86 protein-coding genes and 1 pseudogene are annotated in these 102,076 nt (G+C 71.7%); 53 read left to right on the top strand and 34 right to left on the bottom strand.

Annotation, left to right across the window (positions count from 1 at the left end):
* Nucleotides 1-79 precede the first annotated feature (79 nt).
* A pseudogene (locus ACIOGZ_RS36875) lies at nucleotides 80-1,279 on the bottom strand (polyketide synthase); the annotation flags it as partial.
* A gap of 390 nt (nucleotides 1,280-1,669) precedes the next feature.
* On the opposite strand from ACIOGZ_RS36875, the gene ACIOGZ_RS36870 reads away from it, so the two are divergent.
* On the top strand, nucleotides 1,670-2,773 hold the full coding sequence (locus tag ACIOGZ_RS36870) for an SDR family oxidoreductase (protein WP_400989145.1): 1,104 nt from the start codon (nucleotides 1,670-1,672) through the stop codon (nucleotides 2,771-2,773).
* 148 nt (nucleotides 2,774-2,921) lie between these two features.
* Here ACIOGZ_RS36870 and ACIOGZ_RS36865 read toward each other — a convergent pair whose 3' ends face one another.
* Complete coding sequence (locus ACIOGZ_RS36865) at nucleotides 2,922-3,158, bottom strand: transposase (protein WP_400989143.1); 237 nt, start codon at nucleotides 3,156-3,158, stop codon at nucleotides 2,922-2,924.
* A 199-nt stretch (nucleotides 3,159-3,357) separates the two neighbouring features.
* On the opposite strand from ACIOGZ_RS36865, the gene ACIOGZ_RS36860 reads away from it, so the two are divergent.
* Nucleotides 3,358-4,062 carry a TetR/AcrR family transcriptional regulator gene (locus ACIOGZ_RS36860; protein ID WP_380560896.1) on the top strand — a complete coding sequence of 235 codons (705 nt, stop codon included), beginning with the start codon at nucleotides 3,358-3,360 and terminating at the stop codon, nucleotides 4,060-4,062.
* Between the two features lie 217 nt (nucleotides 4,063-4,279).
* Here the strand turns inward: ACIOGZ_RS36860 and ACIOGZ_RS36855 are convergent, their stop codons facing one another.
* The 3 genes from ACIOGZ_RS36855 to mgtA all read right to left on the bottom strand — a co-directional run bounded on the left by ACIOGZ_RS36855 (nucleotide 4,280) and on the right by mgtA (nucleotide 10,559).
* Nucleotides 4,280-5,917 (bottom strand): amidohydrolase, encoded by a 1,638-nt coding sequence (locus tag ACIOGZ_RS36855; protein ID WP_363630815.1) that lies wholly within the window; start codon nucleotides 5,915-5,917, stop codon nucleotides 4,280-4,282.
* A gap of 36 nt (nucleotides 5,918-5,953) precedes the next feature.
* Complete coding sequence (locus ACIOGZ_RS36850; protein ID WP_363581308.1) at nucleotides 5,954-7,372, bottom strand: APC family permease; 1,419 nt, start codon at nucleotides 7,370-7,372, stop codon at nucleotides 5,954-5,956.
* 442 nt (nucleotides 7,373-7,814) lie between these two features.
* Complete coding sequence (mgtA, locus tag ACIOGZ_RS36845; RefSeq protein WP_400989141.1) at nucleotides 7,815-10,559, bottom strand: magnesium-translocating P-type ATPase; 2,745 nt, start codon at nucleotides 10,557-10,559, stop codon at nucleotides 7,815-7,817.
* A 425-nt stretch (nucleotides 10,560-10,984) separates the two neighbouring features.
* Here mgtA and ACIOGZ_RS36840 point away from each other — a divergent pair, with 425 nt between their 5' ends.
* The 3 genes from ACIOGZ_RS36840 to ACIOGZ_RS36830 all read left to right on the top strand — a co-directional run bounded on the left by ACIOGZ_RS36840 (nucleotide 10,985) and on the right by ACIOGZ_RS36830 (nucleotide 15,709).
* A complete protein-coding gene (locus ACIOGZ_RS36840) occupies nucleotides 10,985-11,701 on the top strand; it encodes a VIT family protein (RefSeq protein ID WP_400989140.1) in 717 nt (238 codons plus the stop codon).
* A gap of 550 nt (nucleotides 11,702-12,251) precedes the next feature.
* A complete protein-coding gene (locus tag ACIOGZ_RS36835) occupies nucleotides 12,252-13,313 on the top strand; it encodes a carbamate kinase (RefSeq protein ID WP_363630811.1) in 1,062 nt (353 codons plus the stop codon).
* Nucleotides 13,310-15,709 carry a phosphoketolase family protein gene (locus tag ACIOGZ_RS36830; protein WP_363581185.1) on the top strand — a complete coding sequence of 800 codons (2,400 nt, stop codon included), beginning with the start codon at nucleotides 13,310-13,312 and terminating at the stop codon, nucleotides 15,707-15,709. The genes ACIOGZ_RS36835 and ACIOGZ_RS36830 overlap by 4 nt, the downstream gene beginning before the upstream one ends.
* Before the next feature lie 46 nt (nucleotides 15,710-15,755).
* Here the strand turns inward: ACIOGZ_RS36830 and ACIOGZ_RS36825 are convergent, their stop codons facing one another.
* Both ACIOGZ_RS36825 and ACIOGZ_RS36820 read right to left on the bottom strand, forming a co-directional pair.
* Nucleotides 15,756-16,046, bottom strand: a complete 291-nt coding sequence (locus ACIOGZ_RS36825) for an ANTAR domain-containing protein (protein ID WP_400989137.1) — start codon at nucleotides 16,044-16,046, stop codon at nucleotides 15,756-15,758.
* Nucleotides 16,047-16,067: 21 nt separating this feature from the next.
* Entirely contained in the window at nucleotides 16,068-16,553 is a 486-nt protein-coding gene (locus ACIOGZ_RS36820) for a GAF domain-containing protein (protein ID WP_400989135.1), read from the bottom strand.
* Between the two features lie 604 nt (nucleotides 16,554-17,157).
* On the opposite strand from ACIOGZ_RS36820, the gene ACIOGZ_RS36815 reads away from it, so the two are divergent.
* The 3 genes from ACIOGZ_RS36815 (at nucleotide 17,158) to ACIOGZ_RS36805 (ending at nucleotide 19,737) form a co-directional block, all read left to right on the top strand.
* Nucleotides 17,158-18,084: a slipin family protein gene (locus ACIOGZ_RS36815; RefSeq protein WP_363581189.1), complete on the top strand. Its 927-nt coding sequence runs from the start codon at nucleotides 17,158-17,160 to the stop codon at nucleotides 18,082-18,084.
* 420 nt (nucleotides 18,085-18,504) lie between these two features.
* Nucleotides 18,505-18,666 carry a YqaE/Pmp3 family membrane protein gene (locus ACIOGZ_RS36810; protein WP_363581191.1) on the top strand — a complete coding sequence of 54 codons (162 nt, stop codon included), beginning with the start codon at nucleotides 18,505-18,507 and terminating at the stop codon, nucleotides 18,664-18,666.
* Between the two features lie 39 nt (nucleotides 18,667-18,705).
* Nucleotides 18,706-19,737 carry a YihY/virulence factor BrkB family protein gene (locus tag ACIOGZ_RS36805; RefSeq protein WP_363630806.1) on the top strand — a complete coding sequence of 344 codons (1,032 nt, stop codon included), beginning with the start codon at nucleotides 18,706-18,708 and terminating at the stop codon, nucleotides 19,735-19,737.
* A 292-nt stretch (nucleotides 19,738-20,029) separates the two neighbouring features.
* Here ACIOGZ_RS36805 and ACIOGZ_RS36800 read toward each other — a convergent pair whose 3' ends face one another.
* Together ACIOGZ_RS36800 and ACIOGZ_RS36795 are read right to left on the bottom strand one after the other, a co-directional pair.
* On the bottom strand, nucleotides 20,030-20,764 hold the full coding sequence (locus ACIOGZ_RS36800) for a Type 1 glutamine amidotransferase-like domain-containing protein (RefSeq protein WP_363581195.1): 735 nt from the start codon (nucleotides 20,762-20,764) through the stop codon (nucleotides 20,030-20,032).
* A 390-nt stretch (nucleotides 20,765-21,154) separates the two neighbouring features.
* Nucleotides 21,155-21,802, bottom strand: a complete 648-nt coding sequence (locus ACIOGZ_RS36795; protein ID WP_400989133.1) for a TetR family transcriptional regulator — start codon at nucleotides 21,800-21,802, stop codon at nucleotides 21,155-21,157.
* A 109-nt stretch (nucleotides 21,803-21,911) separates the two neighbouring features.
* On the opposite strand from ACIOGZ_RS36795, the gene ACIOGZ_RS36790 reads away from it, so the two are divergent.
* Nucleotides 21,912-22,439 carry an HXXEE domain-containing protein gene (locus ACIOGZ_RS36790; protein WP_363630804.1) on the top strand — a complete coding sequence of 176 codons (528 nt, stop codon included), beginning with the start codon at nucleotides 21,912-21,914 and terminating at the stop codon, nucleotides 22,437-22,439.
* 234 nt (nucleotides 22,440-22,673) lie between these two features.
* A complete protein-coding gene (locus ACIOGZ_RS36785; RefSeq protein ID WP_400844330.1) occupies nucleotides 22,674-23,840 on the top strand; it encodes a nitric oxide synthase oxygenase in 1,167 nt (388 codons plus the stop codon).
* 442 nt (nucleotides 23,841-24,282) lie between these two features.
* Here the strand turns inward: ACIOGZ_RS36785 and ACIOGZ_RS36780 are convergent, their stop codons facing one another.
* The 5 genes from ACIOGZ_RS36780 to ACIOGZ_RS36760 all read right to left on the bottom strand — a co-directional run bounded on the left by ACIOGZ_RS36780 (nucleotide 24,283) and on the right by ACIOGZ_RS36760 (nucleotide 29,951).
* Nucleotides 24,283-25,320, bottom strand: a complete 1,038-nt coding sequence (locus ACIOGZ_RS36780) for a sugar ABC transporter substrate-binding protein (RefSeq protein WP_363581203.1) — start codon at nucleotides 25,318-25,320, stop codon at nucleotides 24,283-24,285.
* An 80-nt stretch (nucleotides 25,321-25,400) separates the two neighbouring features.
* Nucleotides 25,401-26,114: a FadR/GntR family transcriptional regulator gene (locus ACIOGZ_RS36775; protein WP_363581205.1), complete on the bottom strand. Its 714-nt coding sequence runs from the start codon at nucleotides 26,112-26,114 to the stop codon at nucleotides 25,401-25,403.
* 135 nt (nucleotides 26,115-26,249) lie between these two features.
* Nucleotides 26,250-27,281 carry an ABC transporter permease gene (locus ACIOGZ_RS36770; RefSeq protein WP_363581207.1) on the bottom strand — a complete coding sequence of 344 codons (1,032 nt, stop codon included), beginning with the start codon at nucleotides 27,279-27,281 and terminating at the stop codon, nucleotides 26,250-26,252.
* Nucleotides 27,265-28,821: a sugar ABC transporter ATP-binding protein gene (locus ACIOGZ_RS36765; protein WP_363581209.1), complete on the bottom strand. Its 1,557-nt coding sequence runs from the start codon at nucleotides 28,819-28,821 to the stop codon at nucleotides 27,265-27,267. Before ACIOGZ_RS36765 ends, ACIOGZ_RS36770 begins: the two co-directional genes overlap by 17 nt.
* A gap of 83 nt (nucleotides 28,822-28,904) precedes the next feature.
* Nucleotides 28,905-29,951: a sugar ABC transporter substrate-binding protein gene (locus tag ACIOGZ_RS36760; protein WP_363581211.1), complete on the bottom strand. Its 1,047-nt coding sequence runs from the start codon at nucleotides 29,949-29,951 to the stop codon at nucleotides 28,905-28,907.
* A gap of 516 nt (nucleotides 29,952-30,467) precedes the next feature.
* Between ACIOGZ_RS36760 and ACIOGZ_RS36755 the strand changes: the two genes are divergently transcribed.
* From ACIOGZ_RS36755 to ACIOGZ_RS36710, 10 genes are all read left to right on the top strand, one after another.
* Nucleotides 30,468-31,319, top strand: a complete 852-nt coding sequence (locus ACIOGZ_RS36755) for a fumarylacetoacetate hydrolase family protein (protein WP_400989131.1) — start codon at nucleotides 30,468-30,470, stop codon at nucleotides 31,317-31,319.
* A gap of 11 nt (nucleotides 31,320-31,330) precedes the next feature.
* Nucleotides 31,331-32,671, top strand: coding sequence for an L-fuconate dehydratase (locus tag ACIOGZ_RS36750; RefSeq protein ID WP_363581215.1), 1,341 nt, complete (start codon nucleotides 31,331-31,333; stop codon nucleotides 32,669-32,671).
* The gene (locus tag ACIOGZ_RS36745) at nucleotides 32,668-33,429 is read left to right on the top strand and encodes an SDR family oxidoreductase (RefSeq protein ID WP_363619843.1); all 762 of its coding nucleotides are present in this window, start codon (nucleotides 32,668-32,670) and stop codon (nucleotides 33,427-33,429) included. The genes ACIOGZ_RS36750 and ACIOGZ_RS36745 overlap by 4 nt, the downstream gene beginning before the upstream one ends.
* Nucleotides 33,426-34,424: an aldo/keto reductase gene (locus ACIOGZ_RS36740; protein ID WP_400809269.1), complete on the top strand. Its 999-nt coding sequence runs from the start codon at nucleotides 33,426-33,428 to the stop codon at nucleotides 34,422-34,424. The genes ACIOGZ_RS36745 and ACIOGZ_RS36740 overlap by 4 nt, the downstream gene beginning before the upstream one ends.
* Nucleotides 34,424-35,164, top strand: a complete 741-nt coding sequence (locus ACIOGZ_RS36735) for a (Fe-S)-binding protein (RefSeq protein ID WP_400989129.1) — start codon at nucleotides 34,424-34,426, stop codon at nucleotides 35,162-35,164. The genes ACIOGZ_RS36740 and ACIOGZ_RS36735 overlap by 1 nt, the downstream gene beginning before the upstream one ends.
* Nucleotides 35,161-36,612 carry a LutB/LldF family L-lactate oxidation iron-sulfur protein gene (locus tag ACIOGZ_RS36730; protein WP_363630795.1) on the top strand — a complete coding sequence of 484 codons (1,452 nt, stop codon included), beginning with the start codon at nucleotides 35,161-35,163 and terminating at the stop codon, nucleotides 36,610-36,612. Before ACIOGZ_RS36735 ends, ACIOGZ_RS36730 begins: the two co-directional genes overlap by 4 nt.
* On the top strand, nucleotides 36,609-37,262 hold the full coding sequence (locus ACIOGZ_RS36725) for a lactate utilization protein C (protein WP_400809266.1): 654 nt from the start codon (nucleotides 36,609-36,611) through the stop codon (nucleotides 37,260-37,262). The genes ACIOGZ_RS36730 and ACIOGZ_RS36725 overlap by 4 nt, the downstream gene beginning before the upstream one ends.
* Complete coding sequence (locus tag ACIOGZ_RS36720; protein WP_400989128.1) at nucleotides 37,259-37,570, top strand: L-rhamnose mutarotase; 312 nt, start codon at nucleotides 37,259-37,261, stop codon at nucleotides 37,568-37,570. Before ACIOGZ_RS36725 ends, ACIOGZ_RS36720 begins: the two co-directional genes overlap by 4 nt.
* Nucleotides 37,567-38,460: an amidohydrolase family protein gene (locus ACIOGZ_RS36715; protein ID WP_400989126.1), complete on the top strand. Its 894-nt coding sequence runs from the start codon at nucleotides 37,567-37,569 to the stop codon at nucleotides 38,458-38,460. Before ACIOGZ_RS36720 ends, ACIOGZ_RS36715 begins: the two co-directional genes overlap by 4 nt.
* 78 nt (nucleotides 38,461-38,538) lie before the next feature.
* Entirely contained in the window at nucleotides 38,539-39,234 is a 696-nt protein-coding gene (locus ACIOGZ_RS36710) for a FadR/GntR family transcriptional regulator (RefSeq protein ID WP_400989124.1), read from the top strand.
* Nucleotides 39,235-39,292: 58 nt separating this feature from the next.
* On the opposite strand, the gene ACIOGZ_RS36705 is transcribed toward ACIOGZ_RS36710, so the two are convergent.
* Nucleotides 39,293-39,919 carry a hypothetical protein gene (locus ACIOGZ_RS36705; protein ID WP_363581233.1) on the bottom strand — a complete coding sequence of 209 codons (627 nt, stop codon included), beginning with the start codon at nucleotides 39,917-39,919 and terminating at the stop codon, nucleotides 39,293-39,295.
* A 960-nt stretch (nucleotides 39,920-40,879) separates the two neighbouring features.
* On the opposite strand from ACIOGZ_RS36705, the gene ACIOGZ_RS36700 reads away from it, so the two are divergent.
* Both ACIOGZ_RS36700 and ACIOGZ_RS36695 read left to right on the top strand, forming a co-directional pair.
* On the top strand, nucleotides 40,880-41,356 hold the full coding sequence (locus tag ACIOGZ_RS36700) for a DUF5994 family protein (RefSeq protein WP_363581235.1): 477 nt from the start codon (nucleotides 40,880-40,882) through the stop codon (nucleotides 41,354-41,356).
* A 187-nt stretch (nucleotides 41,357-41,543) separates the two neighbouring features.
* The gene (locus ACIOGZ_RS36695) at nucleotides 41,544-42,575 is read left to right on the top strand and encodes a zinc-dependent alcohol dehydrogenase family protein (protein WP_363581237.1); all 1,032 of its coding nucleotides are present in this window, start codon (nucleotides 41,544-41,546) and stop codon (nucleotides 42,573-42,575) included.
* 233 nt (nucleotides 42,576-42,808) lie between these two features.
* On the opposite strand, the gene ACIOGZ_RS36690 is transcribed toward ACIOGZ_RS36695, so the two are convergent.
* Genes ACIOGZ_RS36690 through ACIOGZ_RS36670 form a run of 5 tightly spaced genes read right to left on the bottom strand, consistent with a single transcriptional unit; the run spans nucleotide 42,809 to nucleotide 47,861 of the window.
* Nucleotides 42,809-44,353, bottom strand: coding sequence for an MFS transporter (locus tag ACIOGZ_RS36690; protein WP_363581239.1), 1,545 nt, complete (start codon nucleotides 44,351-44,353; stop codon nucleotides 42,809-42,811).
* Nucleotides 44,350-45,645, bottom strand: coding sequence for a hypothetical protein (locus ACIOGZ_RS36685; RefSeq protein ID WP_363581241.1), 1,296 nt, complete (start codon nucleotides 45,643-45,645; stop codon nucleotides 44,350-44,352). Before ACIOGZ_RS36685 ends, ACIOGZ_RS36690 begins: the two co-directional genes overlap by 4 nt.
* Nucleotides 45,642-46,433: a creatininase family protein gene (locus ACIOGZ_RS36680; protein ID WP_363581243.1), complete on the bottom strand. Its 792-nt coding sequence runs from the start codon at nucleotides 46,431-46,433 to the stop codon at nucleotides 45,642-45,644. The genes ACIOGZ_RS36685 and ACIOGZ_RS36680 overlap by 4 nt, the downstream gene beginning before the upstream one ends.
* A complete protein-coding gene (locus ACIOGZ_RS36675; protein WP_363581245.1) occupies nucleotides 46,430-47,344 on the bottom strand; it encodes a dihydroorotate dehydrogenase in 915 nt (304 codons plus the stop codon). The genes ACIOGZ_RS36680 and ACIOGZ_RS36675 overlap by 4 nt, the downstream gene beginning before the upstream one ends.
* A 1-nt stretch (nucleotide 47,345) precedes the next feature.
* Entirely contained in the window at nucleotides 47,346-47,861 is a 516-nt protein-coding gene (locus ACIOGZ_RS36670) for a hypothetical protein (RefSeq protein WP_363581246.1), read from the bottom strand.
* 637 nt (nucleotides 47,862-48,498) lie between these two features.
* Here ACIOGZ_RS36670 and ACIOGZ_RS36665 point away from each other — a divergent pair.
* The 16 genes from ACIOGZ_RS36665 to ACIOGZ_RS36590 all read left to right on the top strand — a co-directional run bounded on the left by ACIOGZ_RS36665 (nucleotide 48,499) and on the right by ACIOGZ_RS36590 (nucleotide 64,949).
* On the top strand, nucleotides 48,499-48,768 hold the full coding sequence (locus tag ACIOGZ_RS36665) for an acyl carrier protein (RefSeq protein ID WP_363630781.1): 270 nt from the start codon (nucleotides 48,499-48,501) through the stop codon (nucleotides 48,766-48,768).
* Complete coding sequence (locus ACIOGZ_RS36660) at nucleotides 48,765-50,150, top strand: aminotransferase class III-fold pyridoxal phosphate-dependent enzyme (protein ID WP_400809250.1); 1,386 nt, start codon at nucleotides 48,765-48,767, stop codon at nucleotides 50,148-50,150. Before ACIOGZ_RS36665 ends, ACIOGZ_RS36660 begins: the two co-directional genes overlap by 4 nt.
* Nucleotides 50,147-50,695, top strand: a complete 549-nt coding sequence (locus tag ACIOGZ_RS36655; RefSeq protein ID WP_363581252.1) for a thioesterase family protein — start codon at nucleotides 50,147-50,149, stop codon at nucleotides 50,693-50,695. Before ACIOGZ_RS36660 ends, ACIOGZ_RS36655 begins: the two co-directional genes overlap by 4 nt.
* Before the next feature lie 7 nt (nucleotides 50,696-50,702).
* Complete coding sequence (locus ACIOGZ_RS36650; protein WP_350876226.1) at nucleotides 50,703-51,086, top strand: polyketide dehydratase; 384 nt, start codon at nucleotides 50,703-50,705, stop codon at nucleotides 51,084-51,086.
* A gap of 5 nt (nucleotides 51,087-51,091) precedes the next feature.
* Nucleotides 51,092-52,189, top strand: a complete 1,098-nt coding sequence (locus ACIOGZ_RS36645; RefSeq protein ID WP_363581254.1) for a beta-ketoacyl synthase N-terminal-like domain-containing protein — start codon at nucleotides 51,092-51,094, stop codon at nucleotides 52,187-52,189.
* Complete coding sequence (locus tag ACIOGZ_RS36640) at nucleotides 52,186-52,704, top strand: polyketide synthase (RefSeq protein ID WP_400809245.1); 519 nt, start codon at nucleotides 52,186-52,188, stop codon at nucleotides 52,702-52,704. Before ACIOGZ_RS36645 ends, ACIOGZ_RS36640 begins: the two co-directional genes overlap by 4 nt.
* Nucleotides 52,701-54,059, top strand: a complete 1,359-nt coding sequence (locus ACIOGZ_RS36635) for a class I adenylate-forming enzyme family protein (protein ID WP_400809243.1) — start codon at nucleotides 52,701-52,703, stop codon at nucleotides 54,057-54,059. Before ACIOGZ_RS36640 ends, ACIOGZ_RS36635 begins: the two co-directional genes overlap by 4 nt.
* The gene (locus ACIOGZ_RS36630) at nucleotides 54,056-54,868 is read left to right on the top strand and encodes a TIGR03619 family F420-dependent LLM class oxidoreductase (RefSeq protein WP_363581259.1); all 813 of its coding nucleotides are present in this window, start codon (nucleotides 54,056-54,058) and stop codon (nucleotides 54,866-54,868) included. The genes ACIOGZ_RS36635 and ACIOGZ_RS36630 overlap by 4 nt, the downstream gene beginning before the upstream one ends.
* Before the next feature lie 398 nt (nucleotides 54,869-55,266).
* Nucleotides 55,267-55,881, top strand: coding sequence for a hypothetical protein (locus ACIOGZ_RS36625; RefSeq protein ID WP_400989122.1), 615 nt, complete (start codon nucleotides 55,267-55,269; stop codon nucleotides 55,879-55,881).
* A gap of 277 nt (nucleotides 55,882-56,158) precedes the next feature.
* A complete protein-coding gene (locus ACIOGZ_RS36620; RefSeq protein WP_400989121.1) occupies nucleotides 56,159-57,364 on the top strand; it encodes a serine hydrolase domain-containing protein in 1,206 nt (401 codons plus the stop codon).
* 140 nt (nucleotides 57,365-57,504) lie between these two features.
* Nucleotides 57,505-59,259 (top strand): FAD-binding oxidoreductase, encoded by a 1,755-nt coding sequence (locus ACIOGZ_RS36615; protein WP_400989120.1) that lies wholly within the window; start codon nucleotides 57,505-57,507, stop codon nucleotides 59,257-59,259.
* Between the two features lie 125 nt (nucleotides 59,260-59,384).
* Nucleotides 59,385-59,747, top strand: coding sequence for a hypothetical protein (locus ACIOGZ_RS36610; protein WP_363581267.1), 363 nt, complete (start codon nucleotides 59,385-59,387; stop codon nucleotides 59,745-59,747).
* Between the two features lie 350 nt (nucleotides 59,748-60,097).
* Complete coding sequence (locus ACIOGZ_RS36605) at nucleotides 60,098-60,700, top strand: PadR family transcriptional regulator (protein WP_363581269.1); 603 nt, start codon at nucleotides 60,098-60,100, stop codon at nucleotides 60,698-60,700.
* On the top strand, nucleotides 60,697-62,460 hold the full coding sequence (locus ACIOGZ_RS36600; RefSeq protein WP_363581271.1) for a sulfatase: 1,764 nt from the start codon (nucleotides 60,697-60,699) through the stop codon (nucleotides 62,458-62,460). The genes ACIOGZ_RS36605 and ACIOGZ_RS36600 overlap by 4 nt, the downstream gene beginning before the upstream one ends.
* A gap of 113 nt (nucleotides 62,461-62,573) precedes the next feature.
* On the top strand, nucleotides 62,574-63,917 hold the full coding sequence (locus ACIOGZ_RS36595; RefSeq protein ID WP_363581273.1) for an MFS transporter: 1,344 nt from the start codon (nucleotides 62,574-62,576) through the stop codon (nucleotides 63,915-63,917).
* 75 nt (nucleotides 63,918-63,992) lie between these two features.
* Nucleotides 63,993-64,949 carry a formylglycine-generating enzyme family protein gene (locus ACIOGZ_RS36590; RefSeq protein WP_400989118.1) on the top strand — a complete coding sequence of 319 codons (957 nt, stop codon included), beginning with the start codon at nucleotides 63,993-63,995 and terminating at the stop codon, nucleotides 64,947-64,949.
* 95 nt (nucleotides 64,950-65,044) lie between these two features.
* Here ACIOGZ_RS36590 and ACIOGZ_RS36585 read toward each other — a convergent pair whose 3' ends face one another.
* The 3 genes from ACIOGZ_RS36585 to ACIOGZ_RS36575 form a co-directional block, all read right to left on the bottom strand.
* Complete coding sequence (locus tag ACIOGZ_RS36585; protein WP_363581275.1) at nucleotides 65,045-66,361, bottom strand: HAMP domain-containing sensor histidine kinase; 1,317 nt, start codon at nucleotides 66,359-66,361, stop codon at nucleotides 65,045-65,047.
* Nucleotides 66,361-67,062, bottom strand: a complete 702-nt coding sequence (locus tag ACIOGZ_RS36580) for a response regulator transcription factor (protein ID WP_363581277.1) — start codon at nucleotides 67,060-67,062, stop codon at nucleotides 66,361-66,363. Before ACIOGZ_RS36580 ends, ACIOGZ_RS36585 begins: the two co-directional genes overlap by 1 nt.
* 71 nt (nucleotides 67,063-67,133) lie before the next feature.
* Nucleotides 67,134-68,738, bottom strand: a complete 1,605-nt coding sequence (locus ACIOGZ_RS36575; RefSeq protein ID WP_363581279.1) for an alpha/beta hydrolase — start codon at nucleotides 68,736-68,738, stop codon at nucleotides 67,134-67,136.
* Nucleotides 68,739-69,142: 404 nt separating this feature from the next.
* Here ACIOGZ_RS36575 and ACIOGZ_RS36570 point away from each other — a divergent pair, with 404 nt between their 5' ends.
* Genes ACIOGZ_RS36570 through ACIOGZ_RS36555 form a run of 4 tightly spaced genes read left to right on the top strand, consistent with a single transcriptional unit; the run spans nucleotide 69,143 to nucleotide 75,035 of the window.
* Nucleotides 69,143-71,047, top strand: a complete 1,905-nt coding sequence (locus ACIOGZ_RS36570; RefSeq protein ID WP_363581281.1) for an ABC transporter substrate-binding protein — start codon at nucleotides 69,143-69,145, stop codon at nucleotides 71,045-71,047.
* A 46-nt stretch (nucleotides 71,048-71,093) separates the two neighbouring features.
* Nucleotides 71,094-72,038: an ABC transporter permease gene (locus tag ACIOGZ_RS36565; RefSeq protein WP_363581283.1), complete on the top strand. Its 945-nt coding sequence runs from the start codon at nucleotides 71,094-71,096 to the stop codon at nucleotides 72,036-72,038.
* Nucleotides 72,038-72,955: an ABC transporter permease gene (locus tag ACIOGZ_RS36560; protein ID WP_363581285.1), complete on the top strand. Its 918-nt coding sequence runs from the start codon at nucleotides 72,038-72,040 to the stop codon at nucleotides 72,953-72,955. Before ACIOGZ_RS36565 ends, ACIOGZ_RS36560 begins: the two co-directional genes overlap by 1 nt.
* A 19-nt stretch (nucleotides 72,956-72,974) precedes the next feature.
* Nucleotides 72,975-75,035 (top strand): dipeptide ABC transporter ATP-binding protein, encoded by a 2,061-nt coding sequence (locus ACIOGZ_RS36555; RefSeq protein WP_400989116.1) that lies wholly within the window; start codon nucleotides 72,975-72,977, stop codon nucleotides 75,033-75,035.
* Between the two features lie 280 nt (nucleotides 75,036-75,315).
* On the opposite strand, the gene ACIOGZ_RS36550 is transcribed toward ACIOGZ_RS36555, so the two are convergent.
* Nucleotides 75,316-80,448 (bottom strand): RICIN domain-containing protein, encoded by a 5,133-nt coding sequence (locus ACIOGZ_RS36550; protein ID WP_400989113.1) that lies wholly within the window; start codon nucleotides 80,446-80,448, stop codon nucleotides 75,316-75,318.
* Nucleotides 80,449-81,350: 902 nt separating this feature from the next.
* Between ACIOGZ_RS36550 and ACIOGZ_RS36545 the strand changes: the two genes are divergently transcribed.
* On the top strand, nucleotides 81,351-81,572 hold the full coding sequence (locus ACIOGZ_RS36545) for a hypothetical protein (RefSeq protein ID WP_400809214.1): 222 nt from the start codon (nucleotides 81,351-81,353) through the stop codon (nucleotides 81,570-81,572).
* Nucleotides 81,573-81,830: 258 nt separating this feature from the next.
* On the opposite strand, the gene ACIOGZ_RS36540 is transcribed toward ACIOGZ_RS36545, so the two are convergent.
* The 4 genes from ACIOGZ_RS36540 to ACIOGZ_RS36525 all read right to left on the bottom strand — a co-directional run bounded on the left by ACIOGZ_RS36540 (nucleotide 81,831) and on the right by ACIOGZ_RS36525 (nucleotide 84,335).
* Complete coding sequence (locus ACIOGZ_RS36540) at nucleotides 81,831-82,112, bottom strand: hypothetical protein (protein WP_363581293.1); 282 nt, start codon at nucleotides 82,110-82,112, stop codon at nucleotides 81,831-81,833.
* Nucleotides 82,113-82,331: 219 nt separating this feature from the next.
* Nucleotides 82,332-83,153 (bottom strand): lipase family protein, encoded by an 822-nt coding sequence (locus ACIOGZ_RS36535; protein ID WP_400809210.1) that lies wholly within the window; start codon nucleotides 83,151-83,153, stop codon nucleotides 82,332-82,334.
* A gap of 146 nt (nucleotides 83,154-83,299) precedes the next feature.
* The gene (locus tag ACIOGZ_RS36530) at nucleotides 83,300-83,824 is read right to left on the bottom strand and encodes a MepB family protein (RefSeq protein ID WP_363581297.1); all 525 of its coding nucleotides are present in this window, start codon (nucleotides 83,822-83,824) and stop codon (nucleotides 83,300-83,302) included.
* A 232-nt stretch (nucleotides 83,825-84,056) separates the two neighbouring features.
* Nucleotides 84,057-84,335, bottom strand: a complete 279-nt coding sequence (locus tag ACIOGZ_RS36525) for a hypothetical protein (protein ID WP_363581299.1) — start codon at nucleotides 84,333-84,335, stop codon at nucleotides 84,057-84,059.
* Between the two features lie 432 nt (nucleotides 84,336-84,767).
* Here ACIOGZ_RS36525 and ACIOGZ_RS36520 point away from each other — a divergent pair, with 432 nt between their 5' ends.
* From ACIOGZ_RS36520 to ACIOGZ_RS36505, 4 genes are all read left to right on the top strand, one after another.
* Entirely contained in the window at nucleotides 84,768-85,889 is a 1,122-nt protein-coding gene (locus ACIOGZ_RS36520) for a basic secretory protein-like protein (protein WP_400989111.1), read from the top strand.
* Nucleotides 85,890-86,224: 335 nt separating this feature from the next.
* Nucleotides 86,225-87,349 (top strand): RCC1 domain-containing protein, encoded by a 1,125-nt coding sequence (locus tag ACIOGZ_RS36515; protein ID WP_400809204.1) that lies wholly within the window; start codon nucleotides 86,225-86,227, stop codon nucleotides 87,347-87,349.
* Between the two features lie 532 nt (nucleotides 87,350-87,881).
* Nucleotides 87,882-88,802 carry a CAP domain-containing protein gene (locus ACIOGZ_RS36510; protein WP_400989109.1) on the top strand — a complete coding sequence of 307 codons (921 nt, stop codon included), beginning with the start codon at nucleotides 87,882-87,884 and terminating at the stop codon, nucleotides 88,800-88,802.
* A gap of 351 nt (nucleotides 88,803-89,153) precedes the next feature.
* Nucleotides 89,154-89,339 (top strand): hypothetical protein, encoded by a 186-nt coding sequence (locus ACIOGZ_RS36505; RefSeq protein WP_363630749.1) that lies wholly within the window; start codon nucleotides 89,154-89,156, stop codon nucleotides 89,337-89,339.
* A gap of 166 nt (nucleotides 89,340-89,505) precedes the next feature.
* On the opposite strand, the gene ACIOGZ_RS36500 is transcribed toward ACIOGZ_RS36505, so the two are convergent.
* Nucleotides 89,506-89,862 (bottom strand): beta/gamma crystallin domain-containing protein, encoded by a 357-nt coding sequence (locus ACIOGZ_RS36500; RefSeq protein WP_400809198.1) that lies wholly within the window; start codon nucleotides 89,860-89,862, stop codon nucleotides 89,506-89,508.
* A 484-nt stretch (nucleotides 89,863-90,346) separates the two neighbouring features.
* On the opposite strand from ACIOGZ_RS36500, the gene ACIOGZ_RS36495 reads away from it, so the two are divergent.
* Nucleotides 90,347-90,559, top strand: coding sequence for a hypothetical protein (locus tag ACIOGZ_RS36495; protein WP_400989107.1), 213 nt, complete (start codon nucleotides 90,347-90,349; stop codon nucleotides 90,557-90,559).
* Nucleotides 90,560-90,608: 49 nt separating this feature from the next.
* Here ACIOGZ_RS36495 and ACIOGZ_RS36490 read toward each other — a convergent pair whose 3' ends face one another.
* A complete protein-coding gene (locus tag ACIOGZ_RS36490) occupies nucleotides 90,609-91,571 on the bottom strand; it encodes a serine hydrolase (RefSeq protein ID WP_400989106.1) in 963 nt (320 codons plus the stop codon).
* Entirely contained in the window at nucleotides 91,568-92,515 is a 948-nt protein-coding gene (locus tag ACIOGZ_RS36485; RefSeq protein WP_363367787.1) for a LysR substrate-binding domain-containing protein, read from the bottom strand. Before ACIOGZ_RS36485 ends, ACIOGZ_RS36490 begins: the two co-directional genes overlap by 4 nt.
* Before the next feature lie 115 nt (nucleotides 92,516-92,630).
* Between ACIOGZ_RS36485 and bla the strand changes: the two genes are divergently transcribed.
* Together bla and ACIOGZ_RS36475 are read left to right on the top strand one after the other, a co-directional pair.
* Nucleotides 92,631-93,566 (top strand): class A beta-lactamase, encoded by a 936-nt coding sequence (gene bla / locus ACIOGZ_RS36480; protein WP_400989105.1) that lies wholly within the window; start codon nucleotides 92,631-92,633, stop codon nucleotides 93,564-93,566.
* 63 nt (nucleotides 93,567-93,629) lie between these two features.
* Nucleotides 93,630-94,673 carry an MBL fold metallo-hydrolase gene (locus tag ACIOGZ_RS36475; RefSeq protein WP_400989103.1) on the top strand — a complete coding sequence of 348 codons (1,044 nt, stop codon included), beginning with the start codon at nucleotides 93,630-93,632 and terminating at the stop codon, nucleotides 94,671-94,673.
* 96 nt (nucleotides 94,674-94,769) lie between these two features.
* On the opposite strand, the gene ACIOGZ_RS36470 is transcribed toward ACIOGZ_RS36475, so the two are convergent.
* Nucleotides 94,770-96,236: an ATP-binding protein gene (locus ACIOGZ_RS36470; RefSeq protein ID WP_400989101.1), complete on the bottom strand. Its 1,467-nt coding sequence runs from the start codon at nucleotides 96,234-96,236 to the stop codon at nucleotides 94,770-94,772.
* Complete coding sequence (locus tag ACIOGZ_RS36465) at nucleotides 96,229-96,903, bottom strand: response regulator transcription factor (RefSeq protein ID WP_400989099.1); 675 nt, start codon at nucleotides 96,901-96,903, stop codon at nucleotides 96,229-96,231. The genes ACIOGZ_RS36470 and ACIOGZ_RS36465 overlap by 8 nt, the downstream gene beginning before the upstream one ends.
* A gap of 130 nt (nucleotides 96,904-97,033) precedes the next feature.
* On the opposite strand from ACIOGZ_RS36465, the gene ACIOGZ_RS36460 reads away from it, so the two are divergent.
* Nucleotides 97,034-98,509, top strand: coding sequence for a DUF2079 domain-containing protein (locus ACIOGZ_RS36460; protein ID WP_400989098.1), 1,476 nt, complete (start codon nucleotides 97,034-97,036; stop codon nucleotides 98,507-98,509).
* Nucleotides 98,510-98,755: 246 nt separating this feature from the next.
* Entirely contained in the window at nucleotides 98,756-99,529 is a 774-nt protein-coding gene (locus tag ACIOGZ_RS36455; RefSeq protein ID WP_400809178.1) for a hypothetical protein, read from the top strand.
* Nucleotides 99,530-99,877: 348 nt separating this feature from the next.
* On the opposite strand, the gene ACIOGZ_RS36450 is transcribed toward ACIOGZ_RS36455, so the two are convergent.
* Nucleotides 99,878-101,032 carry an oxygenase MpaB family protein gene (locus tag ACIOGZ_RS36450; protein WP_400989097.1) on the bottom strand — a complete coding sequence of 385 codons (1,155 nt, stop codon included), beginning with the start codon at nucleotides 101,030-101,032 and terminating at the stop codon, nucleotides 99,878-99,880.
* Between the two features lie 584 nt (nucleotides 101,033-101,616).
* Here ACIOGZ_RS36450 and ACIOGZ_RS36445 point away from each other — a divergent pair.
* Complete coding sequence (locus ACIOGZ_RS36445; protein WP_400989095.1) at nucleotides 101,617-101,982, top strand: hypothetical protein; 366 nt, start codon at nucleotides 101,617-101,619, stop codon at nucleotides 101,980-101,982.
* Nucleotides 101,983-102,076 lie beyond the last annotated feature (94 nt).

Here is a 102,076-nt window from a genome sequence, read left to right as displayed (position 1 = left end):
TATCCGCTCACTCGCAGGCGCCTTGACCTGCCCCACCCTCGCCACACCACAACCAACGAGACACCGACCACAAAGTCACCGGCATTGGGCCTAGCCCCGCGAAGTCCACGTCGGGATGCGGCTGCTCGCAGTGCAGCGTGGCGGGCACAGCCCGGTGTTTGAGCACCAGCAGCGCCTTGCACAGGCCCGCCAGTCCGGATGCGGGCTCCAGGTGTCCCAGGTTGCTCTTGACCGAGCCGATGCCGAGGTCGCCGGTGATGCGCCGGATCCCCAGGGCGCGGCCGATGGCCCGGGCCTCCAGCGGGTCCCCGACCGGGGTGCCGGTGCCGTGCGCCTCGAAGTACACCAACTCGTCGGGGTCGACGCCCGCCTCGGCGTAGATCCGACGCAGCAACTCCTCCTGGGCCTGGGGATTGGGCAGGGCCAGACCCATCGTCCTGCCGTCGCAGTTGGTGGCACTGCCAAGGATGACGCCGTGCAGGCGGTCCCCGTCGGCCAGCGCATCGTCCAGCCGCTTGAGAAGCACCACCACGCCGCCCTCAGCGCGCACAAAACCGTCGGCCTGGGCCGAGAACGAAGCGCACCTGCCACGGGCCGACAGCATGGACGCCTGTGAGAACCCGACGTAGTGGAAAGGGGAGAGCAGCACATTCACCCCTCCGCACACCGCGACCCGGCTGGTGCCCGACCACAGACTCCGGCATGCCTGGTCGAGGGCGACCAGCGAGGACGAGCAAGCGGTGTCCACCGCCATGCTCGGACCACGCAGATCGAAAGTGTAGGAGAGGCGGTTGGCAGCGATGGAGCTGGCACTGCCCGACATCGTGTAGGCGTTGACCGTGCGCGGCGACAACAACTGCAAAGTGCCGTACGACATGTCGGAGATGCCGACGTAGACGGCGGTGTCCGATCCGGCCAGCGTCTCGGGGGCCACGGCGGCGTCGTCCAGGGCCTCGGCCGCCAGTTCCATCAGCAGCCGGTGCTGCGGATCGACCTGTGCCGCCTCCTTGGGTGAGACGCCGAAGTAGGCGGCGTCGAAGCCGGCGACATCGTCGAGGAAACCGCCGACCGCCGTGTAGCTCTTGCCGACGCGCGGCATCGAGGGGTCGACGAAGCGGCTGGTCTCGAAGCGGTCCTCAGGCACCGACCCGATCAGGTCCCGGCCCTGTTCCAGCGCATTCCACAGTTCGTCCAGGCCGTTGATGCCCCCCGGCAGGCGGCAGGCCGCCCCGACGATGGCGACGGCCTGCCGGTCTGCGCGTTCCCGGTCCCGATGCATGTGAGCCCTTCTCATCCATGCCTGGGGTGGCGAGTTCTCCAGTCGGTCGCCCTCATGCGGGCGAAGCACTCACGGTATTTGATCGACAGCACAAAGTCACGGATGGGGCGTGGGTGTGACGCGCGACCACATCGGAGTGCGCACCGCGCCCGCGTTGCCGGAGCAAGCTCGTTCGAGTGAAGACCATGTCGATCTCGCAAGGTCAGGATGTGGGCGAACGACCATGACCTGACTGCGGGTTCGGGCAGCGGCCCCGTCTGGTCTCGGCCGAAACGGAGGCAGCGGAGGCAGCGGATCGTACTCGCGGAGACCACTGGGCCGTAGGGTGGCGTCGCCGCAACACGCTCAGCCCGTCCCGACAGCGGCGGTTCTGAACCCTGGGAGCCATCCTTGTCCATCCTGTTCACCGGTGCCACCGGATTCCTGGGATGCCGCGTCCTGCGGCGGTTGCTCGACGAGGGGAACGGGGCAGTGATCACGATCCTGGGACGCGCGGATACCCTGACACTGCGTCAACGCGTCGAGGCGGCGGTTCTTGCGGCGGAACCCGATCCACCGCCCGCCGGCTCCCTGGGCCGCCTGCGCTACGTCGAGGGCGACCTCACCAAGCCCAGTTTGGGGCTCGGCCGCCGCGAGATCGCTGCGGCAGCCGACGGGCTCACCTCGATCTGGCACTGCGCGGGCCTGCTCGCCCTCGTGGGTGATCCGGCTCCGCTGTTCAGGACCAACATCCTCGGGACCCGTGGCCTGCTGGAGCTGGCAGACCAGGCCCCCCAGGCGCACTTGTTCCACACCAGCACTGCCTACGTGGCCGGGCGGCGGAGCAGTGGCCACATCCTGGAGGACGACCTGAGCGAGGAGGCAGGCTTCCAGACCTACTACGAGGAAAGCAAATTCAACGGTGAGCGCCTGGTCCGCAGGTGGGCCGCACACACCGGCCGCTCGGTCACCATCATGCGTCCGAGCCTTCTCGTACTGGACCAGGTGATCCCCGATGGGCTGCCGAACCAGACCCTGGGGATCCTCGCTCGCCTGATCGACGTGAGCCTGGGCGCCGACGCCCAGGCACGGCCGGGCGGCGACGGCGCACTGCGTGTCCGAATCCGGAGCAACCCCGAGGACTCCCTCAACATGCTCCAAGTCGACTACGCCGCACACGCCATGGTGCGCGTCGCGGCCCACCGGCCGACGGGCCTGCGCACCGTGCACGTCACCCACCCGCAGAACACTTCCATGAGTGTCTTCCTGCGTGCGTTCGAACTCGCCTATCCGGGCCTGGCCGTGGAGACAGTTCCAGCCCTGCACGCGCCAATCCCGGCGGAGGTCCTGGCAGCCACCCAAATCGCCCAGGTTTCCTCCTTCATGACGCAGAGCCGGACCTACGGCCGAGCCAACCTGCTGGCGACAGTGGGCGATCTGCCCGATCCCGCCCCCGTCGACAGCGCCTACCTCGCCCGTGGCATGCGAAGGGCCGGGTCCGTGGTCGGGGTCTGATTCACCGAGTCCAGCGCGCAGCCTCACTGGACATCAGCAACGGCTTGGTCCAAGGAAGTACTCGGCATCCGAGGCTCCGATCTCAGGAGCGCGCATTTGCTCCGGGTACAGCGGACCGCCAGTGGTCCGGTTGTGACAGAGCCGAGCATCAGAGTCTGGGAGGACTCGGACACTCAGCTCGTCGGGGACTACCAGGTGACGATGACGTACCCGTGGCCGCCCGCGACCCCCGTCGCTCCGCCATCACCGGCGGGACCCAGGACCGCAAGGCCTCCTTGTGGATGCCGAGATCGCGAGCCACATGGGCGACGGGGCGGCCGGTCGAGCGGACCTCGCGCACGGCGCGTTCACGGAGTTCATCGGGGTACTTGCGTGGTGCTGGCACTGCTCGTGGTTCTCCTTGCGCCTGGATCGTAACAAACCCAGATATCAGGGACTCCAAGAAGGCCGGAGCAGCTCAGTCGGAGGTGCCGGGGCAACCGGAGGGCGGCGGCCAGGACGCAGTCGGCGTGCTCGCGCCGGACCGGGCGGAAATGCGGGCCTTCCCTGGCCTAAGTCAAGCCTGTTGACCTACGCTGCCAGGCATGAGCGAACGGGTAGTCCCCGAGCCCCGGCGGCAGCGTCGGCGGCCCACCAAGCAAGGCGTCATCCTGTCGAGGGAACTGATCGTCGACACCGCGTTGCGGCTCATCGAGCAACACGGCGCCGACGCGCTCACCGTACGGCGGCTCGGTACCGCGCTCGGCGCCGATCCGAGCGCTGTCTACCGCTACTTCCGCAGCACCGACGACCTGCTGCTCGCCGTCGCCGACGAGCTCATCGGCCGCGCCCAGCACGGTTGGCAGGCCACTGGTGACTGGCGCGCCGACCTGCGTGCCATCGGCCTGCGAATCCACGCCGCCTACCAGGCCCACCCCCAGGCCGCGCTGCTCGCCGCCCACCGCACCACCGGCCGAACCTACGAGATCGCCGCCGTCGAGGCCATCCTCGGCGTCCTGCGCGGGGCGGGCTTCCCCGACCGCGAGGCCGTCCGGATCTACCACGCCTTCGTCGACCAGAGCCTCGGCTTCGCCGCGCTCGACGCCGCCGCCCTCGCCCTGCCCGCCGCTGCCCAGGCCGCCGACCTGGAGGTCTGGCAGGCCTCCTACGCCCGGCTCGACGCCACCACGCACCCGCACATCGCCGCCACCGCCCGCCTCCTCACCAGCGACATGCGCCGCAGCGGATATCCCTACGCCCTCGACCTCCTCCTCGACGCCGCCGAGGCCCGCCTCCCGGCCACGGGCTGAGCGCGGGCGACGGGCTGAGTGCGGGCGACGGACTGAGCGCTGCCGGATCCGAAGCGGCCGACGCAGCCGGGCCGATCGCTCCCGGCCGCGTCGGCGACCGTCACGGTGCCGACGCAGCCCTGGGGCCTACGCGTTCCTGGGTACGTTTCATCACTTCGTGCGGGGGATCCTGGCAGTGCCCTGAGACCGCCGGGGCACCGACTCACCCCCGGGCGGCTCAGTCCGCCGCGTGGACGAGCCGGCCGCCGACGTAGGTGCGCAGGACACGGGCGTCGGCGATCTCCTCGGCGGGGGCGGTGAAGAGGTCGCGGTCCAGGACGACGAGGTCGGCGAGGTGGCCCGTCGTGAGGGTGCCGGCGTCGTCATGGCCGTTGACGTGGGCGGTTCCGGCCGTGTACGCGGCGAGGGCGGAGGCCAGGTCGAGGCGCTGCTCGGGGAGGAAGACCCGGCCGTCGGTGGCCCCCGGCTCGCTCCGGTTGACGGCCACGTGGATGCCGGCGAGCGGGTCCGGGCTGCTCACCGGCCAGTCGCTGCCGGCCGCCAGGGTGGCGCCCGCGCGCTGGAGGGCGCCGAAGGGGTACTGCCAGGCGGCGCGCTCCGGGCCGAGGAACGGGATCGTCAGCTCGTCCATCTGAGGCTCGTGCGCGGCCCAGAGCGGCTGGATGTTGGCGATCGCGCCGAGCCGGGCGAAGCGGTCGAGGTCATCCGGGTGAACCACCTGGAGGTGGGCGAGGTGGTGGCGGGTGTCGCGTCGCCCGTTGGCGGCGCGGGCCGCCTCGACCGCGTCCAGCGCCTCGCGGACGGCCCGGTCGCCGAGGGCGTGGAAGTGCACCTGGAAGCCGAGCGCGTCCAGCTCGGTGACGTACCCGCGCAGCGCGGCCGGGTCGACGAAGCTGAGGCCGGAGTTGGCGGTGGCGCAGCCGCAGCCGTCCAGGTACGGGCTGGTCATAGCGGCGGTGAAGTTCTCGGCGATGCCGTCCTGCATGATCTTCACCGAGCCGGCCCGGAACCGCCCGTGGCTCAACCCTGCACGCCGCCCGACCAGTTCGGGGATCTGCTCGGCCCCTCGGTCGCGGTCCCACCAGAGCGCGCCGGTCACCCGGGCGGTCAGCGCGCCGGAGCGCGCGGCGGCCAGGTAGGCGTCGGACGGATCCGGCTGGCCGTTGAACTCGCCGAGCAGCGCGTCCTGCCAGCCGGTGATGCCGAGCGAGTGCAGCAGCCGCTGGGCGCGCAGCAGCCCGTCCAGCCGGTCGGCGGCGGTGGAGGGCGGGATCAGCCGGGCGACCAGGCCGGTGGCGCCCTCCTGGAGCGTGCCGCCCGGGGTGCCGTCCGGCTCGCGCTCGATCCGGCCGTCCGCCGGATCGGGGGTGTCCCGGGTGAGGCCGGCGAGCTCCAGGGCCCGGGTGTTGGCCCAGGCGCCGTGGTGGTCGCGGTTGGTCAGGTACACCGGGCGGTCCGGGACGACGGAGTCCAGCAGCTGCCGGGTCGGCAGCCCGCCCTCGAAGCTCTCCATCGACCAGCCGCTGCCGGTGATCCACGCCTGGCCGGGGTTGGCGTCGGCGTACGCGCGGATCCGTTCCAAGTAGTCGGCGACGCCGACCGTGCCGGTGAGGTCGCAGACCGCCAACTCGGTGCCGCCGAAGACCGCGTGGACGTGAGCGTCCTGGAATCCGGGCAGCAGCAGCTTGCCGGTGAGGTCCACGACCTCCGTCCCCGGCCCGATCAGCTCCCGGACCTCGTCGTGGCCGACGGCGGTGATCCGCTCGCCGGTCACGGCCAGGCTGGTCGCCCGGGTGCGGGCGGCGTCACCGGTGTGGACCGGGCCGCGGGTGAAGACCAGATCGGCCTCGGGCATGGGGGTGCTCCGTTCTCTCGTGGCTTCCACGGGCTGTCAGTCGGTGTCGGGCAGGAAGTAGGGCGAACGCCGCCGCCAGCGGGCCCAGGCGGCCGCAGGCAGTCCGGTGACGATCATCATCACCGTCACGGTCAGCTCGAACCACCCGTTGTCGGCGGCCAGTTCGAAGTGGTCGGCGGAGTCGTAGAACGACCAGGCGAGATAGCCGCCGACGGCGAGCAGCGCGGCCGCGCCCAGCAGCGGGCCGACCACCGCGCGCAGTCCCTCCAACGGGTCGCTGCGCAGCAGGTGCCGGAACCGGACGGCCGCCGCGACGGCCGTCAGCGCGTAGTACAGCGCGACGATGATGCCGATCGCGTTGACGGAGGCGGAGATCAGGTCGTTGACGGTGGGGATGGCGATCGAGGCCAGCGCGAGGGCCATCGCGATGCCGGTGATCAGGAGCGTGCCGACGGCGGGCGTCGTGTGCTTCGGGTGCAGCCGGGTCCAGACCGGGCCGAGCACGCCGTCGCGCCCCATCGCGTACATTCCGCGCGCCGTCGGGATCACGGACGACTGCAGGGAGGCCACCGCGGAGAACATGAGCGCGATCAACGGCAGGGCGGCCAGCGGCTGGTGGGCGAGCGTCGTGCCGAAGTAGGCGAGCCCGTGCGCGCCGTTGTCGGCCAACTCGTCGATCGGCAGCACCCGTTGGAAGGCCGTGCCGGCGAGCAGGAAGAGCAGCAGCATCACCACCAGGGCGAGCATGCCGCCCCGCGAGGCGTCCCGGGGGCTGCGCACCTCCTCGCCGACGCTGAACACCGACTCGAAGCCCCAGTAGCAGAACACCGCCAGCACCATGCCCTGGGCGAGCGCGTCGAAGGACGGGATGTCGAACGGGTTGAACCACTGCAGCGAGAACGGCTGGTCGCCGGCGAACAGCCCGTAGCCGCAGAAGCCGAGCAGCACCGCGTACTCGAACACCAGCAGCGCCTTCTGCAGCCGGGCGGCCAGGTCCAGGCCGCGCACCGCCACCAGCGCCGCGCCGACCAGGACCACCAGGCCGAGCAGGGTGCACTGGACGGTCGAGTCGGCGTCGAGGCGGAGGCCCGCGACGCTGCGCACGTGGGCCAGGTCGAGGAGCTGGATGATGGAGGACCCGGTGACCGTGGTGGTGTAGGCCATGAAGACCACGGTGCCGACGGTGTTCACCCAGCCGGTGAGGAAGCCCAGCCAGGGGTTGAGTATTCGGCCCACCCAGCGATAGCTGCTGCCGGCGTCCGGCTCGACGGCGTTCAGTCGCCCGTACCCGCCCGCGATGGCGAGCACGGGCAGGAAGGCCAGCAGCATGATCGCGGGCAGGTGCAGGCCGACGACTCCGGCCATCAGGCCCAGGCCGATGCCGATGCTGCTGGTGGCCGCCGTACTGGAGGCGGCGATCGTCGCCCCGTCCAGCAGGCCGATGGACTTGTGCATGGTGACGTGGGGGCTGCTCGCGTCCGGTCTCGGAGCGTTGCCCGTGGCCTTCACCGTCGGTGTCAACGGATCACCGCCTTGCTCGTGTGGGGGAGGGGTGCGAGACATGAAACCGGTGGCGCCCTTACACGTCAATGCTGTTGTCATAAGAGCTGGGGCGTGGGAGTGGGAGTGGGGCGAGGCAGCCGCAGGGGCGGGTGCGGCGGGTGCGGCGGGTGAGGGGCGGAGACGGGCCCTCCCCTCACCGGGGAGCGGCGGCTGCCCCCATGCGCGCCCGAGGGCATCGAGTCGCGGCTCGCCAGGTGAGCGACCCTGCTGGTCGGGCAGGGTGCTGGAGCGTTCCGCGGACCCGGCCGGGTGGCAACTCGCCTGTGACGAAGAAGGTCGTCATCGAGCGGCTCCACGCGTGCTCGTCGATCCTCGACTCCGAGGGCCGGCAGTCCTACTGCGGCCGTCCCGGCGGCCGACTGCCCGCCGGCGGCGAGGACGGCGCGAAGCGCTGCGCGACGTTGTGCGGGGAAGCGGGTCGTGGCGTGCCGGACGCGGCCGCGCGCTGGCGGGCCGCGGTGCTGAAGTACGCGGCGCGCCGCCGCAGGTGGCGCAGGGCGCCGTAGCGCGGCGGGGCCGGGACGGTGGTGGCGGCTGCGCCGTAGAAGAGGCGTTTGCCGACCTCGATCAGGACGAGGTAGGCGATGATCATGCCGACCAGGGTGGCGAAGAACGCCCCTGGTAGCGGCTGGAAGCCGAGGGTGTGGGCCAGTGGCGTGGCGGGCAGCAGGGTGCCGACGGTGACGACGCCGAGGGCCGACAGCGTCAGTGGCAGGCTGGGGTGACTGCGGAAGAACGGGATGCGCCGGGTGCGGATCGCGAAGATCACCAGGGTCTGGGTGGCCAGCGACTCCACGAACCAGCCCGAGCGGAACTGCGCCGGGCCGGAATGGAAGACCCAGAGCATGACGCCGAAGGTGATGAAGTCGAAGACCGAGCTGAGCGGGCCGAAGCAGATCATGAAGCGCCGGATGAAGGCGATGTCCCAGTGCGAGGGCTTGTGCAGCTGTTCCTCGTCCACGTTGTCGGTGGGGATGGCCAGTTGGCTGGTGTCGTAGAGCAGGTTGTTCAGCAGGATCTGCGAGGGCAGCATCGGCAGAAACGACAGGAACAGCGAGGCGCTGGCCGCGCTGAACATGTTGCCGAAGTTGCTGGAGGTGCCCATCAGCACGTACTTGATGGTGTTGGCGAAGATCCGCCGGCCTTCGGCCACGCCGTCGGCCAACACGTCCAGGTCCTTCTCCAGCAGGATCACGTCCGCGGCGTCCTTGGCGACGTCGGTGGCCGATTCGACGGAGATGCCCACGTCGGCCGCGTGCAGGGCCAGGGCGTCGTTGACGCCGTCGCCGAGGAACGAGACCCCACCGCCGCTGCGCCGCTGGGCGTGCACGATGCGGGCTTTGGCTTCGGGGCTGACCCGGGCGAAGACGGTGGTGCTCGTGATCGCCTCGGCCAGCCGGGTGTCGTCCAGGGCGTCCACCTCGGCGCCGGTCATGGCCTCGCCCCCACCCAGTCCGAGGTCGTGGCAGACCTTGGCGGCGACTGCGGCGTTGTCGCCGGTGACGACCTTCACGGAGATGCCTAGCGCGGCCAGCCTGCTGAGTGCGGCGGCCGCGTCCGGTTTGGGCGGGTCGAGGAAGACGAGCAGCCCGGCCAGCTGAAGACCGTTCTCGTCCGCCGGCCGGATCTGCCCCGATCCGGCGACGCCGGGCCGGGTGGCGACCGCGATCACCCGGTTGCCGGCGGCGAACTCCGCCGCCAGCGCGTCACGGGCTGCGGCGGGCACGTCGGCGCAGCGTTCCAGGATGCTTTCCGGAGCACCCTTGGTGACCAGGGTCGATATGCCGGCCGTGTCCCGCACGAGGACGGAGACCATGCGGCGCTCGTGGTCGAAGGGGAGCACCGCGAGCGAGGTGTAGCCCGCCAGCGCGGCCCGCTCGCCCGCGGCGGCGGGCGAGCGCCACAGGGCCTGGTCGAGCGGGTTCCCGCCCACGTCCCGCTCGTCCCGCGCCGCGTTCTCGGTGCACAGCAGCCCCCATCGCAGCACCGTGTCGGGACCGTCGGCGCCGACGGGCACGGCGCGCATGTAGTCGATCCGGCCGAGGGTGAGGGTGCCGGTCTTGTCGGTGAACAGGACGTCGACGTCGCCGAGGTCCTCGATGCAGACAAGCCGTTTGACCAGGACCTTGCGGCGGCTCATCCGCCGCGAGCCCGCGGCCAGGCTGGTGGAGACGACGGCGGGCAGCAGCTGCGGGGTGATGCCGACCGCGATGGCCAGCGAGAACAGCAGGGCATCGATGATCGGTTTGTGCAGCGCCACGTTGATCACGAAGATCGAGGTGGTCAGCGCGCCCGCGACGTAGACCAGCAGCAGGGAGAAGCGGCGCAGGCCGACCTGGAACTCGGTGTCGAGCTGGTGGGTGCCGAGCCCGGCGGCGATCTTGCCGAACTCGGTGCGGGCCCCGGTGGACACCACGACCCCCCGGGCGCCGCCGGTGCGCACCACCGTGCCCATCAGGGCGCAGCCGGACAGCTCGGCCAGCGGTGTCCCGGCCGGGACGGCGGCGGTGCCCTTGTCCACGGGCAGCGACTCGCCGGTCAGGAGCGACTCGTCGCACTCCAGTCCCGTGACCTCCAGCAGCCGCAGGTCGGCCGGGACGATGTCGCCCAGGTGCAGCTCGACCAGATCGCCGGGAACCAGCGCGGTGACATCCACCGACACCGCCCGTCCGTCGCGCACCGCCACCGTCGTGTGGCGGATCTGCGAGTGCAGCGCCTCGGCGGCCTTCTCGGCCCGGTACTCGTTGACGAAGCCCAGCCCCACGGACACCGCCACGATCACCCCGATGATCACGGCGTCACTGCGCTCGCCGACCAGGAACGATGCCACGGCGGCGCCCAACAGCAACCCGAGCAGTGGCGAGCGCAACTGGTGCCACAGCACGGGGAAGAACCGGGCCCGGTGCGAGGAGACCGCATTGGGCCCGAACCGGGCCCGGCGCCTGGCCGCTTCACCGGAGCTCAACCCCGCCTCGGCATTGACGTCGAGCCCGCGCAGAACCTGTTCCCCAAGCAGTGCCGCCGAGGCTGCCACCCCGTCCGCGGGCCCGGCCGACCGCACGGGAGCCGCGGCGCTCATCGCGGGTGGTCCCCGGTCCCGCCCGTCACCGTTCTCGGCATGCGACGGCACGCCGACAGGATGCGGGGGAGTGGTGCTGTGTCATACGGATCGCCGCCTCTGGGCACGTGCCACGCCCGGCGAGGGCACGGAGTCCGAACAGACCCGGGCGCGCTACGTTTCTCCAGGGTCGCATGGGTCGATCGCTTCTTCCCTCCGGTGCCTGGCTCGGCGCTCACCGGGACGCCTCCTCGGCGCGGCCTCTGGTGGCCGACGCGTCGCTGCGGGACCAGAGTGGAGCAGACGGGGTTCGCGAGGGTTCCCCGCACACGGGGCGGGCGATCCCGGAGCCCGGTGGGACCGTTCCGCCGACGGCGCGGTGCCGGCTCGCGTCGAGGCCGCGCCCGGGTCGGCCGGTGCCGCCGGCGCGGGAGGAGGTACCGACGGTGGCAGGACAGGCCGGCAAGCAGGACGAGTCGCACGGTCGTGCCCTGGGACGCCGTCTGAACTGGCTGCGGGCCGGGGTGCTCGGAGCCAACGACGGGGTCGTCTCCACGGCGGGCCTCGTGATCGGTGTGGCCGGTGCGACCACCTCCCACATCGCGCTGCTGACGGCCGGGCTGGCCGGGCTGCTGGCGGGATCGATGTCGATGGCGGTGGGCGAGTACGTTTCGGTCAGCAGCCAGCGGGACTCCGAACGGGCCGCGCTGCTGGTGGAGCAGGGTGAACTGGCGGAGGCGCCGGAGGCGGAACTGGACGAGTTGACCGGTCTCTACGAAGCCAAGGGGCTGCCTCCGGCACTGGCGCGGGATGTGGCCGAGCAACTGACCGAGAGAGACCCGCTGGCCGCGCACGCGGACGCGGAGCTGAAGCTCGATCCGGACGCCTTGACGAGCGCCTGGCAGGCGGCAGGAGCGAGCTTCGTGTCCTTCACCGCCGGCTCGCTGCTGCCTCTGCTGGTCATCCTGCTGCTGCCGGTGTCGTCCCGGGTCCCGGTCACGGCTGCTGCCGTCCTCGCGGCCCTCTGGGCCACCGGGGCTGTCAGCGCCCGCCTCGGAGGGGCGCCCCCCGGGCGGGCCATCCTGCGCAACGTTCTCGGCGGAGGGCTGGCGATGGCCGTCACCTACGGGGTGGGGGTGGCCCTCGGCGTTACCGGTGTCTGAAACGTTCCCGCATCCGGCGCCCCCGGCCCGGGCGAAGGCCCTGTTCCTGTCGGCGGCGTCCTTCGCACCGGGGGCGTGGGCGCAACCGCTGGCGTGGACAGCACCCACAAGCCGCGGGTAGCGTCGAAGCAGCGGGTCGGTCGTCGCCCCCCCCCGGGCCCTCCGCCATCACGCCGACTCGCAGTGGCCCCGCTCGCAGCCGGGCAGGGCCCGGTGAGTGGCGGACACCGTGGTCACGTCGGACAGCCGGGTACATCGGACCAGTCGGCTGGCCGGTCACTTCTCAGGAGGCGGCCGTCGCGTTGACTCGGCCGGCTCGCCGCCCGGGCTGCGCTGTGATCAGGTCCACCGGGCAGCCCCACTCATCCGGGATCGGCACCGGACATCAGCGGCATCGGGAATCTGGACGCCGTGCGGAGGAGCCTCGTGAGTAGCCAAGCCCGACAGCTGGTCACCGACACCGCTCCCGCGCTGGGCCGCCGGTGCCGCGTCGCGACGGGCGCCCGGTGTGCGTCCGAGGCCGCGGGCGCGTATGTGACGGTGCCCTGACATGCGTATCGTGGCCGCACTCGGTGGCAATGCGCTGCTTCGCCGTGGTGAGAGGCCTGATGCCGGGATCCAGTTGGGGCACGTGCGCACCGCCGCTCGGGCTCTCGGTCCGCTGGCCGCCCGGCACGAGCTGGTGATCTGCCACGGCAACGGCCCGCAGATCGGCATGCTCTCCCTCGAAAGCGAGAGCGACCCGGCGCTGTCCCGTCCCTACCCGTTGGATGCGCTCGTCGCCCAGACCCAGGGCATGATCGGTTACTGGCTCACGCAGTGCCTGGGCAACGACGGCCTGGCCAAGCCTGTCCTCAGCCTCGTCACCCAGACGCTCGTCGACCCGGGCGACCCGGCGTTCGCCGAGCCGACGAAGTTCGTCGGCCCCGTCTACGACCACCGGCGCGCCCGACAGTTGGCCGACCTGCACGGCTGGACCATCGCCGCGGACGGTGACCGGTGGCGCAGGGTCGTGCCCTCGCCCGAGCCGCAGCGGATCATCGAGCAGGACTCGATCACCCACCTGCTGGATACCGGTTCGGTCGTCATCTGCGGCGGAGGCGGCGGAGCCCCGGTCGCCGATGACGGCTCCGGCCGGCTCCACGGCGTGGAAGCCGTCGTCGACAAGGACTCCACCGCGGCCCTGCTCGCCACCACCCTCCACGCCGACCGGCTCCTCGTCCTCACCGACGTACCCGCCGTGATGGCACACTTCGGCACCCCGCAGGCCACCGCGCTGCGCCACCTCGACCTGGACGACCTGGCGGGCATGGAGTTTCCCGCCGGGTCGATGGGCCCCAAGATCGCGGCCTGTCGGCACTTCGTGGCGGCCACGGGCCACCCGGCGGCCATCGGGCAGCTGCCCGATGCGAGCGCGATCCTCGCCGGTGCCGCCGGCACCACCATCACCACCGCCCACGCACACGAGCCGGGCAGCCGTCCGCGCCGGCAGCAGCCGGGCGAGGGTGGCTCGTCGCCGGATGGTCGGCCGAACACCGGCCCCAGCCGTACGCACGACCTCAGCACCGGCGGGACACGGCCGCGTCCGACCGACGGGAGCCCCGAGCCATGACCGGACCAGCGCTGTCACCGGAGCTGCTCCACCGGATGGACGCCTACTGGCGGGCCGCCAACTACCTGTCGGTGGGTCAGATCTACCTCTACGACAACCCGCTGCTGAAGACACCGCTGGAACTGTCGCATGTGAAGCCGCTGGTCGTCGGCCACTGGGGCACCACGCCGGGGCAGAACTTCATCTACACGCACCTGAACCGGGTCATCAAGAAGTACGACCTGGACATGGTCTACGTCGCGGGGCCCGGCCACGGCGGGCCGGCACTGGTGAGCCACACCTACCTGGAGGGCACGTACAGCGAGGTCTATCCGGACGTCAGCCAGGACGAGCCGGGGATGAGGAAGCTGTTCACCCAGTTCTCCTTCCCCGGCGGGATCTCCAGCCACGTCGCGCCGACCACGCCCGGGTCCATCCACGAGGGCGGCGAACTCGGCTACTCGCTCAGCCACTCCTTCGGCGCCGTGTTCGACAACCCCGGCCTGATCGCGGCCTGCGTCATCGGTGACGGCGAGGCCGAGACCGGGCCGCTGGCGACAGCGTGGCAGTCCACCAGGTTCCTCGACCCGGTCGGTGACGGGGCGGTGCTGCCGATCCTGCACCTCAACGGCTACAAGATCAGCAACCCCACCGTGCTGGCGCGCATCGAGGAGGAGGAGCTGACGCAGTTCCTGCGCGGCTGCGGCTGGGAGCCCCACATCGTGGCGGGCGACGAACCCGAGGCGATGCACCAGCTCATGGCCCGGACCATGGATACGGCCGTCGAGGAGATCCGGGAGATCCAGGACACCGCGCGCGCCCGCACGGACGCCGGCCGCCCGCGCTGGCCGGTGATCGTCCTGCGCTCGCCCAAGGGCTGGACCGGGCCGAAGACCGTCGACGGCCTGCAGGTCGAGGGCACGTTCCGCTCGCACCAGGTACCGCTGCTGGTGGACGCCGACCACCCCGAGCACGTCGGGCAGTTGGAGCACTGGATGCGGAGCTACCGGGCGCAGGAGCTGTTCGACGACAACGGCCGCTTCCTGCCGGAGCTGGCCGGCCTCGCTCCGGTGGGCGAGCGGCGGATGGGCGCGAACCCGCATGCCAACGGCGGGATGCTGCTGCGGGACCTGCGGATGCCGGACTTCCGAGTCCACGCCGTGGACGTCCGCGCGCCCGGAGAGGTCAGCGGCAAGGACACCCTCGTTCTGGGACGGTTCCTGAGAGACGTGGTCGCCGCCAACGGGGAGCGCCGCAACTTCCGGATCTTCGGCCCCGACGAGACGCTCTCCAACATGCTGGGCGCGGTCTTCGAGGAGACCGACCGCCAGTGGGACGCCCGCACCATGGAGGGCGACGAGTTCCTCGCCCCTTCGGGCCGGGTGCTGGACTCGATGCTCAGCGAGCACCAGTGCGAGGGCTGGCTGGAGGGCTACCTGCTCACCGGACGGCACGGGCTGTTCAACTGCTACGAGGCGTTCATCCACATCGTCGACTCGATGTTCAACCAGCACGCCAAGTGGTTGAAGGTCACCAAGCAGCTGCCCTGGCGCCGCGACATCGCCTCCCTCAACTACCTCCTCGCGTCCCACGTATGGCAGCAGGACCACAACGGCTTCACCCACCAGGACCCCGGCTTCCTGGACCACGTCGCCAACAAGAAGGCCGACGTGGTGCGGATCTACCTCCCGCCGGACGCCAACTGCCTGCTGTCCGTGATGGACCACTGCCTGCGCAGCCGGCACTACGTGAACGTTGTGGTGGCGGGCAAGCGCGCGATGCCGCAGTGGCTGTCCATGGAGGACGCCGTCGTGCACTGCACCCAGGGTGTGGGCATCTGGCCGTGGGCGAGCAACGACGAGGGCGGGGAGCCGGACGTCGTGCTGGCCTGCTGCGGCGACACCCCCACCCTGGAGGTCCTGGCCGCGGTGTCCATCCTGCGCGAGCACCTGCCCGAGGTGAGGGTGCGGGTGGTCAACGTCGTCGACCTGATGAAGCTGGAGCCCGACACGGTGCACCCGCACGGGCTCAGTGACCGGGACTACGACTCGCTCTTCACCAGGGACAGGCACATCGTCTTCGCCTTCCACGGCTACCCCTCGCTGATCCACCGGCTCACCTACCGCCGCACCAACCGAAACCTGCACGTGCGCGGATACAACGAGGAGGGCACCATCACCACCGCCTTCGACATGCGGGTGCAGAACCGCCTGGACCGCTTCCACCTCGTCCAGGACGTCATCGACCGGCTGCCCCGACTCGGTGCACGGGGCGACTACGTGAAGCAGCGGATGCGCGACAGGCTGGTCGAGCACAAGCTGTACATCGACCGGCACGGAACGGACCTGCCGGAAATCCGGGACTGGACCTGGGTCGGCACCACCAGCAGCGTTCCCCGCCCGGCAGAGGACGGCTGACTCGGGTCACCACCCTTCGACGCCTCCACGGTGCCTCTCGATGTCCTCAGCCGGGACTGCGGCGTGCCCGGGCGCGGGCCACCGCCTCGTCGAGCAGTTGCTGGGCCACTGCGGACGCCTTCCGGTTCTGTGCCTGGCTCATCGCACGGAGCTTGTCGAAGGCCTCGGCGGGGGTGCAGCCGCTGCGGCTCATCAGGACGCCCAGGGCCTGGTCGATCGCCGAGCGGTGGGTCAGCGCGGACTGCAGCTGTGCGGCCAATCGTGTTGTCCGGGCGAGGGCCTGGGCGTTCTGTACGGAGATCGCGGCCGGCACGGCGAACAGCTCGCCGAGTTCCACGGCCCAGGCGTCGAAGACGTCCTAGGCGTGGGCGTAGACGTTCATCGCGCCCAGGACCCGGTCGTCGGTCAGCAGCGGCAGCGAGAGCACGCTGTGCACGCCCAGCCGGCCGACCCGCGGTCCGAAGCGCGGCCACGAGGGGTCCTTGCCCAGCGAGGCCGAGCGGACGGTGCGTCGTTCGGCCGCAGCGGTGATGCACGGCCCCTCACCGATCCGGTACTGGATCGCATCGACGGTTCGAACGAAGGCCGCGCTGGACACGATCGTGTCGGCCCGGCCGTCCTCCACGAGGGTCAGGCCCACTCCGTCCGCGCCGGGGATCGCGTGCGCCGCGAAGTCGGCGACGTGGACCAGCAGGGCCGGCAGGTCCAAGCGCCCGCTGGCCAACCTCGACAGGCCGGCCAGGCTCTCCCGCAGGTCCGCGTCGTCGGCCGGGCTCCGGCCAGGAGCGGCACCCGACACCGGGGTGTCGCTGGACTCCGACGCTCCCGGGGCCGACTCCGCCATGGTGGATCTCCTCAGCCTCACCGACAACCGACCGACCGCACTGAGGGTCGGACAGACCGAACCGCGCCCCCTGCCGCCCATTGTCCGCCCGGCCGTACTCGAACGAGCGGCGTGCTCCGTGCGCGCCGCGTGGCCGGAGATCGGAGAGTACCGTCGGAGGTGGTTGAGTCAGCAGCCAGTCCGGAGACGAAGGCCCACCTCGCGTCGGCCTCGGGAGCGACCAGCTCACAACCGGGCCCATCCGGTGACCTCATCATGCGAGGCTCACCATGCCCATGCAGTCGCCCACCCGCGCCGACGGCCCGGCCCCTGTGGCGCGCCCGCCCTCCCCCCTCGGCAGGGCCGGCGAAGAGCCCCCCGCAGCGGCGTCGGCGACCGAGGCCCGGCCCGCTCCGGCGGGGCGGTCCGCTGCGTCGGCCGGTCGCCCTCCTCGCCGGGGGCCACGCAGATACCCTGCCGAGACGGAGCCTCCCACGTGCTGCGTGCCGCCTCGCAGCGGCTGGCGGGCCGATCCCGGCCGAACAGGCGGCCCCGCGTCCCGGGCCGAGTGGTCCCTGTCGCCGGGGCCGGACGCACTCTCCCGACAACTGAACAGAGGCACGCCATGAAGATCCTGATCGTCGCCGTCGTCATCGTCGTCCTGCTGGTCCTGGTGGGCCTCCTGCTCTCCGTGAGGATCGTCAAGCAGTACGAGCAGGGCGTGCTGTTCCGGCTGGGCCGGGTGCGCGGCCCGAAGAAACCCGGCTTCACCCTGATCGTCCCGATCGTCGACGTCCTGCACCGGGTGTCGCTGCGGATCGTGACAATGCCCATCCAGTCCCAGGGCATCATCACCCGCGACAACGTCAGCGTCGACGTCTCGGCGGTCGCCTACTTCCGGGTGGTCGACGCGGTCAAGTCGGTCGTCGCGATCGAGAACGTCTACTCCGCCATCGACCAGATCGCCCAGACCACGCTGCGCAAGGTGGTCGGGCAGCACACGCTGGACGAGACGCTGTCCGAGACCGACACCATCAACCTCGACATCCGCGAGATCCTGGACGTGACCACAGTCGAGTGGGGCGTCCAGGTGACGCTGGTGGAGCTGAAGGACATCCAGCTGCCCGAGAGCATGAAGCGGGCGATGGCCCGCCAGGCCGAGGCGGAGCGGGAGAAGAGAGCCAAGATCATCAATGCGCAGGGCGAGTCGCTGGCCGCGGCGGCACTGGGCGAGGCCTCGGACACCATGATGGCCCACCCGCTGGCCCTGCAACTGAGGAATCTGCAGAGCCTGGTGGAGATCGGTGTGGACAAGAACACCACCGTCGTCTTCCCCGCCCCGCTGATGAGCACCATCGGCGAACTCGGCTCCTTCCTGGCCCGCGAGAAAGCCGCGGCTGCCGCCGGACCGCCCGTCCCGGTGTCGCTGGAAAAGCCTCCGGCGGCCACCACGCCACTGCTCGTCCAGCAGCCGGCCCGCGGGCTGCTGGTCGAACAGCTGCCGGACGGCGAGGTGCAGGCCAACGGAGGACCTGTCGTCCTGCGGAAGTAACGCGGCACGGGCGGGCACGGAACGGTCCGTGCCCGCCCGAGAAACCGAGGCGAAGTCATGATCGAGAGCATGCCGGGCACGCTGTGTGGAACGGGGCGAGACGGAGGTTCGTGATGGTTCTCTTCCTGCTGGTCGTCATCGTGGCGATCGTGCTCGCATCATCGGCATCGTCGTCCATGGACTGCTCCACCTGACCGCCATCGCCGTCCTCCTGCTCATCGCCGCCGCCGTGTACCTGGCCGTATGCCCGGCACGGAACCGGCGCTCTCGACGGTGACACGCGGGCGGACATGCAGCGCGGACGGAGACGATGCCTCCGATGCGGTCCGGCCGACTGCCCGCCGGGCGGCCGACGGTGAGACGATGAGGAGGCGGGTCACCGTGCCGTCGGCCACCGCACCTTCGGAACGAGGGGTGATCATGGGCAAGGTCCTTCTGGTGCTGTTGTGCCTGGTCCTGCCGTTCCTGGCGGTACTGATCAAGGACGGGCCGAGCATGAAGGTGCTCTGGGCCTTCCTCCTCCAGCTCTGCGGCCATGTGCCCGGAGTCATCTACGGCATCTACCAGGTGGTCAAGGACTGAGACCCCGAAACAGACACCCGACACGCCGGGTTGGCACCCATGTCACGACACGAGAACGAACACCGGCACACCAGCACGGCCGACGGGGCCGGGCCCGCCACCAACGGAGCCGGGCCCACCGAGAGCCCGACCGACCTGTCCAAGAAGTCGTGGTGGGGCGTCCTGAAACGCACCACCAAGCAGTTCAAGGCCGACAGCCTCAGCGACGCGGCGGCCGCGCTCACCTACTACGGGCTGCTGGCGATCTTCCCCGCCCTGCTCGCGCTGGTGTCGATCCTGGGACTGGCCGGCAGCTCCGCCACCAAGCCGCTGCTCGACCGCCTCCGTGACCTCGGCCCCGGATCCGTCCGCCAGCTCCTCACCACCGTGGTGCAGCAACTCCAGACCGACCAGGGCAGGGCGGGCTTCGCACTGGCCATCGGGATCGTCCTGGCCCTGTGGTCCGCCTCCGGCTACGTCGCGGCGTTCATGCGCGCCGCCAACCGGGTCCACGACACCGCTGAGGGCCGGCCACTCTGGAAGACCCTGCCCACGCGCCTCGCCCTGACCGTCGTCATCATCGCGCTCCTCGCGCTGACCGCCACCGGTGTCGTCTTCACCGGCGCACTGGCCACCCGGACGGGGAAGATCCTCGGAGTCAGCGAGAACGCCGTACAGGTGTGGGACATCGCCAAATGGCCCGTCCTCGTCATCATCGTCATCGCGATGGTCACCCTGCTCTACTGGGCCGCTCCCAGCGCCGAAGCGCCCAAGCTGCGCTGGATCCTCCCCGGAAGCCTGGTCGCCGTCGCGCTCTGGGTCATCGCGTCCGGCGCGTTCGCCCTCTACGTCGCCAACTTCAACAGCCTCAACAGCACCTACGGCAGCATCGGCGCCGTGATCCTCTTCCTCCTCTGGCTCTGGGTCTCCAACGTCGCGATCCTGCTGGGCCTGGAGTTCAACGTCGAACTGGAACGCGGACGAGCCATCGAAGCCGGCCACCCGCCCGAGGACAAGCCCCACCCCGAACCCCGCGACACCCGCACACCACCACCCGACACCCCGCAGGACCACGACGGACCCGGTCGCTGACTCCCGGTTGTGCTCTCACCACTTCGCCTCTCAACCCGCCCAGTGGCACACCAGCCGACCGCGCACCACCTCGGCCCCGTGTCCAAGAGTCAGCTGGCGTCGGCATGCAGCAAGAAGCACGCGGGTCAGTACAGCCAGGGCGGCAGACCTGGACCTCACCCCGATGGGGTTCCCGCACTCGGTCCGTCGCAGCCCGTTCACCAGTGCGGCGGCCAGTGACCAGGCCGGCTGGGCCCGTCCCCGGCCGGGGAACGACCCGACCGACGTTCCCTTCAGGAACTACCCGGTGCCGTCAGGGCTGGAACAGTTTCCACTGCCCCTCGGAGACGACCTGGGCGGTGCCGTCGACCACCTTGATGGCGGTCTCGTCGTCGATCGCATACGTCGGCGCGGGAATCCGTGCCGCCCACCTCTCCGCGTTGGCCAAGGAGGCGTCGGGGTGGTCCGGGTGCTCCAGGTGCGGGATCACCGCGAAGTCGACGAGTCCTGCTCCCTGTCCCGTGACCAGGATTCTGTCGACGTCGCCCTGAGGCGTGGCGAAGACGATGTCTTCCGACCTCAACGGTCCATCGTTCCCGCGGGGCGGTTCGCGGTAGGTCTCGACAAAGGTGGAGGCAACAGCCATGCTCCCGGCGCTCACCCCCACGTAGACCGCCTCGGAGCGCAGCGTCGGCAGTAGGCCGGTCAAACCGGAGCGCCGCATCCAGTTGGCGAGGAACAGGGGGTCGCCGCCCCATACCAGCAGTGCGTCGGCGGCCTGGACCGTTGGCACCCAAGCAGCCTCTTCGATGCTCGACAGCGCCGTCAGCTCCAGGATCCCCAACGATTTCCAACCCAATCCACACAACGGCGATGGACCCTCACCAGAGATCGCCCGCCACGCCATGCCGGGCCCGCCAGGGAAGGGGTAGATGGCGGTGGGGACGAACAGGGCGTTGGACTCGGCGATCGATTTGCCCAGCAGGTCGACCAGCGCGTCGTGGATGCTGCTGTTCTTGATCCCGGACGACGTGAGGAGTGCTCTCATGTGCCTACCTCCCTGAGTTGCCTGCTGCGGAGCGCTCGCTGCGCCCCGGACCTCGCTGGACCTGCGCTCGGGTCGGACACGGACCGATCCGGGCGGTGCGATGCACCACCCGAACGCCGGTCCGATCACGACAACGAGACACTCCGACACCATAGAACGCGGGTACGACACAACCCGGCCGCCGTAACCGGTCAGAGCACTCGGTGACGACGTGACGTGCGTCGGTGGCCCGAACGGTGCCCTCTCAGACCGCTACTCGACGGCCACGCCGGCCAGTTGTCTCCCAGCCATCGGGGAGCGCTGGATCAGCGGCGCGTGAGTCGCCGGCCTCCACCGCCGCGGCGCCGACGCGGGCGTCACTCGAATCGGCTGGTCCGTGGCAGGTGATGCTCAGCCTTCCGTGTCGCCCTCCGGCCGCCGTGGCGGGGCGAGGAGTTCGTGGAGGGCGGGGGCGATGACGGTCGCGATGTGTTCGGGGGAGGCTTCCTCCAGGGGTGGGAAGCGAAGGACGTGGCGGCCGATGCCGATGCCGAGGACGATCGAGCCGAGCAGGGCCGCCTTCAACTGGGCTTCCTCGCCCGGGATCGCGACCACCATGGGGTCGCGGTCCGGGTCGGCGAGGAAGGCGGCCCGCAGCGTGGACCACGCCTGTTCGTGGGTGAGCATCGCGCGGACGACGTGGAGCGCGCTGCCGCCGGTGTCCTCCAGGGCGTGAAGGAAGTCGAGCAGCATCCGCTCCCCGAGTCCCTCGCCCGTGTCGCCGCCCGTGCCGCCCTCGTCCTGCCACTGGACGCCGCGCAGTTGGAACTGCTCGATGACCGCGCGGGTGAACAGCGACTCCTTGGACGTGAACCAGCGCATCACCAGTGACGCGTCGACGCCCGCCCGTGTGGCGATGGCGCGCACGGTGGTCGCGTCGTAGCCGTCCCGGCGGAAGAGTTCCCGGGCGGCGGACAGCACCGCCTGCTCTCCGCGCCTGCGGCGCTCTGCTCTGGAGGCGGCGAGTGGTGTGCCGGCCGGTTCGGCTGATGTCGACATGGCTGGATCCTACCCGATTTGATCAACGCTGTTGACCGAAGTGGGGTTGAGGGCTAGCTTGAGTCAACGCCGATGACCCAATCTTCAACCGATCTGTGAGCAGGGGAACATGACGATGGACCTGGTACGGGCACGAGTCGACGCCCGGTGGTGGATCTGGGGGCTGCCGCTCTCCTTCGCGGTGCACGACGGGGAGGAGGCCGTCGCGATCGTGCTCGACGGCGGCCTGGACCAAGGCGGCACACGTTTCACCGTCGCGCAGTCCCTCACCGCGATCCTGGCGGAGTTCGCCGTGGTCTGGGCCCTCACCCTGTTCGCCGACCGCGCCCTGCGGGCCGGACACACCGGGCGTACCGGTCCCGGCGGTTGGGCGCTCGACGCCTACGCCGCCCTGCTGGGCGGCTGGACCCTGCACGGGCTCCACCACGTCTACCTCGGGCTCAGCGGCAGCGGCTACCCGCTCGGGGTGATCACCGCCCTGCCCGCAGTGGTGCTCTACGGCGCACTGACCTACGCGGCACTGCTGCGCGCCGGGCTGCTCGACAGGCGGCGGACGGTGCTCAGTCTGGTCGCCGGGGCGCCCGCCGCCGTCCTGCTCATCGCCGCCGCCCTCACCTTCGGCCGCCTCACCTCCTGAGCGCGGGCAGCCCTCGCGGGAGCCCCGCGAGGGCCACTCCGACCCCCACCCCGGCCCGCCCCGCGCGACCCGGGTCCCGCAGGGCTTTTCATCACCGAGTGCACGCAAGGGTTTCGTCAAAACGACCTCGGCTGGGTCCGCGCGTTCGCTTCCCCGGCGTAGTCTCCGGCTGCGTCCGTGTGTTTCGTGCAAGTTGAATCGGCTCCTTTCCCTCGCTGTTGACAGGGGATCAGCATGATGAGCTCTCGGGTGTGCGTAACCCCGTCCACGCCTGCTGCTCCGCTCGCGGAGGCAGTAGCGTTGATACGTCAACTCACCGTGGAGGGACATCTTCCGGCCGGCGGCGCGCAGCGGCGGGTAGCGGAGATCACGGAGGAGCTGGCGACGACGGGAAGTTACTCCCAGACCCAGCAGGAGTTGTTGGTCGGCTCCCGGATCGCGTGGCGGAACAATCCGCAGTGCATAGGCAAGTTCTACTGGAAAGCACTGGAGATCCGGGACTGCCGTGCGATCGGCACCGGCACCGATGGCGGTGACGAGGGAGCGGTGTTCGAGGCACTCGTCGAGCATTTGCGGCAGGCGTGGAACGGGGGCAAGGTGCGCCTGCTGCTGAGCGTCTTCGCGCCGAGCACACCCGAGCGGCCCGGACCCCGGCTGTGGAACGGCCAGTTGATTCGCTACGCCGGCTACCGGCAGTACGACGGGTCCGTGATCGGCGACCCCGAGACGGCGGCGCTCACCGAGGCGGTCCAGCGCCTGGGGTGGCGTGGTCAGGGCGGCGAGTTCGACGTGCTGCCGCTGGTCATCCAGTGGCCCGGGCGTGAACCTCGGTGGTTCGACCTGCCCGCGGACGCGGTCCCGGAGGTGCGGATCAGCCATCCCGAGTACCGGTGGTTCGAAGAACTCGGCCTGCGCTGGCACGCCTTTCCCACGATCTCCAACCAGGTCCTCGAACTCGGCGGGCTGCGGTACCCGTTGGCACCCTTCAGCGCCTGGTACACGTGCACCGAGATCGGTGCCCGCAACCTGTCCGACACCAACCGATACGACAAGCTGCCTGAGGTCGCCCGGCGGATGGGCCTGGACACGGCCCGGGATCGCACCCTGTGGCGGGACCGCGCGTTGCTTGAGCTCACGGCGGGGGTGCTGCACTCGTACGACCGGGCCGGGATCTCCATCATCGACCACCACTTCGCCACCAAACAGTTCGTGCGACACGAGGAGCGCGAGCAGAAGAGCGGGCGCGACTGCCCGGCCGACTGGTCCGCGATCGTGCCGGCCACCAGCGGGTCGACCACTCCGGTCTGGCAGCGCCGCTACGACGCCACTCGGGTGCTGCCCAACTTCTCGCCGCACCCGCCGTCCTGCCCGGCCCAGGGCGCCGAGGGACTCCCGAGCTGACTGGTGCGCCACTGCTGGCACGGTGACGGAAGCCGGACGCTGCCGTCGGCCGCCGGCCGGCTTCGTGGCGGTCTCTCCCACGGGGCCGTCCCGCTGTAGGAGGTGGTCGGCGGGAACCTGGACGGGGGGAGTCGGCTGGTTGACTGGGCGGCGGACTGTTGTACGAGCGGCTGGTTCGCCGTCAGGAAGGCCTTGTCACCGGTGGTGGCGTTGCTGCCGACCGAGGTCTCGGCGAGTGCCGCGACGCTGTCGGAGGTCGCCGCGGCCGGGGTGTGCCCGGACCGGGGTCAGGGCGACTATCGCCCTGACCACCGGTGCACTTCGTACGGTGCGGCCCTTCAGCGGGGGTGGGTGGGGGAGCGATCAGTGGTGGTGCACAGACCGGAGTCCCGTCGTCCCGTTGTTGCGGTGGATGCCGGCCTGGTTCCGGGGCCCGCCTCGGTCAGCCCGCGGCGTGGTTGGCCCAGAGCGACGGGTCGTCGACGTTCTCCTTGGTGACCAGGGGAGCGGGGAGCTGGTCCTCCAGGCCGTTGGGCAGGGTGATGATGGTCGACTGGTGGTCGGTGGGCCCGGGTTGGAATTTCCTGCCTTCGGCAGCGGCCTTGGCGTAGTACAGGGCGTACTTGGCGTAGAGGTCGGCGGGCTGGGAGACGGTCGCGTCGATGTCGCCCTTGCGGATCGCGTCGAACTCCTGCGGGATGCCGTCGTTGGAGACGATGGTGATGTGGCCGGGCTGGCCGGCGGGCTTGAGCAGGCCTTTCTGGCGTAGGAGGTCGAGGGTGGGCTGGAGGAAGACGCCGCCGGCCTGCAGGTAGATGCCGTTCAGGTCCCGGTTGGCGGCGAGGGTGGACTGGAGCTTGGCGGAGGCGATGTCGCCCTTCCAGTCGGTGGGCAGCGCGATCACCTGGATACCGGGGTAGTTGCGTTTCATGCAGGCGGCGAATCCCTCGGAGCGTTCGTATCCGTTGATGGAGGTCAGTGCGCCCTGGAGCTCGGCCACCTTGCCCTTGCCACCGAGCTGCTTGCCGAGGAACTCGCAGGCCTTGGTGCCGTACGTCTTGTTGTCGGTGCGGACCACCATGTAGACGCTGCCGTGCTCCGGTTCGGTGTCCACGCTGATCGTGTGGATGTTGGCACGGAACAACTCGGAGAGTGTCGAATCGGTGGTCATGGTGTTCTGCGGCGCCATGACGATGGACTTGGGGTGTCGGGCGGCCAGCGACTGGACGTTGGCGGTGAACGTCGCGTCGTCGCCGTTCGAACGGGTCGGGGGCAGGACACTCAGCTGCTGGTCGTTGATCTCCTGCTGGAGGTACTTCGCGTACGCCTTCCAGAAGTCGGAGTCGGCGCGGGGGATGTCGATGCCGATCTGGGGGCGGGAGTTGCCGGGGTCATCAGTGCCACCGCAGGCGGTGAGGCAGCCGGCGAGCAACACGGCGATGCAGCCCGTGCAGGTGGTCCGGATGGTTCGGCTCTTCATGTGTCAGACCGTCCTGGGTCGTGGGGGTCTTGCGCGCTGAGGGGGAGGGGAACGGATGTGCGGGATTCGGCACGTCGCCGTCAGGCGATGGCGTCGAGGTCCGGGGGGTCGAGGTCCGGGGGGCCGGTGCCGGCGGCCAGCCAGTCCTCGACGGCGGCGACGTGCACGGTGCTGGCACTGGCGGCCAGGACGGCGTCGTGGTCGACCAGGGCCCGCCAGATGGCCTCGTGTTCGCGGTGGGCCTGCTCGCGGGCAGAGGCGTTGTGCGTACCGCGCACGATGCGCAGCCGCTGGGTGTGGGTGGAGAGGATGCCGAGCAGGGTGGACAGCACGGGGTTGCCGACGGCATCGGCGATGGTGCGGTGGAACTCGATGTCGAGCTCGATGAACTCCTCGATGCCGGCAGCCGCGGCGCTCTGGTCGAGGACGGCCCGCAGCGTTCGCAGGTGGTCGTCGGTGAGCAGGCCGGCGGCGAGGGCGGTGACCTGCGGCTCCAGCAGGCGCCGCACCTGGAGGAGTTGCCGGGCCGTGTGCCCGTGGGAGACGTCGGAGGCGAAGGCCATGGCTTCCAGCAGGAGGTGTGGCTCCAGGCCGGAGACGTAGGTGCCGTCGCCCTGCCGGGGGACGAGGATCCGCATCGCGGTGAGCGCCCGGACGGCCTCGCGCAGCGAGTTGCGGGACAGCCCGAGCTGGTCGGCGAGGTCGGCCTCGTTGGGGAGTCGCGCGCCGGGCAGCAGGGCGCCGGAGACGATCATTTCCTTGATCTTCTCGATGGCCTGGTCGGTCACCGCCATGGTGTTCGCCTCCTGCGTGCGGGCATGGGAGTGCTGGTCGGTCGAGGGGGCGGGGCAGGGGAGGCCGAAGCGGCGCGACCGGTTCCCGCGGAGCTGGTCGCGTCGCTTCGGTGGCTCTCGGGCCGGGGGACCCCGTCACTCCTGTTTCTCGCCCGAGGCGAAGCGGGAGATGATCAGCGCGACGATGATGATCGCGCCGTTGAGGAACTGGTTCCACAGCGGCGGCACGCCCGCGAGGGTCATGACGTTGACCACGAGCTGGAGGGTCAGCACACCGGTCAGGGCGCCGAAGAGGGTGCCGCGGCCGCCGTTGAGGCTGACGCCGCCGATGACGGTGGCGGCGAAGACCTGGAAGATCCACCCGTTGCCCTGGTCGGCGGAGATGGAGCCGTAGTGGCCGGTGTAGAGGACGCCGGCGAAGGCGGCCAGCAGGCCGCCGAGGATCAGCACGGTCCAGGTGATCCGGTCGACCCGGATGCCGGCGGCGCGGGCGGCCTCGGAGTTGCCGCCGATCGCGTACAGGGCGCGGCCGTGGCGGAGCCAGGCGAGGGCACAGCCGCCGGCCAGGAAGAGCAGGGCGCAGATCCAGATCGCCGCGGGGACGCCGAGCCAGCTGGTGCTGCCGAGGTAGGTGAAGGAGCCGGGCAGGTTGACGATCGACTGGCCCTGGGAGATCGCGACCTGGAGGCCGCGGAGCAGGGTGAGCGCGCCGAGGGTGACGATGAAGCCGTTGAGGCGCAGCTTGAGGATCAGGAACCCGTTGATCGCCCCGATCAGCGCGCCGACGGCCAGGCACAGCGGGATGGCCGTCCAGGAGGGCAGGAGCCCGAGGCCGTTGAAGCGCGCGCCGTGGTCGGGGAGGACCAGCCAGACGGCGATGACGGGGGCCACGCCGATCGTGGATTCCAGGGACAGGTCCATCCGGCCGACGATCAGGATCAGCGCCTCGGCCAGCACCAGCAGGCTCAGTTCGGTGGCCTGCTGGCCGACGCCCAGGAGGTTGTCGGAGGTGAGGAAGGCGGGTGAGACGACGAAGCCGATGACGCCGAGGACGAGCAGGACCGGTACGAGCGACAGGTCGCGGTAGCGGGCGAGGTCGAAGCGCCGGCCGGCCGGTGCGGTGCCGGCGGTGGCCGCGCGCGGGCTGACCTCAGTGGTGGGAGACATTGCGTTCCTTCGTGTCGGTCGGGCCGGACATGCCCTCCATGGCTGCGACCAGCTGTTCGTCGCTCCAGCCGTGCTCGAACTCGGCGACGACGCGGCCGTGGAACATGGCCAGGACGCGGTCGCAGACCCGCAGGTCGTCGAGTTCGTCGGACACGATCAGAGCGCTCCTCCCGGCGTCGGCGACCTCGCGGACGGTGCCGAGCAGGGACTCCTTGGACTTGACGTCGACGCCGTTGGTGGGCCGGATGGCCACCAGGACGTGCGGCTCGGTGGCCAGGGCCCGCGCGATGACCACCTTCTGCTGGTTGCCGCCGGACAGCGCGGACACCGGGGCCGAGGGGCCGGGTGTCTTGATGTCGAGGTCGCCGATCATCCGTTCGGCGAAGGCCCGGGTACGGGAGGGCAGCACCGTGCCGAAGGGCCCGAGCTGGTCGGTGACGGTCAGGGTGGCGTTCTCGGCGACACTGCGCTGCGGGATGAGGCCCTGGATGTGCCGGTCCTCGGGCACGAACCCGATGCCGGCCGCGAGAGCGGCGGGAACGCGCCCGGTGCGCACCGGGCGGCCCGCGACGGTGATCGTGCCGGCCTGCGGGCGGTGCAGACCGGCGATGGTCTCGCCGAGCCGGACGTTGCCGCTGGCGGCCGCGCCGGCCAGGCCCACGACCTCGCCGGCGTGCGCGGTCAGGGAGAAGTCCTGGTAGGCGCCGGCCAGGCTCAGGCCCGAGACGTCCAGCAGCGGGGCACCGTCGGGGCGCGTCCGGCCGGTCACCGACCAGGCGGGCCCGCTGTCCCGGGAGCTCTCGCCGGTCATCGCCTCCACCAGGGCCTGCTGGTCGAGTTCGGCGACTGGCGCGGTGATGATGTGCCGGGCGTCGCGGTAGACCGTGACGGTGGTGCAGAGGTCGTAGACCTCCTGCAGGTGATGGGAGATGAACAGGAAGGCGACGCCCTGTTCCTGCAGTGAGCGCAGCTTGTCGAAGAGCCGCTCGATGCCGCGCGCGTCGAGCTTGGCGGTGGGCTCGTCCAGGATGATGAAGCGGGCCCCGAAGGACAGCGCCCGGGCGATCTCGACGAACTGGCGCTGCTCGACACTCAGGTCCTCGGCGCGCGCGGTCGGGGCGACGTCCACGCCGTACTCGGCGAGCAACTCGGTAGCGCGGCCGCGCAGCTGTTTCCAGCTGATCGGGCGCAGGGCGCCTTTGCTCTGCCTGTCCAGGAAGAGGTTCTCGGCGACGGTCAGCGCGGGGATGATGGTGGAGCGCTGGTAGACGCAGGCGACCCTGGACCGCCAGGCGTCGGTGTCACCGGGGGCCGGGGCCTGCTCGCCGTCGAAGCGCAGGGTGCCGGTGTCGGGGTTCTGCAGGCCGGTGAGGATCGACACGAGCGTGGACTTGCCCGCGCCGTTGCGCCCTACCAGGGCGTGCGACTCGCCGGGCGCGACCGAGATGCGGGCGTCGCTGAGGGCGACGGTGGCGCCGAAGCGCTTGCTGATCCCGTCGGCCTCGACGACGGGGCCCCGGACGGGGCTGGGGTCCGCCATGGCGGGGACGTCCTTTCCGCAGGATCCGTGCGTGGCGGCCCGGGAAGGGGGGTCCGGGCCGCCACGCACGAGGGGTCGGTGGGCTACTTGCCTACGCCGTTGCCCCAGAGGGACTTGTCGTCGACGTTCTCCTTGGTGACCAGGGGAGCGGGGAGCTGGTCCTCCAGGCCGTTGGGCAGGGAGATGATGGTCGACTGGTGGTCGGTGGCACCGGGTTGGAAGGTCTTGCCCTCGGCCGCGGCCTGCGCGTAGAACAGCGCGTACTTGGCGTAGAGGTCGGCGGGCTGGGAGACGGTCGCGTCGATGTCGCCCTTGCGGATCGCGTCGAACTCCTGCGGGATGCCGTCGTTGGAGACGATGGCGATGTGACCGGGCTGGCCGGCGGGCTTGAGCAGGCCCTTCTGCTGGAGCAGGGCGATGGTGGGCTGCAGGAAGACACCGCCGGCCTGCAGGTAGACGCCGCCCAGGTCCGGGTTGGCGGCGAGGGTGGACTGGAGCTTGGCGGAGGCGACGTCGCCCTTCCAGTCGGTGGCCAGCTCGATCACCAGGATGTCGGGGAACTTCTCCTTCATGCAGGCGGCGAAGGCCTCGGAGCGGTCGCGGCCGTTGACGGAGCTCAGCGCGCCCTGGAGTTCGGCGACCTTGCCCTTGCCGCCGAGCTGCTGGCCGAGGAACTCACAGGCCTTGGTGCCGTACGCCTTGTTGTCGGCGCGCACCACCATGTAGACGTTCCCCTTGTCGGGGCGGGTGTCGATGCTGACCACGGGGATCTTCTTGGCGGTCAGCTGGTCGAGGGTGGAGGCGATCGCGCCGGTGTCCTGCGGGGCCATGACGACGGCCTTGGCGCCGGTGTTCTGGAAGACCTGGACGTTGGCGACCAGCTTGGTGACGTCGTTCTGCGAGTTGCTCACCGGCAGGGTGTTGAGGCCCTGGGCGGAGGCGTCCTGCTTGATGTACTGCGCGTAGGAGTTCCAGAAGTCGGAGTCCGCACGCGGCAGGTCGATCCCGAGCGCCGGCTTGCCGCCGGCGGCGGAGTCCGTCGTGCTGCCGCGGTTGCAGGCCGTGGCGGCCCCCGCCAGGACGACTACGGCGGCGGCCGTGGCCGCGATTCTGGAGGAGCGAGGCTTCATGGTGCTGATCTCCTTGGCTGGGATGTCCGGGCTCCCCTGCGAGGGTGGGGAGCCGGTGTGGCGGGAGGCGGAGAGGCCTGTCCCCCCGGGAGGTGAAGCGGGGGTGGTTGAGCCGGACCTCCCCTCCCGGCCGTCATCCAGGAGGGAGGCCATGGATGCGGCGGGTCGTGGCAGGCGCGCTGGATCGTGCTCCCCGCAGTCATCGGATGGCTTGCGATCACGAGGACCATACGAGCTTGGCACGTGACTGACAATAGGGAAACCTCGGGCGAATCTCAACCGTAACGTCCGGGCCTCCATGTCGGATGATAACGAGCTGTCATCTCCTCTCTGAGCTGGAGATTTGATGAACAGTTAGGAGATGTTCGGCTCCTGACCCCGGCGGGCGCCGACAGACATCGGAGGACTTCTTGCGGTGCGTGGCCGACACTCGTATGGTCAGGGCGTCGAGGATTCATCCGATGTGTCGGCCCGGTGAAGAACCCCGGCCCGCAGACCTATGACAGGAGCCATGGCATGAAGCTCATGCGGATCGGACCGGCGGGAGAAGAGGCTCCGGCAGCCCTCGGCGACGACGGCCGGGTCTTCGCGCTCTCGGGCCTGACCGGTGACATCGACGGGGCGTTCCTCGCCTCGGACGGGATCGACCGCGTTCGCGCCGCCCTGGCCGCCGGAGAGCTCCCTCCGATCGACCCGGTCGGCCTGCGGATCGGCGCCCCCGTCGCCCGGCCGGGCAAGGTCGTCTGCATCGGCCTCAACTACCGCGACCACGCCGAGGAGACCGGCGCTGCCGTCCCCGCCCGGCCGGTGGTCTTCATGAAGGACCCGTCCGCCGTGGTCGGTCCCTGTGACCAGGTGCTGATCCCGCGCGGCTCGGCCAAGACCGACTGGGAGGTCGAACTCGCGGTCGTGATCGGCCGCGAGGCCCGCTACCTGGACTCGCCCCGACAGGCCCTCGCCCATGTCGCGGGCTACGCGATCAGCAACGACGTGTCCGAGCGGGAGTTCCAGCTCGAGTACTCCGGGCAGTGGGACCTCGGCAAGTCCTGTGAGACCTTCAACCCGCTCGGCCCCTGGCTGGTCACCCCGGACGAGGCCGGCGACGTGCAGGCCCTCGGCCTTCGTCTGGCCGTCAACGGCGAGCAGCGGCAGAGCGGCAGCACCGAGAATATGATCTTCGACGTCCCGTACCTGGTCTGGTACCTCAGCCAGTACATGGTGCTGCGGCCCGGAGACGTCATCAACACCGGCACCCCGGCCGGCGTGGCCCTGGGGCTGCCCGGCACCCCCTACCTGCGCGCGGGCGACACCGTCGAACTGGCCATCGACGGCCTCGGCACCCAGCGCCAGACCTTCTCCAACGCCTGAAAGGCACCACGTTGTCCGCAACCACAGCGCGGATCACCGCCGTCGACACCTACGACATCCGCTTCCCCACCTCGCGGGAGCTGGACGGGTCCGACGCCATGAATCCCGACCCCGACTACTCCGCCGCCTACGTCGTCCTGCGCGCCTCCGCGGGCGGCCATGAGGGCCACGGGTTCACCTTCACCATCGGTCGCGGCAACGACGTCCAGGTCGCCGCCATCGACGCGCTGCGCCCGCACGTCGTCGGACGGTCCGTCGCCCAGCTGTGCGCCGACCCCGGCTCCCTGTACCGCGACCTGATCGGTGACAGCCAGCTGCGCTGGCTCGGACCCGAGAAGGGCGTGATGCACATGGCGATCGGAGCCGTCGTCAACGCCGTCTGGGACCTCGCCGCCAAGCGTGAGGGCAAGCCGCTGTGGCAGCTGCTGGCCGACGCCGACCCCGCATGGCTGGTGTCCCAGGTCGACTTCCGCTACATCGCCGACGCGCTGACGCCTGATGAGGCCCTCGAACTGCTGCGCAAGGGCAGACAGGGCGCACCCGGGCGGGCCGCCGAACTCCTGCGCCGCGGCTACCCCGCCTACACCACCTCGCCCGGCTGGCTCGGCTACAGCGACGAGAAGCTCACCCGCCTCGCCAAGGAGGCGGTGGCCGACGGCTTCACCCAGATCAAGCTGAAGGTCGGCGCGGACCTGGAGGACGACATCCGCCGCTGCCGCGCCGCCCGCGAGGCCGTCGGTCCGGACATCCGGATGGCGATCGACGCCAACCAGCGCTGGAACGTCGCCGAGGCGATCGAGTGGACGAACCAGCTCGCCGAGTTCGACCCCTACTGGATCGAGGAGCCGACCAGCCCGGACGACGTGCTCGGCCACGCCACCGTCCGGCGCGGTGTCCACCCCGTCAAGGTCGCCACCGGCGAGCACGTGCAGAACCGCATCGTCTTCAAACAGCTGCTCCAGGCCGGCGCCATCGACGTCCTCCAACTGGACTCGGCCCGGGTGGCCGGCGTGAACGAGAACCTCGCCATCCTGCTGCTCGCCGCCAGGTTCGGCGTCCCCGTGTGCCCGCACGCCGGCGGCGTGGGCCTGTGCGAACTCGTCCAGCACCTGTCGATGTTCGACTACGTCGCGCTCTCCGGCACCACCGAGGACCGCGTCATCGAGTACGTCGACCACCTCCACCAGCACTTCCTCGACCCCGTGGTCATCGACGGCGGCCGCTACCGGGCACCCACCGTGCCCGGGTTCTCCGCCACCATGCACCAGGCCGCCATCGACACCTACACCTACCCCGACGGCACGTTCTGGGCAGCCGACCTGGCCGGCGGCGACAAGGAGGAGCGCTCATGACGACCGACCTCGACGGGCTCACCGCCCTGGTCACCGGCGGTGCCTCCGGCATCGGACTGGCCACCGCCCGGTTGCTCGGCGCACGCGGAGCGGACGTCGCCGTCCTCGACCTCGACCCGAGCGGCGTCCGCGCCCCGCTGCGCGGCTTCACCGCCGACGTCGCCGATGACCGCTCCGTACGCGAGGCCGTCCAGGCGGCGGCCGAGGCGCTCGGCGGGATCGACATCCTGGTCAACAACGCCGGCATCGGCGCCGCCGGAACCGTGGAGGACAACTCGGACGAGCAGTGGCACCACGTCCTGGACGTCAACGTGCTCGGCATCGTCCGCACCACCCGCGCCGCCCTGCCCCACCTGCGCCGCTCCGCCTCCGCCTCGGTGGTCAACACCTGCTCCATCGCCGCCACGGCCGGACTGCCCCAGCGCGCGCTGTACTCGGCGAGCAAGGGCGCCGTCCACTCGCTCACCCTGGCCATGGCAGCCGACCACGTCCGCGAAGGCATCCGGGTCAACTGCGTCAACCCGGGCACCGTCGACACCCCGTGGGTCGGCCGGCTGCTCGACGCGGCCGACGACCCGGCCGCCGAGCGCTCCGCACTGAACGCCCGCCAGCCCACCGGCCGACTGGTCACCGCCGAGGAGGTCGCCGCCGCCATCGCCTACCTCGCCTCCCCGGCCGCCGCCAGCGTCACGGGCACCGCGCTCGCCGTCGACGGCGGCATGGCCGGCCTGCGCCTGCGACCGGAGCCACGCCCGTGAAGCCGCGCCACCACCCCCTCGGCCGCAGCAGGGCCCAGGTGACCGAACTCGCCTTCGGCGCCGCCGGCATCGGCAACCTGTTCGCCCCGGTCACCGACGAGCAGGCCGAACAGGCCGTCACCGCCGCCTGGGAGTCCGGCGTACGGTACTTCGACACCGCCCCGCACTACGGTCTGGGCCTGTCCGAGCGGCGGCTCGGCGCCGCCCTGCGCGCGTTCCCCCGGGACCAGTACACGATCTCCACAAAGGTCGGACGCCTGCTGGAACCGGCCCCCTCCGGCGACGGCGACGACCTGGCCAACGGCTTCGCCGTGCCCGCCACCCACCACCGCGTCTGGGACTTCAGCGCCCGGGGCGTGCGCCGCTCCATCGAGGACAGCCTGGACCGGCTCGGCCTCGACCGGATCGACATCGCGTACCTGCACGACCCCGACGACCACGCCGAACAGGCACTCACCGAGGCCTACCCGGAACTCGAACGCCTGCGCGCCGAAGGCGTCCTGGGAGCGATCGGCGTCGGCATGAACCAGGCCGGGCTGCCCGCCCGGTTCATCCGCGAGACCGACCTCGACGCCGTCCTGCTCGCCGGCCGCTACAGCCTCCTCGACCAGCAAGGCCTTGCGGAACTGCTGCCCCTGGCCCACCGGCGCGGCGTCGGCGTCGTGATCGGCGGCGTCTTCAACTCCGGCCTGCTCGCCGACCCGCGGCCCGGCGCCACCTTCGACTACACCGCGGCCCCCGCAGACCTGCTCACCAGGGCCACCGACCTCAAGGTCGTCTGCGAGCGGCACGGCGTCCCGCTGCGCGCCGCCGCCCTGAAGTTCCCGTTCGGGCATCCGGCGGTGGCGAGCGTGCTGGTCGGCACCCGCAGCGCCGGCGAGGCCCGGGACGCCGCCGCCATGCTCGACCACCCCGTTCCGGCGGCGCTCTGGGCCGAGCTCAAGCACCGCGGACTGCTTCCCACGGACGTCCCGACCCCCGGGGAGGTGAGCTGATGCGCATCGCCCTGTTCATCACCTGCTTCAACGACACCCTCTTCCCCGACACCGGCCGCGCGGTGGTGACGGTGCTGGAGCGGCTCGGCCACCGTGTCGAGTTCCCCCAGGAACAGACCTGCTGCGGCCAGATGCACTTCAATACCGGCTACCGCCCCGACGCCGTCCCGCTGGTGACCCGCTTCGTCCGGGCCTTCGCCGACTACGACGCCGTGGTCACGCCGTCCGCCTCCTGCGCCGGGATGGTCCGTGACAACCACCCCCTGCTCGCCGAACGGCACGGCACCGCCTCGCTCCTCCGACAGGTCACCGAACTGGTGCCCCGGGTGCACGAGCTCACCGAGTTCCTGACCGACGTGCTCGGCGTCACGGACGTCGGTGCCCGCTTCCCGCACCGGGTCGCCTACCACCCCACCTGCCACTCCCTGCGCGGCCTGCGTCTCGGCGACCGCCCGGACCGGCTGCTGCGCGCCGTCGAGGACATCGACCTGGTCGACCTGCCCGCGGCCGACTCCTGCTGCGGCTTCGGCGGCACCTTCGCCGTGAAGAACGCCGACACCTCCGCCGCGATGCTCGCCGACAAGAACGCCGCCGTCCTGGACAGCGGAGCCGAGGTCCTGTGCGCCGCCGACAACTCCTGCCTGATGCACATCGGCGGCGGACTGTCCCGCCGGGGCGCGACCGTGCGGACCCTGCACCTGGCCGAGATCCTCGCCGCCACCGAAGGAACCGCACGATGAGCAAGCCCGGCGGCCGTGGCGTCGTCTGGCTCGGTTCCCCGTCCTTTCCCGACGCCGCCCGCGAGGCGCTCGGCAACACCCGGCTGCGCGCCAATCTGAAACGCGCCACCACCACCATCCGCGACAAGCGGCTGGCCGTCGCCTCCGAGTTGGACGACTGGGAGCACCTGCGGGACGCTGCCGCCGCGATCAAGAACCGCACCTCACGCCACCTCGACCGCTACCTCGTCCAGTTGGAGGCCGCCGTCACCGCCGCGGGCGGCACCGTGCACTGGGCCTCGGACGCCGCCGAGGCCAACCGCATCGTCACCGAACTCGTGCGGGCCACCGGCGAACGCGAGGTCGTGAAGATCAAGTCCATGGCGACCCAGGAGATCGGCCTCAACGAGGCCCTCGCCGAAGCCGGCATCACCGCCTACGAGACGGACCTCGCCGAACTCATCGTCCAACTCGGCGACGACCGCCCCTCCCACATCCTCGTCCCCGCGATCCACCGCAACCGGACCGAGATCCGCGACCTCTTCCTCGCCGAAATGGCCCACTGGGGGAAGCCCGCACCGGAGAACCTCGGCGACGACCCGCGTGAACTCGCCGAAGCCGCCCGCCTGCACCTGAGGGAGAAGTTCCTCACCGCCAAGGTGGCCGTCTCGGGCGCCAACTTCGCCGTCGCCGACACCGGCACGGTCGTCGTCGTGGAGTCCGAGGGCAACGGCCGGATGTGCCTCACCCTGCCCGAAACCCTCATCACCGTCATGGGCATCGAGAAGACCGTCCCGACCTGGCAGGACCTGGAGGTCTTCCTCCAGTTGCTGCCCCGCTCCTCCACCGGTGAGCGGATGAACCCCTACACCTCCACCTGGACCGGCACCACCGACGGCGACGGCCCCAGGGAGTTCCACCTGGTGCTGCTCGACAACGGCCGCACCGACACCCTCGCCGACGAGGTCGGACGGCAGGTACTCGGCTGCATCCGCTGCTCGGCCTGCCTCAACGTCTGCCCCGTCTTCGAGCGCACCGGCGGCCACGCCTACGGCTCGGTCTACCCAGGACCGATCGGCGCCGTCCTCACCCCGCAACTGGTCGGCGTGGAGAACGCGGCGTCCCTGCCGTTCGCCTCCACCCTGTGCGGCGCCTGCTACGACGCCTGCCCGGTGAAGATCAACATCCCGGAGGTGCTGGCCCACCTGCGGGCCAAGACCGTCGAGAGCAAGCCTCGGGGAGCCGAGGCGCTGGCCATGAAGGCCGCTGCCACCGTCCTCGACTCCCCGCGCCTGCTCTCCGCGGCCCAGAAGGCCGTCGCGCTCGGCGGCAGGGCCCTCGCCAGGGAGGGGCGGATCGGCCGGCTGCCGGGCCCGCTGCACGGCTGGTCCGACACCCGCGACACCCCCGCACCTCCGGCAGAGTCCTTCCGCACCTGGTGGCGCAAGAACAGGGAAGGTGAACGATGAGCAGCCGTGAGGCGGTTCTCGGCCGCATCCGGGCGGCGCTCGCCGACGTCCCCGCCGACGAACGGCCCGACGACGTCCCCGTACCCCGGACCTACCGCCGCAGCCACACCGAGCCGGGCGAGGACACCGTCGCCCTGTTCGCCGAGCGGGTCGCCGACTACCGCGCGGACGTCACCCGCACCGACCAGGCGGGCCTGCCGGCCGCCATCGCCGCCGCGCTCACCGCAGCCGGGGCGAGCAACCTGGCACTGCCCAGCGGCTTTCCCGTCGAGCTGCTGCCGCCCGGCGACTGGCAGTGGCACCCGGAACCGCTGGACGTCCAGGCCCTGAACGCCCTGGACGGCGCCTGCACCCTCGCCGCCGCCGGCATCGCCGTCACCGGGACCATCGTCCTCGACACCGGCCCGGGCCAGGGCCGCCGCGCCCTCACCCTCGTCCCCGACTACCATCTGTGCGTCATCCGCGCCGGACAGATCGCCGCCGACGTCCCCGACGCCCTCGCCCGCCTCGACCCCGCGCTGCCGCTGACCTTCATCTCGGGCCCTTCTGCCACCAGCGACATCGAACTCGACCGCGTCGAGGGCGTGCACGGCCCCCGCACCCTGCACGTCGTCATCGTCGACCACCCCACCCACCCGGAGCAGCCATGAGAGTCGCCCTGCACACCCGCCTCCGCCCGGACCGGATCGCCGAGTACGAGGTCGCCCACCGGGACGTGCCCGCCGAACTCGTCGCAGCCATCCGGGCTGCCGGCGCCACCTCGTGGACGATCTGGCGCAGCGGTTGCGAGCTGTTCCACCTGCTGGAGTGCGAGGACTACGCCCGGCTCCTCGCCGAACTGGAGCACCTCCCGGTCAACACCGCCTGGCAGGAGAGGATGGGCGAACTGCTCGACATCAGCCACGACTACTCGAACGCCGGCGCCGGGGCCGGGCTCCCGGCCGTGTGGGAACTGTGACCGGACGTCAGATCGTCGACGCGCACCACCACGTCTGGGACCTCGGCGCGCGGCCGCAGCCCTGGATCAGCGGCGAGGCCCTCGCTCCCCTGGCCCGCTCCTTCACCGCCGCCGACCTCGCCCCCGAAGCCGCGGCGGCCGGAGTGGTCGCCACGGTCGTCGTGCAGACCGTCTGCGTCCCCGAGGAGACCCCCGAACTGCTGGCGCTGGCCGACGGCAGCGACCTGATCGCCGGCGTCGTCGGCTGGACCGACCTCACCGCCCCCGGCGTTGCCGACGCGATCGCCACCCTGCGTGAACTCCCCGGCGGGGAACGGCTGGTGGGCATCAGGCACCAGGTCCAGGAGGAGCCCGACCCCGAGTGGCTGCTGCGCCCCGACGTCCAGCGCGGCCTGCTCGCCGTCGCCGAGGCCGGTCTCGCCTACGACCTCGTCGTCAAGCCGCACCAGCTGCCCGCCGCCGCCCTCGCGGCCGCCCGGCACACCGGCCTGACGTTCGTCCTCGACCACCTCGGCAAGCCCCCGATCGCCGACGGCGCGCTCGACCCCTGGGCAGCGGACCTGCGCCGCCTGGCCGCGCTGCCCAACACCGTGGGAAAGCTTTCCGGCCTGGTGACCGAGGCCGCCCCCGGCCGGTGGCGGACGGCGGACCTCAGGCCCTACGCCGACACCGCCCTGGAGGCCTTCGGCCCGGAACGGCTCCTCTTCGGTTCCGACTGGCCGGTGTGCACCCTGGAGGCCGGCTACGCCGAGGTCGCCCGGATCACCCGGCACCTCGCGGACGGGCTCAGCGCGGGGGAGGAGGACGCGGTGTTCCGGCACAACGCGGTCCGCGTGTACGGGCTCGGCGCCCCGTGCCAGCCCGCGGAGGGACGTGCCGGATGGTCTTGACCTGTCGCGATCAAGGCCAGCTCCGGGTGGGTGTCGGGGAGACTATGCTGCAGGGATCAGGACCAGGGAGGCATCGGCGTGCCAGTCACCGACTCGGCGATCGAGAAGATCAAAGCCATGATCGTCAGTGGTGAGCTGCGCCCCGGTTCGCGACTCCCCAAGGAGGCCGACCTGGCCGAGCGGCTCGGTCTGTCGCGCAACTCCCTGCGTGAGGCGGTGAAAGCTCTCTCGCTCATCCGGGTGCTCGACGTACGCCAGGGAGACGGCACGTACGTGACGAGTCTGGAGCCCAACCTGCTGCTGGACGCGCTGGGCTTCGTCGTCGACTTCCACCAGGACGACTCGGTGCTGGAGTTCCTGGAGGTCCGCCGCATCCTGGAGCCCGCCGCCGCGGCCATGGCCGCCCGAGTGATGCCGGACGAGGACATCGCCGCGCTCGGAGAGGTCCTGGAGAGCCTGCGTGACGACGCCCCCCTGCAAGAGCTGATCGACAACGACCTGGAGTTCCACCACAGGATCGCGGCCGGTTCGGGCAACACCGTCCTGTGCTCGCTCGTCGACGGTCTGTCCGGCCCGACCGCCCGGGCGAGGATCTGGCGCGGGCTGACCGAGGAAGGCGCGGTCGAGCGGACCCGCCAGCAGCACCGCGCCATCCTCGACGCCATCGCCCACCGCCGCCCCGACGTCGCGCACGCCTGGGCGACGGTGCACGTGGCAGGCGTCGAGCAGTGGCTGCGGGACACCCTCGGCGCAGCCGGATCCTTGCTCGGCTGACCCGGGGCGGGTGCTTCAAGGGGCGCGGCCTCCGCGGGCCGCCCAGACCGCGTCCGCCCTACAGGCCGGTGCTGAGTCCGGTGAGTCCCTGGAGGACGTCGAAGCTGAGGGTGGCGGAGAAGAGCTGTTCCCCGGTGGCGAGCGGACTGGTGCCGAACTCCTGGGAGAGGGCGTTCGCGGCCGGCGCGGCCAGGTTGACGGGGGTGTTCTCGGCGCTGACCTTGGTCAGGGAGAGCCTGATGCCCTCGTCGGTGACGGTGAGCGTGTCGATGCGCCGGCCGAGGTGCTCGGTGGTGATGACGCTGGTGCGGTCGAGCTTCATCGCCAGCTCCAGGTTTGCGAACTCGGAGCGCTGCCCGTCGCGTTGGAAGGCGAAGCCGCCTCGGGCCCGGCCGGTGAGGCCGGACAGGTCGGTGTTGATCTCGCCGCTGTCGAGCATCGAGTGCATGCACTGGTGGCCGTTCAGGGTGACCAGTGTCGCGGGTGCGACCGCGTCGAAGGTGACGCCGGCGTCGGAGAGGGCCTTGGCGGCGGTATCGGTCAGGCAGTAGTCGAAGGGCGTCCCGCCGCGCAGTTGGAGCGGCGGGAGCAGCGCACCGGGCGCCTGGGCCGAGGCCGAGGAGGGGGCCAGCGCCGCGAACGCCAGGACGGCGACGGCGGCAAGGCGCACGGGGGACTTCTTCACAGCGCACTCCAGAGTCAGGGGCCGGCCACGGCGGCCGACACGCGGATACGCCCGTCCAACGCACAGGCGACGGCGTCGGCACGCCCGGCAGATCCGGATCACCCGAAGAGCGCCGCGGCAGACCGCCCGGACACCTTCCGGCGATGGCCCACCCGCCGTGCGAACCGGTGGCGGCCGGGCGGCGGTGCGCAACGTCTGCGCCTGCCGGGTCTGGTGGGCAGTCCATTGGCGAGGCGACGGTACCGACCAGTGAGATGGCGTTCTCCACTACGGCCTACTCCCGGTCCGCGCCGAGTCCGTAGGGGGTCGCCTCCAACTCCGTGACCAGGTTCCCCAGGAGCGGCAGCGGACTGTCGCGGAACTGGAGGTGGACGGTGGCGACGGGCCCCTGGGCCGTGGGAGGGCTGAGCTGCGCGCCACGTCCTCGTCCTTGAGCCTGTGGGTGCGTACCGTGCCGGGCTTCCATTCGTCGCCCGCGTCCAGGCAGAACCATCCGTCCGGGTAGGGCGGGGCCTGTGGGCGGGAACGGGGGAGAGGGTGCGGGAACCTCCCACCCGCGGCCGGGCCAGGTGAATCGTCGCGGTGGAGGGCGTGGACTTCTCGATCGGCGAGGGCCTGAGCCCGGCTGTCGTCGACGCGGTGCCGCGCGTCGTCGCCGAGGTCCGCCGGGCGGTGGAGGGCACCGGGCGGGGGCGTCATGACACCGAACCGCGGACGGTCGAGGCCTGCGGCTCGCGAGCAGCAGCCGCCCGCCGTCACCGAAACCGAGCGCACCTGATCGGGCGGGGTGCCTCCCCGCGCCCGGTCGGCCCATCCGCCCGCCGCTCCTCTTCCCCCGGGGCGCCGCCGGCGTCCGGAGTACGGTGGAAGAGCCACTGTCCGCGGCCCGCGGGTTCGGTCCGTGGTGCCCCGGCGACAGCGTCAGGCCGAGCCAGGCGAGCCAAGGGCAGGTGTTCCGACATGACCGCAACCTCCGAGCCCGGCGGCGCCCGGGCGTCCCACCCGGAGCCGCCCGCGCGGCTCTCGCTGGTCCCCGAGGGCGTCGCCCCGGGGCGGCTGGGCGGGGCCTGGTGGCCCCGTTCCCACGACCTCCTTCGTGAACTCCCCCCGCTGGCGGCGACGCTGGCCCCGTCGTGGGGAGAGATCCTCCGCGTCACCGTGAACCCGGCGCACTGGCCGGTCATCCCCCGGCGCGTCCCGGTCACCGGCCATGTCATCCACGTCGGCTGGTTCGAACAGGAACAGGACGCGGAGGAGGTGGTGGTGTGCTCCTTCGTGCCCCGGCGACTGGACCTCCTGGTGATTCCCCCCGAGACCGAGGCCCCGACCGCCGAGTGGCTGATGACGGCGGCATGCGAACCGGCCAACACCCGCACCGCCACCGAGCTCCTGGCCGCCGCGGGCGCCCCGACGGAAGGCGCACGGACAGGCGGGTGACCACGGTCAGTGGCGGACGGCGCTCCGCTCCCGACCGGCCGACCCCTCCTGTGACGTCCCGCGATCGGCTCCCGCTCCGGACCGCTCGGGGCGGCACGCGTTCGCACCGCACTCAACGCGGTAGGCCTCGACCGAGGGTGTGAGCAGGCGGCGCCGACCGCGGAAGACCCCTGTCGGAGGAACGGCCATGACAGCAGCCGAAAGTGCAGGGCAGCGCACCACGGCCTGGGTGGTGGAGCGCCCCGGCCCGATGTGCTCGTCCCCGCTGCGCCGGGTGGAGCGGATGCTGGAACCGCCCGGACCCCAGGAGTTGTTGATCGAGGTCGGGGCCTGTGGAGTGTGCCGCACCGACCTGCACCTGGCCGAGGGCGACCTTCCGCCGCACCGGCCCGCCTGCACACCGGGGCACGAGATCGTCGGCCGGGTGCTGAGCACGGGCCGGGAGGTGCGGGACTTCTCTCCCGGCGACCGGGTCGGCGCGGCCTGGCTCGCGAGCACCTGCGGCGACTGCCGGTACTGCCGGGCCGGCCGCGAGAACCTCTGCCCGAACTCCCGGTACACCGGTTGGGACGTCCAGGGCGGCTACGCCGGACACACCCTCGTGGACGCCGGGTACGCCTACCCGCTCCCCGAGGGGCCGCCCGACGAGGACCTCGCCCCGCTGCTGTGCGCCGGCATCATCGGCTACCGCGCCCTGGAACGCGCGCAGCTGCCGCCCGGCGGACGGCTGGGCATCTACGGCCTCGGCGCCTCCGGGCACCTCACCGCGCAGCTCGCGCTCGCCCGGGGCGCCACCGTGCACGTCCTCACCCGGGCCGCGAGCGCCCGGCGCCTGGCCCTGGAGCTGGGCGCGTCCTCCGTCGGCGACGCCTACGGCACACCGCCCGAACCCCTCGACTCGGCGATCCTGTTCGCCCCGGTCGGCGACCTGGTGCCGGTCGCGCTCGCCGCGCTGGACCGCGGCGGCACGCTGGCGGTGGCCGGGATCCACCTCACCGACGTTCCCGCCCTCGACTACCAGCGGCACCTCTTCCAGGAGCGCAGTCTGCGCAGCGTCACCGCCAACACCCGTGAGGACGGTCTCGCCTACCTCGCGGAAGTCGCCCGGCACCACCCGGCGGTGCACGTGCAGCGCTACCCCATGAACCGTGCCGACGCCGCGCTGGCCGACCTCGCGGCGGACCGGATCACCGGAGCCGCCGTCCTCATCACGCAGTGAAGGCTCCGGCCCCGGGACTGGTAGGCCCGCAGGTCGAGGTGCCGCGTATTCAAGCGCGGTCGACATGACGGACACGAAGAGCCATGGCTCGGGCGCCGCGAGGGCTGCCGTCCACACCGACCACGACGTAGGGCGGGTCCTGGGTGACGTGCTCGGGATCGCGGACGGCCTCAACGCTACCGGCATCCGGGCAGCAGTAGTGAGGGCGCCGTCGGGGTCTGCTTGACGGGCTTTCAGGTCCGTTCGTTCGGCTGTTTCCTGCTCGGCGTGCTGCTCGTCCCCGAAGTGCTGCTCGTCCCCGGACTCGACGGGATCGGGGAAGTCGAGGCGTTCGTGGCTGCGCCGGGTGTTCCGGACCGCGCCGACGCCCTCCTCGCGGTGGCCGGGAGGATCGTGGCCAGGGTGAGGGCGGCAGCCAGCCAGGTGGTGGAGTGGAAGGCCTCGGTGAAGGCCCGGGCGGTTTCCGGGGAGGCGCCCGCGTCCAGCGGGGACGATGACGTGCCCGGGGGGAGGAGCAGTCGGTAGGCCACCGTGGTGACCGTGCCGAAGACGGCGATCCCCAGGCCGGCGCCGGCCTCGTAGGCGACGGACTCGATGCCCGCCGCCGCGCCTGCCAGGGAGGACGGCGCGGTGGTCATGATCAGGTTCGAGGCGACCATCTGGACCAGGCCGTGGCCGAACCCGATCAGGGCCAGCCCGAGCGGGGCCACCGTGCCGGAGGCGACCAGGACGTATCCGGTCGCCGCGAGCAGCAGGCCGGCGGGCACGCCCGCGCGCGGTTGTCCCAGGCGGGAGAGGAGCAGTCCGCCCACCGGCCCCGCGACCGTCGCGGCCAACGGCATCGGGATCAGGTACAGCGCGGCGGCCTCCGCCGACAGTCCCTTGGCGATCTGCAGGTACTGCACCAGTTGGAGTTCGAAGCCGACCATCACCAGCACCGGCAGTACCGAGGCCACCACTCCGGCGCGCAGCCCGGGCAGCCGGAACAGGGACAGGTCCAGCATCGGGTGCGGCATCCGCTGCTGCCGTCGCACGAACAGCACCAGCGCGGTCAGGCCCGCCGCCGCCGGCAGCACCACCTCCGGGATGCCGACGCCGTCGTGGGTGAAGGCGATGATGGCGTAGGCGCAGCCCAGGAACCCCACCATCGAGAGCAGGGGCGAGGTGGCCTCCCACGGTTGCCGCTCGGACTCGACCTCGTTGCGCAGCAGCAGTGCCACGGCGGGTACGGCCAGTGCCACGATCGGCAGGTTGACCAGGAAGATCGAGCCCCACCAGAAGTGCTGGAGCAGGAAGCCGCCGGCCACCGGTCCCAGCGCCGAGGCGCCGGCGGCGACCGCGCTCCACGCCCCGATGGCCACCGCGTGGTCGCGGCCGTCGCCGAAGGTCTGCCGGATCAGCGCCAGCGTGGCCGGGATGATCATCGACGCGCCGATCGCCAGCAGTGCCCGGGCGCCGATCAGGGCCGGCGGGTTCGGTGCCGCCGCGCACAGTGCCGAGGCCGCGCTGAAGACGGCCAGTCCGGCCAGCAGCAGCCGCTTGTGCCCGATCCGGTCGCCCAACGGCCCGCTGACCAGCACCAGTCCGACCATCAGGAGCGAGTACACGTCGACCGCCCACAGCAGTTCGGTCGGGGACGCCCGCAGTTCGTGGGCGAGGGTCGGGACGGTGATGGTGAGGATGGTGACGTCCACGGCGGCGGGCAGGAAGCACAGCAGCACCACGGTCAGCACCAGCCAGCGCCGGGCCGTCCCGACCACGGGCAGCGGGCTGCTCACCGGCCGAGGTCCAGAGCCGTCCTGGCTCTGTCGATCAGGTCGTGCAGCTCGGCGAGGCTGGGGGCGTAGAACATGCAGCTCAGTCTGCCAGTTTGAAGGTCCGTCAGCTCGGTCGGGACCACACCCCGGTCGGCGTGTCGGGGCGAGGCCACGAGCGGTCCGAGCAGGCGCAGCACTTCCGGCAGGTACAGCCCGGTCGGAAGGCCGTAGAAGTCGTAGTTGCCGACCGCGTGGGTGTCGAGGTAGCCGGGGCCGATGAGGTGCTCGCCGAATTCGTGCACGTGGCTCGACCCGGTGCGGCGGGCGTTGAGGTCGTGCAGGTAGACGACGCCGTCGCGGGCGATCGCGTCGATGCCGAAGCGCCCGCGGTAGCCGCGCCGTTGCATCTCCTCGGCCAGCCGGAGCCCGCCCTCGGTCAGCGGGCGGTACCACCATGCGCGGCGCAGCTCGCGCGCGGTGACGTTGCCGCGCAGGTGCGTGGCGCCCTCGAACAGCATGTCGGTCGTGTAGCAGAGGTGGGGCGGGGCGTCCGCGGGCACCATGTACTCCACGGACGGGAAGGTGATGTCGCCGTCGAGGAACTCCTCGACGACCACCGGGTCCTCGTCGTAGAAGGTGCTCCCGGCCAGGCGTTCGGCGATGTCGTCGTCGCCGGGCCGGAAGATCAGCAGGCCGAGGCTCGCCTCGCCGCGGTCCGCCTTGACGATGCACGGTGTGCCGGTCGCGAGCATGTCCCGGACCGCGGCCGGCACGTCCTGTTTCCCGGCGCAGTGCGTACCGGGCGGGATGCGGCAGGGTCCGTCGGTCATGCCGAGGTCGGCGGCCAGGTCGCGCAGGCCGGTCTTGGTGTCCAGCAGGTCCCGGAGGGCCTGCTGCGGCGGGCTCTCCGGCAGTTCGGTCACCACGTCGTACCGGGTGCGCAGGGCCTCGGTGAACCGCCACAGGTCGGCGGTGGTGGTGTGCGGGATCAGCCGGAGTCTGCGGCCCGGTCCGGCGTGGGCGGCCACGGCGGCCATCAGCTCGGGATCGGCGAGCATGTCGGCGAACAGCGAGCCGGTGCGGCCCGCCGGGCTGAGGTTCACCACACCGTCGATCTCCAGGAACTTCCGCTGCCAGTCCAGGTCTCCGATCGGCTCGTAGGTGATGAGCATCTTGTCCAGCGGCCCCCAGAACAGCGCCTGGTCCTGCTGGGCGTAGCACTCCGAGAGCAGCTCGTCGACGTCGTCGGCGCGGACGGCGAAGTCGCGCAGGGTGTCGACGGCGTTGCTCACGCAGAGGGTGGGTACGGTCAAGGCTTCTCCTCGTGCAGATCGTGCAGAAGTCCGTCGCCCCGGGACACCAGGTCGACCGCGGCCGCGACCACGTGCCAGAAGAGTTCCTTGCCCAGGGCGACGGTGGCGCCCGAAGTGCTGGACAGGACGCCTTGGTTGGTCGTGCGGTTCACGTCGGCGGGGTGCAGGTAGATCCCCGGGCGGGGTGGGTCGGCGTGGTCGGGCCGGGCGGCCGAGACCAGGTCCGGGCGGAGGTAGAGCATCAGGCTGGTCTCGGTGATCCCCGCGTGCTCGGCGTGCCACCCCGGAAAGAGCGGCACCCGCCCGGCCAGCCAGTCCTGGTCGACCAGGCTCCACCAGCTCAGCGCGATGAACTCCTTGCCCGCGGCCGCCGGCCGTCGGCCCACCTCGTCGAGGGCCTCGAAGAGGAACGGCTCGTTCTCGAAGTGGCCGTTGACGACCAGCAGTCGGCGCCAGGGCAGGGCGCACAACGACTCCAGCACGTCCTCCAGGAAGGCCAGCAGGGACCGACCGCGCACGTAGACGGTGCCGGGGAAGGCCAGGCCGCCGCCGCTCTGCGGCAGCGACCGCGCCGCGATGGACTGCGCCGGCAGGGTCAGGGCGTTCAGCTCGTAGGCGATCTGCCGGGCGAACGCGTCGGCGAGCACGGTGTCCACGGACAGCGGCAGGTGCGGACCGTGCTGTTCGGTGGCCCCCACCGGCCACACCACGGTCCGCCCGGCGGTGGCCGCCAGGACGTCGGCGCTGCTCAGGTCGCACAGCTGCGGCCCGGAGCTGCGGGGGGTCACGGTTGCACCTGCTCGGATCGGTCCGCTCCGGTGACGGGTGCGAGGCCGTGGCCGGTGTTCCCCGTTTCGGTGTTCCCCGTCCCGGTGGTCTCGGTCACGATCCGGGCGAGCGTGTGGTACATGTCGGTGTGCAGCGCGGTGTACACCTGGGCCGCCACCGCGCCGACCGCCAGGTAGTCGTGCACGTCCCGGCCCGACTGCACGCCGCCGGAGGCCAGCACGGGAAGGGCGAACCCGGCTCGGCGCAGCTTCCACAGGGAGGCCAGCACGAGCGGCTTGATGCCCGGTCCGGAGTAGCCGAACACGCCGCCGAGTTGGAGGTCGCCGGTCTCCGGGTGCACGGCGGCGGCGGGCAGGGTGTCGCTGATGGTCACCGCGTCGGCGCCGGCGCGGGCGGCGGCGAACGCCCGGGCGTGCAGGCCCTCCCCGCTGGCCAGCTTGACCGAGAACGGCACCCGTGTCGCAGCGCGGGTGGCCGCGGTGTAGGCGTGCACCCGCTCGGGAGTGTCGTCGAGGCCGTCCTCCTCGTTGAGGCAGGAGATGCCCAGTTCCAGCGCCGGGCAGCCCGTCGCCTCCACCCGGGCCGCCAACTCGGCGAGTTCCGCCGGGCTGTCGGCGTGCAGCGACGCGATGACCGGCAGCCCGTCCCGGGTCAGGTCGCGCAGGATGTGCACCCAGTGATCGACGGACCGTTTGGAGTAGGTGGTGCTGTTGATCATTCCGGTGGGCAGTCTGACGAGGCGCTCGTCCAGGCCGATCGGCGGGTTGGGGTGGATGGTCTTGGTGACCACCGCGCCCGCGCCGGCGTCCAGCAGCCTGCGGATGTTGCGTTCCTGGTCGGTGAGCAGGCCGGAGCCGACCACGACAGGGTTGGCCAGGTGCATTCCCAGCAGGTGGGTCGGGGCCGCCATGTCAGGCCGCCGCCCTGGTCCGGCCCAGCGCCGCGAGCACGCCGTCGACCAGCAGCGCCGGGTCCTTGGCGATCTCCTTGGCGGACAGGAACGTTGCGGACGCGACCTGGGCGAGCCCCTTGAGCAGGTGGCTGGCCGACTCGGCGAAGGGCTGGTCGGTGATGCCCACGATGGGGCGGCCCAGCGCGCTGGCCCACCCCAGTTCGATGTGTGTGCCGTCCGTGCGCAGCAAGGTGCCGTCGAGCACCGGCAGTACCGGCACGAACACATCGCATTCGCGCATCCACGCGTAGTCGCGCACGGACACCTCCTCGGGGGTGAACGAAGCGGTGTCGGCACCGAATCGTTCGGCCACGTGCGCGGACAGCACGGTGGCGCCGGCCTGCTGCGACTGGTCGATGGTCAGTCTCAGGAAATCGTGGATCGGCGCCGCCATCCCGCCGGGCACCAAGGCGTGCTGGATCGGGCCGCCAACGAACACGGTGACGCCGCGCAGGGCGTCCGGGGTGACACTCATGACTTTCGAAGCTCCTTCGAAGGAGTCTGCCGACGGCCGTGCAAAGGGCGTGGACTTCGGTCGGCAGGAAGCAGAAGTAGTCAGCGTCATCAGATGGTGCGCTTGCAGTGAACTGGGAGGGAGCCGGGTGCGAGGCCTGACGCCGCCGGGGGCCCGATGGCGTACCCGTTCCCGCGCTGTACGTCCATCCAGACAAATGGACGACCTCAGGCTAGTTCGGGACGATTCACCAGGACAAGAAGCATATGCGCCAGGCGGAGATGTGTCTCAAATAGTGTAAAAGGTGCATAACTATCACCTGGCCATCGATGCCGGCCCGCCCGGGACGCGCTGCGGGCTGGTTTTCGCAGGTAAATGGACCGTGTGCTCGTGAATGGCCGAATCGCCGTCGAACTAACGTGCAAAAGAATCGTCGATTCCGGAGCTCGAAGCCGCATGGCGGGTAAATCGGGGACCATTGACAGGTGATAAAGCCTCGGCTAGCTTCGATAAAGCGCGAATGGCTGACACCGCCTCAATTTCGATCAGCGTCGGCCCACTTTCGGCCCGACCGTTTCCGCGATCTCGCTCGCCTTTCCGCGCGCCGGACGTCCGGTCGCAGCCTGTTCGAATGAACCCACCCAGAGGGGAAGTTCTGGTGAATCCTTTGCAGACCATCAAGCGAATTCTGCACTCCGAGGTGTTGGTGGAGGTGCCGATCGACCGGATGCGACTCGACGACAGGCTGCGCGAGAATTACGGCATGGACTCGCTCGGTTTCGTGGAACTGCGCGTGCAGTGTGAAGAGGCGTTCGACATCAGCATCCCCGACGAGGCCATCGCGGCGGGGGAGTTGTCCACCCTCGGTGATGTGCTGGCACTGGTCGAGCGGCTGGCGGGGGCCGACCGCCCCCCGGCCACCGCGTGAGCACGGCCCCGGTCGCCGGTGACGACCACACTGGGGACCGGACCGGTGCGCTGTTGCGCGGCGCGGACCTGCACCTCAACCACTACGGGGCGGCCCGGCTCCCGTTCGCCTGCGTGGGCGGGCGCGGCCTGCACCTCGACGTGGTCGATCTGAGCCCGGAACGCCGGGGCAGGCGGCTGAGGTTGCTGGACGCCAGCGGCGGCTACGCCAGCGCGACCCTCGGCGGCGACCACCCCGTCGTACGGGCGGCGCTGGCGCGCGGCACCGGAGTCGGCAACGTCACCGACGAACTGGGCTCGCTGGAACGGGCGGAGCTCCTCGACCGGCTCTTCGGCCCCGGCGGGTTGTGGACCGACCACTTCCCCGCAGGGCGGTACCACGTCAGCGGACGCAACTCCGGCTCGGAGGGCAACGAGTTGGCGCTGCGGCTGGTGCTGGAGTCCCGCTTCGACGGCCGGCGGCTGTGCCACCGCCCGGGCAAGGAGCGGCGCGACACCATCCTCGCCTTCCACGGCGCCTGGCACGGCTGGACCAGTGGGCTGGTGCAACTGCTCAACCGCAGGTACTACCGGGCCGGGCTGCCCGGCGCGGACACCGCCGGCCCGTACGGAGTCCGGGTCCACCACATCCCGTTCGGCGACCTCGACGCCCTGACGGAGTACTTCGCCGAGTCCGCCGACCGGCTGCTGGCCGTCGTGGTCGAACCGATCCAGGGCGACGCGGGCATCCTCCCGCCTCCGCCCGGATACCTGCGCGAACTCGCGCGGCGGTGCGCGGCCGACGACGTGCTGCTGGTGGCCGACGAGGTGCTGACGTTCGCCAAGACCGGCAGTTGGTTCGCCATGCGCGACGCGGACGGACCGGTGCCCACCGACATCACCGTCATCGGCAAGTTCCTGGGCATGGGCACGGTGTCCACCTCGATGGTGATCGCCCGCGAGGAGCTCGCCGTCCGCTCCTCCGGCGCCGTGACCACCTCCGACCTGCGACCACCGAACTGTGCGGTGATCCGCGACGGCATCGAGCACATCGAGACCGAAGGGCTGCTGAGAGGCTCGGCCGACGTCGGCGTGAACCTGGCCAAGCATCTCGACGACGCCCTGGTGGGCCGCCACCCGGACGTGTTCACCGAGGTCCGCGGGAGCGGGGTCATGTTCGGCGTGGAACTGACCGCCGCGGCGGCGGACCGGATCGGCGCGCTGCGCCGGGAGTTGATCGAAGCGGGCGTGTACGCGGAGTTCATGGCGGGCGCGGGCAAACGCTCCGGTGGCCGGCGCTACGTCCACCCCACCCTGCGGATCGTGCTGCCGCTGATCACCACCGGGACGCAGGCCGACGAGATCGTGGACCGGGTGGCGGCGGGCGCCCGGGCCCTGTGGTGAGCGCGGGGTTCCGCACCCGGGTCGAGCACGTCGACACCGACGCGACCGGGATCGTGCACTTCTCCCGCTACACCTCGTTGATGGAGACCGCTGGCACCGAACACCTCGAAGCGCACGACGCGGGTCTGACCGCCTTCAGTGCGGCGAACGTCGACCTGGTGGTCGCCGACCTGCGGGTGGCCTACCTCAACAGCGCCGTGTACCGCGACGTGATCATCGGGGACACCCGGGTCGACCACGTCGGCGCGGCCTGGTTCGCCCTCGCGGTACGTCTGCTGCGGGAGGAGGAGGACGGCACCCGCACCCCGTTGGTGACCGGCGACCTCGTCTTCGCCGCCGTCGCCCCCGACACCCGGCGCGCGGTGCCCCTGCCGGCACCGCTGCGACAGGCCCTGAGAGGAATCGTCCCGGATGCGACACCCGAACGAATCGGCACCCCCTCCCGTCACGGTCCGCGAGGCGCGTCCGCTGGGCACCTCGGCCATCGCGGCCCTGGTGCGCGGACGCCACCCCCGCCTGTTCATCGACCGGGTTCTGGACCATGAGCCCGGCGTGTTCCTGCGCAGCATGTTCGCCGTCTCGGCGGAGATGGGCGCGCTGTCCGGGCACCTGCCCGAGCGCGGCCTGACCCCGGGGCTGATCCTGCCCGGCAGCCACACCATGCAGGCCTTCGCCCAGTCCGGCGTCCTGCTCTACCAGTTGAGCAGCGATCCGCTCGCCGACGACGAGGTCACCCTGGTCGGCACGGTCAAGTCCCGATTCCTCGCCCCGGTCGTGCCCGGCGACCAGGTCGTGCTCGACGTCCGCGCGGACCGGCTGTCCGGCCCCACCTTCGCCTTCTCCGCCGTGGTGACCGTGGAGGGCCGGTCGGTCGCCGGGTTCCGCGGCGCGATGAGCCGGACGAAGGTCGATCCCGCGGCGGCCCGGCCGTGGTGACCCCGGTGATCACCGGACTGGCCTGGGACACTCCGCTGGGCCGGGACCAGGAGGCGGTGTGGGAACGGCTGTGCGCGGGCGATTCGGCGCTGGCGCCCGTCCACTCGCCGCACTCCTTGCGCAACACCGCCGCCGCCGTCATCGCGTCGGTGCCGTACGGGACCAGGGCGGGCGAGCGCCAGCGCGCGCTCGCCGGGCGGACGCTGTCCGCCGCGTTCGCGGATGCCGGCCTGTCCACCACCGACCCCGAGGTCGGCCTCGTCCTGGGCACCAGCTTCGGCGCCTGCCTGGACGAGGCGGAGCCGACGCTGCACGCCTGGGCCGACGACGCGGCGGCGGGCATCGGGCACCCGGGCACGCCGGTCTGCGTCATGACCGCCTGTTCCGCGGGGTCGGACGCGATCGCCGTCGCGCGCGCCCTGGTGCGCTCGGGCGAGCGGCGGGTCTGCGTGGCGGGCGGGGTGGACGTGGTCACCGAGGCCAAGCGGCTCGGGCACTCCGCGCTGGGCACGATGAGCCCCACCGGCCTGCGGGCCTTCGACCGGGCGCGCGACGGGATGCTGCTCGGCGAGGGCGCGGCCTTCGTGGTGGTCGAACACCCCGACTCCGCCCGGGAACGCGGCGCCCGGGTGCACGCCCGGCTGCGCGGGGCCGGCGCGGCCAACGACGCCGCCGGGCTCACCGCACCGGACCCGTCCGGACGCGCCGTGCTGCGCGCCGTCGAACGCTGTCTGGCCTCCGCGGGCCTGGCACCCGCGGACATCGCGGTGGTCAACGCCCACGGCACCGGCACACCGCTCAACGACGAGGTCGAGGCGCGCAGCCTGCTGGAACTGTTCGGAGCCGACGGCCCGTTGGTGTTCGCCACCAAGGGGGCGTTCGGGCACAGCCTGGGCGCGACCGGGGCCATCGAGGCCGTGGCGACGGTCCTGGCACTGCGCCATCGACAGGTCCCACCGGTCCTCGGGCTGCGCGATCCGGTGGCCCCGCTGCGGCTGGCCACGGAATCGGCGCAACCCGTCGGCCCCGGCGCCGGACTGAGCCTGACGCTGGGGTTCGGCGGGTTCAACACGTGCCTGCTGTTCGAAGGGGTGAGGGCGTGACACACGTGCCGACGGGCACCCGGATGCTGGGTTCGGCGACGGTCGTCGCCGACGACCCGGACGAGTACGCGGTGAACAAACCGTCCTTCTACGCCGACCCGGCGGCCTGGCTGGTCGCCGAGACCGTGGACCGGGCACTGGCGGACTGCGCCGAACCCGTGCTCGACGACGCCGCCGACACCGGGATCCTGGTCATGAGCGCGACCGGGAGCGAGCGGACGATGCGCCGCATCGCCGACTCGGTGCCGAGGTCCCGGGTGTCGCCACTGCGCTTCGCCGGAGCGAACCCGGGCGTGCTGGCCGGGCTGCCCGCCCTGCGCCACGGGTTGCGCGGGCCGTCCCTGCTGCTGGCGGCGCACCCCGACCGGGCCACCCCCGTCGCGTTCACGGTGCTCGGCGGCTGGCTCGCGGACGGCCACGCCCGGCACGTGCTCCTGGTCGGCCTGCAACCCGCTGCGGGAGAGGGGAAGTTGTGTCGCTGCCTGGTCCTGACCAGCGCCCGGGACGACCGGTGAACAGCCTCACCCGGTCCGAGGTGGCCGACTTCCTGACCCGGGTCGAGGCAACCCCGGCCAGTACGGGCGGCGGCGCCCCGGCCGGGGTGGACGACGTGCTGGCGGACCTGGCCGGGCTGGGCCTGGCACCGGGCGACGCGGTCGTGCTCTGCCTCACCAACGGAGTCGAACTGCTGCGCGTGCTGCTCTCGTCGCTGCTGCTGGGCCTGGTGCCGCTGGCCGTGCCGCCGAGCACGCCGTGGCAGCGGGTGCGCGCGCTGGCCGGGCATGTCGGGGCCGGCGTCGTGGTGACCACCCGGCTGGCCGGCGCGGGGCCGCAGCTGCCGGTGGGCGGCGCGTTGGCCGTGCCGACCGGGCACCCCACCACCCCGTACCGGCCGGGCGAGATCCTGCTGTCCACCTCCGGCACCTCCGGGATGTTCAGCGCGTGCGTGCACCGGGTGGCCTCGCTCCTGCACAACGCCCGCCTGCACGCCGGGGCCACGGGCATCACCCCGGCCGACACCCTGCTGGTGAACCTGCCGCTGTACTACTCCTACGCCCTCGTGGCGCAGGCGTTCGCCGCGTACGTGACCAAGGCGCGGCTGGTGCTCGACGGGCCGCCGTTCTCGCCGGCCGCGTACCGCGACGCGGTCACCGCGCGCGGGGTCACCCACTCGGCGGTGACCCCGACGATCGCCCGCCAACTGCTGGCCGACCCCGGGCTCGTGCCACGCGGCCTGCGGGCACTGGCGGTCGGCGGGGACCGGCTCGCACCCGCGGAGGTGGCCGACCTGCTGGCCGCGCGGCCCTCCGCGGAGCTGTACCTGACCTACGGGCTCACCGAGGCCGGACCACGCGTGTCGACCCTGGCCGCGCACGCCGAGCCCGCGCACCGGTACGGCTCGGTCGGCCGCCCGCTGCCGGGAGTGCGCGCGTCACTGCGCGGGGTGCAGGACGACGTGGGAGAACTGCTGGTCGAATCCGGCACCGTCCTGCTGCGACGGGTCGGGCAGCACAGCGGCAGAGTCCTGCTGGGGCCGCGGACCATCGCCACCGGGGACGCCTTCTCGATCGACGACGGCTATCTGACCTTCCACGGACGCCTGTCGGACTTCGTGGTGCTGCGCGGCGAGAAGGTCTCACTGAACACCGTCCGGCAGGCCGCGCACGCCATCCCGGGGGTCGTGCACTGCGTGCCCGAGGTGGTGAACGAGGACGGCACGCAAGTCCTCCACGTCCACCTGTCGGTCACCGGCACCCTCCCCGGCGGCGAGAAAGCGCTACGCCACCTCCTCAACTCCCAGCTGCTGCCCGCCGAACGCCCGCGCGCGGTGTTCGTCTCCACCGCCGACCCGGAGGCCTTCCGCAAATGACCCTCCGCCTCGGCTGGACCGTCCCGACGACCCTCTCACCCGCCGGACTCCGCGCGTTCGCGGTGACCGCGGAGAGCCTCGGGTACGACCACCTGTCCGTCCCCGAACACCTGGTGTCCGACGTTCCCGCGTACGAGAGCCTGACGCTGGTGGCGTTCCTGGCAGCCGTCACCACCCGGATCGAGCTGGCCACCGCGATGACGATCCTGCCGCACCGCCCGGTGGTGCTCGCCGCCAAGCAGGCCGCGCAACTGGCCCACCTCAGCGGCGACCGGCTGCGGCTGGGCGTCGCCATCGGATCCGACCCCGCCGAGTCCGCCGCCCTCGGCGTCGCCCCGGGCACCCGTGCGGCACTGTTCGAGGAACAGGTCCAGGCGCTGCGCCTGCTGTGGACGCGGCCGGACGCGGACTTCGCCGGCGAGCACGTCGCGTTCTCCGGCGTCACCCTCACCCCCCGGCCGCGTCCCGTACCCCTCTGGATGGGCGGCGGCACCCTGCGCACCGGAGGAAGACCGGGCTCACTGCGCCGGATCGCCACCCTCGCCGACGGCTTCACCATGTCCGGCCTGCTCGCCAACCGGGTCGACCGCGGTGCCGCACTCATCGCCGAACTGCGGACGGCGGTGACCGAAGCCGGCCGTGACTGGAGCGCCTTCGGCGTCGAGGCCCGCCTGCGCCCCGCCCCCGGCCGGCCGGACACCTGGCGCTCCCTCGCCGACGCCTGGCGGTCCGCCGGCGCCACCCACCTCACCGTCACCACCGACGACCTCTCCCTGCTGGCCCCCCTGCACGCGGCGCTGACCGGGTAGCACGCCGGCTCAGGACACGGAACCGCCGGATCAGGCCATCGCACGGTCTCCACAGACCCGTGCGCGGCCCGGCGGCCGTTGCTGGAGGGGACATGCGCTCAGTCGCCGAGGATCCGCTCCGCCTGGCCCTCCGGGGTGAAGAACCGCTCGTGCGGTGCTTCACCCGGGTGTCGGGGGATGTCCCGGCCTTCAGCCCGGGGAGGCATCCGGCTTTCCGCGTGGCGGGTCAGGGGCGGCCGTTCTGCCGCCAGGTGGACCGGTGTCCACCAAGTCGAGCACGAACACTTTTTGTCAGACCGTCAGGCTATGGTGCCGGGCATGGCGATCACAGCGCAGAACACCGGCCCGGCATCCGGCCGGCATCCCGCGACCGACATCCGCCTGCCGTACTCTGCGCAGTGATCGACAAGTACTCACACGCGAGATCTAGGGGCGAGAACATGTCACGGACCGAACTCCACCGACGACGTGTCGTCATCGGGCTCATAACCGGTGCGACGCTGATATCCCTCGCCGGATGCGGATCGTCGAGCTCGGCGAAGAGCGCCACCGCACCTGGGGCCGCGGTCTCGACGTCCGCAGGTGCGGCGACGGCTGACGCGGCAGCGCCCCCGGCGGCGGGCGCCCCCACCGGCGCGCCGGGGAAGGCCGGCAAGGGCAGCGCCGACGTGACCTTCAGCGGCGTGGAGTCGGGCTCCATCAAGGCCGCCGACAGCACCTGCACCGTCATCAAGGGCGAGTTGGAGTCCTTCCAGGCGCCGTCGGACCAGAACGCCGGCGGCCCGAGCGTCGCCGGCGTCCAGTCGGGCACCGGCTGGATGATGCCGGTCAGCACCGCCGCCCACGTCGGCGGCTACGTGAAGAACAACGCGACCGGCATCAAGGCGACGAAGACCGGCGACAGCTGGACGGTCACGCTGACGAACACGGAGGTGGCCGCCACCTACGACCTCGGTCAAACGGTCACGCTCAACGGAACGATCGTCTGCGGCCAGGTCGTCAGCGCCGGCTGACCGGCTGACCGGCCGAAGCGCGGGACCTTGTGCCGACGCCGGCGGGAGCCACCAGACCAGAGGCTCCCCCCGGCCACAACTCGCCGGGCGTGCGGGCGCATCCCCGGATGCGACCGCCGGACGACCCCTCACGTACCTCTTTGGTGTCCTAAGGTGTCGATTTCGTAAGCCTGTTGAAGGATGGACGGGTCCTCATCCGGAGTGATGCTCCCTCGGTGGCGGCGCTGACAGGCTGACTCGTGGCGAACTCCTGTTCGCCCGAGTGAAGGGAAGCCCCATGTCTCGTCGTCTGACCAGTGCCCTGATCGCAGCCTTCTGCCTGGCGGTGTCCGCGTCACCCGCCTCCGCCGCTGTGGCGGGAGCCGAGGACTCCGCAGCTTCGTCGGTCCGCCCGCGTGGCGGTCCGCTGCAACTCGCCCTCAACGGGCTGACCGACGCCAAGGCGGTGTCCGCGATCGCCGAGGTGCGTGACGGTGACCAGCGGTGGCGCGGCACCACGGGGGTGACCGACCTGGTCGGTCAGGCACCCGTCCGTGGTGACGGCCGGTTCCGGATCGGCAGCGTCACCAAGACGTTCGTCGCCACCACGGTGCTGCAACTGGTCGGCGAGCACCGGCTCGGCCTGGAGGACTCGGTGTCGAGCCACCTGCCGGGGCTGGTCCCCAACGGGCAGAACATCACCGTCCGCCAGCTGCTCAACCAGCGCACGGGCCTGTTCGACGTCACCAACGAGGGCACCGACGTCTTTCCCAACCTCAACGACCCGGCCGTCTTCCGGACGTGGCTGGCCCAGGGCGGGTTGAACCGTACGTTCACCGCGCGCCAGCTGGTGACCGCCTCCGTCTCCCACGCCCCGTACTTCGCGCCCGGCACCCAATGGGGTTACTCCAACACCAACTTCGACGTCCTCGGCCTGATCATCGAGCAGGTCACCGGGCACCCCTACGGACAGGAGGTCGGTCAGCGCATCCTGCGCCCGCTCGGGATGACGAAGACCACGGTCCCCGGCCGCTCCACCACGATCCCCGGCCCGCACGCCCACAGTTACTGGACCACCGTGGACGGCGCCGGCACCGGAAACGTCAAGAAGACCGACATCGACGTCACCGACCAGAACCCCTCCTGGGCGGGCGCCGCCGGAGAGATCATCTCCACCACCGATGACCTGATCCGGTTCCAGCAGGCCCTGTTGAACGGGAAGTTGCTGCGTCCGGCGGAGCAGCGCGAGATGACCACGATGCTCGAGACCGTGCCGGGCTCGCACGAGATCGACTACGGGATGGGGCTGGCGCGGGCGCAGCTCTCCTGCACCACCGTGCTGGGCCACAACGGCGGCACCTTCGGCTTCAGCACCCAGCTGTGGGGCACCGCCGACCGCCAGGTCGCCGTCTCCTACACCCCGCGGGGCGATGGCGCCGAGCAGACGGCGCAGAACCAGGCGGGCATCAAGTTCCTCGACGCCGTCTTCTGCGGCGCCCGCTGAACGTCCGCCGGGGGCGGGCTGGGCGTGTCGGCGATCAGCGTTGCTGATTCTACGTCAATAGTCGTTACGGTAAGCATATTTGGATGCCGTGAGCGCCGGTAGCATGCGCTGACGGATGGTCGTGGTGAACGGAGGAAGAGATGGACTGGTCGGCGGACGAACGGCTGGGGCGTCGCCACCTGCTCGCTCGGGCCGGTGCGGTGGCGGTCGGCGGTGCGGTCGCCGGCCTGGCCGTCGGGCCCGCCGAGGCGGCGGGCCGCCAAGGCCCGGGGCCGGCGGGAGCGGGAGGTGGTCCGGCGGGAGGTGGGGGCGGGCCGGAGGGCCGGCCGTTCGGGCCGGTCACGGTCCGCCCCGATGACTCCCGCTACGACAGCCTGCTGCGGGGCGACAACTACCGTTTCGTCGGCCGGCCGGAGGAGATCCGCCTGGCCGGCTCCACCGAGCAGGTGGTGCGGGCCGTCGCCGACGCCGTCCGCTCCGGGCGCCGGATCGCCGTGCGCAGCGGTGGCCACTGTTTCGAGAACTTCACCGGCGACCCTGCGGTGCAGCTCCTGCTGGACCTCTCTCCCATGGACGCCGTCGGCTTCGACCCCGTGATGGGTGCCTTCGCGGTGCAGCCGGGAGCGACCCTCGGGCGCGTGTACCGGGCCTTGTTCAAGGGCTGGGGTGTGACGATCCCGGCCGGCGGCTGCCCCGAGGTGGGCGCGGGCGGGCATCTGGCCGGCGGCGGGTACGGTCCGCTGTCCCGCGCCTACGGCTCGGTCGTGGACTACCTGCACGCTGTGGAGGTGGTGGTGGCCGACCGGGACGGGACCGTCCGGGCGGTGGTCGCCACCCGGGACCCGGACGATCCGAACCACGACCTGTGGTGGGCCCACACCGGCGGCGGTGGTGGCAACTTCGGCGTCGTGACCCGCTACTGGCTCCGCTCCCACGACACCCCCGACGCCCCCGGCCCCGACGCCCCCGGCCCCGACGCCCCCGGCCCCGGCACCCGCTCCCACGGCGACCCCGCGGCACTCCTGCCGCGCGCCCCGGGCGAGCTGCGGAGATGCCTGGTCGCCTGGACCTGGGACGAGAAGATGACGGAACGGGCGTTCACCACCCTGTTGCGCAACTACGGCGCCTGGCACGAGCGCAACAGCGAACCGGGCACCCCCGCGGCGAACCTGTATGCCGTCCTCATCGCCGGACACCGCAAGTCCGGCACCCTTGAGCTGGTCGTGCAGATCGACGCGGGTGTTCCGGGTTCCGACGCGGTGCTCACCGACTTCGTGCGCGCGGTGACCGCCGACGTGGGTGCCACCGAACCCGCCACCCTCCGGGGCACCATGCCCTGGCTGCCCACCAGCACCTGGCCGGGGACCGGCGAGGCCGGCAACTCGATCACCCGGCGCTACAAGGACAAGGCCGGCTACCTGCGCCGCTCCCTCACCGACCCCCAACTCGCGACCGCCTACCGGTACCTGACGGACGGCACGGGCGGTGCGGAGTGCGGCCTGCTCCTCGTCGGCTACGGCGGCCAGGTCAACGCGGTGCCCCCGTACGCCACCGCCGTCGCCCAGCGCGACTCGGTCATGAAGGCCGTCTACTACACCGTCTGGGCCGACGAGTCGGACGACGCGGCCCACCTGGCCTGGGTCCGCGGCTTCTACCGCGATGTGTACCGCGACACCGGAGGCGTCCCCGTCCCCGGCGAGGTCAGTGACGGCTCCTACATCAACTACGCGGACACCGACCTCGCCGACCCGGCGTGGAACACCTCCGGCACCCCGTGGCACGCCCTGTACTACAAGGACAACTACCCCCGCCTGCAACAGATCAAGGCCCGCTGGGACCCGTGCAACATCTTCCGGCACGCCCTCGCCATCGAACCGCCCGACCAGAGGCCGTAACGAAAGTACCGGGGGAGGCGCGCCGGAGGTTCACTCGCACGAGTGATTGTTACGCTGTGCACATTACTGGACACTCTAAGTATCGGGGAGCTCATGGGGGCTCTCCCGGCGCGAGGGGAGCCGTCATGGCCGCAGCCGAATCTTCCTCCATCGAGGTGCCGCGGATCGCGAGCAGTTCGCAGCCCGCCGACCGGGACCAGGGCCTCGCGGCGATCGGCGGCAACGTCGGCGCCGTGTGGCGGGGGTGGTGGACGTGGACCCCGGGGAACGGGACGTTCAACCTCCAGATCGCCTGGAACGTCATCGGGATCGACTCGACGGTCGTCATCACGGCCTCCGAGATCGACGGCAACGGGAACCGGTTCGTCGGCGCGGCGCCCTTCCAGGTGTCGAGCATCGCCCCCGGCAACGGGCTGGTGACGTTCAAGATCAATATCGGCTGGGGCAGCGCGCTGCCGATGCGCACCGACGTCCTGGTCTTCAACTGAGCACGCCTCTCCTGAGCACACCTCTTCGGCCGCCCGGGTCGCCCCGGACGCGCAGGCCGGGGACCGTGCCGCTCCGGTGACGACAGGCACGGCCCGCCCCGTGGCGGTTCCGGGTTCGCCCGGACCGCCACGGGGCGCCCGTTTTCCCGGGAGGGGCCTGTTCCGTCGCAGCCGCGCCGGGTTTCGACGTCCCCGCCGGTAGCGCAGGCGCTGTGCACTGTGCGCTGTGCACTGTGAATCACCGTGAACTCATATGAACGGTCGGATAATTCACCGCCCGCCGCGTTGACGACCCCCGTGTCGCGGATAGAACACTGAGCACATAAGTGATTCCGCACATAGGGGGCACGATGCAGTTCGAGTACGTCCTGCTCGCCCTGCTGGCCGGCCGGCCGTTCAGTGGGTACGACCTGCGCAAGTGGGTCGAGACGGAGGGCCAGTTCCTCCGTTCGCGGGCCCACCACAGCCAGATCTACCGCCTGTTGGGGCGGATGGTGGCGGACGGCTGGGTGGCGTTCGAGGTCGACCCGCGCGAGGGGCGTCCCGACGCGAAGGTGTACCGGCTCACGCCGGTGGGGCGGGAAGCGCTGATGGAGTGGGTGCGCTCCCCGTACGAGCCGCCCAGCCGGTTCCAGGACGCGGACTTCCTCTCCCGCTTCGCCTTCGCCGCGGTCCTGGACCGCGAGGCGGCGATCCTGCTGATCCGCACCGAACTGGACCACCGGCGCGAGCAGATCGCCCGCAACCGGCCCCGCGACCGCACGGTCCGCTTCGAGGACCCGCTGCCCGAGCTGGACCAGGAACTGGCACGCGAGGTCTACGAGGAACTGCACCAGTACGGCGCCGGCGCGATGGACGCGTGGGTGGCCTGGCTGGAGCGCATGCTCCGGCGTCTCGAACAGTGGCAGCCGGGGCGGAAGACGCCACCGGCCGGAGAAGGGAGCGCCGCATGAAGGCGATCATGGTGATGTTCGACAGCCTCAACCGGCACATGCTGCCGCCCTACGGCGGGGACTGGACTCACGCGCCGAACTTCGCGCGGCTGGCCGAGCGGTCGGTCACCTTCGACAGCGCCTACGCGGGGTCGATGCCGTGCATGCCGGCCCGCCGCGAGATCCACACCGGCCGGTACAACTTCCTGCACCGCAGCTGGGGCCCGCTGGAGCCGTTCGACGACTCCATGCCCGAGCTCCTCAAGCAGAACGGGGTGTACACCCACCTGGTCAGCGACCACCCGCACTACTGGGAGGACGGCGGCGCCACCTACCACGGCCGGTACAACACCTGGGAGTTCTTCCGCGGCCAGGAGGGCGACCCGTGGAAGGGCCAGGTGGCCGACCCGGAGATCCCCGAGGACCTGAAGAAGCTCCGGTTCGAGTCCTACCGGCAGGACTGGGTGAACCGCCCGCACCTGGCGACCGAGGACCGCCACCCGCAGACGCTGACCTTCGACGCGGGCCTGGAGTTCGTCCGCACCAACCGGGAGGCGGACAGGTGGTTCGTGCAGATCGAGACCTTCGACCCGCACGAGCCGTTCTTCAGCCACCAGCGGTTCAAGGACCTCTACCCGCACGACTACGAAGGCCCGCACTTCGACTGGCCCGACTACAAGCGCGTGGTGGAGACCCCCGGCCAGGTCGAGCACGCCCGCCTGGAGTACGCGGCGCTGCTGTCGATGTGCGACCACTCCCTCGGGCGGGTGCTGGACCTGATGGACGAGCAGAACCTCTGGGACGACACCCTGCTGATCGTCAACACCGACCACGGCCTGCTGCTGGGAGAGAAGGGCTGGTGGGGCAAGACCGTCCAGCCCTGGTACAACGAACTGGTCCACCTGCCGCTGTTCGTGTGGGACCCGCGGGCCGGCAAGGCCGGGGAACGGCGCCGGGCCCTGGTGCAGACGATCGACCTCGCACCGACGCTGCTGGAGTACTTCGGCATCGAGCGCCCCGCGGACGTGCAAGGCCGCCCGCTGCCGGTGGCCGAGGACACCCCGGTGCGGGAGGCGGCCCTGTTCGGAATCCACGGCGGCCACGTCAACGTCACCGACGGTCGGTACGTCTACATGCGCGCCCCCGCCACGGCGCAGAACGCGCCGCTGCTGGAACACACGCTGATGCCCACCCACATGCGCGGGCGGTTCTCCCCGGCCGAGCTGGCGAACCTCCAACTGGCGGAGCCGTTCACCTTCACCAAGGGCGTGCGCACCCTGCGCGTCCCCGGCCGCACCTTCATCAACCCCTACCAGCACGGCACCCTGCTGTTCGACCTGGAGGGCGACCCCGACCAGCGCACCCCCCTCGTCGACGACGCGGCCGAGCTGCGGATGGCGACCCTGCTGGTGGAGCTGATGCGCGCGGGCGACGCACCGCCGAGCCAGTACGAGCGCCTCGGCCTGCCGGCCGAGGGCCCGGTCGGCGCGGAGCACCTGCTGGTCCGGGCCCAGCGCGAGCAGGCCGACCGGGCCGCCGAGCCGCTGCCCCACCCGGAGGACTACCCCCCAGGACGCTTCTCGCTGCGGACCCCCGTGTTCGCCCTGATCTCCGACCCGGTCGCCGTGGAGGTGATGCGCAGGCACCTGCCCGGCATCGTCGACTCCGAATTCCTGCAGTTCCTCGGCCCGACGCCGCTGATCGACGTCGCCGCCCTGGCCGGCGGCCTCACCGACGTGTCGGCCCTGCGCCGGGTGGCCGAGGAACTCGCCGCTCTCTGACCAGCCGGCGCACGACGTACCGGTGACGGGGTTGCAGCCCCGTCACCGGCGAGCACGCCGCCTTTCCCCCGCACTGCCCCTGTGACGAACGATGCGAAGAAGTGGAGTCGCGCATGTCCGACCTTATCGAGGGCACCTCCGGGCCCGCCACGAGGACCGGCCCGCCCCCGGTCAAAGGCCGATGGGCCCAGCTCTCGGTCCTCGGTGGCGCCATGCTGGTCGACGGTACCGAGGCCGGCCTGGTCACCGGCCTGTTCCCGGTCATCAGGAACGCCCTCGGCCTGACCCTCGGCTCGCTCGGCGTCCTGACCGCCGCCGGCAAGCTGATCGGCGTGCTCGCGGCCCCCCTGTGGGTGTGGGCGGCACGCCGCTGGTCGCGCAAGAGCGTCCTGGTCCTGTCCACCGGCCTGTGGGGGGTGTGGGGCGTGGCCGCCGGCTTCTCCAGGGACTTCACCGAACTGCTGGTCTTCGTCACGGTCCTCGCGGCCGGCTACGCGGCCGCCCAGCCGCTGGTTTCCGAGATCATCGGCGACCTGTTCGACCCGGCGTCGCGCGGTCGCGCCGTCGGTGCCCTCTACGGTGCGCTGTCGCTGGTCGGCTCGGTGCTCGGCCCGCTCATCGGGCAACTGGCGGGAGTCCACGACGGCTGGCGCTGGGGACTGTGGGGCGTCGGCGTCCTGAACATCCTCTTCGGCGGGGTGCTGCTGCTCTGCTTCCGCGACCCCGGCCGCGGCGCGGCCGAGCGGCAACTCGCGGACCTCGACCGGGCCGCCCGCGAGCCCCGGACGAAGGTCGGCCTGGCCACCGTCGTCTCGCTGTTCAAGATCCCCAGCTTCGCGATCCTCCTGGTGTCGCGGCTGCTCTCGGGACACCTGCTGCTCTCCTCGTTCGCCGTCGTCTACCTGGTGGACGTGTTCGGCTTCACCACCCAGCGAGCCGCCGTCGTCCTGATGCCGCTGGGCATCGGATACCTGCTGGGCACCCTGCTGGGAGGCTTCCTCGCCGACTGGGCCACCCGCCGCAGCCCCCGCCACGGGCTTCCCGGCGCGCTCCAGGGCGCCCAGGTCGCCTTCGCCGTCCTCGCCTTCCTGGGCACCCAGGTCCACTACCGCGGCATCGGCGCCTACGCCCTGCTCTTCTGCCTGATGGGTGTCGCCCAGGGCGTCAATCCCAGCCTCAACCGCCCGATGGTCATGGCGGTCACCCCGCCCGAGCTGCGGGCCACCGCCTTCACGATCTACGTCTCGGTCTTCGAAGCCCTCGCGTGGGCCGCCTTCGGCCTGGGCGCCGGCTTCCTCGGCCAGGCGGTCGGACTCCGCCCGGTGTTCCTGGCGGTCCTGGTGGTCCTCATGCTCGTCAACGGCGCTTTCCTGACGCTGCTCCACCTGCCCTACGCGAAGGACGTTCAGCGGGTGCAGCGGGAGCTCGACCTCAGGCGCCGGGCAGCCCTGGCCTGACCCGGCCCGCCTGACCCGGCCCGCCTTGCACGGCCGGCCTCACACGGCCGGCTGAACCCACCCCCGGAGGAACCCGTGAACCTGCCCTCGGCGCCCTGCTGCACGCCCTCGCGAGGCCCCGGCGCGCTCCGCCCGCTCCACCTCGCGGCCCCGCGTCCCGCCGGCCCGACGGACGGCATGGTCCTCCTGCCCGGCGGCGGGTTCCTGATGGGCACCGACGACTCCGAAGGCTTCCCCGACGACGGCGAAGGCCCCGTGCGGCAGGTCCGGCTGGACCCGTTCCTCATCGACGCCCGCGCGGTCACCAACGAGCAGTTCACCGCGTTCGCCGCCGACACCGGCTACCGCACCGACGCCGAGCGCCTGGGCTGGTCCTACGTCTTCGCCGGCTTCCTCCCGGCCGCCGTGCGGCGCACCGCCGTACGGGTGGAGCGAACCCCCTGGTGGTGCGCGGTCACCGGAGCCGCCTGGGACCGGCCCGAGGGCGCGGGCAGCACGGTCGCCGACCGCGGCGACCACCCCGTCGTCCACGTCTCCTGGAACGACGCGCACGCCTACGCCTCCTGGGCCGGCAAACGCCTGCCCACCGAAGCGGAGTGGGAGTACGCGGCCCGCGGCGGACTCGAACAGGCCCGGTACCCGTGGGGCGACGAACTCGATCCCGACGGCACCCACCGCTGCAACATCTGGCGCGGCACCTTCCCGGCGAAGAACACGGCCGCGGACGGCCACCGCGCCACCGCCCCCGCCGGCTCCTTCGCACCGAACGGCTTCGGCCTGTACAACATGTCCGGCAACGTGTGGGAGTGGTGCGCCGACTGGTGGACCACCGACCACCCCGCATCCCCCACCCCGGCCAACCCCACCGGCCCCGCCACCGGAACCGCCAAGGTCATCCGCGGCGGCTCCCACCTGTGCCACGAGTCCTACTGCAACCGCTACCGCGTCGCCGCCCGCAGCTCCAACACCCCCGACAGCTCCAGCGGCCACGCCGGCTTCCGCTGCGCCCGCAACGCCGAACAGCCCGACTGACGCGCCGACCCGTCCGCGACGGGCCACGCCGTTCAGCCGGGCTCGCAGATCACCGACCCGCTGTCCTGACCTCGTCCCGACCTCCGGGCGGGCCGTCAGCCCTCCGGTGCGGGTGGCAGGTGGAAGCCGACCTCGGCGCCGCCGGAGGGGGCGGCGGTGGCGAAGACGGTGCCGTGGTCGGCGGCGACGAGGTCGTGGACGATGGCCAGGCCCAGCCCCGAGCCCGGGGTCGACTGGGTGCCGGCGGCGCGGTAGAAGCGCTCGAAGACGGCCTGCCGGTCGCCGGGGGCGATGCCGGGCCCGTGGTCGCGCACGGCCAGCCGGGTGCCGGTGACGTGGACCTCCACTGGGGTGCCGTCCGGGCTGAACTTGACGGCGTTGCCGACCAGGTTGTCCACGCAGCGCTGCAGCGCGCGCGGGCGGGCCCGTACCGGCACGGGCCGTTCGGCGGTGACGGTGATCTCGCGGCCGGTGCGGCGCCGGAAGCGCCGGGCGCTGTCCTCGGCGGCGGCCGTCAGGTCCACCGGCTCCGGGTCCTCCACGGTCTGCTGGTCGGTGGCCAACTCGACCAGTTCGCGCACGAGTTCGTCGAGTGCGACGGTTTCGGTGACCAGGGTGGCGAGGATCTGTTCCTCGTCCGCGGGGGCGAGCCGGCCGCGGGCGCGCTGGAGGAGTTCGGCGCAGCCGCGTACCGAGGTCAGCGGGGTGCGCAGCTCGTGGCTGGCGTCCTGGACCAGGCGCTGCTGCTGGTCGCGGGAGCGGCGCAGGGCGCCGACCATCGCCTCGAAGGCGCGGGTGAGGCGGCCGACTTCGTCGCGCCCGGCGGCGGGCAGCGGGGTGGTCAGGTCGCGGGTGGTGGTGATGTGTTCGGCGGCGCGGGCCAGGCGTCGCACCGGGCGCAGGATCCGGCCGAGGACGAGCCAGCTGAGCAGCGCGGAGGCGGCCGCGGCCGCGGCGCTGGTCCAGGTGATGCGGCGCAGGAACGCGTCGTCGACGGTCTGCGCCCCGGCGTAGGTCTGGCCGACCATCACCGCGCCCTGCCCGTCGGGGCGGGCCTTGGTGAGGATGCCGTAGGGGGTGCCGTCGACGGTGGCGTCCTCCTGGTGGGCGCCCTGTGCGGTACGGGCCACCTCCCGGGCCCGGGCCGAGACGGGCAGCGCCGGGCCGCCCGGGGCCCCCAGCGGCCGGGTGGTGCCGTCGGGGAGCAGCAGCTGTTCGACGGTGTCGGGCCGTGCGGGCGGGGAGCGGTCGAGGTCCAGGGCGGCGAGCACGGTGTGGGCCCGGTCCTCCAGGCTCCGGTCGAGCTGGTCGGCGACCAGGGTGCTGACGCCGCGGTAGGCGGCGGTGACGGGCACGGCGATGGCCAGCAGGACGGAGGCGAGGACCACGAGGCCGATCCTGGTGCGCAGCATCAGGCGGTCCTGGCGGTGTAGCCGACGTTGCGCACGGTGTGGATCAGCCGGGGCGCGCCGCCGTCTTCGGTCTTGCGGCGCAGGTAGCCGACGTAGACGTCGAGCGAGCGCGAGTCGGTGTCGAAGTCGTAGCCCCAGATGCGTTCGTAGATCTGGTGGCGGGTCAGGACGGTGCCCTGGTTGCGCAGGAGCAGTTCCAGCAGGTCGAACTCGGTCTTGGTCAGGTCGAGCCGGCGCCCGCCGCGGTGGGCCTGGCGGGCGCCGGGGTCCAGGGCGAGGTCGTCGAGGCCGAGTTCGGCGCTCTCGCCGCCGAGCGGCTCGGTGCGGCGCAGCAGGGCGCGTATACGGGCCAGGAGTTCCTCGGTGGCGAAGGGCTTGGCCAGGTAGTCGTCGGCGCCGGCGTCGAGCCCGGCGACCCGGTCGCCGAGCTGGTGGCGGGCGGTGAGGACCAGGACGGGCAGGCGGTCGCCGCGCCGGCGCAGCATCCGGCACAGCGCGAGGCCGTCGAGGCGGGGCATGACCACGTCCACCACGGCGAGGTCGGGGCGCCGGTGCTCCAGGAGCTCCAGGGCCTCCTGTCCGTCGGCGGTGGTGAGTACCCGGTAGCCCTCGAAGCGCAGCAGGTGGTCGAGGGTGTTGCGGACGCCGGGGTCGTCCTCGACGACCAGGACGGTGCGCCGGGCGGCGGTGGGATCTGTCATGGTGTCATCTTCGCTGGTGGCGGGCGTGGTCATGCCGGTCGGGGGGTGGTCGAGGGCGGCCGGTCAGAGGGTCAGCGGGGGACCGGGACGACGGGGACCGGGGGGATGTGCGCGAGGCAGGAGGTGTCGCCGACCGCGCCGGTGCGGATGAAGTGGGTGGAGATGTCCACCGCGCAGCCGGTGGACTCCATCTCCGGGACGTGCCCGCTGTTGGGCACGGAGACGAAGGCGCTGCGGCGGAACTGGGCTGCGGAGAGGCGGGAGTTGGCCTCGGGGGTGTTGGTGTCGAGGTCCCCGGAGAGCACCAGGACGGGCACGTCGGGCACGTTCTTCAGGTCGGTCGGCTGCGGGTTGGCGGTGCCGCGGCGCGGCCAGGACAGGCAGTTGTCGCCGCCGTCGGTCTGCCCCTCGGTCCAGCCCTTGACGCTGAACGCCCCGAAGTCGGCCGGGTCGGCGGCGGCCAGCGCGGCCCGGTACTGGCGGCGGCGCTCGGCGGGCGGGGCGGCCGGGTCCCACGCACGGGCGTAGTCGTTGCAGGTGACGGCCAGGAAGGAGGCCTGGTCCTCGGTGCCGGTGTGCTCGACCTCGGCGCGCACCAGGGCGGCCAGCGGCCCCTCGTCGCCCGCGGCGAGGGCGTGCAGGGCGGCCGGCAGCGCGCCGAGCAGACCGGGCTCCTCGGGGTGCAGGCCGATGCCTCGGGTGGCGGGTTCGTACATCAGGTCGGCGAGCTTGTCCTCGCTGAAGACCACGGTGCGCGGCCTGCCGCCGAGGGAGGCGGTCAGCACCAGCGGGTGGGTGCGCAGCCGCTCGGTGGTGGCGGCGAGGTCGCGGACGGCGCCTTCCGGGTCGCAGGCCCCGCTGCGCTCGCAGATCCGGCGCAGCGTCAGGGAGACCTGCTGGGCGCCGGGCCGGGCCAGGGAGTCGAAGGCGAGCGGGTAGGCGCCGGACAGCACCATCGACTCGACCCGCTGGGGGTGGCGGTCGGCGTAGACCGGCATCAGGTAGGTGCCGTACGACAGGCCGTACAGGACCAGCTTCGGGGCGCCCAGGCGCGCGCGGGCGGCATCGAGGTCGTCGGCGGTGGCGGCGCTGGTGTAGCCGCGGGCGCGCGGGCCGAGTTCCTCGGCGCAGTCGGCGACGAGCTCGCGCTGGGCGGGGCGCGGGGCGAAGCGGTAGTCGGCCTCGGTGACGTCGCAGGGGAGCCGGCCGGAGCGGCCGGTGCCGCGCGGGTCCAGCAGGAGCAGGTCGTAGTCGTCCAGCACCCCCTGCAGTGCCCCGGCCACCTGGTCGGCGCGGTCGATGAGGGTCTCGCCGGGGCCGCCGGGGTTGAACGCGATGGTGCCCCGGGCCGGGCCGGGGCGGCTGTGGCGCACCACCGCGTAGCTCACGCCGATGCCGCCCAGGCGCGGCTCGTCCGCCACCAGCGGGCGGCGCATGGTCGTGCAGTCGACCTGGTGCCCGGGGACGGTAGGGCACCACGCGGGCCGGCCCGCCGCCCCGGTGGGGGCGGCCTGCGCGGGCGAGGCGGTGGTGACCGGAAGCACCGCCGCCAGCACCGCCAGCGCGGCGGCGGCCAGCCCGCCCCGGCGGGCCGGCTCCTTCGCCCGGCTCGCGGTCGCGTCCGTCGCCGTACCGGTCGTCCCTGCCGCCGTGTTCGTCGCCGTGTTCGTCGTCATCGTGGTGCCCTCCGTACGTTCTGCGGTCGGTGTGGGCACGACCCTGCCGGGTGCCGGTCAGCGGTTCGGCAGAGCGACGGCAAAGGCGTGTAAGAACTCCGGCCGGTCCCGGTGCGAGAACCATGCGTGTCCTCAAGATCCTTTCCTTGATGGAAACTTGACGAACACGAGTCGTCCCCAAGGCTTCTCTCTGTTCGAAAAATCGGTCTAACTGGTAGCACCGGACGGGGCAGGGCCAGCACGCGGCAAGCGGCTGAAGCCCACGGACGCCGGTGCCTTCCCGCCGTCGGGAAAGCCGCTCACCTTGCCCGGCCACGGCATCGCCATGCCCGCGTCGGCGAACCGTCAGGTCGCGCAAGGAAAGAACTCGTGGTGTTCACGTGGGGGAGAGGGGCAAGTCAAGGATGACGAAGTCCGCAGGAGCGCGCAGATTCGCGCAGGTGGTGGCGCTGGTCACGGTCGTGGCAACCGCCGCGGCCTGCAGTGGCGGCGGTGGGGGCGGCGGCAGCGGCAACCCGGGGCCGGCCGGAGCGGCGGTGCAGGGAGGTGTGGTGCGGGTCGCCGAGGCGCCCTCCACCTTCCCGGACGCCATCTGGCCGTTCGACTCCCCGGCCCAGGTCACCACGGTGAACACCAGCCAGTTCCAGGAGCTGTTCTACCGCCCCCTGTACTACTGGGGCCTGAACGACAAGGTCGCCCTCGACCCGGAGGTTTCCCTCGGCGAGGCGCCCACCTGGAGCGCGGACGGCAGGACCGTCACCCTCCAGGTCAAGCCGTGGAAGTGGTCCAACGGTGAGGACGTCAACGCCCAGGACGTGCTGTTCTGGATCAACATGGCCAAGGCCGAGTCGTCCAACAGCGGCTACTACACCCCGCCGAACCCGGCGATCGGCGCCAAGTACTTCCCGGACAACGTGGCTTCGGCGACCGCCTCGGGACAGACCCTGACGCTGACCCTCAACACCCCGGTCAACCAGACCTGGTTCACCGACGACGAGCTCAGCCAGATCACGCCGATGCCGCTCGCCTGGGACCTCACCGGCCAGGGGCAGAAGGGCAGTTGCGCGAGCGACGCGTTCGGTTCGGACGCCGCAGCGAAGGACTGCGCGGCCGACTACGCCTACCTCAGCGCGCAGTCGACCAAGGGCGGCGACTTCGCGGGCAGCCCGCTGTGGTCGGTGGTCGACGGCCCGTGGAAGCTCAAGAACTACAACGGCACCTCCGGCGCGTACGGGATCGTGCCGAACCCCGCCTACTCGGGCCCGCAGAAGCCGCACCTCGACGAGGTGGACTTCGTCCCGTACACCTCGGCCACCACGGAGTACGCGGACCTGAAGGCCGGCAGCGGCGGCGCCAACGCCATCGACGTCGGCTACCTGCCGGCCGAGAACTCCCCGACCTTCAACGCCAAGAACCCGGACGCGGGCAACCCGTTGAGCGGCGCGGGCTACTACATCCCGGCCCCGACCTACCTGGACGAGATCTCGTACTACCAGATCAACTTCGCCAACCCGGCCGTAGGGCCGCTGTTCAAGCAGCCCTACTTCACCAAGGCCGTCCAGGACACCGTGGACCAGCAGGGCATCATCAACGGCATCTGGAAGGGCTGGGGCTACCCGAGCACCGGCGCCGTGCCCAGCCTCCCGGCCGGCAACCCGCTCTCCCCCAAGAGCCAGTCCGAGCGCGCCACCTACGACCCGGCGGCCGCCAAACAGCTGCTGAGCAGCCACGGCTGGAACACCGACAGCGTCCCGGCCACCTGCACCGACCCGGGCACCGGCCCGAACCAGTGCGGCGCCGGTATCGCGGCGGGCACCAAGGCCGCGTTCACGCTCGACTACCCCTCCGGCCAGGCCGCGCTGGACACCATGGCGGCGGACATGCGCTCGGACGCGGCCAAGGCGGGCATCGGCATCACCATGGTCAGCCAGACCCAGAACACCATCGGCAACGAGGGCGTGGCCTGCGGCGCCGACCAGCCGGCCGGCTGCCAGTGGCAGGGCCTGCTCTACGGCGGCTGGGTCTACGCCCCCGACTACTACCCGACCGGCGACGCGCTGTTCGCCACCGGAGCCGGGCCGAACGTCTGGAGCTTCTCCGACCCGAAGCTGGACCAGCTGATCGTCAAGACCACCACCGGCAGCGACGTCAACGACCTGTACGCCTACGAGGACTACATCGCGGGCGACCAGCCGGTCATCTACACCCCCAACACGCTCGCGATCAGCGAGGTCACCAAGAAGCTGCACCTCGACGCCGGTGACCCCTTCCAGGGCTACGAGCCGGAGTACTGGTACTACACGAAATGACGGCCATCCGTAACGGCGTCGCCGCTGCCCCCCTCGGGGGGCGGCGGTGACGGCCTACCTGATCCGACGGCTGTTCCAGGCCCTCCTGACGGTGCTGATGGTCACCGTCATCTCCTTCGGCCTGATGCAGCTCATGCCGGGCGGCCCGGTCCGGGCGATCCTCGGCTCCCACGCCACCCCGGCCAACATCGCCCACCTGACCCAGCAGATGGGTCTGGACCGCCCCGTCTACGTGCAGTACTGGACCTGGCTGGACGGCCTGCTGCACGGCAACCTGGGCTTCGACTACATCCAGCAGCGCCCGATCTCCGACCTGCTGTTCAACGCCCTCGGCGCCTCCGCCTACATCGTCGGCGCCTCGCTGCTGCTCGCGCTGCTGATCGCGGTGCCGGCGGGCCTGCTCCAGGCCACCCGCCGCAACAGCGTGCTGGACCACGCCTTCACGGTGTTCTCCTTCGTCGCCTACGGCGTGCCGACGTTCTTCATCGGCTTCCTGATCCAGCAGTGGTTCGAGGACGATCTGCACTGGGTCTCGGTGCAGGACCAGGTGGCCACCTTCGGTGACGCGCTCACCCACCCCGGGGCCGTCTGCCTGCCCGTCCTGACCCTGACCGTCACCACCGTGGCCGGCTACAGCCGCTACATGCGCTCCGGGGTGCTGGACCAGATCACCCAGGACTACGTGCGGTCCGCCCAGGCCAAGGGCGCCTCCCGGCGCCGCACCCTGTACGGCCACGTGCTGCGCAACGCCCTGATCCCGATGGTCACCCTGGTCGGGCTCTCGTTGCCCGCGCTGGTCGGCGGCGCGCTGATCGTCGAGTACGTCTTCAACATCCAGGGCATCGGCCTGCTGACCACCCGTGCCGCGCTGCAGAACGACTACGGCATCACCCTGGCGGCCACCCTGCTCACCGCGGTGACCACCGTGGTCGGCTCGCTGCTGGCCGACCTCGGCTACGCCGTGCTGGACCCACGAGTGAGGCTCACCTGATGGCCCTGACACCCGGTACCACGGAAGGTCGGCCCGCCTCCGCCCCGGGCGGGGAGCCGGCCGGGCGGCCCCGCTCGATGCTCCGGCGCGGCGCGGAGGTCTTCGCCGAGAACAGGCTGGCCCTGGTCGCCGTCGCCGTCCTGGTCTCGATCATCGCCTTCTGCTTCCTCGGCCCGCTGTTCTACCACGCCGACACCTCGGTGGTGAACCTCTCCGCCGTCACCCTGCCGCCGGGCGCCGGGCACCCGCTCGGCACGGACAACGACGGCATCGACGAGCTCGGCAAGGTGATGGTCGGCGGGCAGACCAGCCTGGAGATCGGCCTCGCCGCCGGTCTGATCGCCGCCGTCCTCGGCGCGCTGTACGGCGCGGTCGCGGGCTATCTCGGCGGCTGGATCGACGCGTTGATGATGCGGGTGATCGACTCCTTCATGTCCTTCCCGCTGATCTTCCTGCTGATCTACCTCAGCAGCGTCTACGGGAAGAGCAAGGCCATGCTGATCCTGGAGGTCGGCCTGACCTCCTGGTTCGGCATCACCCGCCTGGTCCGCGGCGAGGCCCTGGCCATCAAGGTCCGCGAGTACGTGGCCGCGTCCCGGATGATGGGCGCGGGCGGCCGGCGGATCGTGCTGAAGCACATCCTGCCCAACACCATCGGGACCACGATCGTCAACACCACGTTCTCGATCGCCGACGCGGTCTTCGCCCTGTCCACGCTCAGCTACATCGGCCTGGGCCTCCAGGCCCCCAACAACGACCTGGGCGGCATGCTCGACGTCGGCACCACCTTCGCCGGCCAGGGCTGCTGGTGGATGATCTATCCGCCCGCCGCCGTGATCATCCTGATCATCCTGTGCTTCAACGTGATCGGCGACGCCCTGCGCGACGCCTTCGAAACCCGGCTGCAGAAGCGGTGAACCCGACGGAGGATCAGCAGTGGCGCTCCTCGAAGTGACCGGCCTGCGCACCGAGATCCGGCTGAAGCGCTCGGTGGTGCACGCCCTGGACGGCGTCGACCTCGCGGTGGACGTCGGCGAGACCCTCGGCATCGTCGGGGAGTCGGGCTGCGGCAAGACCATGACCGCCATGTCGATCATGCAGCTGCTGCCGAACGGCGGCAGCGTCGTCGACGGCCGGGTCCTGCTCGACGGCCGCGATCTGCTCGCGCTCGGCCCCGAGAAGATGGACCGGGTGCGCGGCAACGACATCGGGATGATCTTCCAGGACCCGACCACCTCGCTCAACCCGACGATGACCATCGGCCGGCAGATCTCCGAGTCCGTGCGCATCCACCGCCGGGCCTCCCGGAAGGAGGCGCACGAGCGCGCCGTCGAGGTGCTGTCCCTGGTGGGGATGCCCAGCCCGGCCCAGCGGGCCCTGGTCTACCCGTACGAACTGTCCGGCGGGATGCGCCAACGGGCCATGATCGCCATGGCCCTGGCCAACGAGCCCAAGCTGCTCATCGCCGACGAGCCGACCACCGCCCTCGACGTCACCGTCCAGAAGCAGATCCTCGAACTCATCGACCACCTCAAGCAGCAGCTCGGCATGGCCGTCATCCTGGTCACCCACGACCTCGGCGTCATCGCCGGACGGGCCGACCGGATCGCCGTCATGTACGCCGGGAAGGTCGTCGAGACCACCGGCACCGAGGAGCTCTACACCAACCCCCGCCACCCGTACACCGAGGCACTGTTCGAATCGCTGCCGGAACGTTTCGCCGAGTCCGGCGGCCGGCTCTACTCGATCCCCGGCCTGCCGCCGGACCTGACCACCCCGCCGCCCGGCTGCCGGTTCGCCGCACGCTGCCGCTACGCCACCGAGCGGTGCCACGCGCAGGAGCCGCCGCTGTCCGGGGAGGCCCCGGAACACCGCTACGCCTGCTACTTCCCGGTCGGCGAAGCCGAGCCGGGCGGCCGCCCCACCGCCGTGGCACCGCCCCCGGCGACGCCGGTACGGGCCCCGGCGGTACGGGCCCCCGCGGTGCCCGACGACGCGCCGGCCGAACCGCTGCTGCGCATCGACAACCTGGTCAAGCAGTACGCGGTGACCAGCGGCCTGATCCTGCGCCGGGCCGTCGGCGCGGTCAGCGCCGTGGCCGACATCTCCCTGACGGTCCGCCGGGGAGAGACGCTCGGCCTGGTCGGCGAGTCCGGCTGCGGCAAGACCACCGTCGGCAAGCTCATCGTCGGCCTGGAGCGGCCCACCAGCGGCAGCCTGGTGTTCGAGGGCCGGGACCTGGCCCTGGTGCCACGGGCCGAGCGGCGCCGACTGCGCCGGGACGTCCAGCTCATGTTCCAGGACTCCTACGCGGCGATGAACCCCCGGATGCCCGTCCAATCGATCATGCGCGAGCCGCTGGACATCCACCGGGTCGACGGCCAGGCCGAGCGCGACCGGCGGATCAGGCAGATCTTCGACCTGGTCGGCCTGCCGCTCACCGCCCTGGACCGCTACCCGCACGAGTTCTCCGGAGGCCAGCGCCAGCGCATCGGACTGGCCCGCGCGCTGGCCCTGCGCCCCAAGCTCATCGTCGCGGACGAGCCCGTCTCGGCCCTGGACGTGTCGATCCAGTCGCAGGTGCTCAACCTGATGAGCGACCTTCAGGGCGAACTCGGACTGTCGTACCTGTTCATCTCGCACGACCTGTCCGTGGTCCGGTACCTGTCCGACCGGATCGGCGTGATGTACCTGGGCAAACTGGTGGAGATCGGCCCCGCACCGTCGGTGTACGCCCGCCCGGTGCACCACTACACCCGCGGCCTGCTGGACACCATCCCGGTGGCCGACCCGGTGGTGGAGAAGGCCAAGAGCAGCCGGGGCGTCGCCGGGGAACTCCCGTCCGCGATCGACCCGCCGTCCGGCTGCCGCTTCCGCACCCGCTGCGCGGCGGCGCAGCAGATCTGCGCGGAGGTCGAGCCACAGCTCACCGCCTTCGGCCCCGACGACCACCTGGCCGCCTGCCACTTCCCCCTGCGGGCCGCCCCGATCCGCTGAACCGCGCCTCCGACCACGCCCCCTCCGGGAGCGGGCCGGCGAGGCCGTCGGCGATGGGCACATGGCGGTGGGCACGCGGCGGTGGGCACGTGGCGATGGGCACGCGGCGGTGGGCACGTGGCGATGGGCACATGGCGGTGGGCACGTGGCGATGGGCACATGGCGGTGGCCTCCACCCCGAGAGCGGGGTGGAGGCCACCGGGCCGGTTTCCGAGAGGCCGGCGAGTCCGGACGCACCCGGCGGGTGCCGGGCGCCCGCGGGCTGCCCGCGGGAGGAAGGTCAGGTGCAGGGGATGACCCGGCCTCCTGTCACGACGCACTTGGGCGGCACCAGGCGCGGGTGTCCGGTGTTCGTCTGCCACTGCACCTTCGGGACGCCCTTGATGATCGCCTGGAGCGCGTAGATGAAGGCCTCCAGGAAGTCGCCCTTTCCTGCGGCAGCCACCGCGCGGGCCCCGTCGATGGCGGCGCCGGTGGCGTCGCCGGCCTGCAGGATCTGGACGTCGCCCAGGGGGCTGACCATCAGCCAGGCGCCATTGCGGCCATTGGTTCCCGAGGCCCAGCAGACCCGCCCGTCGGCGGCGGTGACGACGAGGTTCCCGTCGTCCTGCATGACGGCCTTGGCCCCGCAGCCCACGGTCTTCGACTCCCATACGGGCCAGGTGTGGTCGCCGATGGCGTCGCCCTGCGTGTAGTAGGCGACGAGGTTGCCGTCCTGCTGCATGACGAGCCGGGTGGATTGCTCCGCCGCCGAGGACTCCAGGCTCTGCCCTGGGCACAGGGTGTCCCCGTGCCACATCCACGAGTCGGAGGACTGCCGCCCGTTGCAGACCGGGGGGAGCTGGATGCTGTCCGGGAAGCGCGGGTCCCTTCCTCCGCCACCGCCGCCGGTGTTCCCGCCGCCTCCGCCTCCGCCGGTACCGCCACCGCCGGTGTTCCCACCGCCACCTCCGGTGACCGCTGAGTCGTCGAGCTTCCACCACTGGGCGGTGGAGGAGGTGCAGGCCCAGACGGCGAGGTCCTCGCTGCTGTTGACGGCGGTGAGGCAACCGTTGTCGGCCGCGGAGATGATCCGGTACCAGCCGGGCAAGTTCTGGCTCTCCTGGAAGCGCCAGAGCTGGTTGGCGTTGCCCTCCTGGGCGCTGGTGAGGTGGGTGCGGTGGGTGCTGGGGTTGTGGTCCATCACCATCGCCCCGGCGAACTTCGTCTCGATCAGCCACTGGTTGTTGGGCTTCTGCCACAGCATCCACTGCTGTGCGGCGCTGCCGTTGCCGCCCAGGGCCTTGATCCGGGTGCCGCCGGCGGTGTTGGCGCCGTCGAGGTCCGCGACCAGGCCGTTGTTGCCGGAGCGCAGGACGGTGGTGACGCCGTGGCGCACCCCGCTGCCCCCGGGCGCCTGCGGGGTTCCCCCGCTGCCGGCGTTCCCGCCGCCGGTCGAACCTCCGCCCGTCGAGCCGCCGTTGTTCCCGCCGTTGTTCCCACCGCCACCGCCGGACGAGCCGCCGGTGTTCCCACCGGCGCCGCCTCCGCCGGAGCCGCCGCCAGGGGTGGGCCCGTTCTGGATGTTGTCGAGCCGCCAGCGCTGGCGGTCCGAGCCGTCGCAGGCCCAGATGCCCAGCTGCTCACCGGCGTTGTTGGCGGTCAGGCAGCCGCTGTCGGTGTCGCTGGTGATCCAGAACCAGCCGCCTCCGGCGTCGTGGAAGGCCCAGTGCTGGTTGGCGTTGCCGTCCATCGTCCGGATCAGGTGGGCGCGGTGGGTGCCCGGGTCGTGGTCCATGACCATGCCCTGGCCGGCGGCGGCCTTGCCGTCGGTCAGCAGCGTCTCGATGATCCAGCGCCCGTTCGCGGTGGGCCAGAACGCCCAGCGCTGCGCGTCGTTGCCGTTCGAGCCGAGCGCCTTGATCGAGGTGCCGGAGGCGGTGTTCGCGCCGTCGAGGTCCGCGACCATGGTGTTGTTCGCCGAGCGCAGGGTGGCGACCTGCGACGAACCGACGCCGGGGCTCACCACCGGGGTGGTGCCGGGCTGCTGCGCGGGCCGCTGCGGGGCGCGCGGCGGGACGGTGCCCAGGCCCCAGCGCTGCGCGTCGCTGGCGTTGCAGTCCCAGATCTGCAGTGCGGTGCCGTTCGCGGAGTTGCCCCCCACGACGTCCAGGCACTTGCCCGAGTTCGGGTTGACCAGGGAGGAGTCCGCGCCCTGGCGCCAGTTCTGCGCCGCGCTGGCGTTGCAGTCGTACAGACCCACCCGGGTGCCGCCGGCGGTGTTGCCGGCGGCGACGTCCAGGCACTTGCCGAACGCCTTCAGGACGAGCCCGCCGCTGGTCGCGGTCGGGGTCCACTGCTGGGAGGCGGTGTTGTTGCAGTCGTAGAGGTCGATCGGGGTGTTGTTCGCGGTGTTGCCGGCGGTGACGTCCAGGCACTTGGACGGCAGCGCCGAGTAGACCGGCACCGCGGCCGCGCCGCCGGAGTTCCCGCCACCGCCACCGCCACCGTCACCGCTGGTGCCACCGGTGCCACCGCCGGTCGACGGGTTGTCGACGGCCTCGGTCAGGCGCCACTTCTGGGCGTTGGTGCCGTCACAGCCGAGGATCGCCAGCTCCGCACCGTCGGCCGCCGCCGTGAGGCAGCCGTTGCCGGCGGCGCTGACGACCGTGAACCAGCCGCCCCCGGCGTCGGTGAACCGCCACAGCTGGTTGGCGTTGCCCTCCTGCGCACCGATGAGATGGGTGCGGTGGGTGGTGGGGTTGTGGTCCATCACCATGCCGCCGCCGAGCTTCGTCTCGATCAGCCACCGGCTGTCCGGCTTCTGCCACAGCGTCCACTTCTGCGCGTCGTTGCCGTTGCGGCCCTGCGCCTTGATGCGGGTCCCGGCGGCGGTGTTGGCGCCGTCGAGGTCCGCGAGCAGGCCGCCGTTGCCCGACTGCAGTACCACCGTCCGGTTGTGTGCGGGCTGCGCACCACCGGCGCCCAGCGGCGGCTGGCCGCCGGTGCCGCCACCGCCCGTGCTGCCGCCGTTGTTGCCGTTGCCGCCCCCGGTCGTCGGCACGGTGCCGGAGAGCTTCCACTTCTGCTGCGCGCTGCCGTCGCAGTCGCGGACGGCCAGTACCTCGTGCGCGCCGCGCTGGGTCAGGCAGCCGCCGGCCGCGCTGACGACGTTCGTCCAGCCGCCCCCGGCGTCCCTGAACTGCCACAGCTGGCCGGGCTGCCCGTCCGCGGCGGCCGGTGCGAGCACGCTCTCGTGCCGGCCGGTGTCGTGGGCCAGCAGCATGCGCTCGGCGGCGGAGGCGCGGTTGTAGGTGAGCCGGGTCTCGATCGCCCAGTTCCCGTTGCCGCGGTCCCAGAACACCCACTTCTGCGCGTCCGTGCCGTTCGGCTCGTAGGCCTGGACGGCGTTGCCCGCCACGGTGCTGGAGCCGCGGACGTCGGGCACGAGGGTGTCCCCGGTGCCCGGCTGGAGGTATGCGCCGGTCCCGGCGTCGTTGCCAGTGCCGCCGTCGGGTCCAGTGCCGTTGTTGGGGCCGCTGGGAGTCGACGGGCCGCCGAAGATCGGCGGAAACATGGGCAGAACGGGGAACCCGGGCAGCGAGATCCCCGGAGGCGCGGGCACCGGCGGACGGCCGCCGGTGGAACCGTTGTCACCGCCAGGGGTGTTGCCGTCCGGCTGGTCCTTCCGCTTGCACTTGGGAGGCTCCTCCGGCGACTTGGGCGGGTTCGACCAGGCGGCGGGGTCGTTCGGGAAGCCGGTGGTCGCGGGCCACGGGACGTCCGGCAGCCCCGGCAGGGAGGGCCACGGGACGGTGGGGAACCCGGGGACGGACGGCCAGCGCCAGAGCGGGATGCTCGGGAGCGTCGGCCAGGTGACGTCCGGAAGCGAGGGCCCGTCCGTCCCCGGTGCATCCGGCAGGTCGGGGTGGCCCGGCCACGGCACGTTCGGGGAGCCGGGCACCGAGGGCCACTTCACCTGCGGGAATCCCGGCACGGTGGGCCAGGCCAGGTCCGGGTGCCCCGGGATCGCCGGGTCGGTGGCGCTCGGCAGCCCGGGGATCAGGGTCCTGCCGTCGTCGTTGCCGTTGCCGGGCAGCGGCAGCACCGGCCACGGGACGCCGGGGTGGCCCGGCATGGCGGGCCACGGGACGGTCGGGGAGCCGGGGACGGCCGGCCAGGTCGCCTCGGGGTGGCCGGAGACGGCGGGCCACGCCGTGGTGGGCAGAGTGGGGAAGCCGGGCCAGCGCAGCTCGGGCAGGTCGGGGTGGCCGGGCATCGGGACGCCCGGGAAGCCCGGGACGGACGGCCACGGGATCGCCGGGTGCCCTGGCAGCGACGGCCAGGTCACCTCGGGGCGGTCCGCGACGGTCGGCCACGGCAGGTCGGGGAAGCCGGGGACGGTGTGGCCGGCGCCGGAGCACGGCACGGACAGGTGCCAGCCCTGCCGGTCGGAGCCGTCGCACGGCGCCACCGTCAGCGCGGTGCCGTCCAGGGTGAGGCAACGGCCGTCGGTGGCCGTGGTGATGCGGTAGCCGCCCGCGCCGTCGGCGACGAAGCGCCAGCGCTGGCCGGGGCTGCCGTCGGGCTTGCCGTTCGTCGCGTCGTTCTCGATCGGCCGCACGGCCAGCCGGTCACCGTACGCGGGGACGCTGAGCACGCTGCCCTGTCCGGCCGGGGTGGTGCCGTTGGTCCGGCCGGTCTCGATCACCCAGGTGTCGTCCGCCTTCTGCCAGGTCGCCCAGCTCTGCCCGGCGGAGCAGTCGGGGGCGGCGGCCCGTACCGGGCTGCCCGGAGCGGGCGAGGCGTCCGGCACGTCGGCGACCAGGCCGGCGGCTCCGGAGGTCAGGACGGAGACCTTCCCGTGCTGCGGCTCCCGGGCTGTGGCGGCGGAAGCGGAGGCCGTCGGCGGCGCGCTGTCGGCCGGGACGCCGGCCGGGACGTCAGCGGGGACGCCGGCCGCCGCGAGGGAGATCATGGACGCGGCCGCTGCTCGGGGCGGGGACGGGACGTTCGGCCGACAGGTCTCGTCCTTGCGACGCAGCGGGTCCTTGCTGAACATCACCGGGAAGTGGTCCGATTCCTCCACGTAGCCGAGGCGGCGCGCCGTGTACTGGTGGTCGGCCGGCAGCCCCCGGGCGATCATGTAGTCGTATTCGGAGGTCGGGCGGTTCCTGGAGTAGGTCATCATGCCGGAGCTGACGAGCCGACGGCCGTCGCCGAACACCTGCGCCATCGACAGCGACCCGGGCTCGCGGTTGAAGTCGCCCATCAGGGCCCAGTTCGCGTCGCCCGTCGCCGTGACCGCCTGGATGGCGGCCGGCACGTTGTTCCGCTCATGGAAGCCTGCTGCCCTGTTGGTGGCGTGCATGGAGTAGTACCACGTGCCGTCCGCGAGCTTGACGCCCAGGATGGGCTTGGCATCGTTAGCCACCTGGCCGTTGTTCTCCGGCTGAGGCGGGATGACCCTCACCACGGGCGCCGCAGCGTTGTCGATGCTCCGGGGCACCACGAGGGCCAGCGAGCGTTCTTCACGGGTGGCTGTCCTGACCCGGTAGATGGTGCGAGTGCCGCCTGTCCAGGCGGGAAACACCTCCCATCGGTACCTCTGGACCTCGAAACCGTTCGTGTTGATCGATGCTTCGGGCACGATGTCCGGATCGTCCGGTTCCGCGTCCCGGATTTCCTGCAGCGCGAGAATGTCAACACGTTGGGCGAGATCGAAGATCTCCCCCCGCCATCTGGTGCCGTACCGATTGTTGTAGGTCGCGGCCGAGTGTTCCTGAACGGTCGCTGGTACGGCCTGCGGCGGAGCGACGGGGCCCACCGCGTGCGCGGGTATCGGGAACGCGCCGATGAGCCCCGCCAGCAGGGCGAACAGCGGTACGACCGCCGTGTACGCCCATTGTGGTCGCCACGGTATTCGCCGTTCGGTCGGTGAGGCGGCCGTGCCCGGGTGTGCCATTGAGAAACTCCTTGAAACTTCACAGCTGTACCGGGGCACGTTGACAGTGGGTGGTAGACAAACGATGAACGGATGGCCCTGGCGCGTATATCTCGCTGCGGTACCGGCTGTGAACCCGCGACGGGTCCGATGCCCCGCCAGTGGCCACGGTCGACCAGCAGTCCCAGGTGATCCTGATCCTCGTGCGGGACCTGTAGACGGGCCGCACCGGCGGCAAGCCCCCCGGCAGGCCCCCTGCTCGACGCCCTCGCCCAGGCCTGCCCCTCACCGCTTCCTGCTGCCGCGTCAGCGTCCCGCAGCCGGCCCGGGCTGCTCATCCGTTCGGGTGAGGCGAGGTTGGAGGGGGGGCCGGGGGTGGCAGAACGGCGGGCATGACGACTTCCTCCACCAGGCGCCGCCGGGGCCGCCCTGGCAAGCCGGCCTTCGCGCCCGTGCCCGTCCGCCAGGCCGTCGGTCCCGCGGTGCCGTCCGGGCCGCGTCGACCTGCCGCCGGGTGCTGCCGGACCTGGAACAGCGAGCACAGGCTGCCCGGCGGCCAGGTGGTCCGGACGACCTGGCACCAGCCCGCCTGCCTGGCCTGGGCCGTCCGGTGACCACGCACCAGATGCCGGACGGACACTGCGCGCGCCGGCTGCCGTGCCCTCCGGCGCCCGGTCCCCCGGTGGCTTCGGTGAGGACGGCGGCGCCGCTGACGCCGGTGATCGTGGCGTTGGCGGTGCCGTCCGGCAGGGGGCGGGTGTCCTCCCGCGGGCCGGGTAGGGCGTTTTGTCCTGGCCCCGTCCGGTTTCGGACGGGCGGCTGCCCCGGGGCGGGGTGCTCCCGGGGCAGCCGTGGCGCGGGTGCGGGTGGGGTCAGCCCTGCCCGCCGGTGCTGATGCCGGTCTCGGTGGCGCTGCCCGCGACGCCGCCAGGGCCGACCACGACGGCGCCGGTGAGGAAGGAGGAGCCACAGGGGCCGAACTGGGCGTCGGTGACCTGAAGGGCGCTGCCGTTCGGGCCGACGGCGAACGCGCCGCTGTCGAAGTTGACGGTGGGGATGTTGTCGGTCTCGGCGGCGGAGGCGGTGGTCGCCGCGCCGATGACGAGCGGGAGGCTGAGGACGGAGACGGCCAGGATGCGGTGCGCGGTACGCATGGGTGGAACCCTTCGAGGTGCGAATGGTGAGGGTGGATCGGACGGCCGTGGTGTGGCGGCCCGTCACCATCCACACACGGTCGTGTGCGCATCGCTACCGGGGGGAGGCTGTTCGTACCATCGGTTCACTCGGGCCCTCGGCCCGGCTCCGCTCGCCGGGCCCGGCCTGCCGGCCGTGGACCCACCGGCGCCCGTCCCCCCCCGCAGGGCCTGACTCCGTCAGGCGAGGTTCTGTTCCAGGGCCGCGAGGTAGCGCTTCATCGCGTGGTCGCGCACACCGGCCGTGGCCGGAGCGAACGCGTCGGCGGTCAGGCCCTTGGCGCGGTCGGCGAGCCCGGCGACCAGGCCCATGGAGTCGTGGAGCCGGCCCGAGGAGTCGATGTACTTCAGCGCCTCGACGTGGGTGTAGGCCGGCTCCGGCGGCAGCTGGGGCACGATGTCGTTGTTGTTGACGAACCGGTACAGGCGTCCCTTGAAGCCCTCGTTGCAGGCGGCGGCGAGCAGCCGGTCACAGGTGCGGGGCTGCCCGAACGTGATGATGCCGTCGGCCTGGAGGCGCGGGTCCTCCAGGTACAACCGGGCGCCGGCCAGCATCGCCAGGGCTCCGCCGAGGCTGTGGCCGGTGAACCACACGGTCTGGCCGTTGGTGCGCAGCTGGGCGTGGACGTCCCGGACGTCCGGGAAGACCGACTCCAGCGCTTCGGCGAAGCCGTAGTGGACGTAGCCGGTGCGGGCGGGGCCGGGCCAGGGCGGCGTGGAGGAGTCGGAGAGCCAGTCGCGGATCTCGGTCGGTTGGGTGCCGCGGAACGCCGTGACGACCATGTGGTCGCTGGCCATGGTGTAGCCCTGGGTGTCCTCCAGCGGGAAGGGCGGAGTGAACCGGGTCTGGTGGTGACGCACCCGGTCGAAGCCCCAGTCGCGGGCCTGCTGTTCGATGGTGGCCTCGTCCTGGTAGGCGAGTTCGGACGCCTTCGCCAGCCAGTAGGCGTGCGGGACGCTGTAGTTCTTCGCCTGGTGGTCGAAGGTGGTGGGCACGGGCACGGCGATCTCTCCTCCGGGACGGCCGGCGGACGGGGGACGCACCGCCGGCGCGGACATCAGCCCCGTCGTACCAGAGCGCGGACCGCCGCTCCGGGTGGGCCGCGCCCGGATGTCATCCCGACAGCCGAGCCGGCGCACGGGGGCGGCTACGGGTGGTGGAGGGCGCGGGCGTACGCCAGGTCGGCGGGCCCGTTCTGGCCGATGTGGAAGAAGTGGTTCACCTGCCAGGCCTGCGTGCTGCGCGCTTGCCGGTTGGTCGTGGTCACCCATGGCGGGTAGACGCGGAACCCTCGTTTCCCGCCGGAGCCGTTGCGGGAGACGATGTCGCGCTCGCACAGCACCTCGGACGGGAAGACGAACTGCCCGAAGCCGTTGTCGTCGCGGCAGCTGATGACGAAGAGGTCCACCCCGTCGTCGGTGTCGAAGGGCCGGATCGGTCCCTCTTCGGATCGCAGCCACACGGTGACGAACTGGCCCGCCTTCGTCGGGGTGGTTTTGGCCGCGCGGAACCGGACCGAGCGGCCGTCGATCGTGAACCGGCAAGCCGCGTATTCGGTGCTCTCCGGTTCGGCCACCGGGGGCGAACAGGCCAAACCGCTCGGGTCGTACACCAAGGCCTTCGCCGCCAGCAGGTCAGCATGAAGTCCTGCCCACGGCTGATTCGTCACCATTCCGTCATTCTGCCATCGAGGCTGCCACCCCTTGAGGTGCTCTATCAGGGGCTCCTGCCATCGGACCCGATCACGGACAGGCGGGTGGAGCAGGCGCCGTCGCCGTCCGGTCGGCAGCCGCTCCCGGCTGCGCCGCTCCTGGTCGGGTGGTCGAGCGCGTCGCTCTACACGGAGTCGTGTCGACCTGCCGGTGGCCGATCCGATGCCGCAGACCGCGGCCTTCGCCTCCGCTCTAAACCAGCTCCCGCAGGCGGAAAGCGGGCCCTGCCCCGGTAGATTGCCATCCTTGATCGAGCGCGGTGCGCACTCCCGCCTCGACGATGGACGGCACGACGGGGAACGCTGACGTGGCTGCCAGAAGCACCGGGCCCATCTGGTCGACCCGCTGGACCGCGAAACCGGACCGGCCCCATGCGCACGCGATGCAGCAGCGGACACCACCGTGTACCCGCCACCGGTACACCACCTCGTCGATGGTGATCAGGCGCGACCCTTTCTTCCTCAGCGTCAACTATGCCTCCTCGTACGGAACATTGGTGATGGGACGACCACTCGACTCGACCTCGCCACACCGAGCGTGCCAGAGTCCGAGGACGAAGGCACCCGACCTCCGGCGAGTCGCGTTGCCCCTCAGGGGCTCGCGTTGGCCGGGCCTGGCACGGATCCGACGGTCAGTGCGCGGCATGTCACCGCGTGACAGCGCCGCTGTCGCTGTCGGGCGACACCGGCGGCGGGCGACACCGGCGGCGGGCGGTCGAAAGCGCGGGCATCCGCGAGTGAGGAGCCACCTGGCAGAAGGCCTGGACCTTCGGGTGAACACCACCGGACCGACGGCCCGTCAACGCACCCGTTGACGGGAGCGTTGACGCCGCGTCTACCGGGGCCCGGTGGCATGACCGCAGGCCGGTTCCAGGGGGGAGCCGCCCGAGAGGAGAACCCCGAGATGATCACCCGTCGTACGGCCGCCGCCGCCGTCGTCCTGTCCGCCGCGACCGTCGTGTCCGGGATGGCCTTCGGCGCCGGGACCGCCAGTGCGGCCGAGTCGCTCCCGTCCAGCGGCGCCGACTACCGCATCTCCAGCTACGCGGGCGGCGCCCTCCAGTGGGACAGCCGCAACAACGCCTCCAACGTGGTGGTCCGCGACTGGAACGAGTCCTCCGCCCAGCAGGTCTGGACGGTCAGGGACGAGGGCAACGGCACCTGGTCGGTCAAGGTGCCCGGCACCAACAACGCCGTCGACCGGGACCGGGGCAAGAACACCGTCGGTGCCTGGAACTACGTTGGCGCGGACAATCAGAAGTGGTGGCTGGAGAACACCTCGATGGGCAACGGCCGGGCCTGGCTGCTGCACAGCGTCTCGGACAGCACCCTCTGCCTCGCCCGTGGCGCGGACCTGAACGCCAAGGTGGCCGCCTGCAACGCGGGGGACCCGGCGCAGTCCTGGAACCTCGATCGCAACGGCGCCACCACCCCGCCGACCGCCGGCCGCCCGACCATCGACCTCGACTACTCGCAGGCCCCGGACCTCGGGCCGTGGCTGGAGCAGCAGAAGAGGACCGTCGCGGACTACTACCCGACGATCTCCAACCTGATCACCAAGGGAGCCTTCGCCGCCCCCAGCTACTTCAAGATCATCTTCGACCCGAAGCTGACCGACTACCCCGCGTTCACCACGGTGAACCCCAGCAACGGCGTCAAGGAGGTCCACGTCAACATCGGTTACACCCGCGGCAACCAGGGTGACACCGGCTTCCTGGTGCACGAGGCCGTGCACGTCGCGGTCTGGGACAGCCCGTTCTCCGGCAAGTGGTGGCTGGGCGAGGGCCTGGCGGACTGGGTGCGCGACTACAACTTCCAGCCGGGCACCGGCGCCCAGCACTTCGGCCCGGACTCCAACTACGACAGCGGCTACCAGGCCACCGCCCGGTTCATCGACTACGTCTCGAAGGCCTACAACAAGCCCGACCTGGCACACCTGCTGAACACCACGAACTACAACGAGCAGATCTGGGTCCAGCTCACTGGCAAGAGCGCCCAGCAGCTCTGGAACGAGATGCCCAAGTAACCCGCGCCCCCACACCCCACCCGACGGCCCGGCACCCACGAGGTGCCGGGCCGTCGTGTTGACGTCAGGAGCGCCGCCAAGGGGCGGGTGTGCGCGGTGCGAGACGGCCCGGCGCGCCTGGAAACACCGGAAGGTCACCTTTTCGAGTGAAGATCGAGATTGGGGCCCCGAGTTCTGATCGCTCGTCCCCGATGATGCGTTCGAGAGCTCGCGGAGAGGGCCGGGCAGGAGCGGTCTGTCGGGAGGCGGCATCGCCGCGTCCTCGTGGCAGCCTCCGCGGCAGCGCCCGGCGAGGCCGCGTTCCCGAGTGACAGCACACCCGATGAGGAGATGAAGTGCAGGAGAAGCGGCTCAAGTCCTGGGGCAACAACCGCGCGGGTCAGCTCGGCGACGGCACCTGGACGGACATCCGTACGACGGCCACCACCGTGCTGGGGCTGACGAGCGCCGAGGTGGTGAAGATCGCCGCCGGGGGAAGTGGCCCCACCGCAGGTTTCGGGCTGGCCCTGCTGACCGACCGCACGGTGCAGACGTGGGGCGCCAACGGGTCGGGGCAGCTCGGCGACGGCTCGGTGTTCAGCCACAACGCGCCCGGCCAGGTCGTCAATCTTTCCGATGCCACCGACGTCGCCGCGGGCGGAGTGCACAGCCTGGCACTGCTCGCCGACCGGACCGTGGTCGCCTGGGGGCGCAACAACTACGGCCAGCTCGGCAACGGCACCAACGCCGACAGCAGCGTCCCGGTCCGGGTCGAGGGACTCAACAAGGTGATCGCGATCGCCGCCGGACTCAACCACAGTCTGGCGCTGCGCGAGGACGGCACCGTGTGGGCCTGGGGCTACAACATCAACGGCCAGCTCGGGGACGGCACTTCGGCGAGCCGCAACGTACCGTCCCCGGTGAACAACCTGACCGGTGTGACCCGGATCGCCGCCGGAGCCGACCACAACCTGGCCCTGGTCGGCCCGCCGAGCACTTCCACCAAGCCCACCAGCGGCAACGCGGTGAAGGCGTGGGGCTACAACGCCACCGGCCAGCTCGGCGACAACACCACCATCAGCCGCTTCACCCCGGTCGACACCCAGGGCAGCTGGCTCGGAGGGGTCTCCGGGATCGCGGCCGGAGCCCACCACAGCCTGGCCGTCACCGACAGCGACAACAAGCTCAAGGCCTGGGGCCGGAACACCTCCGGCCAGATCGGCGACGGCACCACCGACTACCGGATCACCCCCGTCCAGGTCCCCGGCCTCACCGGCATCCAACTGATCGCCGGCGGCCGCGAACACAGCATCGCCCTGCTCGGCGACAACACCGTCCGCTCCTGGGGCAACAACGGCTCCGGCCAACTCGGCAACGGCACCACCACCGACAGCAGCACCCCCGTCACCTCGCTCACCGCGCTGACCGGCGTCGACAAGATCGCCGCACCCCTCGGCGGCGACTTCAGCCTGGCCAACTGAACCCGGCGCGGGGGGGGGGGGGGCCCCCCCCGCCCCCCGCCCGCGGCGGGGGGGGGGGGGGGCCCCGGGGGGGGGGGGGGGCGCGGGGGGGGCGGGGGGGCGGGGGGCGCGGGGCGGCCCCCCCCCCCCCCGCCCCCCCCCCCCCCCCCCCCCCCCCCCCCCGCGGGCGGGCCCCCCCCGCCCCCCCCCCGCCCCCCGGGGCGGGGCCGCCGCCCCCCCCCGGCCCCCCCCCACGGCAGCACGGTCCGGCTGACACACGTGTGGGCGGGCGGGACCGGGTCGGCCCGTTCTCCTCCGCTGCGTACCGCGCCCCGGCACCGCTCGTGCCGGGGCGCGGCGGCGCGTTCACCTGCCCGCGTTCACCCTGGCGCCTTCATGCGGGCGGGGTCCACCCGAGCTCCGCGCCGCCTCCATGGACGACGCACACCCTGTTCGTCAACACGCTGCTGATCGATCGTCAATCCAGTCCTGGTGTCCTGACCGCGTTCCGCAGTCGCATCCGCACGCGGTCCACCGACAACAGGAGATCCCCGTGTCCCACCCGTCCGCCCGGACCCTCCGCCCCCGCCCGAGCACCGGCACCCGCCGCCGCACCCGGCTGGCAGGCCTGGCGCTCGCCGTCTCCGCCATATCCGCGAGCAGCATCACGCTGCTCGCCGCGCCGGCGAACGCCGCCGTGGTCGAGCAGATGATCACGATCCAGGACCACCAGAACCACAACTCGCTGGCCAGCGCCGACGGCGAGGGTTCCCGGATCGTCGCCCGCAACTACCAGAACGCCTCCACCTCGTTCTGGATCTCCAACAAGCCCGGCGACCGGGTCGACTTCGCCCGCAACGTCAACGGCACCGAGCGCGTGCTGGAGATGGACACCAACGACGGCCGGTCCACCCAGTTCATCCACTGGTGGGCGGGCGCCAACCAGCAGTGGACCCTGGAGCCCGTCGCCGGCGGCGGCACCTACCTCCACAACGCCCGCGACAACCGCTGTCTGACCTACCACGGCCTCGACCAGGAGGTCACCGTCGAGAACTGCGACGGCAGCATGTCCCAGCGGTTCGACCTGATCGGGTCGGGCACCGGCCCGGGCCCGGGTACCTCCGTCGAGCAGCGCTTCCTCGACCGGCTCAACACCGTGCGCGCCCAGAACGGCAAGCCGGCGGTGCGCCTCAACCAGACGCTCTCCCAGGCCGCCAAGTGCAACGCCGACCAGATGGACCAGCGCCGCGTCTCCGGCCACTTCTGCGACTCGAACGGCATCGCGCGCAACCTCGGCTACACCGGGAGGGGATTCGGCGAGATCGCCTTCTACGGCCCCACCGACATCGACGCCGCCGTCGACGGCTGGATCAGGTCGCCCCTTCACCTGGGGATCATGCTCGGCGACTACAACGAGGTCGGCCTGGCCCGCACCGGCAACGCCTCCTGGAACGCGGACTTCAGCACCCGCTGACCCCCGCCGCGACCGCTCCGCCGGGGCCGCTCCACCCGGCGGAGCGGCCCCGGCCAGAGCCTCCGCCAGTGACGGCACTTCCGGGAGGCCGGCCGGCGTACCGAGGTGTACGACCAGACCGCGCGCGGCTGGCCCGGGAGATCCGGCACTACCACTTCCCGGGGGACGGCTGCCGCGGCGAGGAGGCGGACCGGTCCGAGGTGAAGCTGGCCGGGGTGGCGATCCCGCGGCCCGGGGCGATGCCGGAGAGCGTGGGGGGAGAGCTACGAGGAGGTGTGCTCGCGCCTCGGGGTCGAGGCCAGGCCCGAAGGATGGGCCCTGTGGAACACCTGGGGTGACGGGGACCTCCAGGTGACGATGCTGGTTTCGGCGGTCGACACCACGGAGGGCCTGCTCGCGAACTGGTCGCGGGGCAGGGAGCTGTACCCGGTGATGCCGGTGCCCTCGCAGATCGCGCTGATTCACCGCGGTTGGGCCGCGCACATGGTCTTCTCCCCTTTCGGGGTCCGGAAGTTGGGGCTCGGCGGGCAGCCGTGACACCACATGCCGGCGCCGGCCAGCCCCTGGAGGGCATGGCCGGCGCCGGTGGACCGGAATTGAGCGAACTCACGTCACAGAAAATTCGACGGCGATCAAAGCGCCGCGGGGACTTGCGGTGATGCGGCCGGGCGAATTTCCGTTCGGGTCCCGCTCCGCCGGTTCGTCAGAGGATTTGGATGGAGTTGACCCTCGGCGGGCGGTTCGGGTACGTGATGTCGGTCCAGCGGTTGACCCTCACCGAGTCGCCGTTGGTATCGGAGTAGACCAAGTCGTTGTTCCCCGTGGAGATCCGGTCGATCCACCACCCGCCGAAGCCGATCGTCCCCCCGTTCGCGTAGCAGTCGACGCTGTCACGGCCGTCGAGGTGCGACCAGATCTTCAGGAAGTCATTGCGGCTCCCGTCACACTGGACATGGTCGATGGCGAAGGCGGTGCCGGACGGCACGGCCACGGTGAGCGTGGCCGCCGCGGCGAAGGCCATCGCCATCGAGCTCACGACCTTCTTCGCTTTCGAGATCATGGATTCTCCTCAGTCGGATAAAATGTCGAATCGGAGTCCGCTTCGCAACGAGTTTCGGTTGCGTCGTGCTCGATCAGTATCCAGACCGCCTTTGTGAGGGTCAATCGAACGAACCTCGACCTTACGTGTTCTCGGTCATTTCCATCCGGACTTTCGGCGAGGCGTGGGGTGCGCTGTTCTGGTGTGTCGCGAGTGGTTCCGGGGCCGGGCGGATGGGCCGTCGACCGAGATCGCCTACCGGCCGCTCTGACGTGGGGTGATGGTCCGACCGTCGACCGCGCGCGACAGGTGTTGGGGGCACCTGGCTGGGAGAGGGGGGTGGGGCTGGCGAGTTCGTGCATGACGTGTCGGGTGTTGCCGGGTGTTGCCGGGGAGCTCCGGGGCGGGGAGGTGGTTGCCCGGGTAGCCCTGGACGGCGCCGAAGCGGTCGGTGGCGGCCTGCCACTCGTCGCGAGCCTGGACGATGTCCTCGTGAGACCGCCCGATGAAGTTCCACGACAAGGCGATCCTGCGCCTGGCCGGCGGGGAGGTGCACGTGAGCACCATGCACGAACGCACCGTCCCCAACCCCGGAAGGCAGTTCCCGGTGGCGATCGTCGGCGGCACCGGCGCCTACCGGACCATCACCGGCGACGGCACCCTGGAGTACACCACTGCCGACGACACCACCATCATCCTGAACCACAGCGTTCGATAGGGCGCCGGGAGTTGAACCGCGAGCCGAGCTCGTTGCGTGAGCTCGCAGGTCACCGGACCGGTTGATCTGCTGACGGGCCGTCGTCCCTCCCGGCCGCCATCGCGCGCAGGGCGTCGACGGCGAGGCGGGCGGTGGTGCCGATGGCGGCGTCGGCGGCGGGGAGGGTGATGGTGGTGGCGGCGGCGCGGGTGAAGACGGCGAGGGCGTAGCGGCCGCCGTCGGGGTATTCGACGACGCCGACCTCGTGGCGCAGCGTCGGGAGGGTGCCGGTCTTCCCGTGGACGCGGACGTCGTCGTAGGGGAAGCCGGAGGCGAGGCGGTGCGGCCAGACCTGGAGGCCGAGCAGGCGGCGGAGGGCGGCGCCGTGTTCGCCGGGGCAGGCGTCGCCGTGCCAGAGGGCGGCGAGCAGGGTGGTCATGTCGCGGGCGGTGCTGCGGTTGGTGAAGGCCGGGTCGAGGACCCTGAGGCGGGCGACGACGGCGGGGTCGACCGGGGAGTCGCGGCCGGTGTCCTCGGCGAGGGCGGCGATGAGGTCGCGGAGCTTGTGGACGGCGACGGTGCGGGGCAGGCCGAGGTCGGCCATGGTGCGGTTGACGGTGTCGAGGCCGATCTCGTCCCAGAGGACGTCCGCGGCGGCGTTGTCGCTGACGGCGACGGTCAGGTAGGCGAGGTCGCGCAGGGAGAGCCGGGCGGCGTCGAGCATGGCGGCCAGGCCGGTGCCCCCGGAGGTTCGGCCGGCGGCGGGGACGTCCACCTGGCGGGTCAGGTCGATCCGTCCGGCGGCGGCCTCGCGGAAGAGCGTGACCAGGAGGCAGAGCTTGTGAACGCTGGAGGTGCTGACCGGGGTGTCGGCGTCGAGGGCGATCTCGGTGCCGGTGTCGAGGTCGCGGGCGTGCAGCCGGCCGCTGACGCCGGCGTCGGCGAAGGCGGCGGCGATGCGGGCGCGTGCGGTGCGGGCGCCGGCGGGGCGGTAGCCGGATGCGCGGTTGCCGTGGGCGCGGTCGCTGGTCACAGCGGGAACTCCATTGCGGGCCGGGGGAAGAGCGGGGGGTTGGGCGGCTGGGGCAGGAGGCCGCCGTGTTCGGTCAGCGCCTCGTGGGCGGCCTCGGCGAACAGCCGGACGGCGGGGCCGCCGCTCCCGGTCGGCCAGGCCGTGGAGGTGCGCCAGGCCAGCGGGGTGCCGGTCAGCGGACGCCAGACTGTACCCGGTGGCGGCGCGGTGCGTGGCACCAGGGCGACGGCGCTGCCGGTGAGCACGAGTGCGCCCGCGACGTCCGGGCCGGGCGGGTCGACGACGGCCTCGGGAGTGCAGCCGTGCCGGGTCAGGGTGGTGAGCATCTCGTCGTACAGCGCGGGGGCGGTGGCGCGGGGGAAGAACACCAGGCGCCGGCCGGTCAGTTCGGCCACCGCCAGCTCCGGGCGGTCGGCGTCCGGGCTCCCGGCGGCGAGCAGGACGCCGAGCGGCTGGTGCAGGACCGGCCCGAACGCCAGCCCGGCGGCCGGGCACGGGTGGCGGACGACGGCGACGTCGACCGTGTGCTGGGCGAGTTCGCGCGCCATGACCGCGACCGGCAGTTCCCGCAGTTCGAGCCGGGTGCCGGGGGAGGCGCTCTCGAAGCCGGTGAGCAGCGCGGCCAGGACGGCCGGCCCCAACTCGGGCGGCACGGCCGCGCGCAGGGTGCCCGCCCGGCCGGTGCGCAGGTCGGCGGCGGTGGCGAGGAGGCGGGCGGTGCTCTCCAGCACCTCCTTCGCCTCCGCGAGCAGCAGCAGGCCCGCCGGGGTGAGCTCGACTCCGCGCGGGCCGCGGTCGAACAGGGTCACGCCGAGCTCGCGCTCCAGACGTTTGATCCGCTGGGAGAGCGAGGGCTGGGCGATCCGCAGGCGCTCGGCGGCGCGGCCGAAGTGCCGGTCCTCGGCGACAGCGCGGAAGTGGCGTAGGTGCCCCAACAGGTCCATGGCCAGCAATCATAGGCATTCTCATATCGATCTCTTCACCATAGTGGTCTTGGACTGATGGCCCGGCGGCCTGTTTAGCTGAGGGTGACGACACGAACCACCTGGGAGACCACCGATGACGCCTGCCCTTCGCCGCCCCCGTACCGCGCTGCCCGCCGTGGCCCTGCTCGCGGCCACCCTGCTGAGCGGGTGCGGCTCTGCGGGACTCAGTAGCCATGCCGCTGCCGGCACACCCGCCCCGGCATCCAGCGCGACGCCTTCGACGGACACGACGAGCGCTTCCTTCAAGGGACTTGAGCAGCAGTTCGACGCCCGCCTCGGCGTGTACGCGGTGGACACCGGCAGCGGCCGGGAGATCGCCTACCGGGCCGACGAGCGGTTCGCGTTCGCGTCCACGATCAAGTCGCTCGCCGCCGGCGCCCTGCTGCGCAAGGCCTCCGACGAGGAGCTGGAGAAGGTGGTCGCGTACCGCCAGGAGGACGTGTTGGCGTGGGCGCCGATCACCTCGCAGCACGTCGCCACCGGCATGAAGGTGCGTGATCTGGCCGCCGCCGCGATCCAGTACAGCGACAACACCGCCGCCAACCTCGTCATGGCCGAGCTCGGCGGTCCGGCGGCCGTCCAGCAGTCGCTGCGCGACCTCGGGGACCCGACCACCAGCGTCGACCGCACCGAGCCGACCCTCAACGAGGCGACCCCGGGCGACACCCGCGACACCAGCGCCCCCCGCGTCTTCGCCGCCGACCTGCGCCGCTACGCCCTCGGCGACGTCCTCGCGGAGGACCGGCGCCGACTGCTGACCGACTGGCTCATCGGCAACACCACCGGCGCCCCCTACGTCCGCGCGGGCGTGCCCACCGACTGGAAGGTCGGCGACAAGACCGGCAACGGCGGCTACGGCACTCGCAACGACGTCGCCGTCGCATGGCCCCCCGGCGGCCGGAGCCCGGTCGTGATCGTCGTCATGTCCGACCGCGGCAAGGCCGACGCCACCTCCGACGACGCGCTGATCGCCCAGGCGACGAAGACCGTCGTCGGCGCCCTCGGCTGAACACCCCCGACCACCAATACCCCCGACCGCCAAGAGCCCCGACCACCAGGAGCCCCGACCGCCGTGATCCACCCCACCCGCCGGACCGCCACGGACGCCGACTTCACCAGACGCCGCTTCGCCCAGCTCGCCGCCCTGGGCATCGCCGCCGGAGCCGTGCCGATCGCCGCCTCGGCCCCGGCCGCCGCGTCGGCCCCGGCCTCCACCTCCGCGGGTACGCCGTCCGCCTCCCGCCCGCACTATGACCGCGCCCGCCGCCTCGCCGGCGACGACCCCGTGCTGCGTGCCCTGGTGGCGGCGCTGACCCCCGGCTCCGACCTTCCTGACCTGCCCGCGCCGGCGCCCGTCAAGCTGTTCGACAACCTCGTGCTCCTGAGCGCGGGCTGGGTCTCCGCGATGGCGGTGCTGACGGACGACGGCATCGTGCTGATCGACGCACTCACCTCCCCGGCCGACGCCGACGGCATCATCGTCCCCGGGCTGCGCGCGGTCGGAGCCGATCCGGCGGCGATCAAGCACGTCGTCCTCACCCACGGCCACTCGGACCACTTCGGCGGCGCGCAAACCGTCGCCGACCGCTACGGCGCCCGCGTGCACATGTCCCCGGCCGACTGGGACCTCCTCGCCCGCACCCGCCCGGCCGACGCCCCCGCCCGGGACCTCGACATCGCGGACGGCGAGCAGCTCACGCTCGGCGGCACGACGATCGAGCTGCACCACACTCCGGGCCACACCCCCGGCACCGTCTCCCCGGTCATCCCCGTCCGGGCCGGCCGCCGGCACCACAGCGCGATGCTGTGGGGCGGCCTCAACCCGCCCTCGACGGCGGAGGAGCTGCGCACCTTCCTCGCGTCCGTCCACGCCTTCCGGGCCGTCATGCGCCGGGCGAACGTGGAGGTCGAGCTCTCCAACCACCCGAACGACCACGGCCTCGAACGCGCCGAACAACTGCGCCGCCAGCCGCCCGGCGCCGCGAACCCCTTCCTCCTCGGCGGCCCCCGGACGCAGCGGTACATGGCGGTCATGGACGCGATGCTGCGCGGCCGGATCGCCGACGCCGAGGCGCCGACGGCCCGGGCCGTCGCGGCACCGCACACCTGCTGCTGACCGTCCGGATCGCCCGGCCAGGGGCAGTGCCGGTGAGTTCGACCTCCTGGCGTGGAGCCGGGGGGATCGCCGGTGAGCGGCTGGTCCGGGCGGGGCTCACGGAGTGCGGGCGGGGTGTGGTGGCAGGGGGAGTCGGAGGAGGAAGCGGGCGCCGGTGGGGGAGTCGGCGAGGGCGAGGGTGCCGTGGTGGCGGGTTGCCAGGTCGCGGGCGATGGCGAGGCCGAGTCCGGCGCCGCCGGTGTCGCGGGTGCGGGCCTCGTCGAGGCGGGTGAAGGGGGCGAAGACGCGCTCGCGGTCGGGGGCGGGGATGCCGGGGCCGTCGTCCAGGACTTCGAGGACGGCCCACTGGCCGTCGGGGCCGTGGTCCTCGGTGAGGGTGACGGTGACGCGGTCGGCGGCGTGGCGCAGCGCGTTCTCCAGCAGGTTGCGGAGCAGGCGGTGGAGTTGGGCGGCGTTGCCGGGGACTTCCAGCGGGCGGTCGGCGTGGACGGTGATCCGGCTGGTGCCCTGCGGGAGTTCGGCGGCGACGTCGCGGGCGAGGTCGGTGAGTTCGACCCGGGTGTGGTGGGCCGGTGCGGCGAGGGGTGGGCGGGCGAGCAGGAGCAGGTCGTCGGCGAGGTGCTGGAGGCGGACGGTGTCGGCGCGTGCGGCGCGGACGACGGTGGGCCAGTCGGTGCGGTCGGGGTGGGTGAGGGCGACCTCCAGGGAGGTGCGCAGTCCGGCGAGGGGGCTGCGCAGTTCGTGGGAGGCGTCGGCGACGAAGCGGCGCTGGGCGGTGACGGCGTAGTCGAGCTTCTCGAGGGTCTGGTTGGTGGTGGTGGCGAGGTGGGCGATCTCGTCGGCGGTGGGCGGGACGGGGACGCGCCGGTCGAGGTGCTGGGCGGTGATGGAGGCCATCTGGGCGCGGATCGCCTCGACCCGGCGCATCGCCTGGGCGGTGACCGCCCAGGCGATGGCGGCCACCAGCAGGACGGCGAAGGGCCCGGCGACCAGCAGCAGCCGTTGGACGGATTCCTGGACGCGTTCGGCGTCCCAGGGCGGTACGAGCAGGTAGGCGGTGACGGTGCGCTCGCCCCGGTCGGGTTCGCCGAAGCCGGACCGCAGGGAGTAGCCGTCGATGCCGCCGGCGCTCTGCCCGTACAGGGGGAGGGTGTGGTGGGCCAGACGGCTCGCGGTGCCGGCGGCCGGGGCGCCGAGCGTGAGGGTGCGGGAGACCTGCTCGCCTTCGGGCAGCGGCGTGAGCTGGGCGGCGACCTGGGCACGGAAGGGTTCGAGGTCGGGGCTGACCTCCAGGAGCCGGCCGGAGTCCAGGACGAGGGCGTAGGCGCGGTCGCCGCCGAGCAGCCCGCTCGCCGGGACGTGGCCGGTGCGCATGTCCGCGACCGCCACGTCGAGGCGGGCCTGCGCGGCGGCCTTCGCGTCGTCCGACTGGGAGTCGTAGAGGCTGTGGCTGAGCCAGAACGCGCCCGCGGTGAAGGCGGCGGCAGCGGCCAGGCCGGCGGCCGCCGCGGAACGGGCCCGCAGCGAGCGCAGTGAGCGCAGCAGCCGCGGCGGCCTAGCCACGGGAGTCCAGCCGGTAGCCGGTACCGCGCACGGTGACGATGGAGTTCCGGTCGAACGGGACGTCGATCTTGCGGCGCAGCGCGCTGACGTACACCTCGACGATGTTCGGGTCGCCCTCGTAGCCGCTCTCCCAGACCTGGTCGAGGATGGTGGTCTTGGCGACGACCTCGCCGGGGCGTTCGGCCAGGCACTCCAGGACGGCGTACTCGCGGGGTGTGAGGGCGACCGGGGTGCCGGCGCGGTGGCAGGAGCGGTCGGCGGGGTCGAGGATCAGGTCGCCGACGGTCAGCTCGGGCGGGCGCTCGGCGCCGCCGCGGCGGACCAGGGCGCGCAGCCGGGCGACCAGGACCGGATAGGAGAAGGGCTTGGCGAGGTAGTCGTCGGCGCCGGTGTCCAGGGCCTCGATCTCGTCGTACTCGCCGTCCTTGGCGGTGAGCATCAGGATCGGGGTGGTGATGCCTTCCTGGCGCAGCTGGGCGCAGACCCGGTAGCCGTTGAGGCCGGGGAGCATGACGTCCAGCACGATCGCCCGGTAGTCGCCGGTGCGCGCGTACCAGAGGCCGGAGCGGCCGTCGTGGACGACGTCCACGGTGTAGCCCTCCGCCTCCAACCCGTCCCGGAGGGCGTCGGCCATCCGGGTCTCGTCCTCCACCACCAGTACGCGCATGAGTCTCAGCATGTCACGGGGGGTGTCGCGGTTCCTGAAGGTGCTTTCAGGCTCTTTCAGCGGATCTTCAGAGGGCGGGTCGGACGCTTCGGGGGTCGCCCCACGTCCGCCCTACCGCGAGGTGAGCCCCGTGACCCTGACCCTGACCCGCGCACCCCGCGCCACGGTCGCACCCCAGTCCCAGCTCCACTCCCAGCTGCGGACCCGGCCCGGATCCCGGCCGCTGCCCGAGCCGCCGCGGCCGGGCCGGACCGTCCTGCTGCCCTGGGCGCTCGCCGCCGTGCTGTTCGCCGCCTACAGCGCGCTGTCCGTCTCCCGCCATCTGCACCTGCGGACGTCCGGCTTCGACCTGGGGATCTTCGAGCAGGCCGTCCGCGGTTACGCCGAGGGCCGCGCGCCGGTCTCCGAGCTGAAGGGGCCGGGCTTCCACCTGCTCGGGGACCACTTCCACCCGATCCTGGCCACCCTCGCACCGCTCTACCGGGTCTTCCCCTCCCCGATGACCCTGCTGGTCGCCCAGGCGGCGCTGCTCGCCGTGTCCGCCGTCCCGGTGACCAGGGTGGCGGCGCGGGCGGCCGGTCCGTGGGCGGGCGCGGGCATCGGCGTCGGGTACGGCCTGTCGGTCGGCCTGCAGCAGACGGTGGCCTTCGACTTCCACGAAATCGCCTTCGCCGTACCGCTGTTGGCCTTCGCCCTGGAGCGGCTGACGCTGCGGAGGTGGCGTGCGGCCGCGTGGTGCGCGCTGCCGTTGCTGCTCGTGAAGGAGGACCTGGCGGCGACGGTCGTGGCCGTCGGCTGCTACCTGTTCTGGCACGGTCGCCGCCGACTCGGCGCGGGCGTCGTCGCGCTCGCCGCCGCCACCGTGGCGCTGGTGGTGCTGGTCGTCATCCCGGCCCTCAATCCCGACGGCGTCTACACCTACCTCTCCAACGTGGACGGCCCGGTCGGCGACCCCGTGACCAGGCTGCTCCTGCCCGCCCAGAAGTGGGGGACCGTCGCCGTGCTGCTGGCCCCCACCGCGTTCCTGGCGCTGCGCTCCCCACTGATCCTGCTCGCCCTGCCGACGCTGGGCTGGCGGTTCTGGTCCACCAACCCCGCCTACTGGGGGACGGGCTTCCACTACGGCGCCGTCCTGATGCCGATCGTCTTCCTCGCCTTCGCCGACGCCCTGGCCCGGCTCCGCGCGCGGCACGGCCTGCGGCGGTGGACGGCCTGCGGCCTCGTGGCCGTCGGGCTCGCGGTGACGGCCGCCGCCCTGCCCTTCCGCCCCCTCGCCGAGCTGGCCCGGCCCGCCACCTGGCAGCGCGACGCGACGGCCGATGCCGTGCGCGGGGTGCTGCGGGTGATCCCGGACGGTGCGCAGGTGGCTGCCGCCAACGGCATCGCACCCCAACTCACCGACCGCACGCGGGTTTTCCTCTTCCCGTACTACCCCGGAGGCCCGGGCGCGAAGCCCGACTGGGTCGCGGCCCCCGACCACCCGCGGGACGGCCTCTTCCCCGCCGGTCAGGAGGCCGAAGCCCTTCGCGCCCTCCCCGCCGCCGGCTACCGTCCCGTCGCGAGCGCCGGTGGTGTCACCGTCTACCACCTCGGCGCGCGGGAATGACAAGGCGGCCCAGCGGCCCAGCGGCGCTGCCGGTGGGGCCGGGGAGGCCAGGGAGGCCGGTCACGGTGCCCGGACCGGCCCATGCCCTACCTCCTTCTCCCGGAACTGCTGCGGCTGAGTGACAAAAGGAGGGCTCCCCCGAGATGTTCACGATATGACGAGTCGACTCCTCTTAACTTCTTCTGAGATTCGGATGCGTCGCCCAGCAGGCGGTCCAGCGCGTTCGCCACCCATGGAGGTCGTTGGATGAATCGTCGTCCCCGGGTCGCAGCGTCGCTGGCGGGTGCGGTAATCGCCCTTGCGTCTCCGTTGGCGGACGTCGCTGCGCAGGCGTCCGCACGGCATGCGTTCGGCTCCATGTGGCTCCAGGACGGGGATGGGGAGGGGCGACACCATGACCACAATCCCTTGCGTGACTGCCACAGTTCCCGCCGTGTCGTACTCATCGACCAGAACTTCAGAATCATCCTGAAGAACGGCCGACACGGGCCGGAGGCTCTCGTTCTCCAGGGGGACGCGTCATCCTCACCCTCGTCGCCGGCAGCACCGTGGGACAGCTTCAATGTTTCAACGTATTTGGACGTGAACTATCCCACCCAGACCAGCAACCAGTACGAGTGGCAGATTCGTGACTTCTTCAGGGAGCACCCGCTCTTCGTGGTGAAGGCATTCGACCGCCACGAGCGAGTTTTCTCCTTCCCGGCTGCCCACTGCATCGACAAGCACGACGACGGTGACCGCGGTGACGGCGCTCCTCCGTACGGGGGTGGAGCTGCCGACGGGAGCGGCGCGTCCGGCTCCCCGTCGCCCCAAGCAGGGGACAATCCCCAAGACGGCCAGCCTGGGCCGGAGACTCCCAGCTCCGGGGCCACCATCCCCCCTCCTCCGCGCGATGCTGCGGCTGAAGGCAGGAACAACCGTCTGCTGAGCGCGAAGCACATCGGGATCGCGGTCGGCGGTTTGCTGGTGGTTCTGGGAATGCTGGCCACGGCATGGCTCCGACGTCGTTCTGACACGTGACAGTCGGCCGGAAGAGGAACCGGCAGCGCTGACGACGTGTCGAAACAAGAAGATGACATCGAAACCGGGGCGGTTAAACGGCGCCGGGATGAGCCCGGCGGGTTCCCGTCTATCGGTCAGGCGGTGTCCGGCATGGAGGCGGCGCGAGTCCGGTCTGCGGCCGCCGCCCCGCAGTCGCCGGTGCTGGGGACCCTGGACCGGCAGCAGAAGGCGGTTTGGGTGACGGCCCCGGGAGACAGCGCCACCTTGTGCTTCCCCTGGAAACCGAGCCGTTCCGCTGCGCCATGGGGTGGTTCACGCCGTGCCCCGCCCGGACCTGTGGGGTCGGCGGGGCACGGCGTGCGGTGCTCAGCGGTCGTCGCCGAGTTCCTGGTGCATCTGCGGCTGGTCGTCCTGGTCGTGGGTGAGCGCGAACTTCTGGATCTCGTTGAACGTCTTGGAGGCCATGCCGAGGACGTCCTTGTAGGGGTTGACTCCGGTGGTCTTCTGGACGGAACCGCCGAGGAGCCCGCCGCCCAGGCCGCTGACCACGCCGTGGCCGGCGGCGAGCGGACCGGAGGCGAGGTCGAGGACGCCCTTGGGCACGCCGGCCATGTCGGCGTACTCGTCGGTGAGCGCGTGCCGGACCAGGGCCATGAGCGCGTCGTGCGTGGGGCCGGGGTAGAACTGCTTGTAGAAGTCGACGGCCTGCTGCGTCATGAAGACGCCGTCCTCGGACTTCTTCCACTCGTCGTTGCGCGCCTGGTTCCAGATGCGCGTGACCAGGTCGGCGTCCTTGGGCAGTTGCCACCGCTCGGGAGTGCCGAGGTAGTGGTTGACGTAGTGCCAGGCACACATGAACCCGTGGGCGTCTTCCTTGGAGACGTCGATGCCGAGGTTCTTCATCGCCTCCAGGATCTGCACGCTGAACACGCAGGAGGCGCCGGTGGTGTATTTGATCGACACCGGCTCGCCCCGCTTGGCGTAGTCCCACGCGCCGCTCTTCTTGTGCAACTGCCGTACGGAGGCGTGGACCAGGCGGACCTTGGTGACGTTCGCCGCGAGGGTGCCGTCGCGCAGGGCGTTCTTGTTGCCCATGTCGAGGAACAGCCGGGACGACTGCGACAGGCGCCGGCCCGGGCCCTTGACGCCGCCGAGCCGCCCGGTCGAGCGGAGCGTGAACGCGCCGGTGGGGGAGAGGTAGGTACCGATCAGGCCGACGGTGCCCTGGAGCATGGTCACTTCGCCGTGGTGGTGGCCGAAGAAGCCCTCTGCGGCGTCGACGTCCGCCTCCGACCAGTCCGGCGGCGGCGCCGCGGCCTCCCGCAGGAAGTCCGCCAGCCGCTGGGGCAGTTGGGAGAGGTCCTGACCGGGCTTGAGCGTCCCGATGGTGCGGAAGAGGGCGTTGACGCCGTCGATTTCCTTGTGGTCGATCAGATCGGAGACGAGCTGATCGGCCTGCGGGTCACCTGCCTGGCCCGCGGCCTCCAGCTCTTGCGTCGCGTTCTGAGTCGTCAAAGCCACAGAAGGGCTCCTTCCTTCGCTGAGGGGGAAGCCGCCGGTCGGCACGTGCCGGGAACTGTGGTCGACATGGCGTCCCGGGCAGATGGATCAGCGAGCAGCGGCATGCCTCCGACTCTTGTGGAACGTCGTACCTCAGCTGAGCGAAAAAACGTTTCGCCCTCCCTCGAACGAGTGAAGGGCACCACGGTGGACCTATCCGGCCACGGCGCGAGGCGCGGTGGCGGGCCGTCTGTCGTGCTACCGGGACGCCGCCACGACACTGTCCCGCAGCACCTCGATGGCGGGCGTCCACGTGTCCACTCCGTCCAGGGCGTGCAGCCAGTGCCCTGTGGGATTGGTGGACAGCTGCTGGGGCCGGGTGCCGTATCCGGGTCGGGGCTCGTGGCCCGGGGTGTAGTTCTAGGCGTGCTCCCGGTCCCGTCGTCCGCCTATCGCCCTGCGGATCGGCCTGTACCCGGCCGGACTGTGGGCCGAGATCGCGGCGAACGCTCCGGAGTCCGAGCCCGGGCCCGCCAGGGAAGCCGCCGGGTGAGGGCCTGCCCGGCGGCCCGGAAGGTTCGTACGCCCCACTACCTTCTCTGACCATGAACACGGGGGAACGGCTTGTCGCCGCAGCAGCAGTGATCGTCGCGCTCGGGGGAGCAGCGGCCCGCACGTCGAGCGGGGCGCCGGCGACGGCCGCCGTGCCCGTGTCGGCCTCGGCGTCGCCTGTTGCGGGCACCCCGGAGTGGGCCGCGAAGTGGCTCGGCGACCCCGAGAGGAGCCGCAATGCCTCCCGGGTCGTCGGCCGCTACGCCCGGCTCGCCATCGTCCAGAGCGGCGGGCGTCAGGGCGATGCGGCTCTGTGCGACGCGGCTTTGTGCGACGCCGAGTGGGCGAAGTTCACCCCGGCCCGGAAGGTGGTGCTGGACCGCGACGGCTTCGGCGAGGGCTGCCAGGTCGCCGCCTAGCTAGGCCCAATGCCGGTGACTTTGTGGTCGGTGTCTCGTTGGTTGTGGTGTGGCGAGGGTGGGGCAGGTCAAGGCGCCTGCGAGTGAGCGGATA

It is taken from the genome of Kitasatospora sp. NPDC088160 (genome assembly GCF_044741445.1).
GTDB lineage: Bacteria > Actinomycetota > Actinomycetes > Streptomycetales > Streptomycetaceae > Kitasatospora.
The sequence above is the reverse complement of the archived record's forward strand: the minus strand, read 5'-3'. Positions and strand labels throughout refer to the sequence as shown.

What these genes read in the sequence shown, in the direction of transcription:
- ACIOGZ_RS36670 (WP_363581246.1), bottom strand. Translation starts at nt 47,861, where the DNA reads ATGAGTGTCACCCCGGACGCCCTGCGCGGCGTCACCGTGTTCGTTGGC.
- ACIOGZ_RS36850 (WP_363581308.1), bottom strand. Translation starts at nt 7,372, where the DNA reads ATGCACAAGTCCATCGGCCTGCTGGACGGGGCGACGATCGCCGCCTCC.
- ACIOGZ_RS36485 (WP_363367787.1), bottom strand. Translation starts at nt 92,515, where the DNA reads ATGGACCTGTTGGGGCACCTACGCCACTTCCGCGCTGTCGCCGAGGAC.
- ACIOGZ_RS36810 (WP_363581191.1), top strand. Translation starts at nt 18,505, where the DNA reads ATGGGCAAGGTCCTTCTGGTGCTGTTGTGCCTGGTCCTGCCGTTCCTG.
- ACIOGZ_RS36545 (WP_400809214.1), top strand. Translation starts at nt 81,351, where the DNA reads ATGACGACTTCCTCCACCAGGCGCCGCCGGGGCCGCCCTGGCAAGCCG.
- ACIOGZ_RS36780 (WP_363581203.1), bottom strand. Translation starts at nt 25,320, where the DNA reads ATGAAGAGCCGAACCATCCGGACCACCTGCACGGGCTGCATCGCCGTG.
- ACIOGZ_RS36575 (WP_363581279.1), bottom strand. Translation starts at nt 68,738, where the DNA reads ATGACGACGAACACGGCGACGAACACGGCGGCAGGGACGACCGGTACG.
- ACIOGZ_RS36700 (WP_363581235.1), top strand. Translation starts at nt 40,880, where the DNA reads ATGACCGCAACCTCCGAGCCCGGCGGCGCCCGGGCGTCCCACCCGGAG.
- ACIOGZ_RS36500 (WP_400809198.1), bottom strand. Translation starts at nt 89,862, where the DNA reads ATGATCTCGAAAGCGAAGAAGGTCGTGAGCTCGATGGCGATGGCCTTC.
- ACIOGZ_RS36820 (WP_400989135.1), bottom strand. Translation starts at nt 16,553, where the DNA reads ATGGCGGAGTCGGCCCCGGGAGCGTCGGAGTCCAGCGACACCCCGGTG.
- ACIOGZ_RS36765 (WP_363581209.1), bottom strand. Translation starts at nt 28,821, where the DNA reads ATGGCGGACCCCAGCCCCGTCCGGGGCCCCGTCGTCGAGGCCGACGGG.
- ACIOGZ_RS36725 (WP_400809266.1), top strand. Translation starts at nt 36,609, where the DNA reads ATGAGCAGCCGTGAGGCGGTTCTCGGCCGCATCCGGGCGGCGCTCGCC.
- ACIOGZ_RS36855 (WP_363630815.1), bottom strand. Translation starts at nt 5,917, where the DNA reads ATGCCCGAGGCCGATCTGGTCTTCACCCGCGGCCCGGTCCACACCGGT.
- ACIOGZ_RS36585 (WP_363581275.1), bottom strand. Translation starts at nt 66,361, where the DNA reads ATGCTGCGCACCAGGATCGGCCTCGTGGTCCTCGCCTCCGTCCTGCTG.
- bla (WP_400989105.1), top strand. Translation starts at nt 92,631, where the DNA reads ATGACGCCTGCCCTTCGCCGCCCCCGTACCGCGCTGCCCGCCGTGGCC.
- ACIOGZ_RS36495 (WP_400989107.1), top strand. Translation starts at nt 90,347, where the DNA reads ATGAAGTTCCACGACAAGGCGATCCTGCGCCTGGCCGGCGGGGAGGTG.
- ACIOGZ_RS36600 (WP_363581271.1), top strand. Translation starts at nt 60,697, where the DNA reads ATGAAGGCGATCATGGTGATGTTCGACAGCCTCAACCGGCACATGCTG.
- ACIOGZ_RS36520 (WP_400989111.1), top strand. Translation starts at nt 84,768, where the DNA reads ATGATCACCCGTCGTACGGCCGCCGCCGCCGTCGTCCTGTCCGCCGCG.
- ACIOGZ_RS36455 (WP_400809178.1), top strand. Translation starts at nt 98,756, where the DNA reads ATGAATCGTCGTCCCCGGGTCGCAGCGTCGCTGGCGGGTGCGGTAATC.
- ACIOGZ_RS36530 (WP_363581297.1), bottom strand. Translation starts at nt 83,824, where the DNA reads ATGGTGACGAATCAGCCGTGGGCAGGACTTCATGCTGACCTGCTGGCG.
- mgtA (WP_400989141.1), bottom strand. Translation starts at nt 10,559, where the DNA reads ATGAGCGCCGCGGCTCCCGTGCGGTCGGCCGGGCCCGCGGACGGGGTG.
- ACIOGZ_RS36560 (WP_363581285.1), top strand. Translation starts at nt 72,038, where the DNA reads ATGGCCCTGACACCCGGTACCACGGAAGGTCGGCCCGCCTCCGCCCCG.
- ACIOGZ_RS36605 (WP_363581269.1), top strand. Translation starts at nt 60,098, where the DNA reads ATGCAGTTCGAGTACGTCCTGCTCGCCCTGCTGGCCGGCCGGCCGTTC.
- ACIOGZ_RS36465 (WP_400989099.1), bottom strand. Translation starts at nt 96,903, where the DNA reads ATGCGCGTACTGGTGGTGGAGGACGAGACCCGGATGGCCGACGCCCTC.
- ACIOGZ_RS36770 (WP_363581207.1), bottom strand. Translation starts at nt 27,281, where the DNA reads ATGTCTCCCACCACTGAGGTCAGCCCGCGCGCGGCCACCGCCGGCACC.
- ACIOGZ_RS36800 (WP_363581195.1), bottom strand. Translation starts at nt 20,764, where the DNA reads ATGAGAGCACTCCTCACGTCGTCCGGGATCAAGAACAGCAGCATCCAC.
- ACIOGZ_RS36620 (WP_400989121.1), top strand. Translation starts at nt 56,159, where the DNA reads ATGTCTCGTCGTCTGACCAGTGCCCTGATCGCAGCCTTCTGCCTGGCG.
- ACIOGZ_RS36540 (WP_363581293.1), bottom strand. Translation starts at nt 82,112, where the DNA reads ATGCGTACCGCGCACCGCATCCTGGCCGTCTCCGTCCTCAGCCTCCCG.
- ACIOGZ_RS36830 (WP_363581185.1), top strand. Translation starts at nt 13,310, where the DNA reads ATGACCGGACCAGCGCTGTCACCGGAGCTGCTCCACCGGATGGACGCC.
- ACIOGZ_RS36835 (WP_363630811.1), top strand. Translation starts at nt 12,252, where the DNA reads ATGCGTATCGTGGCCGCACTCGGTGGCAATGCGCTGCTTCGCCGTGGT.
- ACIOGZ_RS36580 (WP_363581277.1), bottom strand. Translation starts at nt 67,062, where the DNA reads ATGACAGATCCCACCGCCGCCCGGCGCACCGTCCTGGTCGTCGAGGAC.
- ACIOGZ_RS36615 (WP_400989120.1), top strand. Translation starts at nt 57,505, where the DNA reads ATGGACTGGTCGGCGGACGAACGGCTGGGGCGTCGCCACCTGCTCGCT.
- ACIOGZ_RS36860 (WP_380560896.1), top strand. Translation starts at nt 3,358, where the DNA reads ATGAGCGAACGGGTAGTCCCCGAGCCCCGGCGGCAGCGTCGGCGGCCC.
- ACIOGZ_RS36445 (WP_400989095.1), top strand. Translation starts at nt 101,617, where the DNA reads ATGAACACGGGGGAACGGCTTGTCGCCGCAGCAGCAGTGATCGTCGCG.
- ACIOGZ_RS36675 (WP_363581245.1), bottom strand. Translation starts at nt 47,344, where the DNA reads ATGGCGGCCCCGACCCACCTGCTGGGAATGCACCTGGCCAACCCTGTC.
- ACIOGZ_RS36610 (WP_363581267.1), top strand. Translation starts at nt 59,385, where the DNA reads ATGGCCGCAGCCGAATCTTCCTCCATCGAGGTGCCGCGGATCGCGAGC.
- ACIOGZ_RS36735 (WP_400989129.1), top strand. Translation starts at nt 34,424, where the DNA reads ATGCGCATCGCCCTGTTCATCACCTGCTTCAACGACACCCTCTTCCCC.
- ACIOGZ_RS36720 (WP_400989128.1), top strand. Translation starts at nt 37,259, where the DNA reads ATGAGAGTCGCCCTGCACACCCGCCTCCGCCCGGACCGGATCGCCGAG.
- ACIOGZ_RS36595 (WP_363581273.1), top strand. Translation starts at nt 62,574, where the DNA reads ATGTCCGACCTTATCGAGGGCACCTCCGGGCCCGCCACGAGGACCGGC.
- ACIOGZ_RS36815 (WP_363581189.1), top strand. Translation starts at nt 17,158, where the DNA reads ATGAAGATCCTGATCGTCGCCGTCGTCATCGTCGTCCTGCTGGTCCTG.
- ACIOGZ_RS36695 (WP_363581237.1), top strand. Translation starts at nt 41,544, where the DNA reads ATGACAGCAGCCGAAAGTGCAGGGCAGCGCACCACGGCCTGGGTGGTG.
- ACIOGZ_RS36745 (WP_363619843.1), top strand. Translation starts at nt 32,668, where the DNA reads ATGACGACCGACCTCGACGGGCTCACCGCCCTGGTCACCGGCGGTGCC.
- ACIOGZ_RS36775 (WP_363581205.1), bottom strand. Translation starts at nt 26,114, where the DNA reads ATGGCGGTGACCGACCAGGCCATCGAGAAGATCAAGGAAATGATCGTC.
- ACIOGZ_RS36755 (WP_400989131.1), top strand. Translation starts at nt 30,468, where the DNA reads ATGAAGCTCATGCGGATCGGACCGGCGGGAGAAGAGGCTCCGGCAGCC.
- ACIOGZ_RS36570 (WP_363581281.1), top strand. Translation starts at nt 69,143, where the DNA reads ATGACGAAGTCCGCAGGAGCGCGCAGATTCGCGCAGGTGGTGGCGCTG.
- ACIOGZ_RS36630 (WP_363581259.1), top strand. Translation starts at nt 54,056, where the DNA reads ATGACCCTCCGCCTCGGCTGGACCGTCCCGACGACCCTCTCACCCGCC.
- ACIOGZ_RS36760 (WP_363581211.1), bottom strand. Translation starts at nt 29,951, where the DNA reads ATGAAGCCTCGCTCCTCCAGAATCGCGGCCACGGCCGCCGCCGTAGTC.
- ACIOGZ_RS36785 (WP_400844330.1), top strand. Translation starts at nt 22,674, where the DNA reads ATGATGAGCTCTCGGGTGTGCGTAACCCCGTCCACGCCTGCTGCTCCG.
- ACIOGZ_RS36805 (WP_363630806.1), top strand. Translation starts at nt 18,706, where the DNA reads ATGTCACGACACGAGAACGAACACCGGCACACCAGCACGGCCGACGGG.
- ACIOGZ_RS36790 (WP_363630804.1), top strand. Translation starts at nt 21,912, where the DNA reads ATGACGATGGACCTGGTACGGGCACGAGTCGACGCCCGGTGGTGGATC.
- ACIOGZ_RS36730 (WP_363630795.1), top strand. Translation starts at nt 35,161, where the DNA reads ATGAGCAAGCCCGGCGGCCGTGGCGTCGTCTGGCTCGGTTCCCCGTCC.
- ACIOGZ_RS36795 (WP_400989133.1), bottom strand. Translation starts at nt 21,802, where the DNA reads ATGTCGACATCAGCCGAACCGGCCGGCACACCACTCGCCGCCTCCAGA.